General features: G+C 60.6%; 111 protein-coding genes, 3 pseudogenes and 1 other annotated feature (1 of these 115 only partly in view). Of the genes and pseudogenes, 61 read left to right on the top strand and 53 right to left on the bottom strand.

What is annotated here, in order from left to right:
• Window positions 1–3 precede the first annotated feature (3 nt).
• Genes NP825_RS21515 through NP825_RS21505 form a run of 3 tightly spaced genes read left to right on the top strand, consistent with a single transcriptional unit; the run spans window position 4 to window position 4,456 of the window.
• Complete coding sequence (locus tag NP825_RS21515) at window positions 4–1,518, top strand: hypothetical protein (protein WP_257551640.1); 1,515 nt, start codon at window positions 4–6, stop codon at window positions 1,516–1,518.
• Complete coding sequence (locus tag NP825_RS21510; RefSeq protein WP_257551639.1) at window positions 1,515–3,884, top strand: hypothetical protein; 2,370 nt, start codon at window positions 1,515–1,517, stop codon at window positions 3,882–3,884. The genes NP825_RS21515 and NP825_RS21510 overlap by 4 nt, the downstream gene beginning before the upstream one ends.
• Window positions 3,881–4,456, top strand: a complete 576-nt coding sequence (locus NP825_RS21505) for a hypothetical protein (RefSeq protein ID WP_257551638.1) — start codon at window positions 3,881–3,883, stop codon at window positions 4,454–4,456. Before NP825_RS21510 ends, NP825_RS21505 begins: the two co-directional genes overlap by 4 nt.
• 19 nt (window positions 4,457–4,475) lie before the next feature.
• Here the strand turns inward: NP825_RS21505 and NP825_RS21500 are convergent, their stop codons facing one another.
• On the bottom strand, window positions 4,476–4,979 hold the full coding sequence (locus NP825_RS21500; protein WP_257551637.1) for a hypothetical protein: 504 nt from the start codon (window positions 4,977–4,979) through the stop codon (window positions 4,476–4,478).
• A gap of 130 nt (window positions 4,980–5,109) precedes the next feature.
• Between NP825_RS21500 and NP825_RS21495 the strand changes: the two genes are divergently transcribed.
• Complete coding sequence (locus tag NP825_RS21495) at window positions 5,110–5,307, top strand: hypothetical protein (protein WP_257551636.1); 198 nt, start codon at window positions 5,110–5,112, stop codon at window positions 5,305–5,307.
• Window positions 5,308–5,331: 24 nt separating this feature from the next.
• Here the strand turns inward: NP825_RS21495 and NP825_RS21490 are convergent, their stop codons facing one another.
• Window positions 5,332–6,333, bottom strand: coding sequence for a nucleotidyltransferase domain-containing protein (locus tag NP825_RS21490; protein WP_257551635.1), 1,002 nt, complete (start codon window positions 6,331–6,333; stop codon window positions 5,332–5,334).
• A 281-nt stretch (window positions 6,334–6,614) separates the two neighbouring features.
• Window positions 6,615–6,965, bottom strand: a pseudogene (locus NP825_RS21485) (integrase core domain-containing protein); the annotation flags it as partial.
• Between the two features lie 118 nt (window positions 6,966–7,083).
• On the opposite strand from NP825_RS21485, the gene NP825_RS21480 reads away from it, so the two are divergent.
• Together NP825_RS21480 and NP825_RS21475 are read left to right on the top strand one after the other, a co-directional pair.
• Window positions 7,084–8,406 carry a hypothetical protein gene (locus NP825_RS21480; protein ID WP_257551634.1) on the top strand — a complete coding sequence of 441 codons (1,323 nt, stop codon included), beginning with the start codon at window positions 7,084–7,086 and terminating at the stop codon, window positions 8,404–8,406.
• Between the two features lie 18 nt (window positions 8,407–8,424).
• Window positions 8,425–9,411: a hypothetical protein gene (locus NP825_RS21475; RefSeq protein WP_257551633.1), complete on the top strand. Its 987-nt coding sequence runs from the start codon at window positions 8,425–8,427 to the stop codon at window positions 9,409–9,411.
• A 22-nt stretch (window positions 9,412–9,433) separates the two neighbouring features.
• Here NP825_RS21475 and NP825_RS21470 read toward each other — a convergent pair whose 3' ends face one another.
• Window positions 9,434–9,688, bottom strand: a complete 255-nt coding sequence (locus NP825_RS21470; RefSeq protein WP_257551632.1) for a hypothetical protein — start codon at window positions 9,686–9,688, stop codon at window positions 9,434–9,436.
• An 8-nt stretch (window positions 9,689–9,696) separates the two neighbouring features.
• Here NP825_RS21470 and NP825_RS21465 point away from each other — a divergent pair, with 8 nt between their 5' ends.
• Window positions 9,697–10,383, top strand: a complete 687-nt coding sequence (locus NP825_RS21465) for a hypothetical protein (RefSeq protein WP_257551631.1) — start codon at window positions 9,697–9,699, stop codon at window positions 10,381–10,383.
• Here NP825_RS21465 and NP825_RS21460 read toward each other — a convergent pair.
• The 6 genes from NP825_RS21460 to NP825_RS21435 form a co-directional block, all read right to left on the bottom strand.
• The gene (locus NP825_RS21460) at window positions 10,325–11,284 is read right to left on the bottom strand and encodes a DUF4238 domain-containing protein (RefSeq protein ID WP_257551630.1); all 960 of its coding nucleotides are present in this window, start codon (window positions 11,282–11,284) and stop codon (window positions 10,325–10,327) included. The genes NP825_RS21465 and NP825_RS21460 overlap by 59 nt on opposite strands.
• Before the next feature lie 265 nt (window positions 11,285–11,549).
• On the bottom strand, window positions 11,550–12,128 hold the full coding sequence (locus NP825_RS21455) for a hypothetical protein (RefSeq protein ID WP_257551629.1): 579 nt from the start codon (window positions 12,126–12,128) through the stop codon (window positions 11,550–11,552).
• A 176-nt stretch (window positions 12,129–12,304) separates the two neighbouring features.
• Complete coding sequence (gene mobF / locus NP825_RS21450; RefSeq protein WP_257551628.1) at window positions 12,305–15,547, bottom strand: MobF family relaxase; 3,243 nt, start codon at window positions 15,545–15,547, stop codon at window positions 12,305–12,307.
• On the bottom strand, window positions 15,544–16,230 hold the full coding sequence (locus NP825_RS21445) for a relaxase domain-containing protein (protein ID WP_257551627.1): 687 nt from the start codon (window positions 16,228–16,230) through the stop codon (window positions 15,544–15,546). Before NP825_RS21445 ends, mobF begins: the two co-directional genes overlap by 4 nt.
• A gap of 253 nt (window positions 16,231–16,483) precedes the next feature.
• Window positions 16,484–18,892 carry a type IV secretion system DNA-binding domain-containing protein gene (locus NP825_RS21440; RefSeq protein WP_257551626.1) on the bottom strand — a complete coding sequence of 803 codons (2,409 nt, stop codon included), beginning with the start codon at window positions 18,890–18,892 and terminating at the stop codon, window positions 16,484–16,486.
• Window positions 18,861–19,112, bottom strand: a complete 252-nt coding sequence (locus NP825_RS21435; RefSeq protein ID WP_257551625.1) for a hypothetical protein — start codon at window positions 19,110–19,112, stop codon at window positions 18,861–18,863. The genes NP825_RS21440 and NP825_RS21435 overlap by 32 nt, the downstream gene beginning before the upstream one ends.
• Window positions 19,113–19,955: 843 nt before the next feature.
• Here NP825_RS21435 and NP825_RS21430 point away from each other — a divergent pair.
• Window positions 19,956–20,216, top strand: a complete 261-nt coding sequence (locus NP825_RS21430; RefSeq protein ID WP_037554250.1) for a hypothetical protein — start codon at window positions 19,956–19,958, stop codon at window positions 20,214–20,216.
• A 419-nt stretch (window positions 20,217–20,635) separates the two neighbouring features.
• Here NP825_RS21430 and NP825_RS21425 read toward each other — a convergent pair whose 3' ends face one another.
• The 8 genes from NP825_RS21425 to NP825_RS21390 all read right to left on the bottom strand — a co-directional run bounded on the left by NP825_RS21425 (window position 20,636) and on the right by NP825_RS21390 (window position 25,402).
• The gene (locus NP825_RS21425; protein ID WP_081933004.1) at window positions 20,636–21,007 is read right to left on the bottom strand and encodes a single-stranded DNA-binding protein; all 372 of its coding nucleotides are present in this window, start codon (window positions 21,005–21,007) and stop codon (window positions 20,636–20,638) included.
• A 439-nt stretch (window positions 21,008–21,446) separates the two neighbouring features.
• Window positions 21,447–21,812: a type II toxin-antitoxin system PemK/MazF family toxin gene (locus tag NP825_RS21420; RefSeq protein ID WP_257551624.1), complete on the bottom strand. Its 366-nt coding sequence runs from the start codon at window positions 21,810–21,812 to the stop codon at window positions 21,447–21,449.
• 28 nt (window positions 21,813–21,840) lie between these two features.
• A complete protein-coding gene (locus NP825_RS21415; RefSeq protein ID WP_037554249.1) occupies window positions 21,841–22,107 on the bottom strand; it encodes a type II toxin-antitoxin system Phd/YefM family antitoxin in 267 nt (88 codons plus the stop codon).
• A 274-nt stretch (window positions 22,108–22,381) separates the two neighbouring features.
• Window positions 22,382–22,972, bottom strand: coding sequence for a hypothetical protein (locus NP825_RS21410; protein WP_037554248.1), 591 nt, complete (start codon window positions 22,970–22,972; stop codon window positions 22,382–22,384).
• A 108-nt stretch (window positions 22,973–23,080) separates the two neighbouring features.
• Window positions 23,081–23,386 (bottom strand): hypothetical protein, encoded by a 306-nt coding sequence (locus NP825_RS21405; RefSeq protein WP_052182087.1) that lies wholly within the window; start codon window positions 23,384–23,386, stop codon window positions 23,081–23,083.
• Window positions 23,387–23,443: 57 nt separating this feature from the next.
• Complete coding sequence (locus tag NP825_RS21400; protein WP_037554247.1) at window positions 23,444–23,788, bottom strand: hypothetical protein; 345 nt, start codon at window positions 23,786–23,788, stop codon at window positions 23,444–23,446.
• 28 nt (window positions 23,789–23,816) lie between these two features.
• Window positions 23,817–24,785, bottom strand: coding sequence for an SLOG family protein (locus NP825_RS21395; RefSeq protein ID WP_095389406.1), 969 nt, complete (start codon window positions 24,783–24,785; stop codon window positions 23,817–23,819).
• Window positions 24,786–24,898: 113 nt separating this feature from the next.
• Window positions 24,899–25,402, bottom strand: coding sequence for a DUF736 family protein (locus tag NP825_RS21390; protein WP_095389404.1), 504 nt, complete (start codon window positions 25,400–25,402; stop codon window positions 24,899–24,901).
• Between the two features lie 924 nt (window positions 25,403–26,326).
• Between NP825_RS21390 and NP825_RS21385 the strand changes: the two genes are divergently transcribed.
• From NP825_RS21385 to NP825_RS21340, 10 genes are all read left to right on the top strand, one after another.
• A complete protein-coding gene (locus tag NP825_RS21385; RefSeq protein ID WP_152998749.1) occupies window positions 26,327–26,860 on the top strand; it encodes a hypothetical protein in 534 nt (177 codons plus the stop codon).
• Window positions 26,857–27,144 carry a sigma factor-like helix-turn-helix DNA-binding protein gene (locus NP825_RS21380; RefSeq protein WP_058801065.1) on the top strand — a complete coding sequence of 96 codons (288 nt, stop codon included), beginning with the start codon at window positions 26,857–26,859 and terminating at the stop codon, window positions 27,142–27,144. The genes NP825_RS21385 and NP825_RS21380 overlap by 4 nt, the downstream gene beginning before the upstream one ends.
• A gap of 82 nt (window positions 27,145–27,226) precedes the next feature.
• Window positions 27,227–27,790, top strand: coding sequence for a hypothetical protein (locus NP825_RS21375; protein ID WP_257551623.1), 564 nt, complete (start codon window positions 27,227–27,229; stop codon window positions 27,788–27,790).
• Window positions 27,787–28,086 (top strand): sigma-70 region 4 domain-containing protein, encoded by a 300-nt coding sequence (locus NP825_RS21370; RefSeq protein ID WP_257551622.1) that lies wholly within the window; start codon window positions 27,787–27,789, stop codon window positions 28,084–28,086. The genes NP825_RS21375 and NP825_RS21370 overlap by 4 nt, the downstream gene beginning before the upstream one ends.
• A gap of 122 nt (window positions 28,087–28,208) precedes the next feature.
• Window positions 28,209–28,802 (top strand): TraY domain-containing protein, encoded by a 594-nt coding sequence (locus tag NP825_RS21365; RefSeq protein WP_257551621.1) that lies wholly within the window; start codon window positions 28,209–28,211, stop codon window positions 28,800–28,802.
• 75 nt (window positions 28,803–28,877) lie between these two features.
• Window positions 28,878–29,378, top strand: coding sequence for a hypothetical protein (locus NP825_RS21360; RefSeq protein ID WP_257551620.1), 501 nt, complete (start codon window positions 28,878–28,880; stop codon window positions 29,376–29,378).
• The gene (locus NP825_RS21355) at window positions 29,273–30,610 is read left to right on the top strand and encodes a DUF1173 domain-containing protein (protein ID WP_257551619.1); all 1,338 of its coding nucleotides are present in this window, start codon (window positions 29,273–29,275) and stop codon (window positions 30,608–30,610) included. The genes NP825_RS21360 and NP825_RS21355 overlap by 106 nt, the downstream gene beginning before the upstream one ends.
• A gap of 22 nt (window positions 30,611–30,632) precedes the next feature.
• Window positions 30,633–30,761, top strand: a complete 129-nt coding sequence (locus tag NP825_RS21350; protein WP_255247304.1) for a hypothetical protein — start codon at window positions 30,633–30,635, stop codon at window positions 30,759–30,761.
• Window positions 30,762–30,844: 83 nt separating this feature from the next.
• On the top strand, window positions 30,845–30,979 hold the full coding sequence (locus NP825_RS21345) for a hypothetical protein (RefSeq protein ID WP_257551618.1): 135 nt from the start codon (window positions 30,845–30,847) through the stop codon (window positions 30,977–30,979).
• A 273-nt stretch (window positions 30,980–31,252) separates the two neighbouring features.
• Complete coding sequence (locus tag NP825_RS21340; protein ID WP_095389394.1) at window positions 31,253–32,134, top strand: BadF/BadG/BcrA/BcrD ATPase family protein; 882 nt, start codon at window positions 31,253–31,255, stop codon at window positions 32,132–32,134.
• Window positions 32,135–32,213: 79 nt separating this feature from the next.
• Here NP825_RS21340 and NP825_RS21335 read toward each other — a convergent pair whose 3' ends face one another.
• Both NP825_RS21335 and NP825_RS21330 read right to left on the bottom strand, forming a co-directional pair.
• Window positions 32,214–32,981: a GntR family transcriptional regulator gene (locus tag NP825_RS21335; protein WP_257551617.1), complete on the bottom strand. Its 768-nt coding sequence runs from the start codon at window positions 32,979–32,981 to the stop codon at window positions 32,214–32,216.
• Between the two features lie 121 nt (window positions 32,982–33,102).
• Entirely contained in the window at window positions 33,103–33,975 is an 873-nt protein-coding gene (locus tag NP825_RS21330) for a protein phosphatase 2C domain-containing protein (RefSeq protein WP_040110192.1), read from the bottom strand.
• A 122-nt stretch (window positions 33,976–34,097) separates the two neighbouring features.
• On the opposite strand from NP825_RS21330, the gene NP825_RS21325 reads away from it, so the two are divergent.
• Window positions 34,098–35,195 (top strand): anhydro-N-acetylmuramic acid kinase, encoded by a 1,098-nt coding sequence (locus tag NP825_RS21325; RefSeq protein ID WP_037511939.1) that lies wholly within the window; start codon window positions 34,098–34,100, stop codon window positions 35,193–35,195.
• On the opposite strand, the gene gph is transcribed toward NP825_RS21325, so the two are convergent.
• Window positions 35,174–35,980, bottom strand: a complete 807-nt coding sequence (gph, locus tag NP825_RS21320) for a phosphoglycolate phosphatase (RefSeq protein WP_235211457.1) — start codon at window positions 35,978–35,980, stop codon at window positions 35,174–35,176. The genes NP825_RS21325 and gph overlap by 22 nt on opposite strands.
• Window positions 35,981–36,146: 166 nt before the next feature.
• Between gph and NP825_RS21315 the strand changes: the two genes are divergently transcribed.
• Together NP825_RS21315 and NP825_RS21310 are read left to right on the top strand one after the other, a co-directional pair.
• On the top strand, window positions 36,147–36,383 hold the full coding sequence (locus NP825_RS21315) for a multiubiquitin domain-containing protein (RefSeq protein ID WP_257551616.1): 237 nt from the start codon (window positions 36,147–36,149) through the stop codon (window positions 36,381–36,383).
• Window positions 36,380–36,640: a hypothetical protein gene (locus NP825_RS21310; protein WP_257551615.1), complete on the top strand. Its 261-nt coding sequence runs from the start codon at window positions 36,380–36,382 to the stop codon at window positions 36,638–36,640. Before NP825_RS21315 ends, NP825_RS21310 begins: the two co-directional genes overlap by 4 nt.
• Here the strand turns inward: NP825_RS21310 and NP825_RS21305 are convergent.
• Window positions 36,629–37,800 (bottom strand): IS3 family transposase gene (locus NP825_RS21305; protein WP_257551614.1). Its coding sequence is split into 2 segments (ribosomal slippage): window positions 36,629–37,536 and window positions 37,536–37,800, totalling 1,173 coding nucleotides; the frame shifts between segments, so codons are not numbered across the junction. The genes NP825_RS21310 and NP825_RS21305 overlap by 12 nt on opposite strands.
• Window positions 37,801–37,836: 36 nt before the next feature.
• Between NP825_RS21305 and NP825_RS21300 the strand changes: the two genes are divergently transcribed.
• Window positions 37,837–38,214 (top strand): aminotransferase class V-fold PLP-dependent enzyme, encoded by a 378-nt coding sequence (locus tag NP825_RS21300; RefSeq protein WP_257551613.1) that lies wholly within the window; start codon window positions 37,837–37,839, stop codon window positions 38,212–38,214.
• 24 nt (window positions 38,215–38,238) lie between these two features.
• Here NP825_RS21300 and nagA read toward each other — a convergent pair whose 3' ends face one another.
• Together nagA and NP825_RS21290 are read right to left on the bottom strand one after the other, a co-directional pair.
• Window positions 38,239–39,369, bottom strand: coding sequence for an N-acetylglucosamine-6-phosphate deacetylase (gene nagA, locus NP825_RS21295; RefSeq protein WP_037511927.1), 1,131 nt, complete (start codon window positions 39,367–39,369; stop codon window positions 38,239–38,241).
• Complete coding sequence (locus NP825_RS21290) at window positions 39,366–40,412, bottom strand: SIS domain-containing protein (RefSeq protein ID WP_037511924.1); 1,047 nt, start codon at window positions 40,410–40,412, stop codon at window positions 39,366–39,368. The genes nagA and NP825_RS21290 overlap by 4 nt, the downstream gene beginning before the upstream one ends.
• A gap of 57 nt (window positions 40,413–40,469) precedes the next feature.
• Between NP825_RS21290 and NP825_RS21285 the strand changes: the two genes are divergently transcribed.
• On the top strand, window positions 40,470–41,840 hold the full coding sequence (locus NP825_RS21285) for an FAD-binding oxidoreductase (RefSeq protein WP_037511921.1): 1,371 nt from the start codon (window positions 40,470–40,472) through the stop codon (window positions 41,838–41,840).
• Window positions 41,841–41,892: 52 nt separating this feature from the next.
• On the opposite strand, the gene NP825_RS21280 is transcribed toward NP825_RS21285, so the two are convergent.
• From NP825_RS21280 to NP825_RS21215, 14 genes are all read right to left on the bottom strand, one after another.
• A complete protein-coding gene (locus NP825_RS21280) occupies window positions 41,893–42,960 on the bottom strand; it encodes an acyltransferase family protein (RefSeq protein WP_257551612.1) in 1,068 nt (355 codons plus the stop codon).
• A 68-nt stretch (window positions 42,961–43,028) separates the two neighbouring features.
• Window positions 43,029–43,922 carry an N-acetylmuramic acid 6-phosphate etherase gene (locus NP825_RS21275; RefSeq protein ID WP_037511919.1) on the bottom strand — a complete coding sequence of 298 codons (894 nt, stop codon included), beginning with the start codon at window positions 43,920–43,922 and terminating at the stop codon, window positions 43,029–43,031.
• A complete protein-coding gene (locus NP825_RS21270; RefSeq protein WP_037511917.1) occupies window positions 43,909–45,474 on the bottom strand; it encodes a sodium:solute symporter in 1,566 nt (521 codons plus the stop codon). Before NP825_RS21270 ends, NP825_RS21275 begins: the two co-directional genes overlap by 14 nt.
• 125 nt (window positions 45,475–45,599) lie before the next feature.
• Complete coding sequence (locus NP825_RS21265; RefSeq protein WP_161785621.1) at window positions 45,600–48,431, bottom strand: TonB-dependent receptor plug domain-containing protein; 2,832 nt, start codon at window positions 48,429–48,431, stop codon at window positions 45,600–45,602.
• A 175-nt stretch (window positions 48,432–48,606) separates the two neighbouring features.
• Window positions 48,607–49,005 carry a hypothetical protein gene (locus tag NP825_RS21260; protein WP_257551611.1) on the bottom strand — a complete coding sequence of 133 codons (399 nt, stop codon included), beginning with the start codon at window positions 49,003–49,005 and terminating at the stop codon, window positions 48,607–48,609.
• A gap of 33 nt (window positions 49,006–49,038) precedes the next feature.
• A complete protein-coding gene (locus NP825_RS21255; protein WP_095389380.1) occupies window positions 49,039–49,932 on the bottom strand; it encodes an ArdC family protein in 894 nt (297 codons plus the stop codon).
• Complete coding sequence (locus NP825_RS21250) at window positions 49,929–50,480, bottom strand: hypothetical protein (protein ID WP_052182080.1); 552 nt, start codon at window positions 50,478–50,480, stop codon at window positions 49,929–49,931. The genes NP825_RS21255 and NP825_RS21250 overlap by 4 nt, the downstream gene beginning before the upstream one ends.
• A 103-nt stretch (window positions 50,481–50,583) precedes the next feature.
• The gene (locus tag NP825_RS21245; RefSeq protein ID WP_257551610.1) at window positions 50,584–52,632 is read right to left on the bottom strand and encodes a ParB/RepB/Spo0J family partition protein; all 2,049 of its coding nucleotides are present in this window, start codon (window positions 52,630–52,632) and stop codon (window positions 50,584–50,586) included.
• A gap of 481 nt (window positions 52,633–53,113) precedes the next feature.
• Entirely contained in the window at window positions 53,114–53,578 is a 465-nt protein-coding gene (locus tag NP825_RS21240) for a MucR family transcriptional regulator (protein WP_257551609.1), read from the bottom strand.
• Between the two features lie 404 nt (window positions 53,579–53,982).
• Window positions 53,983–56,412 (bottom strand): strawberry notch-like NTP hydrolase domain-containing protein, encoded by a 2,430-nt coding sequence (locus NP825_RS21235; RefSeq protein WP_257551608.1) that lies wholly within the window; start codon window positions 56,410–56,412, stop codon window positions 53,983–53,985.
• Window positions 56,413–56,505: 93 nt separating this feature from the next.
• Window positions 56,506–57,294, bottom strand: a complete 789-nt coding sequence (locus NP825_RS21230) for a JAB domain-containing protein (protein ID WP_257551607.1) — start codon at window positions 57,292–57,294, stop codon at window positions 56,506–56,508.
• Window positions 57,295–57,446: 152 nt separating this feature from the next.
• A complete protein-coding gene (locus NP825_RS21225; RefSeq protein ID WP_257551606.1) occupies window positions 57,447–57,902 on the bottom strand; it encodes a hypothetical protein in 456 nt (151 codons plus the stop codon).
• A gap of 59 nt (window positions 57,903–57,961) precedes the next feature.
• Window positions 57,962–58,291, bottom strand: a complete 330-nt coding sequence (locus tag NP825_RS21220; RefSeq protein ID WP_257551605.1) for a hypothetical protein — start codon at window positions 58,289–58,291, stop codon at window positions 57,962–57,964.
• A gap of 62 nt (window positions 58,292–58,353) precedes the next feature.
• Entirely contained in the window at window positions 58,354–58,869 is a 516-nt protein-coding gene (locus NP825_RS21215) for a helix-turn-helix transcriptional regulator (RefSeq protein ID WP_257551604.1), read from the bottom strand.
• 360 nt (window positions 58,870–59,229) lie between these two features.
• Here NP825_RS21215 and NP825_RS21210 point away from each other — a divergent pair, with 360 nt between their 5' ends.
• From NP825_RS21210 to NP825_RS21175, 8 genes are all read left to right on the top strand, one after another.
• Complete coding sequence (locus NP825_RS21210; protein ID WP_257551603.1) at window positions 59,230–59,478, top strand: AbrB/MazE/SpoVT family DNA-binding domain-containing protein; 249 nt, start codon at window positions 59,230–59,232, stop codon at window positions 59,476–59,478.
• Window positions 59,471–59,854, top strand: a complete 384-nt coding sequence (locus NP825_RS21205) for a type II toxin-antitoxin system VapC family toxin (protein WP_257551602.1) — start codon at window positions 59,471–59,473, stop codon at window positions 59,852–59,854. The genes NP825_RS21210 and NP825_RS21205 overlap by 8 nt, the downstream gene beginning before the upstream one ends.
• 40 nt (window positions 59,855–59,894) lie before the next feature.
• Window positions 59,895–60,815 carry a nucleotidyltransferase and HEPN domain-containing protein gene (locus NP825_RS21200; RefSeq protein WP_257551719.1) on the top strand — a complete coding sequence of 307 codons (921 nt, stop codon included), beginning with the start codon at window positions 59,895–59,897 and terminating at the stop codon, window positions 60,813–60,815.
• A gap of 200 nt (window positions 60,816–61,015) precedes the next feature.
• Complete coding sequence (locus tag NP825_RS21195; RefSeq protein ID WP_257551601.1) at window positions 61,016–61,627, top strand: plasmid pRiA4b ORF-3 family protein; 612 nt, start codon at window positions 61,016–61,018, stop codon at window positions 61,625–61,627.
• 357 nt (window positions 61,628–61,984) lie between these two features.
• Entirely contained in the window at window positions 61,985–62,563 is a 579-nt protein-coding gene (locus NP825_RS21190; RefSeq protein WP_257551600.1) for an RNA polymerase sigma factor, read from the top strand.
• Window positions 62,560–63,633 (top strand): FecR domain-containing protein, encoded by a 1,074-nt coding sequence (locus NP825_RS21185; protein ID WP_257551599.1) that lies wholly within the window; start codon window positions 62,560–62,562, stop codon window positions 63,631–63,633. The genes NP825_RS21190 and NP825_RS21185 overlap by 4 nt, the downstream gene beginning before the upstream one ends.
• A 66-nt stretch (window positions 63,634–63,699) precedes the next feature.
• A complete protein-coding gene (locus NP825_RS21180) occupies window positions 63,700–66,294 on the top strand; it encodes a TonB-dependent receptor (RefSeq protein ID WP_257551598.1) in 2,595 nt (864 codons plus the stop codon).
• A 1-nt stretch (window position 66,295) separates the two neighbouring features.
• Entirely contained in the window at window positions 66,296–68,413 is a 2,118-nt protein-coding gene (locus tag NP825_RS21175; protein WP_257551597.1) for an Atxe2 family lasso peptide isopeptidase, read from the top strand.
• 9 nt (window positions 68,414–68,422) lie between these two features.
• Here NP825_RS21175 and NP825_RS21170 read toward each other — a convergent pair whose 3' ends face one another.
• From NP825_RS21170 to NP825_RS21150, 5 genes are all read right to left on the bottom strand, one after another.
• Window positions 68,423–70,168, bottom strand: coding sequence for an asparagine synthetase B family protein (locus NP825_RS21170; RefSeq protein WP_257551596.1), 1,746 nt, complete (start codon window positions 70,166–70,168; stop codon window positions 68,423–68,425).
• Window positions 70,168–70,821, bottom strand: a complete 654-nt coding sequence (locus NP825_RS21165) for a lasso peptide biosynthesis B2 protein (RefSeq protein ID WP_257551595.1) — start codon at window positions 70,819–70,821, stop codon at window positions 70,168–70,170. The genes NP825_RS21170 and NP825_RS21165 overlap by 1 nt, the downstream gene beginning before the upstream one ends.
• A 56-nt stretch (window positions 70,822–70,877) precedes the next feature.
• Complete coding sequence (locus tag NP825_RS21160) at window positions 70,878–71,006, bottom strand: benenodin family lasso peptide (protein WP_148309302.1); 129 nt, start codon at window positions 71,004–71,006, stop codon at window positions 70,878–70,880.
• 167 nt (window positions 71,007–71,173) lie between these two features.
• Window positions 71,174–71,824 (bottom strand): GntR family transcriptional regulator, encoded by a 651-nt coding sequence (locus NP825_RS21155; RefSeq protein WP_257551716.1) that lies wholly within the window; start codon window positions 71,822–71,824, stop codon window positions 71,174–71,176.
• A 216-nt stretch (window positions 71,825–72,040) separates the two neighbouring features.
• A complete protein-coding gene (locus NP825_RS21150; RefSeq protein ID WP_257551715.1) occupies window positions 72,041–72,556 on the bottom strand; it encodes a sigma factor-like helix-turn-helix DNA-binding protein in 516 nt (171 codons plus the stop codon).
• A gap of 216 nt (window positions 72,557–72,772) precedes the next feature.
• On the opposite strand from NP825_RS21150, the gene NP825_RS21145 reads away from it, so the two are divergent.
• The 3 genes from NP825_RS21145 to NP825_RS21135 all read left to right on the top strand — a co-directional run bounded on the left by NP825_RS21145 (window position 72,773) and on the right by NP825_RS21135 (window position 75,149).
• Entirely contained in the window at window positions 72,773–73,198 is a 426-nt protein-coding gene (locus NP825_RS21145) for a DUF1810 domain-containing protein (RefSeq protein WP_257551714.1), read from the top strand.
• Between the two features lie 254 nt (window positions 73,199–73,452).
• On the top strand, window positions 73,453–74,658 hold the full coding sequence (locus tag NP825_RS21140; RefSeq protein WP_257551713.1) for a hypothetical protein: 1,206 nt from the start codon (window positions 73,453–73,455) through the stop codon (window positions 74,656–74,658).
• On the top strand, window positions 74,655–75,149 hold the full coding sequence (locus NP825_RS21135) for a hypothetical protein (RefSeq protein ID WP_257551712.1): 495 nt from the start codon (window positions 74,655–74,657) through the stop codon (window positions 75,147–75,149). The genes NP825_RS21140 and NP825_RS21135 overlap by 4 nt, the downstream gene beginning before the upstream one ends.
• A 63-nt stretch (window positions 75,150–75,212) precedes the next feature.
• On the opposite strand, the gene NP825_RS21130 is transcribed toward NP825_RS21135, so the two are convergent.
• A complete protein-coding gene (locus tag NP825_RS21130; RefSeq protein ID WP_257551711.1) occupies window positions 75,213–75,614 on the bottom strand; it encodes an OB-fold nucleic acid binding domain-containing protein in 402 nt (133 codons plus the stop codon).
• 38 nt (window positions 75,615–75,652) lie between these two features.
• On the opposite strand from NP825_RS21130, the gene NP825_RS21125 reads away from it, so the two are divergent.
• The 5 genes from NP825_RS21125 (at window position 75,653) to NP825_RS21105 (ending at window position 81,042) form a co-directional block, all read left to right on the top strand.
• A complete protein-coding gene (locus NP825_RS21125) occupies window positions 75,653–75,847 on the top strand; it encodes a hypothetical protein (protein WP_257551710.1) in 195 nt (64 codons plus the stop codon).
• 54 nt (window positions 75,848–75,901) lie between these two features.
• Window positions 75,902–76,504, top strand: a complete 603-nt coding sequence (locus tag NP825_RS21120; RefSeq protein ID WP_257551709.1) for a hypothetical protein — start codon at window positions 75,902–75,904, stop codon at window positions 76,502–76,504.
• A 773-nt stretch (window positions 76,505–77,277) separates the two neighbouring features.
• Window positions 77,278–78,396 (top strand): replication initiation protein, encoded by a 1,119-nt coding sequence (locus NP825_RS21115; protein ID WP_374046576.1) that lies wholly within the window; start codon window positions 77,278–77,280, stop codon window positions 78,394–78,396.
• A gap of 299 nt (window positions 78,397–78,695) precedes the next feature.
• Window positions 78,696–79,898 (top strand): AAA family ATPase, encoded by a 1,203-nt coding sequence (locus NP825_RS21110; protein ID WP_257551707.1) that lies wholly within the window; start codon window positions 78,696–78,698, stop codon window positions 79,896–79,898.
• Between the two features lie 103 nt (window positions 79,899–80,001).
• On the top strand, window positions 80,002–81,042 hold the full coding sequence (locus NP825_RS21105; protein WP_257551706.1) for a ParB/RepB/Spo0J family partition protein: 1,041 nt from the start codon (window positions 80,002–80,004) through the stop codon (window positions 81,040–81,042).
• A 46-nt stretch (window positions 81,043–81,088) separates the two neighbouring features.
• On the opposite strand, the gene NP825_RS21100 is transcribed toward NP825_RS21105, so the two are convergent.
• The gene (locus NP825_RS21100) at window positions 81,089–82,030 is read right to left on the bottom strand and encodes a hypothetical protein (RefSeq protein WP_257551705.1); all 942 of its coding nucleotides are present in this window, start codon (window positions 82,028–82,030) and stop codon (window positions 81,089–81,091) included.
• A gap of 208 nt (window positions 82,031–82,238) precedes the next feature.
• Between NP825_RS21100 and NP825_RS21095 the strand changes: the two genes are divergently transcribed.
• From NP825_RS21095 to NP825_RS21085, 3 genes are read left to right on the top strand one after another with little or no spacing between them, the layout of a single operon-like run.
• Window positions 82,239–82,529, top strand: coding sequence for a hypothetical protein (locus NP825_RS21095; protein WP_257551704.1), 291 nt, complete (start codon window positions 82,239–82,241; stop codon window positions 82,527–82,529).
• A complete protein-coding gene (locus NP825_RS21090; RefSeq protein ID WP_257551703.1) occupies window positions 82,526–83,656 on the top strand; it encodes a tyrosine-type recombinase/integrase in 1,131 nt (376 codons plus the stop codon). Before NP825_RS21095 ends, NP825_RS21090 begins: the two co-directional genes overlap by 4 nt.
• A 39-nt stretch (window positions 83,657–83,695) precedes the next feature.
• Complete coding sequence (locus NP825_RS21085) at window positions 83,696–84,475, top strand: GNAT family N-acetyltransferase (RefSeq protein ID WP_257551702.1); 780 nt, start codon at window positions 83,696–83,698, stop codon at window positions 84,473–84,475.
• 31 nt (window positions 84,476–84,506) lie between these two features.
• Here the strand turns inward: NP825_RS21085 and NP825_RS21080 are convergent, their stop codons facing one another.
• Genes NP825_RS21080 through NP825_RS21070 form a run of 3 tightly spaced genes read right to left on the bottom strand, consistent with a single transcriptional unit; the run spans window position 84,507 to window position 86,056 of the window.
• Window positions 84,507–84,965, bottom strand: coding sequence for a hypothetical protein (locus NP825_RS21080; protein WP_257551701.1), 459 nt, complete (start codon window positions 84,963–84,965; stop codon window positions 84,507–84,509).
• Window positions 84,962–85,870, bottom strand: coding sequence for a hypothetical protein (locus NP825_RS21075; protein ID WP_257551700.1), 909 nt, complete (start codon window positions 85,868–85,870; stop codon window positions 84,962–84,964). Before NP825_RS21075 ends, NP825_RS21080 begins: the two co-directional genes overlap by 4 nt.
• A 3-nt stretch (window positions 85,871–85,873) precedes the next feature.
• Entirely contained in the window at window positions 85,874–86,056 is a 183-nt protein-coding gene (locus NP825_RS21070) for a hypothetical protein (protein WP_257551699.1), read from the bottom strand.
• A gap of 163 nt (window positions 86,057–86,219) precedes the next feature.
• On the opposite strand from NP825_RS21070, the pseudogene NP825_RS21065 reads away from it, so the two are divergent.
• The 17 genes and pseudogenes from NP825_RS21065 to NP825_RS20985 all read left to right on the top strand — a co-directional run.
• Window positions 86,220–86,827, top strand: a pseudogene (locus tag NP825_RS21065) (IS3 family transposase); the annotation flags it as partial.
• Window positions 86,501–86,617 (top strand) — a sequence feature (AL1L pseudoknot). It overlaps the preceding pseudogene by 117 nt.
• Entirely contained in the window at window positions 86,813–88,030 is a 1,218-nt protein-coding gene (locus tag NP825_RS21060) for an NAD(P)/FAD-dependent oxidoreductase (protein ID WP_257551718.1), read from the top strand. The pseudogene NP825_RS21065 and the gene NP825_RS21060, both read left to right, overlap by 15 nt.
• Entirely contained in the window at window positions 88,027–89,373 is a 1,347-nt protein-coding gene (locus NP825_RS21055; protein WP_257551698.1) for an aromatic ring-hydroxylating dioxygenase subunit alpha, read from the top strand. Before NP825_RS21060 ends, NP825_RS21055 begins: the two co-directional genes overlap by 4 nt.
• The gene (locus NP825_RS21050; protein WP_257551697.1) at window positions 89,373–89,906 is read left to right on the top strand and encodes an aromatic-ring-hydroxylating dioxygenase subunit beta; all 534 of its coding nucleotides are present in this window, start codon (window positions 89,373–89,375) and stop codon (window positions 89,904–89,906) included. Before NP825_RS21055 ends, NP825_RS21050 begins: the two co-directional genes overlap by 1 nt.
• Window positions 89,907–89,924: 18 nt before the next feature.
• Window positions 89,925–90,254: a non-heme iron oxygenase ferredoxin subunit gene (locus NP825_RS21045; protein ID WP_257551696.1), complete on the top strand. Its 330-nt coding sequence runs from the start codon at window positions 89,925–89,927 to the stop codon at window positions 90,252–90,254.
• Window positions 90,255–90,544: 290 nt separating this feature from the next.
• Entirely contained in the window at window positions 90,545–92,965 is a 2,421-nt protein-coding gene (locus tag NP825_RS21040; RefSeq protein WP_257551695.1) for a TonB-dependent receptor, read from the top strand.
• Window positions 92,966–92,991: 26 nt separating this feature from the next.
• Window positions 92,992–94,791 carry an FAD-dependent monooxygenase gene (locus NP825_RS21035; RefSeq protein ID WP_257551694.1) on the top strand — a complete coding sequence of 600 codons (1,800 nt, stop codon included), beginning with the start codon at window positions 92,992–92,994 and terminating at the stop codon, window positions 94,789–94,791.
• Window positions 94,792–94,888: 97 nt separating this feature from the next.
• On the top strand, window positions 94,889–95,575 hold the full coding sequence (locus NP825_RS21030; protein ID WP_257551693.1) for a 3-oxoacid CoA-transferase subunit A: 687 nt from the start codon (window positions 94,889–94,891) through the stop codon (window positions 95,573–95,575).
• A 14-nt stretch (window positions 95,576–95,589) separates the two neighbouring features.
• On the top strand, window positions 95,590–96,243 hold the full coding sequence (locus tag NP825_RS21025; RefSeq protein WP_257551692.1) for a 3-oxoacid CoA-transferase subunit B: 654 nt from the start codon (window positions 95,590–95,592) through the stop codon (window positions 96,241–96,243).
• Window positions 96,244–96,267: 24 nt separating this feature from the next.
• Complete coding sequence (gene pcaF, locus NP825_RS21020; protein WP_257551691.1) at window positions 96,268–97,473, top strand: 3-oxoadipyl-CoA thiolase; 1,206 nt, start codon at window positions 96,268–96,270, stop codon at window positions 97,471–97,473.
• A 261-nt stretch (window positions 97,474–97,734) separates the two neighbouring features.
• Complete coding sequence (locus tag NP825_RS21015; protein ID WP_257551690.1) at window positions 97,735–98,064, top strand: hypothetical protein; 330 nt, start codon at window positions 97,735–97,737, stop codon at window positions 98,062–98,064.
• A gap of 51 nt (window positions 98,065–98,115) precedes the next feature.
• The gene (locus NP825_RS21010; protein ID WP_257551689.1) at window positions 98,116–99,480 is read left to right on the top strand and encodes an MFS transporter; all 1,365 of its coding nucleotides are present in this window, start codon (window positions 98,116–98,118) and stop codon (window positions 99,478–99,480) included.
• A gap of 222 nt (window positions 99,481–99,702) precedes the next feature.
• Entirely contained in the window at window positions 99,703–100,896 is a 1,194-nt protein-coding gene (locus tag NP825_RS21005; RefSeq protein ID WP_257551688.1) for a DUF932 domain-containing protein, read from the top strand.
• Window positions 100,897–101,017: 121 nt separating this feature from the next.
• Entirely contained in the window at window positions 101,018–103,144 is a 2,127-nt protein-coding gene (locus NP825_RS21000; protein ID WP_257551687.1) for a ParB/RepB/Spo0J family partition protein, read from the top strand.
• A gap of 194 nt (window positions 103,145–103,338) precedes the next feature.
• Complete coding sequence (locus NP825_RS20995) at window positions 103,339–104,373, top strand: toprim domain-containing protein (protein ID WP_257551686.1); 1,035 nt, start codon at window positions 103,339–103,341, stop codon at window positions 104,371–104,373.
• Between the two features lie 318 nt (window positions 104,374–104,691).
• Window positions 104,692–105,621: a DUF2493 domain-containing protein gene (locus tag NP825_RS20990; RefSeq protein ID WP_257551685.1), complete on the top strand. Its 930-nt coding sequence runs from the start codon at window positions 104,692–104,694 to the stop codon at window positions 105,619–105,621.
• A gap of 80 nt (window positions 105,622–105,701) precedes the next feature.
• Window positions 105,702–106,346 carry a hypothetical protein gene (locus NP825_RS20985; RefSeq protein ID WP_257551684.1) on the top strand — a complete coding sequence of 215 codons (645 nt, stop codon included), beginning with the start codon at window positions 105,702–105,704 and terminating at the stop codon, window positions 106,344–106,346.
• 7 nt (window positions 106,347–106,353) lie between these two features.
• Here NP825_RS20985 and NP825_RS20980 read toward each other — a convergent pair whose 3' ends face one another.
• Together NP825_RS20980 and NP825_RS20975 are read right to left on the bottom strand one after the other, a co-directional pair.
• Window positions 106,354–108,816, bottom strand: coding sequence for an AAA family ATPase (locus NP825_RS20980; protein ID WP_257551683.1), 2,463 nt, complete (start codon window positions 108,814–108,816; stop codon window positions 106,354–106,356).
• The gene (locus NP825_RS20975) at window positions 108,813–109,046 is read right to left on the bottom strand and encodes a hypothetical protein (RefSeq protein WP_257551682.1); all 234 of its coding nucleotides are present in this window, start codon (window positions 109,044–109,046) and stop codon (window positions 108,813–108,815) included. Before NP825_RS20975 ends, NP825_RS20980 begins: the two co-directional genes overlap by 4 nt.
• 145 nt (window positions 109,047–109,191) lie before the next feature.
• Here NP825_RS20975 and NP825_RS20970 point away from each other — a divergent pair, with 145 nt between their 5' ends.
• On the top strand, window positions 109,192–109,956 hold the full coding sequence (locus NP825_RS20970; RefSeq protein WP_001389365.1) for an IS6-like element IS6100 family transposase: 765 nt from the start codon (window positions 109,192–109,194) through the stop codon (window positions 109,954–109,956).
• A 23-nt stretch (window positions 109,957–109,979) separates the two neighbouring features.
• Here the strand turns inward: NP825_RS20970 and NP825_RS20965 are convergent.
• The 3 genes and pseudogenes from NP825_RS20965 to NP825_RS20955 form a co-directional block, all read right to left on the bottom strand.
• Window positions 109,980–110,369 (bottom strand): annotated as a pseudogene (locus tag NP825_RS20965) (hypothetical protein); the annotation flags it as partial.
• Window positions 110,370–110,446: 77 nt separating this feature from the next.
• Window positions 110,447–111,175 carry a sulfite exporter TauE/SafE family protein gene (locus NP825_RS20960; protein ID WP_257551681.1) on the bottom strand — a complete coding sequence of 243 codons (729 nt, stop codon included), beginning with the start codon at window positions 111,173–111,175 and terminating at the stop codon, window positions 110,447–110,449.
• Window positions 111,176–111,189: 14 nt separating this feature from the next.
• Window positions 111,190–112,386 (bottom strand): muconate cycloisomerase family protein, encoded by a 1,197-nt coding sequence (locus NP825_RS20955; RefSeq protein WP_257551680.1) that lies wholly within the window; start codon window positions 112,384–112,386, stop codon window positions 111,190–111,192.
• Window positions 112,387–112,560: 174 nt separating this feature from the next.
• Between NP825_RS20955 and NP825_RS20950 the strand changes: the two genes are divergently transcribed.
• Window positions 112,561–113,450, top strand: partial view of a LysR family transcriptional regulator gene (locus NP825_RS20950; RefSeq protein ID WP_257551679.1) — the 5' portion only. It continues 1 nt past the right edge of the window; only the first 890 of its 891 coding nucleotides appear in the window; its start codon is at window positions 112,561–112,563; its stop codon straddles the right edge of the window (only 2 of its three bases are visible, at window positions 113,449–113,450).

Here is a 113,450-nt window from a genome sequence, read left to right as displayed (position 1 = left end):
ATTTTGGATCTGTTACCTCAGTGGACGGAGAAGGCGGAGAAGCGCGGCCTAGACCCCCTTGGCATTCAAAATAGCGGTGTCCTCCTGTACCAAGCGCTTTTGCCGGGAATCAGCAATGTTACCCTTCGCATGCGCTACTACTGCTACTATTGCTGGGTCAGCGAAACTTATGCACGCAGCGGAGCTTCCGACGATTTCGAGGCGTGGCGAACTTGGCTCCGCAGAGCTGAGGCGCTCTATGCCCTTGTCGCTGCCTATGCCAATGAGACTGGCGTCGGGGGAACCGAATGGGCGAACGGAAGGCTTGCCGCCGGCAAGAAGGTCATCGATTTCGCTGCAGCCGCCACTACCGATCGATCGCAGAAACTATATCTGCGCCAAGCGCTCGGCGTCTTCGGTGGCGCATACTTTTCCCAAATGGAAGAACTGGGGCTCTTCACCTACAACAAGCATGGCATTCAGGTCGCCACGCGCGAGCTCGGCAAACGAGCCGCGATCTTGTTCGCCAACGCAATCGGCCCGGACGTTGCGAAGCTGCTCAAGAAGAAGATCGCGGATGCCAGCGTAAGCGTTCCCGATCTCGAGCGCCTCAGCGGAATTGCTCCATCCGAAATCGAAGAGGGCAGCGCCGAGTGCGAATTTTACGAAATGCTCCTATTCGCAGACGCAGACACTGCCTCAGAGAACGCGCGCAGCCGAAGTGCATCTCTGCGCCTCGTCCTCGAAACGGCTCGTGCCATCGCAGAGAGCCCCGGACCGGAAGACGTCCGATGGCACCTCTTCAATCCGCCCGCGGACTTTCTGCCCTTAGAACTCGAAGCTCAGCGACTGAACTGGGAGGTCTACAACTGCCAGGACCTGATGCAGGTGGCGGCCGCATCGCTGTTGGCTTGGGCTATCTCGCTGCTCAATACCTCCGATGGCGGCCTATCGATTCCTGAGATTCGTGCGCAGGTCGTCGACGATCTCGTGTCGCAAGCCGAGACGGGTTTCGCTAGATCTTGGGGCGAATTCCGATCCAAGATCGACAGCGCGAAATATGACTTCCGAGCGACCTGGAACCAGCTGACAAATTCGCGCGGCGCGCCTGACGAGAAGGCCATAGCCGCCATTCAGTTGATGGCAGCGCTCCATCAACGAACGTTGGAGCGTCCCGACCTAGCGGGCCGCGTCGATCAGGGCTTTCCTGCGCGCGGTATGGCGCATTCGCTCCGCACCGAGCTGAATTGGCTGGCCTTGAAGGAAGATCAGACCGTCATCGAGAAGATCGCCGACTATGTAGTCGAGCGTGTGGTTCGACGTCATAGCTGGGTCGCGATGCAAAAGCTCCGCAGGCAACGAGACTATACCTTCCTGTTCGAGGCACGGGATGGTCGATTGATCTACCTCAAGGGCTATCAGCCAGTCGCGACGACTCCTCGTCTGGTGCCGGCGATCCAGTTTCTCGAAGACATTCACCTCCTGAACGAAGATGGCCCGACCGCGCGCGCGCGTTCCCTGCTGGAGGCGGCCGCATGAAACTGCCTGATCGGCTGGGTCGGCGACCCCGCAAGCCCTTTCACAGCGCCATCGCGACCACGTTCGCGGTTGAATTCGCCGCGGTCGAAGAAATACTGCTGCCGCAGATCATGGCAAGCGGCGCCACCAATCTTCTCATGATCGCCGACGATCGCATGGTGGCAATGGCCCTTTCCGACGGCTCGAGGTTACCCATCGCACTAGGCCGAGATTACGCGCTTCATAGTCCGCCAGCGAGCGACGGCATCTTCCACCCCAAGATCATTCTGCAACTCGGTCGCGAGACGGGAAGGGCATTTGTCAGTTCGGCCAATGCTACTGCTGCCGGGCTCGGCGGGAATGTGGAGATCGCCATTGAGATCGAGTCTGGCAGTGAAGAGGGGCCCGAACGAGAACTGCTCCGCGCTATCTGGCAGTATTTGCACTCGCTGGTGCCTGATGAGGCGTGCCCAGCGCGAGATGCGCTACGCTGGGCCCGGGAACGTGCGCCTTGGCTGGAAGGGCCGGTCGGGGCACCGCTTAAAGAACTGGGGGACGGTTCTGCAATTGGCTTCCTTCCTTCATCATCAGATCACGGGATTGCCGACCGGTTCGTGGAATGGATCGGCGACGAGAAGGTGCGGAGGCTGATCATTGTCAGTCCCTACTGGGATAACAACCTCAGCGCCCTGTCTGAATTGGCGGCCGAACTCTCGCCTAAAGAGATCATTCTTCCGATCGACAGCGAACAACACGAATTCCCCATCGAAGCAGCCTTCGCAAAAAGGGTGCGGCTCGTAGATCTTGATTACCCGTCATCGCGCTTCACTCATGCGAAAATCTTCGTCGCGATGACGAAGCATCATGATCATGTCCTATTGGGGAGCGCGAATTGTACGACGGCGGCACTGACCAGCGTCGGCAGCAACGCAGAGGCATGCATCTATCGCCGATTGCCAGCGGGGGCCGCAGTCGAAGCGTTAGCGCTAGATCGCTGGATTGACGCTGATCGGCTTGAGCTCTCCGATTTAGCGGACCGCGAAGCTCGGCCCGAAATCCCGCTGGTGGCCTTGGCGGCTCGGCGTCCTGGCTCCTTCGAACTGGATCAAGGCTCGCTATTCTGGCAGCCGCCCATCGGCGACGCAGGGGATGGAGCCGTCCAGCTTCTCGACCGCACCGGCAGGGTGGTGGCAGACGTTCCGGCGACGTCGTTTGCGAGCGTTGGCGCTCGACGAGTTGTGTCAATCGCCTCGGAACTTCAGCAGAAGCTTTACTTTGCACGCATTGTCCGCGGCGAATATATCTCGACAACGGCCCACGTTTCGCACCGGCAGGCGCTCAGGGAAAGTCGCCGGGAAGCAGCCAGCGGCCGCGTCGCTCGGGCGCTCTCCCACTTCACCGATGGAACTGATTTTGAGCTTTGGATGCACGAAGCATTCGAAACTCTGGTCCGCGCCGATTTTTCGGAGAACAAAGAGGGTGCCGTGATCGCAAGCGCTCGTCCGCGAGATCCGAAAGAAGTCGGAGCCGGAGCCGATCCAACAAATCTCAGCTATGAGGAATTCACCGAAGCGCGCCCGGGCGCTACGCGGGGGGGCGGGAATGGAGCCAATAGCCTGGCCGGCACCTACACCGACAGCATTCGGGGTTTTCTAAATCTGTTGACCGGGCGCGGCGAGCCCAGCACCGATCGCGACGATGACGGCTGGCTCGATATGGGCGACGAAGCGGATGACATGGATGACATGCCGGATGCCGACGTCGAACCCGCCCCGTCGACTTCGGCTGATCGGGAGCCTGTCGAGCTTCGGACAGTAGATGCCAAAGAGTTCGAATATTATATCTGGGCCTATGCGGAGGAAATCGAAGATGGAGAGGGTGCCATCGGATCAGCCGAGGTCCTCCGTCTTCGCTATTGGATCCTGCTCCTGCTTTACAAGGCTCGCTGTAACGACCTCCCGAAGGGGCTCGACTGCTCGAGCGCACCCCAATCATGGCCCCGGCTGGTCGTACGGGCGCTCGTCGCATTTTTCGGCAGTCGATCGCCGGCTATCTCCAGGCTCATGATGGCGCGAGAATATGTCGAAATGCCTGTCGACTTTATGGAATGCTGGGTAACCTCGCTTTGGGCGCTAGATACCATCGAGGCGCTGATGCCCAACAATCGTGCAAATCGTGACTTCCTGCCATATGTCTCCAAGCTTCGAGTGCTGATGATCAAACTGCTAGGCCTGACGAGCGCCGAGCTGACTGGCGCCATCGCCGCGGACATCCGCGCTGGCTTGGATCGCTCGATCGGAATCAGACTGGGGTTGCGGGCGAACGCGGATAATATCATCGCGGCGGAAGACGCGGCGGTTGGTGCGGAGAGGGCGGCGGGCGAATGAGCAAGCTTTGGATCGGGGTGGCCACCGTCGCGACCATCGCCGCCGGTTATGGCGCTTGGATTTTCCTATCACGCCCGGTCGATATGCCGCGATCGGCTGAAAAGACGGTGACTTGGGAGAAGGTGGCAGACGGGAGCTTTGTAGCGCAATCGGGCGTCGAAGGCTTTTCGGACGCGCTGACCCGCTGCTGGTCGATTAAGGATGGCTACGAATGCGTTCATGCGGCGCAAATGTCTCGAACAATCGATATCTCTGCCGGGGAAGTGAGGACCCTGCCGAACGATGGCAACATCAGCGGGATCCGGTTCGAGGGCGAAAAGCTGATTGTCCCGGACACCTACCGTTGCTCTTCGATAGGGATCGGCAATCCAGAAGAGACAATCGTGGGTCGCGGCAACCGGCTGGCATCGACCAGTCAGGGTTGGTCCAAGGCCTATGTGACCAAATATCTTGCGGACAATGGCATCAACGCCAAATGGTTCAATTGCGTCGGCTTAGCCAAGCTCTTGGAAGGCGGTTCGTACGCAACCTTGGGAACGACGTCGGTCACCCGGAAGATGGTGTTCGACTAGGCCCGGGAAAGCGGAAAACCTAGATGATCGAATGACCTGAAACCTCACTCCAGCTTACACGGATTTTCCCTTTAGCCTTGGGCAGCGATTTCCGGTCGATCAGCTTCCCGCTGATATCGAACTCATCATTGATGCGGACGATTAGAACCTTGCTGAAGTTCCGCGCCATATTAATTTCAACGGTGTCCGTCCGCTTGAACGGCGTGATCGTTTTGATTTCGATCAGGTCGTTGTCGAGCCGTCCGTCGGACCCTTGCGCATAATTCCGGTTCAACCGGATGCCATGGGTGATCGCGCCATATAATTCGCCGATGTCGCCGTAAACCTGCAGATGCTGCCCGGTGTGGGCGTTGTAGCTACACGCTGTCGAGAGAAGGCTTTCGAAGATCGGAACGAGCGAGATGTCGGCATTCGGATATTTCGCCCGCCATTCCTTGTATTCGATCTGCTGATTTATCTCGTCCCAGCTGACCCATTCGCCATCGTCCCAAAAGGCTCTGTCGTGATCGGCAAGTTCAACCATGGGCGCACACTAGCAGCAATTGGTGAACAGCTTCTGTCGCTAAAGATGTAATTCGATTATAGACGGGCAGAAACACCGCGTGAGGACATCACCGCGTAGCCGGGGCACCGTCAGTGTGGTATTATGGCCTATGGCGAACGAACTGGACGACATCAGGGCGCAGACGAACTGCCCGGTATGCGGTTTCGCGCTGAACCTCACTTACAGGACGTTGCGCTTGCGGCGAACGGTCGAATGCCAAGGTTGCGGCGAGACGATCCGGCCAATTGACGAAACACCGATTGGGAAGGTTCAGGCGCTGATCGACGAGGTAAACAAAGCCGCATAATCTCTTCCGAAAGGCTCTCTCACATCACCATTTGGACTTGCGTCCAGATGTGGTATTTTTCTGCCAATTCTCGAAAATCACCTGCAAATCGGGCGGAATCGCCGCTTCGAATGCCTCATCGAGCGGATAGTGTGGCATGGCCTCGGCGACGGCGTCGAGCAGCGCCAGCCCCTGCTTACGGTCCTTCGGACGCTTAAGAGGATTGCGCTTGGCCTGCTCTGACATCCAGAGTTTGTGGAGCGCAAACCATCGAGGGTCCGGCGCCACGATCCGGGCAGGGGACCCATCGCGGCAGCCGACGACTTGGTCGACAGGTCGACCAAGCAGCAGCCACTCCTGCTCTGCCAAAGGTATCGGCCGCGGTTGATCGCGGTCGCTCAGTGTTCCGGCACGAGACGGAGCTACGAGCAACTCGACCTCATATGCACGGGCATTCCGCGCTTGGAAATCACGCTCGCTATTGATCGTGAATGTTGGATCGACGGTCTTCAGCATCTGCCAGACAGTTTGTTCGGAATCTTCTTGCGCGGCGGCAACCCATGCGAGATCGAAATCTTCGGTTTCGTCGGGCAGGAGCATGAAGCCATTGGCCTCAATCATATAGGCCGCGATCGCGTTGGTCCCGACGACGAGCAGGTGCGAGCCAAGGAGATCGCGACGGTCGCATTCCCTAAGAATGGGACCGGCATCGCTGGAAAGCAGGGGAAGACGCAGAGCCCGGTACAGAGCGGCGCTTTCGGCAAGACTGGAGCTCAGTAATGCACCGCGCTCTTTCAGTTCGGCCTTTTGTTCGCGATAAGCTTGGAACTCGGTTTCCCGCGCAGCGTCCATGCGACCGAGCGACTTGCCGTTTCCGCTACGATCATGGATCTGATAGAGATATTCATATTCGCCGACGGTCTTGCGGCGCAAATCATAAGGCAGCGCAGCCCGGGCGCGCTCGTTTTCGACCCAAGCTTCATATCGTTGCCGGAGGTTGACGAGAAGCCGGGATTGCTCATCGCTGAAGGTGCGAAGGGTGTCCATGAGAATTTATCCCACAATTTCTTAAAGTCGTCAAATGTGGGATAAATCAATATGCGATAACAAAGATTATGTTAAATATCGATGTGTTCCGGCTGCGCGTAGCGTCGTGTCTCGACCCAGTTCGTAATCCACGGGTCAGCGATCAACGACGCGTCGGCGAACACGAAATAGTCGTACCCGTCCCCGCCTTCGACATAGGCTCCACTGCCGAATATCTCGACGACATCATTCCCGCGCCCAGTGAAAATGGACCGCCCGCGATGACTGGTCCGTTTGCATAGTTAGTTGAAGATCGCTTCCGATGCCAGCCTGAGCGGGACGCGGAGCGCAGCGGAGCCGAGCGGCCAGGCTCGCATCTTGATCGTTTCCGGAACCGGTGGTCGATATCCGAGGCTGCTGTGCGGTCGGAGGCGATGGTAATGATCGCGCCACCAGCCGGTGACGCACCGGAGCTCCTCCAGACTGTAGAAGATTTCACCATTGAGCAGTTCATCCCGCAGGCGGGCATTAAAGCTCTCGATATAGAGGGTGGGGACGCCGAGCCGACCGAGCCATTCGCGCACCGCATGGGCGACGATCTCGGGGCCGTTGTCAGACCTGATATGCTCGGGTGGGCCATGTTCGATGACCAGAGGAGTGCTGTCGCGAGCAAGTTTCGACATAAGGGTGCGCGGCAATGATTGTCGCTTCTAGGGGAGCGGTGTTAGGAGAACGCGTTTTACACCGAATTAGAGATCGGAGACACCTTAAGTGGCAAACCAGCTTGTCTTGAGTCCCGTACAGCTTCCCACGGTCTCCACTTTTTCAGCGCCGATGTTGACTGCCCTAACCGATGCATTGGGCATAGATCGATCGGTGTTAGCGTCGGACATTCAGATTCAGAACGCTTGGCAGAATCTGCCCCAGTTACTGAGCAATATTCCGCCCCATTTAAGGACGGAAGGCGTAATGCGGATGTGCGTGGCGGTCGCCACCGGCCTATTCGATTCCGCCATAAATTACGCTTGGAACGCAGCGGTCGTCGAACTCCGTGAAAAGGTTCGACGCTTCGGAATCCATATCATCCCGCAGATCATCGACAAAGACTTCGACGAGAAGAAGTTGCTCGATATGCAAGATGCGGAACTGCTGACTCTTTGCCTCAAGCTGAATCTCATTTCCGAAACCGGCTACTTCATGCTCGATCAGTGCCGGGACATTAGGAACAATTTTTCCGCCGCTCACCCCGTCATCGGGAACATTGACGAATATGAATTCATCAGCTTCCTGAACCGATGCAGTCGCCATGCTCTCAGCGACGAGCAAAACACTGCGGGCGTCGACATCAAAGAATTCATGACCGCGCTCAACGCAGCCAGCTTCTCTACGGAGCAAATGCAGATTTGGTGTCAGCGCATTACGCAGACCTTCGACGCGCAACGAGATGCAATTTTTGGCATGCTTCACGGCATCTATTGCGATCCGTCCAAGGAGGAACATTCTCGGGTAACGGCAATAACCGTCTGCAACCATTTTGCTGCATCCTTTTCACCCAGTTCCATCTCACTGCTCATCAATCAGCACCAAAAATATCAGGCAAAGGGTGAGCAGGAACGCTTCAAGGCTTCGCAGGCCTTCTTCGAAAACCTCAAGATCATCGGACTTTTGTCGGAAACAGAGCGGCATTCCCTGATTTCGACGGCTTGCAAGAACCTGATGACGATCCACCAGGGGCTCAACAACTTCTACAATGAAACGCCTTTTGCGGAGCGCGTCGCCAAGCTCTCCGAAGGCCACCAAGTCCCCGAAACAGTCCGTCGCGAGTTCGTGGAAACCGTCGTCACCTGCTCGGTGGGCAATCCCTATGGAACAGCCAACTCAGCCGACATCTATTATATGCAGATGATAAGGGGGTTTTCGCCGCGAGAGATACAGATGATGTTCGAAGTCGTTTCGTCGCAAACGGTGCTTGCGGGACGGGTGAACTCCCATGCCCGATGCAAAGCAAAGTTCAAGGAAATCGTCCATGCACTCCAGCCGAGCAGCATCCCGACGAGCTCAAAATCTGTTTATGACAAGTGGCTCCAACCCTGAACTAGGTCGGTAGGCAAAGTGGATAAGCTCCTGCCTCTTGCCGAACAGCTTGACCGGGCGGCTGTCGAGTTACGCCTTGACCATCCGCTTCACAACAGGCTGGCCCTTATTCTCATCGACAACGCCATCGAACTTATGATGCGCCATTCGTTGGCGGTCCATACCAGTTTCGGTGGTGACCATCCGGGAGGCCTGAACACAGCAAGCCAGCGCCAGCGGGCGCGCAGTCAGAAGTTAGAAGACCGACTTGCCGCGTTGGTGCATGTCAGCGAGCTTTCAAGGCTAGAGGCGGATTTCGTACTCGCCGCACATGAGCACCGAAACACCGCGTATCATGAAGGTTTCGGTGGCGGCGCCTATCTCCGGCCGCTTTGTATCCTCTACTTCCGCTTCGCCTGCCAGTATCTGACCCGCTTTGAGATGGCGTTTCACACATGGGTGAGCAACTTCGCCTTCACCGAGATCGGCCGTCGCTACTACGACGCCTCCGTCGAACAGGACGGTTCTCTCGGACAGATCAACCGGGCCAAACTTGCCGCCGCGCTGGATGCGCAGATCGACATCGAACCTGGACAAACGATCCAGAACGCGCTCGCCGACGAACTGGAGCAGGAGCGACAATCGATTGTCATGTCCTTCCGCTTTTTGATCGAGAATACCTGGCCACGATTGCCAACTTCGCAAATCCTAAAAAAAGTTCAGTTCGAGCACGCCCGCGACATGGCGTTGGAAAAGAAAGGGCTCGAACAGACGCACTTCAATACATCCCGCCGGATCGAAGCGGTCAACTTCGTCAAGACGACGTGGAAGAAGTACGCTCCACGCTATCACGCCATCCCACACGGCGCGTGGAGTCAGGGTATCGCTAAGGTCCGAGCCAATCACGACCCGCATTCAGCAGTCGTGCAATTCCAGCGGGTGAGAGCAAATATGGAATTTCTGCATGGCGCGATCTGCACAGCCGCATTCGTGATAGAGATGGAACTTCAATCTCGATACGACTGACTCAGGGCAGCTATTCTGGGGATCATGTTAGGATATCGTGCTCGCGGCGGATGAGCGACCGCCCCGCGATCCTGCCCATCCTGTCATAAGCGACAAATCGCCAGACCGCCGTCCACACCAGGGCGGTCTCGACTCTAACCGGGATTCGCTTCATCAACTGCGACCGCGCCGCGAACAGCATCGCAAAATGCCGCCAATTTCTCCGGCTGGCTCCTAAGTCGAGAGCGCAGCCCCCTTCAAAATGCCGCTCATGTCCGACAAAGGTTTCAAGGAGCATATGCAGCTATGACCGATAGTCAGGAAAAGACGATATCCATGGCCCAGCCCGGCCTCGTCGATCGGTTGAAGCGGATCGACCAGCTCGAAAGCGAGCTGACCCGCAAAGGCGCAGCCATTCTGGGAAAGGCCGTGGACCTAACCCATGCCGACTTCTTCATTTTCGGCGCGCTGCGGCGAACGCTGGCGCAGGCACGCGGGTTCCGCGATCTTATAGAGGCCCGAAATTTCCCCTGTGCTGCCGCCATTCTACGCTTGCAGATCGATACAGCCATGCGGATCAACGCCCTCTCCCTGGTCGATGATCCGGACGCAACCTGCAAGGCCGTCCTGGATGGCGAGCAATTCAACCGTCTCAAGGATCGGGACGGAAATAAGATGTCCGACGCCTATCTGAGAGAGAAGCTGGCCTCAGACCATGCCTGGATCAGCCCCGTCTATGAACGAACCTCCGATTTCGTCCACCTCTCCGGTCGCCACTTCGAGGTTTCGATCGCCCGAACCGACGATGAGACGCGAACAGCCTATTTCCAGATCAGCGGACATGACCCGCAGCGCCCCGACGAAACCTATTTCGAAGCCGTCGACACCTTCTTCGAAGCAACCAAACTTGCCGGCATGCTGATGCTCGCCTGCCTCACCGCCCGTCACCAGCCGGAGGTAGTACTGGCGTCGATGAAGAAGGATGATCTCTAGGCTGTCGTTTTGGCTTGAGCCAGCGGGCGCCATGCGTGGTCTGCCGTTCGAACCGATAGTCGGCCCAGGCGAGATCCTCGTCGAGAAGCTCATCGTCGGCGATCATATAGCGAACCGACAGACTATTCTGGTGCTGGACCAGATATTGCCGGTTGATCACCCGCGCCGCGTCCGCGGGCATCGGCAGATTGCTGAAACCCGGCGGCCCGCCGGCAATGATGAAAGCGCCCCAATATCTGTCCAGCGTCAACCACCACGTCCGCAGATCGTTGAACAAGGAGCCGAAGACCGATTGCCGTCCCGGCGACGAGATCAGCAATGTCGGGTTGGTCGAAGTCCGCAGCGCAATTGGCGAATGGCAGACCATCACATTGATGGCATGAGCATCGGGCGGCAACGAGGTGTCCATCGCGCCCTCGCGGAACAGTGCGTGCGCGCCTTGCGCTGACGCCGCGATCCATTCGTGCATGTCGGCATCTTCATCGTCGAGGTCCAACGCAAGCCCACCCGCCCTGAAGCGTTCATTCTCAGCCTCAATGAACCGCAGCGTCTCGAGGTTTCTCCGCTGGAGATGTCGCGCAAAGCCATAGATTGGCACCCGATCGCCATCATCCAACGTCTCCAAAGCCCCGTCGCTGACCTTCGTCCAGGTCGAACTGGCTGCAAAAGGCGTTTCGATCACCCGGTTGAGATCGCCCTCGATGGATCGCGTGGCGCCATCCTCCCGATAATCGTGAAGCGCATCTTCATAGCCGATCCGGTCGATCGACTTACGATCGGTCACCAAATAATCGCGGTGCTGTTCGGCAACGCGAACCTTGTTGGGATCATCCGCACAAGCAAAACGCCGCAGATAGAATTGCGGCACATAATGATGTCGCTTGGGGCGACCGGCAGTCATAGCGCACCCCAAAACACAGGAGACCGAAAGGCCTTAATATTGGACCTCGCAGTCTGGTGATGTGCATCACCATGCGACTCGATCATGCAGTTTCCAGACACGCGTTTCAGATTCCCGAGCCCTATACTATCCAGATCAGGATGAGGAGTGCATCGCACGCTCGCGCTGCGCGATGCACTCGCGGATAATCCCGAGGTGGCCATCACCATGCTGCGGCACTAGCTGATCAGCGATGCCTTCCGGCATGCCGGTGGAGCATCCTCAATCAGCCGAAGGGTAGCGAGGCCTGCCTGAAACGGGGCCGCGGAGCAGGCGGACCCGTCTCTGCCTGGAGAAGCCCGCGCGCTGCGGGCGTTAGCGTATAGACCGCTTGCCGCTGCCCGCCGCGATTGTGGTGGTCGATGCAATAGCCCTGATAGTGCCGAAACAGGAGACCGGCACGCACGAGATCGGAGACTGCGCGGCTGACATTGGTCTTGCCCGAGACGCGCACGCGCGCCCGGACCTCGGTCTCTATCGCGCGCTCCGCATCGGCAAGGTTGGCAGGCAGGCCCCCCTTCCCCACCATCTCCTCGCGAACGCGCTCGACGAGCGCGTGCCGCCTCAGGTCGCGGTGGCCCATAGGGGCGAGCGCATCGCAAAGCCAGTCACGCACCGTCAGCATCTCGCCGTCATTGGCGATGAGAGGGCCCGCGCTGCCATTGGCTCCAGCCGCCTTTGCGATAAGGTTCAACACCATGAAGGCGTAGCGGGGGCGCGACGAGTTGTGCGCGAGCACCTCGAGCAGTCCCGGCATATCGAGCGGGCGATTGTCCCATCGGGATTGAAGGGCGGTTTCCAACATCAAAACGAATCATGCACATGGGGAACGAAAAGTGAATCCCCTAATTCGCGGCTGCGGCGCTTTGTCATTCGTGACACTTTGCCCGAGGGTAAAGTGTCACTGGCGACAGTCCCCGGGACGCGGCCACCGTGGAAAGATCAACTATTAGGTCTCGATGAGGTGCGCGCGCCCGGTCGTCATAGTTCAAGCCCTTTCGAACGATCCAGCTGGGGTTCGTCGCGCTGGCCCGGCGTCTTGGCGTCCGCCTTGGCGCCACCCTTATCGTGGGGACTGCTGGCGCCAGCCAAATCGGCAGGTTTGTGATCGGCAAGATCGCCCTTTGAACCCGTGCCGGAATCCGACTTGCTCCCGAGATCCAGCTTTCGCTCAAGGTCACTGGAATGCGACGTGCTTCCGCCGTCTCGATCTAATCCGGGATCGCGCTGCGCGTCCTTGCCTGAAAGGATCTTCTCGACGTTCAGTTCACCGATAGCCTCGAGCGCGGACGTCTTGTCGCCGCGGTTGCTTTCGAGCTGCCGGACGAGCTTGTCCTTGTCATCGGTGAACAAGCGGACGTCGAGTTGTTGGCGGGTGTGGTTGACGAGGAATGCTCGAGCATTGGAAAGGCTGGTTTCGCGGGCGCCCATGACCGAAAATACCGTCTCGTTGGTGATGCCCTGCGCCATATGGGTATTGATCGCATAGGCGAGGTCCATGCGTTTCAGCATCGGGTCGCCGTTCTTAAGCTCCCGAATCTCCCCGTCGCACAATTTCACCACGATTCCGTCAGCGCGGACCTTTTCGATGCTCGCGATCGTCGCGTTGACCATGCCGCGGCCGTCGCGCTTGTCGCTGTCGGTCCAGCGGATCCGCTCGCCTTCGTGGACGTCGATGAGCTTCTCGTTGCTCAGCTTCAGCCGGTTGAGCTTGCCATTTGGGTCGATCTTCATCGGCTCAACACGGTGTTTGCGGCCGCGCATGTCGCGCAGCTCGACGCGCCCGTTCTCGAAAACGCGCTCGATGCGGTAATCTCCCTTCGGCAACCCCAAGCTGTTGTCGCGGCCTCCGACTTCGAGGAACTGGGCATCGCGCCAATTTCGCGCGTATCGATACTCTTCCCGGGTGAGCTGGAGCGTCTCGCGGACATTGAAAGCGCGCCCGTCGCCCTTCAACGTGCCCTCGGCTTTCAATCCGTCCTGGATAATCCGGTTTGCCTCTGCGCGGCCGTCGCGGCTCGACGGGAGCAATGTCGTCTTCTCGCGATCGTCGGCGGGCAAAGCGAGCCAGGCGTTCGCCGCATCGGTAATGCGATCCTTGCTCACGATAACGCGGTCACTCAATATCGCGATCGCGGCGCGCACGTTGCCGGCGTCGGCAAGATCCGCAACGAGACGCATGTCCTCGGTCTTCTGCCGCATATTGATATTGACCTCGCTCACGGGGAGCTGGTCCTGAATCGCGCGCGCCTGCATTACCGAAAAGCTCTTGCCGGCGTCGATCGGGTTGAGCTGCTTGCGGTCGCCTATGATCGCAAGTCGGCCGACCTCCATCAGATTTGCGATCGCGGTGAGCTTGTCCATCCGTTCGTTGGAGATCATCGACGCTTCATCAAGGATCAGATAGGTGCCGGCGAGCTCGGCCTTACGCGCCGCGAGCGCCTGGGGAGACGCATCGCCGGTCAGGAATTTCTCGTTGGAATAGATGAAGCTGTCGACGGTTCGCGCCTCCATTCCGGTGTCAGCCCGAAGATCGGCTACCATTTTGTTCTGAAAAGCGAGAGCCTGTGCATCCCCCCGCATGTCGGCCGTCAACAGCACGGCCTTCGTATCCTCGGCGCCGATGACCCGTGCTGCCGCGTCGATAGCCTCCGCCTTGGCGACGGGCTGGAGCATCGTTGATTTGCCGGCGCCGGCGCGCCCCTGGACAAGCACGATGCGATCTGGCGACGACACGATCTGGATCGCGGCCGCGAGTTGCTCATGGTTGAGCTCGCGCGGCGCGGCAAGATCCTGCAGCCGGGTCTTTGCGATGTCTGCAGACATCAGTGGCCGTGCTTCGCCGGCGCCGGTGTCCATCGCCTTCAATATTCGGCGTTCCTGTTCGATCGCCTCCCGGGTCGTCACCATGTCGACCGCCTTGTCGAACCGCTGCGAGGTCTCGGGAACGATCTCGCCCTTTTCGACCAGCTCGGCGATGCGCCGCTCCACGCGCTCCGGCGTCACGCCCTTTTCGCCAAGATCGATGGCCGTTTTGACAACATCCGCGATGCTGAACACGGCTTCCCGCTCATTGAGGATGCGAATGGCGCTAGCCGTTGCGAATTGGGCCCGGGCCGTCGCAGGCGTCCGGGTGAGCTTCGCAAGGCCCGAATCCACCAGCGGATCGTCGGGTCGCTTCAGGTAATCGACGAGGCGATCGCGCGTTTCCCGGATAGCGGAGCTGACGGCGAGAATTCCCCGCTCGATCGGCGACGATCGCTCCTGCGACTTCGCGAGGGCCATCGCGTAGATCTGATCGCCATTATAGCGATAGTCTCGTGCTTCCGCCCGCCACCGCTCGGCGAGCTCGGTTCGATCGCCGGCGTCCAATTTGGCGTCGCGGGTGCGCTGGGTGATAGCGCGTCGACCCTCCGGGCTATGAACACCAAGTTCTTCGGCCTTCGCCTTGATGTCGTTTCCGCGCTTGGAGAAGCCGTCGAGCGCCTCCTTGTTGATGCGCTCGCCATTCGGCCCGAGAACCTCGAAGGCGCCATGTTTCCCGGTTAGCTCAGTCTTGTAGCCCAAGCCCTCGAGCTTTTCGCGAAGGATCGCATTGGCCATCGAGCTAAGCGTGGCGCTGGCCCGGTACATCGCCCCGTTATGCCAGGCTCGCCAGCCATGGTCGCTGGTGACCTCTCCGGTCTTTGGATCGACGCGATCGGGGTTCCGAAACCGTTCGGGCAGCCGGGTCAGATTGGCGATGACCGCGTGAATATGGCTTTGCGGATCCGTCGCGCGGCTCGTGTCATGTTGAAAGAGAGCGTAGACGAGGTTGCCAGTGCGAACCGCAATATCGTTCCCGCCGACATGAACGCGCGCTTCCGCAAGATTCTTTTCGGCCCACGCCATCGTTTCCTTCACCGCCTGGACGTGCGCGGCGAGAATACGACTATCACCCGAAACAAGAGCGAGAAGCGAGGCAGACTTCGGCATCGAAAAGGTGAAGTCCCGGCCATAGTCGCGGGTCTCTGGATTGTTGACCTGCGTACCGTCAGGCAGTTTGCCGTCGAGAATTTTCTCGAACACGGATGCCTCTACGGTCCCTGACAATCCGAGATCGCGAGAGCCCTCGCCCATCCAGACCGACGCGGCCTCGGACTGCTCGGCAGTGTAATAATTGTCGTTGGCGAAATAGTCCGCGGCCTTTCCGGGCGAATGGACGCGACCAATCGAAACGGTCATCGCGCACCTCGCCTGAGTTCGAGATCCTGCATCATGCTTTCTATCGACGGCCGCGACTGGTTTTCAGGCCAGAGCATGGGTTTGAGGCGTGCGGTCGAAGGCCCCAGCCAGACCAAGCGCACAGCTTGGCCGGCTAGGCGACGTCCGAGCTCACTCGCATACATGGACTCAGCAGCGCCGATCTGGGCGACGATAGACCACCCGTCGAGAAGTCCCCACTGTCGATCGGCTGCGATCCCCCACCCCAAGATGAGCATTTCGAGAACAAACGCGCGATCCGCCATGCAGAGTGCACAGACAATGCCGCTCGGCCGAGTTAGCTCGCCATGGTCGTCGCGAACGGCTGACCACTCCTCAATATAATGCAACGCAACCCGTGCCGCGGAAACATGCGCGGAGCGGAGTTTGTCGCGTCGATTAACCTCGAGATTTTCTGCCAAATCGAACGGTGGGGAAAAGATCAGCGAGATGGCCGCGACGGTTCCGCTGGTCGAAATGGCGCGCTGCTGAAGCTCGATTGCTGGCGCGATTGCCGCTTGAAGTGCGGCGCCCGTCGCGCCATCGGACAACCGAAGTGCCTGGGCGCCGGCTCCAAACCACTCAATTCGCCGACCTGCATCGGCATGCTCCTCAAAACGTCGCCGCAACTGCGCGAGACCGTCGAGGTGGAAGAACCCGATCATGACGCAAGTCTCGTCATTGCTTCGGACCTTTTCAATCCGCAACGGGATGGCCGAGATGCCACTTGCCACAACGGTCACATTCATAAGGCTGCAGAAGCCCGATTTTTCGCCGGCGATCGTTGTGCGGGGCGAAGCGACTTTTGCACGCGCGCATCAGAAGTAACTTTGCGGTTCTCGCCGCAACAGCCGTGCGCCACCTCGCCATCCCTGGGCAGCGCGGACTGGGCGGAAGAGGCGAACAGCTCATGGGAGTTCAATCCATGTCCATGTCGAGGTCGTCGCTGCCGCGTGCCATGCCGTCGGCGCCGAGCTCCGCGCCGCCGGCGCGGCGCTGATCGGTCTCGCCGAAATCCATCCGGGCTTCACGCCGCGCCAGCTCGCCGCCCTTTTCCTCTATGGGGTCCTTCGGGCCGCGAAGCTGTTCCTTGTTGGCAAGGGCATCCTGTTGACCACTGGTTCCCGTGGCGGCATTTCGTGGAGTACCTGCCCTGGGCTGATCATCGTCGATCGAGCGCTTCGCGAGGGAGGCGATGTTGCCTTTATCCACTTCACCGGACGTCGCGACCCGTCCATCAACTGCGGAACGGCTTACATCGAGAACATCGCGCGCGCGGACCTCTCGCCCATCCTGCAGGTGCGAAATCTCGCGGCGATCTTCCCGATCTGTTTCCGGCTCGACGCCGGGTTCTGGTCGATCGGCCGCAATGTCCGGTCCACCCCCTTCTTCCCCAGCCTCAGTGTCATCATCGTCGTCGGCGGGAAGAATATCCGGCGGAGGCTCAGCCTCGATGGAGCCCTCTGCAACAGCCGGAAAACCTACATATGGGAATGACACCAGGGCGGAGGGGAACTTCTCCGGAAAACGAATATAGGCATTCAGATTGGGGAGGCTGGTGATGTCGTCGGCGATCACCAATGCCTCTTCCTTGGTGGTAGGCGAGATGGTGGAAGCGTCACGGGTTTGGTGCGCGCCATAACTATAGGACTCGTCCATCGTGCGGACCTTCCGGAACCCGATAAGCCGCGAACATTCTTCTGCCGTCTCCCGCTCCTTGACGCGAAGAATGACATTCGTGTTCGCAAGGCTGATGATGTTCTGCGCTCCATCATCGCCATAGGTTTTGCGCAGACCCGCAAAGTTATGCAGCCCGAGCAAGAAGGCACCGCCAAAGCTGCGGGCCGTCTGCAATCCCCGTTCGAGCGCGGGAAGCTGGTGAAGCGCAGCCAGCTCATCAAAGATGAACCAGGTGCGAAGTTGGCGCGTATGCTTCAGCGTCATGATCGTATTGATCGCGATGTTCATCCACAGCGTGAGCAGCGAGCGAGACATATCGAGGTGAGCATATTGCGCCGTGATAAAGAGGAGGGAGGCTTCCCCATTGTCGCGCTTGATCCAGTCCTTGATCGAGAATTGCTCGCCGCCATCGGGCAGGAACCGAATGGCTTCGGCGTTGGCGTTGAGGACCGCTCGGATCGATTGCGCCATCTTTGTAGCATCTGGCGACACCAGCGGTTCGGCGACCGTGCCCATCAGACTCGCGTAAATTTTCTTGAGGTTCGCCTTCAGCAGTTCGTCGCAAAGATGCTTGTTGGTGCCGCGCCCCTTCTTTCGCAAATTGTCGCACATCTCGACGAGCAGCGTGCGCGCCGCCTTCTCCCAGAAGCCGCCATCGGAACCGTGATCCGCCGGGATGAGCGCTGCCGCCGCGTTCACGAACTCACTGCGCGAATGGCAATCGTTGAACAATGACCAGGACTCGCAGCGTGCATCGTTGAGGTTCAAAACGAAGTCGCGCTCGGGATCATAGAAGGCTTCCATATAGTGCCCGGTGAGGTCGAACAGGACGCACCGATCGCCCCGCTCGATCGCCTGGGCCACGACCTGCCGGATGAGCGTTGTCTTCCCCGTACCAGTCGTACCAGTGAGCATGACATGACTTTGTTCGAACCCGTAAGGGAACGGCAGGGTGGCAATTTTGTAGGGCAAAATCACTCCGGCCTCTTTCCGCTGGGCAAGCGGAAGTGCCTCGACCTGCGCCAGCGTTAGATCCGGAAACGCTTCCTTCGCCCGTTCCCGAACCCGATTCAGATTGTGACGCTCGAGCATCATCTTGAGGACGTCGTACTCGACAATCTCAACGCCGCGTTCGTGGTGATCGGCGAGGATTGATTCACCGCGATCGCGTGCCCATGGAATGAACCACCACGCAAATGTTCCGGCGCCGATCGTCGCGAATATGAAGCTCCCAAAAAGAGCATTCATGAGCTTCGCCCATGCAATCTGGACATCGGGAATATAGGGAACGTAGCCCATATAGGTTTGATAAATACTGCCGTCCCGAAGCGTGACATTCGCCCGCTTCATTTCGTCCAGCCCGATGAAATCCCACGTCGCAGCGAGCGCCTTCGTCCCGAGCATCTGGAACTCATAATCGTCGAGGATGAGGGTCAGTTTCAGCCACAGGAATGCGGCAAGCAGCCCGAACCAGACGAACAGCGGAACGCGCGCGCCGCGCCACCACATAGAGAACTGGTGCCCAATGAGCTGGGAGCCGCGGGTGAAGTTTCCGGAGTTGCGATTGGCTTCGCCGTGGCTCGACCAGGCTCGCGGATGTTTGGGGCGCGAGGACTTATCTGCCATGGTGGCGGTCCATTCGCGCATCCACCGCGGCCATTAACTCGTCGCGTCGATCCGGGGCGTTCTTCTTGACCCATTCGTCAGCAACAAGCTGCGTATATTCGCAGATGATCGCCATTCGCTGGGGGTCGAATGCTTTGCCGGACTTGAACTCGAAGTAGACGCGCAGCGCGTCCCGACACACGTCCGATGCGCTCACCGAATTGGCTTTGCAGAACGACGCTAGGTCGCCCTGCAATTCCATCGGCACTCTGAATGAAATGTGACCCAACCGCCCCTCCATGGGAGACGGTCAGTGGATCCTTCGGAAAGCAGCACCTCGATACATCAAGCGGCACCGCGGGTCAACGAACGGCCGCGGTGGGCTTCTGACTTACTCCAGACGTTGTACAATCAGCGGCCCCCAAGGGCCGGAATTCCGTTGGCTCTGTCGCGTGCTACGATTGTAGCACGCTGATGTGCTACAACTGTCATACCCTGTGCGACAAACGTCTAACACTGAAACTGGCGGTTTTCGTGCAATTTCTCGCCGAACAGGATTGCGGCTTGCCGCATACCGTGTGCATCTCAGAATGAGATATCCCCGAAGCGGGTCTCTCATTCTGCTTATCGGAGGGAATCCGGGCATAGCCCGTCAGCTTGCCTGTAATCTGGGCACATTCGTGCCCGGTTCGGGCACGAGAGTTCAGGCCTGCATGAGGCGCTAGCCCCGCCAGACATTTGCTGATCGCTTGTCCGCATGCGGGCAGCGTAATCGGCAACGCTCGTTTGATTGACGATGCCGAATAGGTTGCCTGCTGGAACCACGATATGGATCATCCGCTTGGTCGGATGACCGATCGATCGCGACGCCCTGTTGGACCGATCGCCAACAAGCGCATTGCGTTTTGGGAGCGCGAAGCGTGAACCCAAAACGCAACTCATTCTGTCGCCGGCGGGGAGTCAAACCGGCACCCTTCCGTGTCCATTCCCTGTCCGATTTCGTAACGCCGCGGACAGACGTCGTGTACCTGTTTCGGTGCTGGATTATCGCCCGTATCGTGATAGCAGTGCGCAAAGATTGGATAGGCTGAAGCGGAGTAAAACGATGCCAAGGGCGAAGAAGATCGAAGGCAATCTGGATGCGATTGCGGCGAGACGCGCAGAGCTGGAAGCCGAACTTGCGCGGGTGACGGAAGCGGAACGCCGAGCCCGCGAAGCGGAGCGCGATGCGGGACGTGATGTACTTCTCGCCGCACTGGGAAAGGTGAAGATTGCCCGGATGGATCGAAGCGAAGCTACGGCCATTGCGAAGGCGATCGAGAAGCATGGCGCAAAGAGGATCGCGGAGAAGTTGGACACGCTCTGAGGCGATCGGCGATGTGCTGGTTGCGAGCAAACCGAGGCAACGAGTGAAGGCGATCGTGCCTATACCCGGAGAGATGCGCAAATGGCGAAGGGCCGCGTGCCGCCGATGCGAACCGGCGGGCACCTTCCCGCCGTGAGCGAGGCGGTCACAGGCGCGCGGCTTGCAAAGCGAAAGGGTCGGTCGTCGCCGGCCCACACATGGGTGTTCGTTAAATGGCGTCGGGAGATCTTCGCCGTTGGCTGACCTTACTGCCAGACTCTCGGCAAAGGCGAACATTGGCTGTTCGTCGGGATCGTCGAAATTCATCTCGATCTGATCCCTGCGTCATATGCGAGCGCGCGATAATCGTCGTAGAGTTCGGTTTCCATGATGCGTCTCCTGGGAAAACTGAAGGGGCGGACGTAGCCGCCCCGAGAGGTTCAGAAGGGAACGTGATCGTCGTCTTCAGCGGGCGGCGTATCGTTCGTGGTCGTCGCCTGTTCGCCCTTCCGGCGCTCGATGGTGAAGTCGTTGACGGTCAGGTCCACGTTATAGTGGCGAACGCCGTTCCGCTCGTAGCTGCTCTGTCCAACGCGACCTTCGAAGGTCACCAGGTCGCCGACGCCGATTTCTGTTACGCGTTCATGCTGTTTCTTGAAGAGCGTGACGCGGTTCCAGACGGTGCGATCCTTCCAGTTGTCATCCTTGTCCTTGTAGGGATATTTGGTGGCGACATCGATGTGCGCGACCTTCTCCTTGGCGTCGATCTTTCCGATACGGCCAGTGATGATGAAGTCGGCTTTCTGTTTCATGGCTTGTCTCCTTGGGTGGTGTCGTTGCTGACGCACTTCGAGGAGGCGGCCGCTCGCCGCGGGCAAGCTGAAAGACGGAGGCTCCGCCGCGCAGCGGTGGAAACCGTAGGCCCAAAGGGCTGGTTTTCTGCTTGAGGGTCGATAGACCCGTCCCGCGAAAGGCGGGCGAGCTGTCTACGTGCGTCAGACAGCAACGAGGCCGCCCAAGGAGGCGAGCTGCAGGGAGCCATTCAGGCTGGCCGCGCTCGCTGAAGATCGATCGGGACGGTCCTGCCTATGGTGGCGCATCGATCCCCGATGGGGGCGAAAGTGGAACCGCCGCACTTTGGTCCGCACGGTCATCGGAGGCACAGCGGCCAACCCGTCGGGCCGGATTGCTGATCTTCGCCGATCGCGACGCAGCGCATCGGACAGCCTTCGACAGTATCGGGCAGACTGGCTATTCGGAGCGGTGCGTTGGATTGATGCGGGCGCTGATTACATTATCGAGCACCCGCCGCCAAAGTGCCTCGGGCATGATGCCGATGAAGGGCGAGCCGTCAGCTGCGCCTCGTACGTCAGGTCCAACCCAGGTGAACTCGTTGAGGTCGTTCCATACGATCCGCGAACGGTCGTCCAGTCCCAGGTGCTCCGTCACCCGGGGCGGGATCGCTATCGAGAGGCCAGGGTCATAGTTACGCGTCGTTATCGGCGCGGTGATGACGCGTAGCTGGCCCCGAGCCCGGAACGTGCTGAGAACGAGGCAGGGCCGAATCTTGCGGCCGTCCTCAAGCCCGCGCTCCTTTTCGGCGCGCCAGAGATACACGTACTGGATGACGTCAGTGGGGAGCGGCTCAGTCCATGAGCTCGTTAAGGGCGACGGCTTCGGGGCGCGCCGTGGCGGTCCGGAGGCTTCGGGTTGCTTCATCACTCAATTCCTCGGGCGTGACAGCGATATGGTCGAGGCGCGCGAGGCGTTCATATTCGGACGCGGGCAACATGACGACGCGGGTGGCGCCGTTGCGCTCGATCCCGATGGGGTGCGTCATGGCTTCGTCGTAATAGAAGCCGAAGCGCTTCGAAACCTCACTGGAAGTGACCTTTTCGATTGGCAGTTCCATGATTCCCTCATCATCTTCATCGTCATGCTGGCAAACTGAACCTTGCGGCTCTCATCGTCTCGAAAGTCATCATCATCATCGGAATCGCCAACATACGTAATCTACGGAATGTGAGAATTCAACCCCCGCCCGTGTGCGGGCTGGATCACGGCATGAGGGCTCGGCCCTCTACGCCGGGATCCACTGCGGGCGACGACTAGTCGAACAGCCGCCCGACCAGCTCGGCGCCGTCGTGCTTCAGCAAGATGACATCGCGGAACTGCGCGGGGGGTCATCACCGCACGCCGCGCCGCTTGCGGCGCATCGAGCTGGAGCGCGCGGGCGGGACGGCCGCGCTCAATTCCGCACGGCGCCGACGTTCCTCGCGGCCCCATTCGGCAAGAAGCGGACTGATGTGCGTCTGGATCATCACGTCCAGTTCGAGGTCCGACATCGCCGCGATCTTGGCTTTGCGATCACGCTCCCATTCGACATCGCTACGCGGACGTACCTCGCCCTCGTGAACGATCAGTCGGCCGTCACGAAACATATTGATATAGGTCAGCAAATAGCACGCGTTGCCGGGACATTTGCAGCGACCCCAATAGCGGATGAATGCGGCGCGATCCGGTTCGGCGATCGCGCGCAGCTCGGCGCGCGCGCGCCACCAGTTTCGAGCCTCGCGATCGCGGTTCGCTTGCTGGTTCTCGACGAATGCTCTGCCGCGCGCGTCGAGCAATTCCTCCGGTGTGGGCTGGCTCTCGGCGATCTCGGCGGCGAAGAGCGGGAATTTCTCGCGATCCAGACGCAGGCGGCGTTCCGCCGCCTTCAATTTCCGGTTCGTCCGCTCGTAGGCATAGATTCCCTGATGGGGTGTGAAGCGCATAACACGATATCCGACGCAGCGCGGCCACGCTGGGGTGGATGCTCCCACGGCTGCTGCGACAATAAGGGCTGGGAAAATTACGAAGTGGCGCCGCGAACGGCAGGCGCCCTAGTCGGGGCGCCAACGGTCGACCAGATCGGCCATCTGACCGCGATACTGGTCGCCGAAAGCATCGATGTAGACGGCCCCGCCATGCTGACCGAGAAACGCAAAGACGGTAGCCATGTCAGCGGCAACGTCCCGGTCAACGCCGAACAGGTCAGTCAGCGGGAAGTTTCCCCACTGGTCGCCGTCCCACCATGCGAGGAGAAAATTCGTGACGCGGGCCGATTGGCCGGTGTCGGCGCGCGCAAGGTCTATCAGGCGGTTAAGCGCGGACTTCAACTCGGGGTGAGCGAGAATTTCTACATTCATCGGTTCGGCTCCTTCGGCCCGTGTATCAAGAAAATCGAATGTCGTCAGTTTTTGGGGTCAATCGTCTTTCGAGGCCCGCGCCAGTTCGTGGAAGCGCCAAGCGACATTTTCCGCGAGCACTGCGAGGTGGGGAAGGTCGCAATTCTGAATCTCTTCCTCGATGCTGATCCGGCGGAGGCTTTCCGCTCGCTGCGCGTCGGTTTCGGTCGGCGCCGTTATCGGCGCCGACGGTGCCGCAATCGTCGGAAAACGCGTCCACTGCTGGGTGAGCCAAGCAATCAGGCCCGGCTTGTCGGTCGGAACGTCGATCTGTTCCCAGGTCCCGCCGTTCGCGCGGACCAAGCCCGCTGCGTCACTTTGATTTCCCGTCCATTCGCCAGTGCTGGTCAGATAGAGGCGCATCGTAATTCTCCGGGTGGGCGAAATGCGATCAGGCGTGAGCCTGATCGCGGATCGCAAAATCTGCGTGTTTGAAGATGGTGAGCGGGACGCCAGCGGCGCGAAGATTCTGCGCGAGATTGATCTGGACGCCGCTGCCTTCGCAAATAACGGCTTCAACTGGCAGCAATCGCTGAATAGAACGGTTACGCTCGAACGCGGCGCGGTTGCCAAGCTGGCGATTGAGCCGGAAGGCGACAAGCGGCACCCCGCGCGCTGCGGCCCATGCGGCGCCGATGGCGTCGGCGCCCTTGTGCTGCGCAGTCGTGACAAGCGTCATCGCGGGAATGCGGGCCTTGATCGCGTCCAGACGATCCCAAAGCGCCTTATGCTCGGTCCAGTCCTGCCCGCCCGACAAAACGACAACCGGACCAGTCGGGGCGTGTGCTTCCCGTTTTTCCACCGCGCGCGCTGCGAGAAAGTCGCGCGCGTCGATCTGCGAGGCGGTCAAGGTGCGGCCCGTTCGGCTGCCGGTGGTAGCGGACCAAGGCTGGCCGCATTCGACGCGGTAAATCTCGGCGGCGTGGTCGCGCATCGCGCAGATCGCCGCGACGGCTTCATGAAGCGACTGGCAAAGGCGCTGCGTCTCCTCGACCTTCACCGCGTGGATTTCGGAAGGGTCCATGATGCGCGCCAGCTCGCCAAGCTCGCGCGCGGCGTCATCCTCTTGGCGTGAAAGCTGCTGCGCCACCTTGTGGAAGCTGTTGACGATCCCCCAAGCGATGCGAGGTGCGACAGGTGCAAGGCGCGTATCGGCGAAGAGGTTGAAAATCTCGCCGGTGACGTGGGCAGCAACGGCGCGCGCTGCATCGGCGTCGGGCAAGTCGTCGGCCGTGGGTTCGTCGTGGATGGAAAGCTGGCTGGCGGCAATTTCGCTGGTGAAAGCGCCCGCGAAGGCGTCGGCGCTGGTGAGGCTGGCATAATGTTCTGCGAGGTCGGCGAAGTTATCGAAGCGGGCCATGATGAAATTTCCTGTTCGCCGCTTCGGAAACTGGATAAGCATCGAAGCGGACATTGACCAATGTTCAGCCATGAGAGGCCGGAAGAGCTAGACCCTCTCCCGGCCTCCTTCATTCAGGCGGTAGCCTTGTCGGCGGTTTCGCCCCCCTTCCCTGCTGCGCCCTTGCCCTTGCCGGTCTGCGGCGCATCGGGTGCCGTGCTGTCGCCCAGACCGGAGTCGCCGCCAATCCCATCGTCCGAACTCTGCCCGACGGGCGGCAGGTCCTGTTCGGCCTGACCCGCGGGGATTTCACGACGCGGACGGCGACGGCTCCAAAGGACGGCAAATCCCCCTTCGCGGTCATGCCACAGCGCAATGTCCATCGGGTTCGCCATGCTCGGATCGTCGATGCGACCCTGATAGAAGACTTCACCCGTCGACTTCTTGATCTGCTCGAACATCGCCCCGACCTTGGCCCAGGTGCGCGCCGGGGTCAGCGCCATGACCTCATATTTGGGCGCCGCGTCATTCTGGCTGATGACCGGACGCAGCGCAACGACGTTAGAAAAGGCGACGGTATCGATACGACCAATGAAAACGCCGTCACTGTTCTTCTTGAGATTGCCAATATTAGCCATGAAGTATCTCCATAAATTCAGGGCGATGCCCCTTTTCAGAAAGTCAAAGCGGCGTTGCCGTCTTGACCATTACTTAATAGCGGCGCCGTCAAATCCGGTCTATCGCATTGTTTTCTTGACGAAATTCCGATCCTCTTTGGTGAGCCGGAGCAACAAACAGACGCGCGGTAGCGCGGCCAGCGAAGATCTCCCGGCCCGACGAGGGCCGGTTCCAAATTGGTAGGGGAAAGCGATGCGATTCCCTCACCTGTCTATCCCCTTCGGAGCCGCCGTCGCAGGCCCCAAGAAGCAGACGGGGGACAGCGCGGGGCAAGCTGAAAAACGGAGGCTCCGCCGCGTAGCGGTGGAAACCGTAGGCCCGGAGGGCCGGTTTTCTGCTTGAGCGCCCGCAGGGCGCGTCCCCGCGCGCCGCCGGATGCGACGCCGGGAGCCTGAAAGGCGGCGTAGAAGGGAGCGGGACAGGTTTGCGCGCACCCTGGCGCCTCGGCACGCGAATAGCGTGGCGAGGCCTCGAAAACGACTGCGGGCGCCAAAAGGCGGCCGACCATCTTCCCGTGCCCCTGATCGTTACCCGAAGGGCCGAGACCCGCAGGGGCTCGGCGAGCTTGGTCGCGATCGCAGAATCGCGGCCTTAGCGAGTAGAGCAGGTTGCCGATCGGCGTATGCCGCTCGGTGGCCCGCCTTTCCGTGCTCCAATTCTCGGATCAACCCCCTCCCCCAATCCATCAGCCGCAGAATCCCGCACTTTCCGGACGAAATGTCGGGGGATATTCGCGCCAGCGAGACTTCGGCGGAGCCGTATTATTGACGTCAGACACACCCCCCTTTCTGGGTATAGCGCGACAGCGAAAAGTCTGATTTCATTGACCTCGGTCGTTCGAGGCCCTCGCCGGACCGCGACCGAACAACAGCAGGATGAAGACGATGATCGTGACAACGAGCTTGTCGCGCCGGGGCCTTGTGCGCGCCGGCGGAGGACTTTTGCTGACCGGCATATTGCCGATCGACGACAATGTGAGCGATTGGGGGCGCAGCCTGCAGGGCCGCGGCGCGGATCGCTTCGAGCGTGCACAAGAATTCTACCAGGGCGTAGCCGCGGGACTTTATCGGGATCCGCGCGACCTTCTCTATCAGGCGGGGATCGTGGCGCAGCTCGGCATCGGCGCATATTTGCTCGATCTTGGCGCTTCGGACGATTGGTGCCGGCAGCGGATCGGCCTCTTCGTCGACAAGGCATTGGCGATTGCGAACGGGGCAGGTTTGGATCATCGTCAGCCCGACATGCTCGAACTGGCCCGGCTGCTCTCACCCTATGGGCAATGGCGCGGGCCTTTTGCGGCCGATCTGCCGATGACCGCGGCGATCGACGAGCTTCGCGTGTCGGCGACACTAAATGACTTGCTTGCGAAGGTGCGGCGCCGGCTCGCCGGCGAGCGCATCGAAGCGCGCGCACGATGAAATGGCATCATCACTTGTCGCGCGCTTATTGGCTCCGGATCCGCGCGAAGCGCTATCCGCATTATGCTCGTCGGCTCGGCGCTGATCCGCCGGTCCTCGATCAACTGGATCTGGCGATGGACCTGTTGTGGCCCTTCGCGCGGCGCGTGTTCCTCATGCACCGCGTCGATGATCTGTCCTATGGAGCGATTGCGACCGCGGTCGACGTCGACGTGGCGACGATCGAACGCTGTATCGCCGATGCGCTGTGGTCGGTCAGAATGGTTCGCCGGGAGTTCGAGTGAGCCCGCGGAACCGCTGTAACGTGAGCCTCATGTTACCCCCCATTTATTGGAATACCAATTTACAGGGGGTGACTTAACCACCGTGAACCTGATCCTTTCCGCGTGCGCGACCCGCGCACAATTCGGGGGACGTCAGATGGAACGCCGGACCTTCATTGGCGGATTGAACGCGGCCGCGGGGATCGTCGGCGTGGGCTATCTTGGCGCTTCACCGATTTCCCCCGGCAACGAACGATACGAGGATGCGCAGTGGCGGCTGCAGAACGCGCGAGCGTTTTTCCCGAAGGGAGAAATCGTGCGCGCGGGCGACCTGCTCTATCAATTGGGCATTGTATCGCAGCTCGCCCTGACGGCATGCGTCATTGCTGAAGGATGGACGGACGACGATTGTCGCCGGAGGATTGGACTGGACGTCGGCAAAGCCCTCTTCTTTGCGAAGGCTGCCGGACTGCAATTCGATTCCGATCCCTTCACGCGCCTGGTCCCGCAGCTGTCGCCATACGGGCAGTGGCGATCGCCGGCGACGGGCGCTCGCATCAATGTCGGAACGATCGACGTCCGCGCCGCGACGTCCGGGGTGTCGCAATTGCTGATGGCGGTTCGGTCGCACCTGGTTGGCGCCGAAGGCAAGGCAGCAGGTCGATGATCTGGCATCACCGCTTCGGGCGAAACTATTGGCTGCGCGTCCGATTGAGGCAATACCCCGCGTATGCTCAGAATCTCGGCCCCGCGCCGGACATCCGAGAGCAAGTGAAGCTCGCGATCCAGCTCGTTTGGCCGCTCGCGCGATCCGTCTATCTGCTGAACTGCGTTCACGAACTGAGTTATCGCGAGATCGCGACGTGCGTGGGGGTCGATGTCCGCACAGTCGAGATGTGCATCGCCGACGCCCTCATTTCAATATGGAAGATCTGCGACGAGTTTGCCGACACTCCCGGTTAAGTCCGGACGATCGCAGACGCAATCGCAGGGCAGCTCGTACCGGTCCACGGCGCCTGTAATACAAACTTTCTGCTTGTTTAAATTTGTCTTACGCATGATGACCTAGTCATCGGGAGATGCGTATGACCATCTTTAACGTGCGATTGTCGCGCGAAGACGAAGCTGAGCTAGCGGCCGCGGCGAAGAAGTCGGGTCGGAGCAAGTCGGAGATCGCGCGCGATGCAATTTCTGCGCATCTGAAGTCGATGGCCGATGATGAGCGGCGATGGGAAACGCTTCATGACGACTGGAGCGACTATGGGTCCGCAGTTCAGGACGCCTATGAAGCCCTCGTCGGCCATCAGGTTGCCAAGCTCGATGCGGTTCGCAAAGCATTTGAGACACGCCTGGTCGAGATCGGGAATATGGATTGGGCACAGGCGATCGAGCCGGTCTACGAGATTTTTCGGCGGAAGGTGATCGAGAAGTCAGGGGTAGCATATGCGCCGAACCCTTATATCGGGGGACGTGACCCCAAAGATCCGGAGATGATCGCCGTGATCGGGTTTGCGGCCGACGATACTCACGACTTGGCGATCCCGCTTGAACAAGTCTTCTACAACTATTGCGATTCCGCAGGCTTGGAGGCTTTCAACGAAATTCCCGCAGTATTTGCGCGAGCGCGGGCACGGCTCGAGGCGGACGATGAAAAACGAGAGCAACCGGATGCGAATTAGGGATTCGCAGATGCGATCCAGTTGATAATATGCCGATCTTCATATCGTGTTCGGCAGAGAAACCAGGAGAATATTATGGCGCTGCAGAATCTATGGCTGGAAGGCATCGATGTCGATGCGGCGCTGTACGATATTCGTGACGACGACACGCAGGCGTGGGAAGTGCGTGCCCTTGCGGGGGCGAGCATCGGCATCGATCCGATAGCGGGGCTGCGCGCCGTCATCGAGCTGAGCACGGCAATGGAGCGCATCGTTCGCGGTGAAATTGAGGGCAAGACGCAACTGGCGAGCATCCTCGGCCGCGCGGGCGACGATTACCAGCGCTGCCTCTGGTACACGGTCGCGGGCCGCGACCCGCTCGCGGTCGCGACGTCGTTCGGTGAGCTCGAGAAGTTGATGGCTGCTCGCGCGATGCTGTGGGTCGAGGCAGACGATCGCGGGCTTATGCCGGCGAAGTCGGACAATCCTTATTGGACGGCGGCGCCAGAAGGGCCCCGCGCAATCTTCAGCGAGCGTTTCGAGCTCGGCGAACATTGGACGCCGTTTCTGCCTTCAGCATTGCTCCCGGAGGACTGAGCATGCAGCGCTACTATGTTCTCGACCGGGAAATGGCCGCAGGCGAAGACGGGTTCGAGGCGATGGTGGCGCGAGCCTACACGCTCAGGCAGGCAGTCCGGTGCCTCTGCCGGCGCGACATCGCACTCGATCTTTATATTGCCCACCGGCATGGCGGGCATGTGCTGTCGCGCTGGCCCGGGACGGGCCCGCGGCACGCGCCGCACTGCGATCATTATGAGGCGCCCGATCATCTGACCGGACTCGGCCAGGTTCTCGGCAGCGCGATCGTCGACGACATCGACAATGGCGTAACGACGCTCAAGTTCGGGTTCCCGCTGTCAAAGGGGCCAGCGCGCGCGGCGCCAGCGTCGTTCACGAACGACAAGCCCGATGTGAAGGCTACCGGACAGCGTCTATCGATGCGCGGGATGCTGCATTTCCTTTGGGATCGAGCGCAGCTCACTCACTGGCATCCGCGCATGGCGGGCAAGCGCAACTGGTATATTGTTCGCCGGCAGCTCCTGAATGCGGCGCTCGGCTGCAAGGTGCGGGGCGATCCACTCGCCCAGCGCCTGTTCGTTCCGGAGACATTCCGGCTCGATGACAAGGACGCGATCGCGGGACGTCAGGATGCGGAGCTGGCCATTGCGCGATCGGAGCCGGACAGGATTATGATCCTGATCGGCGAGATCCGTTCGATCGAAAGCGCCCGCTATGGCGAGAAGATTCTGATCAAGCATATGCCGCAACGTCCGTTTCTGATGGACGCCGATATGGCCCGACGCTTCCATAAGCGGTTCGCGGCCGAAGAGGAGCTTTGGAGGTCCGACGATCGCGACGGCAGTTTGATCATGGCCGCAAGCTTTTCCATGGGGGCGTCGGGCCTCGCGCAGATATTCGAGATGTCGGTGATGCCAGTCACCCGCGAATGGATTCCCTATGAGGGGCTCGAGGAACGGATGCTGGTGACGCAGGCGATCGAGGAGAAGCGCCATTTCGTGAAGGGGATGCGGGTAAATCTCGGTCTCGAGATGCCGATCGCGAGCCTGACACTCACTGACACCGGGGGCGAAGCCACGGCGGTCTATCTCGCACACAACCTGCCTGAGCCGCGGTATGACGAGGCACTCGAGCAGCTCATGCGGACGCAAGGCGTCGAGCATCTTACTTGGCGACCCGGTGATTGTCTGCAGATTGCGCAGAGTGGTTCGACCCCAATAAAGGTGGCGGGAACATCAACTGCCCACTGAGACTCCGCACCAGGGGGCTTGGATGGCGATTGTCGATAAGATGATGGCCGCAGAATGGCTTATGCAGGCTGCGGTCGAGATGCTGAATCGAAACGATGATGTGCTTAGCGGTGCATGTCATGGCTTCATCGGCGCTGGGCCTCCTCCGTGAGTTGGTGGCATGGCAGGGCGACGGTTATGCCCCTCGAGTGCTCAAGGATAGCCGCAAGCCGAGCTGAAGGAACTCCCAACGGGATGTCAGAGGCCGCCGAGATAGAAGCGATCGTCGACAAGATTGTTGAAGGTACCGAGGCGCGGGGTGTGAAGTTGGCGGCTGATATCGCGATCGCAACGCCGAAGAAGGACGTCCGAGCTTGGTCCTGTCAGTAGTTTTGTGCGCGAGGTCATATAGTTGGAAAAGAAAGGACTATCGAGCACTATCAGGTTGAACCGCGAACTCCACCGCCAGGGTTCATCCATGCCGACCCAGGTCTCCTCGTCGATGCGTGCGCGCCGTCTTCACTGCAGAAAAGCTCTTGCGACCAGGAGGCCATCCACGCATGGAGTCATAGTGAGGAAAGCAGGAGATAACGTAGCGAATTTGTTATCAGTAGCTAGATTGAGCTTTCATGGTTCCCATCACAATGGCAGCGGGTCGATAATATGGTCTTATATCTAGGCATCGACGCGGGCGGCACCGCAAGTAAAGCGAGGCTTGTCGATGCGAACGGCCTGCGATTGGGTGCGGGGAAGGCCGGCCCCGCCAATACGCGCATCGGGCTCGACGCGCTGCACAGATCCTTGCTCGACGCCTGCACCCAGGCGCTCAAGGATGGTGGTGTCGCCGACAGCGATTATGGGAGCGTCCGGGTCGGCATGGGAATTGCGGGCATCAATCGGATGGGGATGAAGCAGCAAATCCAGGCGCTCGATTTTCCCTTTGCCAATGTTCAGTTAACCAGCGACTCGATCATCGCCAATCTGGGTGCACATATGGGCGGCGATGGTGCGATCTTGATCCTCGGTACCGGAAGCGTCGGGTTGATCAAGCGCGGTGAGGACAGTTTAAGCATCGGCGGCTACGGCTTTCCCATTTCAGACGAAGGAAGCGGTGCGGCGTTGGGTCTCAGTGCAATCCGCCATGCCCTGCGCACGCTCGACGGACGGACACGGCCGACACAGCTCAGTCAGGCGGTGACCAAGCAGTTCGACCATGCTATCCCGAATGTCATCGCTTGGATGGACGATGCAGCGCCGGCCGATTATGCCGCCTTTGCCCCACTGGTGATGGAATATGCGGAGATAGGTGACGAGATTGCGCTGTTGATCGTTCGCGACGCCGCGCAGCATATCGAGCGCTTCATCGAGACGATATTCGCTAAGGGCGCGAGCCGTTGCGTGCTGATGGGTGGACTCGCACCGCGGATCAAGCCATGGCTGCGCGCCCGTGTCGTCGAGAAGCTGAGTGCGCCGCTTGGCGACGCGCTCGACGGCGCCCTGATTCTCGCCGGCCTGCCCATCGGGTCTTTAGCATCTGGCCGGTGATGGCGTGCCGCCATCGAGAATCAACTGCCCCGGAACCGAGCAAGATATGCGCGATGTGGTGGGCACACCTCAAACTCCGTCACGGCATTCCAACAGGATCGCGCCGTGACACCGACGCTGTGCTGGCAGCGATGTCAGTGACGAATTCATATCGATCGCCTCGATACGCAGACCTGGTAAATTCAACCGGCGTACCCTTCGTATCACGGGTCAGGCGCTCAATGCGCAATATCTCCGAGCTCTGCGCAATCGAGAGCATCCCGGCTTCGGTCGGAGTGGCCAAGGCAGCCCGAATACGCTGCGTGCCGGACACAGGAAATACCCCCGAACTCTGAAGCGCTGCGTAGAGCGAGTCACCCACGGCATCCAAATCCGGGAGGAACGCCGCGGGAACGACAGCATGTTCTATCGCCAGCGGTTCGCCATTCGCAAGGCGCACACGCGCGAGCCTTGCGACCTTGGTGGCGATCGGAATCTCCAAGGCGGCCGCCTCCTCGTCGGTGGCGTTGGCGTAGCTACGCATCATCCAGACGACACTAGGATCATCACCTCTCGATCGTGCATCTTCAGAAAAGCTCGTTAGCATTGCACCCCGCGCCTCGATACGATCGCTGACATATGTTCCCGAACCATGCCGACGAAAGAGCAAGCCCTCCTCGATGAGCTTCTGGATGCCCTTTCGGATCGTGACCCGGGACATGCCCATTCGTTCCGAGAGTTCGCGCTCGGACGGGAGCGGCTCGCCCGGTTCCACGCCGCCGCTTTGGATGTGCTCACGAAGATTGCGCGCCAATTGAAGGTAGAGAGGCGCGTTGCTCTCCTTCAATCCGGCAAGCTTGTCTCGCATTATTGGTCCTTTCCGCACATATTCCGATCCGGCAAGCGGCCGAGGAACAATCGCATTTTCGCCTGTTCGTTCCCGTCAGCCTGACCGATAAAGGTCCAATAGCACCTTGAGGTTGCCGGCTTCAACCATTTGGCACACTATTGGTATGCACATCGATCCTTATGAAGCTGACGTCGTCCGAAATTTTCGCGCGCGGGTGGCGGCGAAGGGACCCATCGACTTGCTCGAGATTGCGAAGGTCGGAATAGCATTTCTCGAATTCGGCGCGGTTCTCGATTGAGAGCAGATCGCTGGCCCCAAGGTGAGCGAACATATCGGCGAGGCGCAGGAAACCATCGCTTGCTAGCGCGATTGCCCAGTCGCCGGCGGGCAGTTCGGCGCGATCTGCGCGCTCGATTGCCTCCATTTGAAGACCCAGCACCCAATAGCCGCCATCGACATTCATGAAGGCTCGATTTTGGACGAGTTGTGGCCGCAATTCCTCGAAAAGTTCGGCCGCCGAAATCTCAGGTCGCTCGGCGAGGATCGATCGGGCCAACGCCTTGGTGCGGTGTTCGAAAGGGCCTATATTGCCGCCGTCTCCATGTTCGGCGAATTCTTCTCCGCCTAGGGACCGGTAGGCGATCCTGCAGTCTCCGAGTGTTGCCAGTTCAACCTTTTCGGGCAGGGCGCGGACAAAAGCTATCGCCGCGCTTGGCAGTTCATGGCGCCCCGCGGGCGGTCGCCGCGCCAGCGTCGAATAGGACGACCGGCAGTGACGTATGACGGCCGCGAACAAATCCTCGAAAGGCATCGTCGGCTTGCTAGCCAGTAGATCGCGGAGTTCCCTATCGACCCGCTGCGCGAACCATTGTGCATCGCTGACAGCTGAGACGAGGTTCTCCCCAATGCCTGATGCGCCATCGATAACCCAGGCCGCGAAGTCCGTATATCCGACCACATCCTCATTCGCTGCCGCTCCGGATCGAGTCTCCGCCAAACGGACGTTGAACATCTCGGCTCCATTAAATAGACGCGCGACCGGCCTTCTGCGCGCCGACCGATATCGCAGCTTGATGATGTGGTATCATAGTGGTAGCAGGTGCGCAACATCGACTACGGTTAGGGGAACGAGAGATGCGCATTCTTGGTTTCATGAGCGGGACATCGCTCGATGGCGTTGATGCGGCCATTTTGAGTTCCGATGGCGAAGCAATCGACGACTTCGGCCCGACGCACCTCACCTCATTCTCGACCGCAGAGCGCGCCATCGTCAAAGACGCCACCGAACAGTTTGTGGCGACCGGTACGGCCGAACCGAGACTGTTGGCGGAGGCTGACGATATCATTGTCAGCGCGCATGTACGCTGCGCGCGCGAACTTCTCTCCAAACCGGGGGCCGGTAAGATCGAATTGATCGGTTATCACGGCCAAACCGTCCTTCACCGGCCCGACCGCGGGTTGACGATCCAGATTGGCGACCCTGCAAGAATCGCCAATACGCTCGGCGTTGACGTTGTCGCGGACGTTCGGCAGGCCGATATGGCCGTTGGCGGAGAGGGCGCGCCTCTTGTTCCCATCTATCACGCCGCACTGGCACGGAAGATCGGGAAGTCAGGTCCAATCGCCTTTCTCAATGTAGGCGGCGTCGCGAATTTCACGTTCATTGGCAGCGATGAACAAATCATCGCACTCGATACCGGGCCCGGCAATGGGATGCTCGATCTCACGGTCCAGAAGCGCGGTCTTGGCCGATATGATGATGGCGGAGCGCTGGCCGCGAGCGGAGAGGTCAATCAGGCAGTGCTGAGTCATTTACTTGCGCATCCCTATTTCGAGCGTGAAGGCCCGAAGTCGTTGGATCGCTACGACTTTCCGCTCGATATCGTGGATGATCTCTCGGCCGCCGACGCAGCGGCGACGTTGGTCGCGTTTACCGCCAATTCCGTGGCGCTGGGCGCACGCCAGCTCCCCGAACAACCGGAACTATGGATCATTTGCGGTGGCGGGCGACATAATCCCGTCATAATGGAGGCCTTGCGAGAAGTGCTTGGCGCTTGTGAAAGCGCTGACGATTTCGGGTTGCGCGGAGATTTTATCGAAGCCGAAGCCATCGGATTTATCGCGGCGCGCTCGGTTCGGGGGTTGCCGGTGACCTTCCCGAACACGACGGGCGCGCCCAGCCCCACCACGGCCGGAAAGCTCTACAAGGCTCAGACGGCGACGGTCGCCTGACCGGAGTCAAGGTCGAGACTCACGCGCTGTGCGATCAGTGTGGCGGGTGCAATGATCGACCGCACGGCGGCGGGGAGCATGTCGAAATGATCGATGTGCAAATCCGCGCCAAGCTGGCTGGCGCACACGTCGGAAAATCCGAAGCCGACAGCAATCGACGGCATCGCCGCGGCTCTCGCTGTCGCTACATCGACCGCCGAATCTCCAACATAGATGGCCTTGGCCCCTTTGGCCTGCGTAATTGCGGTGAGCAACGGTAGTGGATCGGGTTTTCGAACAGGCAATGTGTCGCCACCGATAATAGCGTCGAACACACCAGCCCAGCCGAGCGCTTCGACCAGATGGTTCGCAAGTCCCTCCGGCTTATTGGTGCAAATCGCGAGCCTGAAGCCCTCGATCCGCAACTCTTCGAGCGCGAGTTCCAGTCCCGGATAGGGTGCCGAAAACGTACAAATATTGTCGGCATAGTGTTCCAAGAATACGGGAATGGCTCGTGCGATCAGTTCCTCCGGCGCATCTCCGCTAAGCGTCAGTCCTGCATCCAGCAGCGCGCGCGCGCCGTGGCCGGCAAGGGGGCGCACGAGCATCGGCTCGACGGTAGGCCGGCCAAGGACTTCCAGCGAATGATTGAGCGCAGCAATGAGATCGGGAGCCGTGTCGACAAGCGTCCCGTCAAGGTCAAATACTATTGTATCAATTTTCGGGCCCCGCATTGCCATGCTGATGCCCGGCCCCAGATCGCAATACAAGGGCCAATTATGCGACCCGCCTTCCATTCCGGCCATTCTGGCGCGTCGAATCTATCCCGGGGCGCGACCATCGCGGCCCGCTCGATGTCGCCGCTTTTCCGTCGGATTGCGCTGCTACCAAAATTGGTTACAATCTGGTATTAGGCGCATCGGATCGACGGGCGAAAGCAGTCGAACGGCGCGACGGAACGGAGGATTCTGCATGCCGTCTGAATCAAGGTATCGAATCTACATCAACAACCGCCCGCACGAAATCGGGGCCGCTCCGCTTCTCGCCACGCAAGTCGCTGCAATGGCCGGGGTCCCGCTGGATAACGTCGTCATCGAACTCGAGACGCCAACCGGGCTAAAAGAAATCGCCCTCGACGGGACATTGGCCGCGGTCGACGGATTGAGCTTTCTCGTGACACGCCAATTCATCATGGGCGGCGCGGCATGACAAATGCGAACGGCGGCGCGCTGCTGCGCCTTGCACAACCCGAGCTCGGAAGGTTGATCGCGACCGTTCTAGATGCGCCCGATCCCTTGGAGGGCGGCGCATTCGCCTTGTTCGGCATGCGCGAAACGGCGACGTCAATGGTTTTCACACTTGCTGAATTAATCACTCCGGAGGCCGGCGAGATCGGTTGGGGGGAAGGCAATGTTCGAATTGACCGGCCCCCACCGAGTGGTCCTCGGGGATTGTTAGTGCATTGACGCCTCCATCGCCAGTGTTGGCCGTAGGTGGAGCGAAGCGGAACCGGAGGGCGAGACTGGCGATGGAACGGCCTCTGGAGCGGGCGGCCGATATCCCAGCGAGCTGTGCGGCCGGACGGTGTTGTAATGCCGCCGCCAAGCTTCGATCAGGATTCTGGCCTCGGCGAGCGAGTAGAAGATTTCGCCGTTGAGCGGTTCATCGCGCAGCGACCCGTTGAAGCTCTCGCAATAGCCATTCTCCCATGGGCTCCCCGGCGTGATGTAGAGCGTCTTCACGCCGATCTGGGCGAGCCATTGCTGCACCGCCGTCGCGATAAACTCCGGACCATTGTCCGACCGGATATGCGCCGGCGGCCCACGCGTGACGAACAGCTCGGCGAGTGCCGCCAGCACGTCATCGCTCTTGAGCTTGCGTGCGACCGGCAGCGCCAGGCACTCCCGGCTTGCCTCGTCGATGATCGACAGGATCCGGTATTTGCGGCCGTCGTGTGTCCGGCCCTCGACGAAGTCGTAGGACCAGACGTGCCCAGGATATTCCGGCCTGAGCCGGATGCACGATCCGTCATTCAGCCAGAGCCTACCGCGCTTCGGCTGCCTTTGCGGCACCTTCAGCCCCTCGCGGCGCCAGATACGCTCGACCCGCTTGCGGTTCACATGCCACCCCGCATCGCGCAGCAACGCCGTCACCCGGCGATAGCCATAACGGCCATATTGCCGCGCCAGCGCGATGATATCCTCGGTCAGAGCTGCTTCGTCATCCGCCCCGCGAGGCGCCTTGCGCTGCGTCGATCGGTGCTGTCCGAGCACGCGGCACAGCCGCCGCTCGGACACCGGCATCATCATTCTGATGTGGTCGATACAGCGCCTTCGGCGCGCGGGGCTCAGAAGTTTCCCCGTGCAGCTTCCTGCAGGATCAGCTTGTCGAGTGTCAGGTCCGAGATCGCACGACGAAGCCGCGCATTCTCCTTCTCCAGGTCCTTCATCCGACGCGCCTGATCGGTCTTCAGGCCGCCATATTCCTTGCGCCACCGATAGTAGGTCTGCTCCGTAACGCCGATCCGGCGACACGCTTCCGCCGTCGTGGCGCCCTGCGCCAGCACAACCTCTGCTTCACGCAGCTTGCCGATAATCTCTTCCGGGCGATGCTTCTTGGCCGGCATTCATAATCTCCTTCGTCATCCAAAATATCATCAATTTTGGACCACTCAGAAGGGGGCAGATCAGACTATGTCGAGGGCGTGGGGCGTACGACTATCGCTACCCACGAGGCAGCGCTTGGTCGCCACGCGCGGGCTCGATTCGCGGCTATTCCAAACATCACCGTCTTCGGCGATGCCGAAAAGCCCGGTCCAATTCTGACGTTCGCCTCTGCCGGCGCCCATGCGAACGATATAGCGGCGATCCTGGACGCCAAGGGTATCTGCGTCCGTGCCGGCGCGCACTGCACTCAACCGCTCCATCAAATGCTAGGCTTCAGTTCGACCTGCCGCGCATCGTTCGCCATGTACAGCACGCTGGATGAAGTCGACGCTCTTGCCGATGCAGTGGAAGAGGCGTTGGCAATCCTAAAGTGAGGTCGGCCGCCTGGAGGGTGCTCGCTACTCGCCGCCGATCCAGGTCCGGACGATCTCAATGTCTTCGGAGAGGTGCACGATATCTGCGCGCGCGCGCGGCGCGAGGCATCCATAGGTGCCGGTCAGCCCCAGCAAAGCCGCCGGCGTCGCGCTCGCCATCTTGCAAGCGTCCGCAAGTTCGACGTGCATGTTCGAAACAGCGTTCCGAATGGCCCGAGCCATGTCGAGGTCGGAGCCGGCCAAGGTTCCGTCAGCCGAGCGCAGTGCACCTTCGTTGCGAAAAATCTCGGTCTCGCCAAGGAAGAATGTATCGATATCGGTGCCGACCGTCGGCATGGAGTCCGTTACGAGCATCAATTCGTCGGGACCCTTCGCGCGGAAAGCGGCCCGCAGCGCGGTCGGATGAACATGGTGGCCATCGACTATCACGCCACAAATCAGCGGGGACGCCAATCCAGCCCCTGCGACTCCTGGCGTCCGGCTAGCTAACGGGGGCATAGCGTTGAACAAATGGGTGATTGCCCGAAGCCCTTCGCTGATTGCGCGATCCATATCCTCGCTTGTTGCCAGCGTGTGTCCGGCAGAGACAATGACGCCCCGAGCCGTCAATTCGGCGATCAGGCCGGTAGCGACCATTTCGGGCGCGAGGGTCACAAGTGTTTTTCCTGCACCTAGCGAGGAAAGCAGATTCACGGCCCGCTCATCCATCTTGCGGATTTTCGATGCGTCGTGAATGCCTTTCTTTTCAATGTTCAGAAAGGGGCCTTCAATATGGATTCCCAGAACGCCGGGGGTCCCGATCGCGATAGCGTCACGTACTGCGGCTATCCCGCGCTCAATCACGTCGAAATCATCACTGATGAGGGTAGGAAGCAAGGCCGTGGTCCCGAATGCCCTGTGTGCCTCGGTGATCGCCCTAATCCCGTCGATCGTCGGGGATTCGTTGAACAATACGCCGCCACCCCCGTTCACTTGCGTATCGATAAAACCGGGAACGAGCATGCCGCCGTCCAAGCGAACTGGATCAAAGTCGGTCGGGACGCCGCTATCGGGTACGATGTCGACGATCGCCGATCGCTCGATCAGCAATGCGTGATCTGATCGCCATCCCCTTTCCGAGAGGATTCGCGCGCCGATCAAAGCCTTTCTAGTCATATTGTTTCGGTAACCTTCCTGAGCAACGGCGGCCTGTCGGGATCAAGTCCTCGTTCAATCGCAAGAGCGTTGGCAAGGCGGTAGTAGGACTGGATCATCGTGATAGGCGCGGTCACAGGATGCAGGCCTGCGACGACGGGAAGTTCGATGGCCCCATGTCCGACTGGTCCGGCCCCAGCCACGATTGCCTCTTTTTCGAGGAACAGGCGAAGCAATGCGTCCATCCCCGCCCGGGCTTCATCGAGCGGCGGGAAGACCAGGATAGGGAAGTTGCGATCGATCACTGCCATCGGGCCGTGCGCGACCTCTGCCGTGCTGAAAGCCTCTGCATGAATTCCGCATGTTTCCTTGAACTTCAACGCCGCTTCGAGTGCGATCCCGAATGACGGGCCGCGCCCGAGGACGAAGAGGCTGCGTGCCTGCGAGAAAGGTGCCAGAGCCTCGTCCCATGACACGGCCCAAGCTTGGCACAACTGATCCGGCAGGGCAGCAATGACGGGGTCGAGGGCTTGTCCGCCGGCGCATTCGGATATGATCTGGGCGAAGGCCGAAAGCGTCGCAATGAAGCTTTTGGTTGCTGCGACGCTTCGCTCCGGTCCCGCGCGGAGCGGTATGACGATGTCGGCGAGAGGTACGAGCGGTGCGCTTTCGTCGTTGACCATCGCGATGACGATCGCCCCGGCCTCTCGCGCCACCTCGGCGGACGCAAGCAGATCGGGGCTCTTACCCGACTGCGACACGACGATAAACGGCTGCCCCGCCATGTGCTCCATCGGTACGCGGTATACCGAACCCATCGATGGCGGGTGTGACGATACCGTCTTGCGAAGATGTGCCTCGAACAGGAATTTCCCATAGGCGGCAGCGTGATCCGAACTGCCGCGGGCGCAGGTGAAAATCGTGTGCGTTGCGGGGCGCAGTATCAGCTTCGCCAGTTCCTTCGCCAAGACAGCATTGTCCGACAACTGCTTGGCCACGATCTGGCCAGCCTCGCTGGCCTCGGAAAACATCAGGGTGGAGGTGGGGTGACGGGCTGCGTTCATTATAATACCTGTATAATACCAGTTTACCTTGATCCGCAAGGCAGATATATTCGCGGCATGACCCATCTGCGCGACATGCTTTCGAATTTCCTTGGCGACCGACTGATCACCGCTGAAACCGCGCGCGTCGCCTATACGCAAACCGAGGGTCACCATCCGGGCGAACTTCCGGCACTGGTGGCACAGCCCGTGTCGATCGAGGAGGTTCGCCAGCTAGTTCGCGCAGCTGCCGCGCAGGGCGTCCCGATCGTGGGTTATGGTGCCGGCACTTCTCTCGAGGGGAACGCGGCCGCCGTCACATCGGACACGCTCGTCGTAGATTTTTCGCGCATGAACGAGATAGTCGAGATTTCCCCGGAAGATCTACTTGTCGTGGTTCAGCCGGGCGTAACGCGCGAACAGCTCAACGAGGAGCTGCGCACCACAGGTCTCTTTTTTCCGGTCGATCCCGGGGCGAACGCAACCATCGGCGGGATGATCGCAACCCGGGCGTCCGGAACGACGACTGTACGTTACGGCAACATGCGCGACAATCTGCTTGCCCTCAAGGTCGTTACGGCAACTGGCGATCTGATCCAGACGGGGACCCGGGCCCGCAAATCGGCGGCGGGCTACGACCTTACTCATCTCTTCGCCGGATCCGAAGGCACTTTGGGCCTAATCGTGGAGGCGACCCTGCGCCTTCATGGGCAACCCGAACAGATCGTTTCCGCAAGCTGGGATTTCGCCAGCATAGAGGGTGCGGTCGATACCGTGATTCAGACCATCCAATCTGGGATCGCCATCGCGCGCATGGAGCTTCTCGACACGCGCGCGATGATCGCGTGCAACCGCCAGAGCCATCTCGGTCTCCCCGAATGTCCAACCCTCTTTCTGGAGTTCCACGGTTCCGGCGCCAGCATCTCCGAGCAATTGGAAATCGTTCGCGTTCTGGGAGATGCCAACGGCGGCGGGACACTCAGGTCCGCGACCGCGACGGAGGAACGGAACTTGCTATGGAAGGCGCGGCACCATCTGCTTTGGGCATCGCGGTCAATGGTTCCTGAGGCGCAAGCCTGGATCACCGACATTTGCGTCCCCATTTCGCGATTGGCCGAAGCCATTTCGCGTGCGGAAACGATGATCGAAGCATCGGGGCTGTTCGCTCCGATCCTGGGCCATGTCGGCGACGGGAATTTCCACGTCTTCTTCATTCTCCATCCCGACGACAAGCCCTCGTGGCAAAAGGCGGCGGTCATCAACGATGCCATGATCGATCACGCGCTCTCGGTTGGCGGAACCTGCACGGGTGAACATGGGATCGGCTTGGGCAAGCGCGACTCCCTGCTGCGCGAGAACGGGACGGCTTCCGTCGAGATCATGCGGCAACTCAAGCAGGCGCTCGATCCGGAGGGCATCTTCAATCCTGGCAAGATATTCGCAGCATGATGCCGAAAGCCGCCAGGCCCGCGACGACCACGCCGGCGTCATGCGGACCCGCCTACACCCGCAGCAAAAGGCCGCGGCGTTGAAGCGGTGCCAGCAGCAACCTGCAAAGAATTACCGCAAGAACGGCAAATAGCACCGACGCCCACATGGCCGACAGACCGGACGCCCGAAGCCCCGCGAGCAGGCTGTCCCAGAGCCGGTCCTCGCCGCCCGGCGGAAGGCGCAGCAGGGCGATCAGGAGCATATGGATCACATAGATGGTCAACGCCGCCTGGCCCACGGCGACGAACTGCTTCGCCCACCCATGCGGCTGCAGCACGGGCCAGGCGGCGCGAACCGCAGCGTAACCCGACGCGCCGATCCCCGACGTCACAAGCACGAAACTCGCGGTCCACAAATCCTTGTTGATCGGGATGACGATCGTCGTCAGCAGCCCGGTCAGCACGAGGAGGATGCCGGCGAACGCGAGGCGCCAGATGGGCCTCGGCGCGCTGGCCCAGCGCGCAAGCGCGACGCCAAGGAAACCGCTCGCCATGGAAGGCAGCGTGGACAAAATGCCCTCCGGATCCCAGCTGCCGCGCAATATCAATCCCGGCAGGAGTTGCCGATCGAGCCACCCGCTGATGCCCGCTCCGGGAGCGAGGCTGGCTACAGTATTTTCTGCACCGATGTTCAGCAGAACGAATGTGTGAGTGGCGATGATCGCCAGCCCCAGTCCCAGCGGAACGATCGCGCCGCGCCCGACGGAGACGATCACCGCGCAAGCGAGATATACGATGGCTATGCGCTGCAACACGCCTGCCCACCGCAATTGATCCCAATCGAATCCAGGCCGCAGGCACCAGTTGAGCGCGACGCCGATCGCGAAGAGCAACGCCCCGCGCCGGGCAATCGCACCCCAGGGCATCTGCCGCCGCAAACGTCCATCGAAAGCCAGCGATGCAGAGATGCCGACAATGAACAAAAATATCGGGAAGACGATATCGGCTAGCGTCAGGCCGTGCCAGGCGGCGTGCCGGAGGATCGCTGGTGCCGCGGGCACCAGGAAATTGACCAGCAGCATCAGCATCACATCGACTCCCCGCAGGAAATCGAGCGGCAGGTCGCGGGCGGGCGCCAATCGCGTCATGGCACCAGCCGGTCAGGATCCGCGCATGCCGTCAAATCGCTCTGCGACATCGCGCCATTTCATTTCTCCCCGAGCGCTGCGATGGCCTTGCCCAATATTCCGCCGTTGTCTCCGAGAAGCTTTGCCGCCCCCTCGGGGGTATTGCCTTTTGCGATGAGGACCGCCTTGGAGATGCTGTTTTCGCCCCGTTTGAGGGCAGCCATGGCTTCTTCCTCGGAGCAACTCGTCAGCATCTGTACGATTCCGGCCGCCCGCCGCTGCAATTTCGCGTTCGAGACAATCATGTCGACCATCTGGCCCTGATAGACCTTGCCGAGCTTCAGCATGATAGTCGTCGAGATGATGTTGACGGCGGCCTTCTGGGCCGTGCCAGCCTTCATGCGCGTCGACCCGCTGATGATCTCGCTTCCGGTGCCGAGCAAGATGGGGTGCAGCGCGGCTTCGAGGATCGGCGTCGATGCATTGTTCGCGATCGCGATCGTAAGCGCCCCGCGCGCCCGCGCAACCTCGATTGCCCGCAAAGTGAACGGAGTACGCCCGCTCGCCGCCACCGCTACCACGACATCGGCCGCGTTCACGGCGTGCTCGGCAATCTGCCTCTCGGCATCGGCAACATCGTCTTCGGCACCTTCGGCGCTCTCGATGAGTGCCGGGAGCCCGCCCGCCAGAAGATACAGCAATCGCTCTTCCGGCCAGCCGAAGGTAGGCGTCAGTTCGACACCGTCCTGAACCGCGACGCGGCCGGATGTCCCGGCGCCGACATAGATCAGGCGTCCTTGCGAAGACAAAAGCCGCTGCGCGGCCGCTGCGCACGCCGCGGCAATCGCATCCGCTTGGCTGTTCAAGGCTTCGATCGCTTCTCGTTGCCCCTCGATCATTGCGGTCACGGCGTCGATCGTCGGCCAATTGTCGATTTCGGCATAACGTGGGTCAATCGCTTCAGTACCCGGCATCTGTGCTTCTCTCTTTCTTGTTCGCGTTGCCGATGAGGCAAACCAGCGTGGAAACTGTCACGCCAACGCACAAGTGCCACGGGAAAGCGATTTTCTTTAGTGCTTCGGGCAAGCCAAGCACGTCGATCGTGAACGGTTGAAACAGCATGACGACGATGAAGCCGACCGCTAGGGCCGCGATGACCGACGCCGTTGATCCGCGCTTTGAAAACACCGCTGTTATATAGACTCCTAGCAATCCTGAATAGGCGAATGCCATCACTCCTAGGACAAATTCGAGCAGGGGAATGTCGCTGTATCGCTGCCAATAGAAGCAGACGATGGACATCAGGAAGAGGAGGACGCCCAGCAAAACTGTCGCAAGCCGCCCCGCGAGGATGAAGTGACGCTCGTCGCGCGGTCTCTTGCGCTCGATGAAAGGACGGTAGAAGTCGTTGATTGCTACGGCGGCCATTGAGATCAGGCCCGAATTGATGGCGGCGGCGGCGATGACGCCAACCGTTACGAACCCACGCAACCCGGGCGGGATTTCGCTCAGGATGAAGCTCATGAAAACGGTGATTTTTTCGCCCTGGAATGTCGGCGCGATCTGTCCCGGGATGGCCGCCATCAGGTCGGGGCGTTCATAGAAGATGTAGAGCAGCGAGCCGATGAAGAGGAAGATCAGGATGACGGGGATCGATGCCAGAACGGACCAGTAGAGGGCGCGGCTGCCCTGTTTCGCCGAATCGCAGGCGAGCAGGCGCTGCGTCGTATCTTGGTCGAGACCCGAATTCGCCGCGTTGATCAGGACCATCCCCGTCACTGCCGCCAGAACCGAAAAGGGCGTGCCGAGGTCGAGCGTCCAGTCAAGGACCTGCAACTTGCTCGCTCCGGAGGGAGGATGCGCAAGCGCGGTATAGATATCGGCGGCCGGCGCAGGAATCTTGGACAGCAGGAACAGGACGACGAAGATCGCCGCTCCGACATAAAGCACGACTTGGACCAGGTCGCTCCAGATCACAGAATTGAGGCCGCCCATAAAAGTGAAGGCGAGGCCGAAGACCAGCAAAACAAACGAGGCGATGATGATATGCTCGGGCGCGACGTCGAGGAAGAGGATCATCGAAACGGCGATCGCAGCAAGATAGAGGCGCGCCCCGCTGGCAAACACCCGCCCGACCAGATACATGGCGCCTGCCGCTCGGCGAGCGGCCGGGCTGAACCGGGCCTCGAGCAGTTCATAGACGGTGGTGGCGCCCATCGCATAAAAGCGCGGCATCAGGATGGCGGCAACAAGCCACGCGCCGATCAGCGCGCCGATCACGCTCGTCAGATAGGTATAATTGCCCCTGAAGCTATTGTCGGGGACCCCCAGAAATGTTGCTGTCGATTGCACGGTCGACAGAACCGACACCGCAACCAGCCATGTTGGCGCGCGATGGCTGGCCAGAAAATAATCATCCGCATTCTGCATGTTGCGCCGCGTTGAGGCATAGCCGGCGATAGCGAGGATCAGGACATATCCGATCAGAATCGACCAATCCAGCGAAGTAAATTGTAACGTGTGCATAATGTCCCCGGATGGCGGTGAGGCGCGGACGTCAGACCTGAGAAATCGTCTGATGCGCCGCGCCTTGGACAACTCGCCCTGGTGGAATGGAGGCTAGGTGTCTACAATGCCTCCACTCCACGCCCTCACCGCCTTAGGGTGACGGAGAAGCCAAAGGTGGTTCCCAGCACGTCGTAAGTATCCGGGAATGTATTGTATGCCCCGGGATTGACCGGTAGCGGCGGCTTCTTGTCAAAGAGATTGTCGATCCCGAAGGCTAGGGTCAGCCCCTCGACGGGCGGACGAACCGCCAGGTTCAGGTCGAAATAATCATAAGCAGGAATCCGACCGGTGCTACCCGCGGTCGAATCGCGAACCGATCCGATGCGTTTCCATCCGAACTGGACCGTCAACGGCTTGCTGTCCCAGGTGATCGTAGCGCGCGACCGGAAATCTGGTGCAACCAGCGTCACAAGGTCCGATGAACAGGCAGCGCCATAGGTTCCCTTGCAATCGACGGGAGTTAGCGCGGCGTTACGCTGGATCGAATATTTGGTGACGATGCTCGCCGTATAGCCGAGGGTGAGCCGGCTCTCCGGCGGACCGAAATCGAGATCGAATCCATAACGGAAGTCGATGTCGATGCCTTGCTGCTTGATAAGCGCAAGGTTTCGATCATCGACAAAGGCATTGAGGATGTAACCGGTGGTTGGATCCCTGGTTACTGCGGCGCAGAGTGGATTGCCCGGCGTTGGATCGGTAATGTAGCAGCTCGTAAGCGCATCGACGGGTTGGATCTGGCCGACCGCGTTGCGAATATCGATCTTGTACCAGTCCACCGAAAGATTGAGACCACGCAGGAAGGTCGGGGTGAAGACGCCGCCAAGCGTGTAAGTTTTGCCCCTTTCGGCTTCGATGTTCGCGTTGCCACCGAAGAAATAGCCGCCCTGCAGATTTGCGGGGTTGTTGGAATCATAGGCTCCCCGATATCCCTGCGCCGTACATTGCGTGATCGTCGCCGAATTGGTCGCGCCCACGCACGGATCCCCGGCATAGCGCGGAAAAAGACGTGCAACCGTACGTAGATTAGCGAAGGGAATCGAAAAGACTGGGTTAGCGAATTCGCCAATATTGGCGTCGCGAATGACGGTTTGGCGCGTGCCGCGCAGCCGTAGGTCGTCGGAGACGATCCAGTTGATGCCAAGCTTGTTCGTATCGTAGCGCCGGTCGGCGCCCACCGATTTTTCATACCAGGATCGACGATACGCGCCTTCGACGGTCAGCTTTTGGACCAGCGGTAAATCCGACAGCAAGGGGACGATTAGTTCGCCGAACAATTCGTTCACCTTGACGAAGGGCGGAACCAGCGGCGCCGATTCGGTTCCCTGGTTGAACGACGTCCCGAGGTCAGCGCCATAGACAAACCGGCCGGTTTCTCGGCGGAATTCATAGCCTGCGGTGAAGCCGATCGGTCCTGCCCATCCAGCGAAGAAGTCGCTCGTATCGCCGGCAACATAGGCGGATGCCACCTGCTGCGTGCGTTTGCGGTTGCCGAAATTGAAATCGCGCAGCACGCTGGTGAAGTCACCGCCCGGCCCGAAGATGTCGGTCGTGTTAGCTAGGCCGGCAAAGGCGGACCGCGTCCCGTCGCCCTTGACGACGATCGATTCCTTGGACTGGCCATGCTGATAATAGGCATCCCAGCTGATTGCAGGCGTGATGTTGCCACGTAGCCCGATCAGGCCCTGGATGGTTTCGCGATTGTTCTGCGCATAGGTCACACCGAGTTCGCCGAGCGAGCGCCGGACGTTGACGGTAGCGAAACCGTTGACGAAGGTCAGCCGCGCCCGCGCTTGGGGGTCGAGGAATGGATTATTCTCGGCGATCTGGACGTTGATCCCATTGGCCCCTGTGGTCGGAGGATTCTGCCCCGACCGGCTGCCGCCGCGCGTCCGCAGGTCGGAGTACATCAGGCGGCCATAGAGCTCGACATTGTCAAACACGTCATATTTCAGAAAAGCGCTCGCGTTGATGCGCCGCAACGGCTGGACGAGCAGGAAATCGGGGGTGTAGTCGGTCGATTGCGGCGTCAGCGTGAAATTGCCCAACGCATCGTAGGAAAAGGTCCTACCGCTCGCCACGTCGGTGAAATTGCCGCCGATCGGCAACGTCGCCACGCCGCGCCGCGCAAAGGCGCGGTGCGCGGCCAGCAGTGGGTCGCGCTCGGTGTATTCGCCATAGACCACCAGATTGCCGCGGCCGCCGAGCGACATGCCGCCCATCACATGGCCACCGAATTGCGAAGCTCCACCCGACACCGCTCGATAATTTGCGTTCGCCTGCCACCCTTCAAACGAATCATCGATGATGAAGTTCACGACCCCTGCCACGGCGTCCGCGCCATAGACCGCTGCAGCGCCGCCGGTGAGCACATCGACGCGCTTGAGCAAGGGAGCCGGGATCGAGTTGACATCGACCGCATTGCGGAAGCTGAACGGAATGGCGCGCGTTCCGTTGATCAGTACGAGGGTGCGGTTCTGCCCGAGGTTACGCAGGTCCAGGGTCTGCGCGCCGAATGCGTCGCTGCCCACCGATGTCGAGTTCACGCCGCCCGCGAGCTGCGGCATCTTGACCGAGAAGTCTTCGATCGTGACCGCCCGTTGAAGCGAAATCTGCTCACCCTCCACCGCGCTGATCGGGCTGGTGGAGGTCAGGCCGGGCGTACGGACACGCGTGCCGGTGACGATGATGTCCGTCTCCGCGCGCGCTTCGCTCGTTGTGCTATCGGTTTCTTGCGCAAACACGGCACTTGCTGACATGAGCGCAATCGCTGAAGCTATCGCCGACCCGCAACGCAGGAATCCGCCTTTTATCCGTCCCATTTTGCTCACTCCCCTCTTCAAACCTGTCTCGACAATAACACAGTTATATACCATTTCAATACCAATATGAGCAGCTATGCTGAGCATCAATTCCATTCGCTTGCTCATCTCGTGTGACGAGTCGAGATCCCGGCGTAGGCGTCTTATTTGGATAGGGTTTATCCCGCTCTGCATCTACGGTTCGTTGAACGCTAACCGTAGATTTTGTGTCATAGGCAGACATGAGTGCGCGACGCCTAAACACCCTCCAATGGCCTCGCCACGCTTTAGGTCATAGGTTAGGTTCGGCAGTTGGTGTTAAAACTGATACCAGTCGAAGGGGAAAACGGTGAAAGGCCGATCGCCATGCGCCCTGAGCAAAGCCATCTCGCAAGCCGCGCCGATCCCGAAATTGTCCGGCTTGAGGGAAGAGGCGGCCGTGACCAGCGTGGCCCAGTCCACCGCCCATCATCCGATCCGCGAACTCTCCAGTAAAATGGGTGCCGTAGTTCTGGATCGGCGACCTGGAGTCGAGGAAACCATATCGTGCGGACAGCACGGTGATTTTCAGCATCTTGCGATCGCCCGCATGGCAACGGACCGTTTGCCAAAGCGGTCCGTCATAGCGGTCGATGGCGGGCATATAGCCGTCATCTTGCCGCTTTGTCGCGGAACAGGCGAGGATGAGCAACCGATGGGCTCGAGGTGGAAGCGCACTCATCGATCAAGCCGCAATCGGCAGACCTGAGGCGGCATGGGCATGAATCCAGTCGGTTGCAGCCTGTGCCGCCGCCGCGGCGCGAAATATCGCGCGCGTATCGTTCCCGAGCATGTTCAACCAGCTGGCAACATATGCTGCGTGGTCCGGCCTTGGCGAATAGCCCAGACCAAGGTCGGCCATCAAGAAGCTGGCGCCGATCTCGGCAACCAGCTCTTCGCGGGCCCGGATGGTCCGATCCTTGAAATAGTCCCGAAGCGTTTCGCGGGCGAGGCGCTGCGCGCTTCCCGTCGAATGAACGATTTCATGTCCGAGCGTCGAAATGAAGTCTTCGTCGCTGTCGAAGGCTTCGCGGTCGGGCATGTAGACGCGGTCCTCATCGGGCCGAAAATACGCGTCCCAAGGGCCGTAGTGCACAGGGACGCCAACGCTTTCGAGGAACAGTTTCGCAGAGGCGGCTGTTTCGCCGATCGGCCGTGCGCTTGCCAGTGTCCGTTCGGGCGAGCCATCGACCTGCGATTGGTTGAAGACGACAAAGCTCCGAGCAAAGAAGCGGGCGCTGCGTTCCTCGCCATCGGAATCCGCCGACGTGGGTTCGTCACGCTCCTGCTTTTTCCACAGAATGACGTGCGTACCGGTTTCGCCGCGGCGCACCTGTGCGCCGACCTCAGTCCACTGACGGTAGGTAGCCCAAGTGCCGGACTGAAAACCGTGAGCTTCGGCCGACGCCCAAAGGACGAGACGGTTGATGCCGGTATATGCGCGTCCGACAGCACTGGTCGGCCGCATCACCGTCCCGCCGTCATGGTGCCAGGGCATACGCCACTGGCCGGCGCCGGCGTCGATCGCAGCGGCTAGCTCGGCGGTGATGGTTTGATAGATATCGTGACGAGGTTTCATGTCGCTGGTCCTTTCTGAAGCTGCGAGCGGTGCTCGCCGCCTCCTCCCCCACTTTCCTCCCTTCCCGCGCTCGCGCGGGAAATGTCGCGGGGCGACGTGACGTCTTCGGAGGTGATCACCAGCGGGGGAATCTTGAATTCGGCGGCGGCGAACCAGGCGCGCAGCGTCGAGATGTGTTCATGTGCTTTGACAGTCTCGCTGGTAGCGACGACGTTCCCATCGTTGTCCGCCGGATAATCTTCCACGGGACCGCGCCCCGTGAAAACGACACGTTCGGCGCGCCAGCCTCCCGGATAGCCGGCGCACGTCCGTGTGAACGGAAGGCCGCGATCCTCACACCATTCTTCCAGAGCGCCGAAACGCCCGCCGATCGCTTGATGGTCGAACAGGCGAAGTGGCTGGCCTTCACTTCGAAGTTCTGGCGAGAATTCCTCTCCATCCTCCTCGCGGGAAAGACCCTCACAGACGATCAGATGACAGAGCGTGATAAAGTCGTCGGCGGACACGCGGCCGCCGATGACGATCGATGCAAATGCACAATCGGGCATCTTGTTGACTCCAATAGAGAAATTTCAGAATGTCGACAGCGGCGCGGAGGCAGGCTTCCAACTGGAAGTCGAGACCCTTGCTTCCGCGCCGCCCAGCGATGCCTCAGGCTGCGTCGGCCAAAATGGCCTCGGTCTGGTCGACCTCGTTCACGGCAGGGTTGGCCTCGTCGGCTTGCTCGTCATCAGCGTCATCGATGGCAGGTTGCTCTTCGCTGCTGTCATCGTCGACCAGCGGCGCTTCCGGTTCATCCGGGGTCCCGGCAGCGCGAAACATCATGACGTCCGGGATCCAGCTCTGCGCCCGCGCCTTCACCTCAGGCGTGACGATGGCTTCGCCGGCGCAGAGTTTTGCGGCCGCAGACGATAGGGCGGCCTTCTTTTCGCTGGCGTAGCGACCCGGAAGCTCGGGATCGAGCTTGCCCAGGATCGACAGAATCTGCGGCTTGCGGATCTTGTCGAAGAAGACATCCGCGCTCGGCCGCCAGTGTTCGGCGGTATCGATTTCGAGCAGCGCGCCAAGCTCGGATTGGAAGCGGTTAGCGCGATCGCCGCTGGCGAGGCTCGCCTGAAGGCTTTGACTGACGGCAAACGCAAGCCATGCTGCCTTGTCCGTTTCGTCGAGTTCGCGGAACGCCATGAACGCGCTGAAACTGTCGTCGGCGCCTGCCCAATCGCACGGAAGACCGGAGCGGACCGCGTCGAGGCCATCTTGTGCGGCCGTTGAATGGGCGGCGGGGACGCCGGCGGGGTCAAAGAGCTCGCCGATCGTCACCATGACGCCCGTGTCGTTGTAAGCGGCGTGGCCCGTAAATTTCCGCGCGAGGCGGAAGATGGTCAGATCGAGCGCGAGTGCGGGATCATGGGCGATGTGCAACGCCAACACGTCACGCCGTTCCTTGGCAAGCTGCTCCTCGAGCGACCGGGGAAGAGCGTCCTCCAGGGCAGCGCGGTCAGCACCGCCGCCGGTGACCTTTTGCGACTGCTTTTCGCGCTTGAGGGCCTTCGTCGAAAAGTAGCGGTGCGACGCCTTCGGGGTGCCATCGCTGGCGAGCACCACGAACGTTCCAACATGCGGTCGTTCGTCTTCCGGAATGACATAGCTGCGTTTGTCGATCTCGGTGTGCTCGGCGTCCAGCGCTTCATTCTCCGCTTCGAGACGTGAAATCACGTCCGGATCGGTTGCATCCTCCAGTTCTTCTTCGATCGACTGCAGACGCTCTTCGATCGCGATCATGCGGGCCTGGTCTTCTTCGCTCAGCTCGCCGCGCCGGATGTAATAGTCGTGCAAGCCTTCGGTCGCCGAATGGGGAACATGCTGGGCTAGGAGAACCCGAACCCATCCCAGTGTGCCGACGGCCATGGCGTCTGCAGCTTGCTCGAGCTTCCTGCGTGCGATGTCTTCGGCGATCGGGCGATCAAGCCATTGACCTTCGCCCTCGCCGGCGAAGAGGTCACGTTCGATGCGGCCACCGGCGGCGAGATACTCCTCCTCACCGACCAGTTTAGCAACCGCGCTGTTCGCCTCGATCGCGCTGTCGTTGACATAGCGCCGGATCGTGTGCGGCTGGTCGCCTTGCCAGCTATCCTTGAAAACATTCCAGGCTGCGAGCTGGGTGTCCCGATCGGAGGTGCTGCCGTAAGCCTTGGCGACGTCGAGGGTGATTTTCCCTTCGGCAAGGGCGTCGAAGATCGGCTCTGCAAGATCGGCGAGGCGGAGGCGCCCCTGAACGTGACGAACCGTGACGCCCATGCGCCGCGCGAGTTCTTCTTCGCTTTCGCCCTTGTCCATGGCCGCTCGATAACCGCGGCATTCATCGGCGGGAGACATGGCTTCGCGGATGATGTTCTCGGCCAAACTGATCTCTTCGGCGAGCGCGGCGGCTTCGTCATTGCACACACGCGCATCGACCATCGCATTCTTTGGCAGCTTGCCGCTCTTGATGAGCTGCGCGATCGCGCGCCAGCGTCGGCCGCCCGCATGAACGTCGAAGAACGACTTCTTGTCGGTAGCCGGGCTGACGATGACCGGTTGAAGAAGTCCATATGCGTCGATCGAAACCGCGAGGGCATCGATACCGGCTTGGGTAAAGGTTTTGCGGGCATTGGCCGGCGAGAGGCGGAGCTTGTTGAAAGGAATCGGCTGGTTCTGCATGATGAATCTCCGGTGACAACCGAGACCCGGTTCATGGGCTTAACTCCCAAGGGGCCTCGCCCCCTTCCTTCCCCCTCCCCTCTCATCCTTGGCGTGCCAAAGGCGCGCCATAGTTCCGCGCAGCGCGGGTCATTGCGCGCTGGCGCTGTCCCCCTATGGAAGAGTGTGTGGCTGGGAGTTTTGAATCGCTCGAAGAGATCAGGCGAAACCGCTCAAATGTCGCGGTGCGATGCGGATTCTGTGGCCATCAGGGCGTCGTGGACGGCGGAATATTGTGGCGTTGGTTTGCTCTTCACCGATGGGATAGTCGGCCGACAGACGTCATCGAGATATGCGCTGCACAATTTGCCGGCGCCGGCCAGTCGAGGTCGGGGCGACGTCGGAAGCGCCAACGGTTGAATTTGGGCCGCGCGATGAGGCGGAATGGCAGGAAGTTGTGGCGAGGCTGCGCCATCGGCCGCCTCGCCAACCGGATTGGTGATCAGGCGCGCTTTGCAACCGGTTTGGCTGCCGCACCGCGGGCAGGCTTACGGCCGCCGCCCCGACCTTTCGTACCGAGCCCGATTTCCTTTGCCAACACCCGCCGCTTCTCAGCATAGCTTGGTGCGACCATGGGATAATCGGCAGGCAACCCCCATTTTGCCCGATAGTCTTCGGGCGTCAGCCCATAATGAGTCATAAGATGTCGGCGAAGCATCTTAAGCTTCTTTCCGTCCTCAAGACATACGATGTAGTCAGGTTTCACCGAAGACCGAATTGAGACCGCCGGCACAAGGGGTTCTTCCGGCGTTTCAGCGGGATGAGATAGTCCGGAGAGCGCGGCATGCACGTTGGATATTAGAAGTGAAAGGTCTGAGATTGCGACACTATTGTTGCTAACATGCGCGGCAACAATATCTGCGGTGAGGGTGAGAAGATCACCCGTATCATGGGGAATATCGTTCATTTGATTTTTCCTGACGGTTGGTTTGCGACCGGCGCCCTAATCCCCACTGGTGAGCCGTCCTGCAAGCAGTTTTTGCATTATACCTGCGAGGGAGCCTGCAGGAAAGCGTGATGATTTGACCCTTTCAACAATTTACAGAGGTGTAAGCCTATAGTGCTGTCAAATGAAGACACGTTGACATTTCAAGGACTACCGCGGACGACCCCGACAATCTGGCCCTATTTTCGGCCACCGATGCTTCCTCAACTATCTTCGGATCGCTTGTTCAATTAGCGGAGAGCGCCGAGACAATGTCGGCAGCTCGTGACACCGGGATGAACATTCGGGTCTTGAACTGGATGATCTCCGTGAAACAGCCCTGGGCTTTCAGCGCCGGCAAAGACCGGGGATCAAATCCGCTGAGCTCAAAGCGCGATTCCCCGTTCACGCGTCTTCGCTGGAGCGTCAGCCCGGTGTTCCCGCCGAGCGCCACCGTCTTGCCTTCCCAGGCGGCGGCGACAATTTCGGCAGGTGCAAGATTGATGCCCCCGGTTATGCCAAGTTTGCTCAGCAGCAGGTTCACGTCTCCGTGCGGGACAATGCGGCCAAGCAGCGCGCGGCCATCGGCCGTCACGAGGCGGCGAACTTCGGGATCGTCGCCAAGCAGGTTCCATATCGGGAGCAAGCGGCCGACCGCGAGGAAGAAGCGTTCGCGGTTTGGGTCCTGACCGAGCTCGTCGCACTCGGCCTTCCAGCATTCTTCGAATGTCCCGACGTCGACGGGCTCCCACATAGGACAGCGCGCGCGCGGTATAGACTCCCATGGCCTTCAGCTCGCGCGCGACAAGCTCCATCGCGGCAACGCCGCCGTCACGTATCCGCGCTGTGAACGCTTCACGGTCGACGAATGCCGTGCCCTCGCCCCAAAGTCCGAGCCGCGTCGCATAGGCGAGATTGTTGATGTCGGAGGCTCCGGTAGCGGAAGCATAGATGACGCGCGCACGGGGCAAGCGGTTCTGAAGCTCGACCCCGGCAATGCCTTGCTGGGATCCCGATGTCGCGCCAAATCGCCCTTCCCCACCGGCAACGCCGCCCATGGCGTGCGCTTCGTCGAACAGGAGCAGCCCGTCGAACTCGTTGCCGAGCCATGTCAGGATCTGGTCAAGTCGGCGGTCGCCACCGGCTTCGCTTCGCAGGGTGGCGTAGGATGCGAACAAGATGGAATCGCCGATCTCGATCCCTGCTCCCGCGCGGACACGGCCCAAGGGTTGAATATCGAGCGGCGTTCCACCGAGTGCCTGCCAGTCGCGGCGGGCATCTTCAATCAGGGCGGTGCTATCGCTTAACCAGATATGGCGCCGTTTACCGCGCAGCCATTGATCCATGATGATCCCAGCGATCTGGCGGCCCTTCCCTGCCCCGGTCCCGTCACCGAGGAAGAAGCCCTGCCGATAACTTTGACCTTCGGCATGGGGAATGAGGGCAAGGCCCTTTTCCGGCAGGCGATAGCGGCCCGGCAGGTCGATTTCCGTCGCGGCGAGAGCGTGGACGATCGTCTCGAGCTGGGCTGCGCTCAATATTCTGTCGTCGAGGACCCTCTTGGGCAGCTGCGGTCGATAATTCGGTGTCGGCAGCGCGACGGCCGCCATCGCGGCAGACTCGACCAGCGGGCTCGGATGCTCGGAAGGATTGTCAAATTCGAGGCGTTGGCTGCGCCATGGAACGTAGAGCGCGGTATCGTCGTGGGCCGCCGCGATGGGGTCGTGGACCCGATAATTGACGGTGGCGATCTCGAAGCTCGGAAGTGGTCGCGCGGCCCGCGGGAACGACTTGGCTGGTGTTGCTCGGAATGCACCGAATGGCGACGCGGGCTTTGTCGATCGCCGCGGCGTAGGCGGCGTGGGATTGGGCTGGACGGTCGCGCGCGGGGGGATTTCGCGAATTGCATCGAGAAGTTTGCCCACGGTTGTCCGGTTGATTGTCGTCGGCGGACGTCTACGTCCCAATCCTTTATCCGCCACAATAACCCGCACGGCCACCGTAGTCCCCTTCCCTGCAAAGCCCTTGTCGAGGCGGAGCATCAACCGGATGTTCGCGCCCGAAGTTGCGCGATCGAATAGCGAGCCATGTTTTCCGCCGGGGTTGAAGTTGTCCGGCATGATGGCGACGATGCGGCCGCCGGTCTGAAGACCAGCGAGCGCCGCTGCGAAATGACGGTGAGCGGCGAACGGATCCACGGCGCCGGCAGCGTTGCGGGCGAAGGGCGGATTCATGATCACGACGGTCGGTGGAGTCGATACGTGCTGATTGATTTGAGCCGCGTTGAATGACGTGACGCTGCTTCCAGGAAAGAGGTGTCGGAGTAGCCCTGCCCGGATCGGATCAAGCTCATTGATATAGACAGCTTTGGCGCGATCCGCCCACATGGCGAGCATTCCCACGCCGGCGCTGGGTTCAAGGACGACATCGTCGTCACCGATCGCGGCGAGGTGCGATACGAGCCACGCGAGCGCCGATGGAGTGGAAAAATGCTGGGCCGAGATTTGCTCCTCGCTCCGGACCGTTTGCGTGGGGAGCCGCTTCTCGAATTCATCGAGCTTCTCGATAATCCCGGTTGGCGTCTCGGGAAGAATCATCGCGCGCAGCGCGAGTACCGATCCGACCTCAATCGCGACGAAGCTATCGCGTTGCGTCCAAGTCCCGTCGGCCGAGGTGCTGCCATATGCCGCGGTCATTGCCTTCGTGGCTAGGCTTCTCGGGAGCGGCGCATTATCCTGAAGCGATTGTGCGATCTGGCACGCCGCAGCGTATTGGCGCGCTGCCACAGCAGCCGCCTGGTCGGTTTCGATTATCATGGAAGGGTCTCCTCTTTCGGGCCAATCTTGGTCCCGAAAGCCCCCTCCCTTCTCTCACTCCCTTACGCCGGGCGTTGCGGCCTCAGTGGAGCATCAGCCCTCCGTGGGCGTGCCAAAGTAGGCAAGGAGACGCCACGCGAGGTCAGGGTTCAGTTCGACAAATTGTCGACGCCCGTCGGTCGTGTCGGCTGTTTTGTAAATGAGTCCGTCATCGCACATTCGCTGGACGAGGCGGAGTGCCGTGCTCAGCGGCAATGGGGAGGAAACGCATAGGTCGCCTGTGGAGATCTTTTTCTCTTCGCAATACTGAATGAAGAGGTCGATCAGCATGTCCCAAGCAGGCTCGCCTAAATATTTCCTGGATCCAACAATGTGCCTGCGGAGCAACCGCCGACGTGCGGTACGCCTTGCATTCGACAGCGCGAGGTCACGATCGGGAAATCCGGTCGACCGACCAGAATCCCTCACCAGATGATATTTGACCATTTCCCTGAGTCCGCGACCATGTGGCCGCTGTCCGATCAGAGCGTGGCCCGATCGGCTGACGACGATATGTTCCGCGAGTTCGATTCCCAAGTTGCAGGCGAGAGCCGCGAGTTTTCCCGTAGACGAGATGTCCGCTTCGCTTGGAGTCGGATCACCACTGGGATGATTGTGGACGAGTACAATCGATGCCGCGTCGAGCTCCAATGCTCGTTTGAATATGATGCGTGGATAAAGGATGAGCTGAGCCAGGCTGCCCTGCTGCAACTGCTCGTCCGCTATGAGCCGGCGTGCCCCGTCGAGAAACAGAACCCGAAGTACCTCTTCGGGAAGGCTGCCCATCGAGGCCTTGAGATAGGCAATGAGTTTCGGATCGGTCGGCTTGATAGTCCTGCCCATTAGGTTGGAGCGTAGTGCTTCGACACTGGCGGCGCGCGTCGCAGATATTAGGGTCGCAACGCTGTCTCGGCCACCCAGGGTTCGCCGGAGAGCTTCGGGCTTCTGCGTCAGAACGCGATCGAGGCTGCGGTATTCGCCGAGCAGCCGATCGGCTATCTGAAGACTTTCGGAAGGTGCGATTGTAGCGATGAGGGCTGCCAGGACTGATCGCTGCCGCTCCTCCGCAACCGGGTCTGATGCCTCCAGGTTGCGGCGGCGAGGAGAGGCGGCAGAAGCCAGGAGGCAGCAACCTGCATCGTCAGATAGGCGATCGGATGCATTTCCACATTCGCCAACCGGGTGAAGTGCGCCAGAAGCGGCAAAATCTGCAGGACCGCGGCCACCAGCGGCCAGAAGCGATGTGCCGTCATCGCCAAGGTGAAGGTCAAGAGTGCCGCAATCAGGTCGATAGCAAGATGCGCGGTGTCGACGCTCGCGAACTGCACGGGGATCAGAAGATGAGCAAGTTGGTCGACGACGAGCATGCCCAGGAGGATTGTCGCCATCATCCGTTCGGGGCCGCCCCCCTTCCACAGCGCATAGGCCGAAGCCATCAGCAGCGAGATCAAGAATATGACTATCCGCAACATTCTTCCCCGAAATCATGCTGATGGCTCCCAGTCAAGTTTCAGGCGACGACGGTGAGCTGCGCGCCCGTTGCCTTGGCCTGATTTGGGCATTCGTGCACATCTAGGCCCGCGGTCTCCTGAGCGATGTCCGCGAGCTCGCCATGGACACGCAATACGTCACCGCTCACTTCGACGAGCGAAAGCTGAGCCTTTGCGAGGCGCAGAATCGATGCCTGGCCGGTCTTGGGTGCCACGCCGACGCGCTGCCGGGCAGTGACGACGCTCGTCATAAGAGTCGACACGGCGATCAGAGCGCTGTCGAGGCTGGCTTCGGCCACAGGAACGTCCTGCTTAAGCCGCAGGGTCATTGCATTGAGATTTCCGGACATAACTTCTCCTTCCCCGGAAGCGCACGACTTCCAGGCACTTGTTGGCGTTGCTTTTCAAAAGTTCAGCCGGAAACGAGGCGGGTCAGAGTCTCGGAAATTCCCAGACTTGCATGAACGACAAGCAGCAAGGCGACCAGCATTGTCATCATGAGCGCGAAGCGCGCCAAACCTTTATGATCTCGTCTCCAGATGAGCTCGAGCGGGTCGGAAAGTCCTTCCACCGGTCCCTCCGTGCTCCGAACGGCAACCGCCATGTCGGTCAGGTGGATTACGGTCGAGGGGTCTCCCTCCGCGAAATCAGATGGCACTATTTCCGCTCGGTCGGGAATGTGCATCGGATCATATGTGATCCGATCATATATTCGCTTGAGGCGTGCATATTCGACAGCCGCCTGATCTCGCGTATCGACACCAAGGACAGAGCGGGCCGTCGTCAGACGCTGGTCGACTGTCGGCTTCGACACGCCGATCAGGCGCGCGATCTCTTTGGACGTCTTTCGTTCGAGTAGAGGGTCGAGGCAGGCGCGCTGCTTGTTCGTCAACCGCGACCAACGCTCGAAATCGGCCTGATCGCTCACGAGGGCACCCGGCAACTTTGGCGAGCCGGAGATTCCATGGTGGCATTGTTCGCCCCACGGCTTAGCGTTGCCGCCCCATCGGAATGGGACGGACCATCGGCGCGCAACATCGCTCGCTCCCCTCGATCGACATGCGATCGTTCTGGTCCGAAACATCGCGCCAGGCGGTTGATCCGGACATCTCTACGTCTCTGTTAATAAGGCAGGAAGTCCATATTCGCAAACCGGCGATCGGCGCCTAATGCTGCCAATTCGGCAACATATGCCATAAGGGCGAGAATTTGGCTCATTGAGACTTGCCTACAGAGTACAGATAGGCGACACTATTGGCATCCTTGAACATCATCTGGGAATTTCGTCATGAGCGTTCACAAGGCTCGTATCGTATCGGGCGGCAGGCTTCAGATTCCGGCGGACGTCCGTAAGGCACTTGGGATTGCTGATGGGGACGATGTCCGCATCGAGGTGGTCGATGGAGAGCTTCGGGTGCGATCGTTTCGGACAGCGCTTGGCCGCGTGCGAGCTCTTGTACGCAATCGCGTTCCCCCAAGCGCTTCGCTCGCCGACGAATTGATCGCGGATCGCAGGTCCGAGGCCGCCCATGACTGACTATGTGCTCGATGCATCGGCCGTGCTCGCGGTGATTCAGGAAGAGCCAGGAGCGGAGCAGATCGAGGCGCATCTGGACACCGGCTGCATTAGCGCCGTGAATCTGGCCGAGATCGTGGGCAAGCTGCAAGATCGGGGGCTTGGGGACAGCGAAATCGATGAACTGATCGCATTGCTCGACCTCGATACGCGCATATTGGACAAGGAAGGCGCGGTGTTCATGGGCAAGCTACGACAGACCACGAAGCTCGCCGGCCTTTCACTTGGCGACCGGGCCTGCCTCGCACTCGCGCATTCCCTCGGGGCGACGGCCATCACAATGGACAGGGCGTGGAAGAGTCTCGACATCGGCGTCACCATCGAAGTTGCCCGGTGATGAAACTGCAGCACGCCTGTATCGCCCGCGGAGCGGCATGATGCGCACCGAAATCGACTTCCTGCCGCATCGCAAGCAGCGCGAACTGGATATTATCGTCGAGATATTGTTTCAGGGCTTGCGCGCCGCGACGGAGAATGCCGTTGGCGCGCGGCGCAACGGCAGGATTCTCAAGGTCATCCTGTTCGGCTCCTACGCCCGCGGCGATTGGGTCGAGGCACCGCAGGACGCGAACCAATATCGTTCGGACTATGATATCCTCGTCATCGTCAACCAGAATGAACTCGCGGACCGCGCGACCTATTGGGAAGATGCCGAGCGCCGGATCAGCGACGCTTATCTGCTCGAGAAGGTGATCAAGACGCCGGCGAATTTCATCGTCCATTCGCTCCAGGAAGTGAACGATGCGCTCGCCCATGGCCGTGTCTTCTTCATGGAGATCGTGAAGGATGGCGTCATCCTCTACCAGTCGGACGACAAGGAACTCGGCAAGCCAAAGCCGAAGACCCCTGAAATGGCACTACAGGCGGCGAAGGACTATTTCGAAGAGTACATGGGCGATGCGACGCGTTTTCTGGATCTCTTTCAGACAGCGGTGGCGAAAGAGTACAATAAGGAAGCCGCGTTCCTGCTCCATCAGGTCGTCGAAAATCTGTACCAGGGCCTGCTACTGGTCCTCAAATTCTACACACCGTACGATCACAATATCCTGTTCCTGCGCGATATGGCCGAGCAGTTGGATCGCCATCTGTACGATGTCTGGCCGCGTGGCACCCGCGCCGAACGCGCGATGTACCAGAAGCTCAAGGACGCCTATCGGAAGGCGCGCTATTCCAAGCACTACAAAATTTCGCGCGAGGAGCTGGACTGGCTTTCGGGACGCGTCGAGATTCTCGGTCAGCGGGTCCATGAGATCTGCTCGGCGCGGATCGCCATGTTGCAGGCCGAAGCAGGCGCATAGTTCAGCGCCGCGGCCCGCCAGCCGATCGTCACCGGAACGGACGAGACACGGAACGAGGCTCGGTCGAAGCGAAGCGGAGATAGAGCGGCGATCCCGAAGGGAGGCGCAGAATCCCCTCACCTCTCACCCGGCGAGAGGCTCAAAATCCACCGGCGCTTTGAAGCGCCGTTCCATTCGGCTAAGGATATAAACGCAGCTATATGACCGATCAGATCGCCCGGATTCGCATAACGCTCGAAGACATGAAGCCCGCCATCTGGCGCCGCGTCGAACTTCCCGTCACCAACAGCCTCAAGACCCTGCACCTCGCGATCCAGGCCTGCATGCTCTTCGAGAACTACCATTTGTTCCGCTTCGATGTCGGCGATGCCGCCTATGGCATCCGCTTCGATGATGACGATGCTTTCATGGTCCGCACCCGCGACGCCGCCAATATGCGCATCAACAAGCTCGTCGAACGCGGTATCACGAGCTTCATCTACACCTATGATTTCGGAGATAATTGGCGTCATCGTGTCGAGATCGAAGAGATCACACTCGCCATTCCCGGCACCGATTACCCGCGCTTCGTCGATGGCGAACGACGCGCCCCGCCCGAAGATGTCGGCGGCACCCCGGGATTTGAAGAGTTCCTCAATGCCATGGCCAAGCCGCGCCATCCCGAGCGCGCATCCATGGTGCAATGGTATGGCGGCGTTTTCGATCCTACCGATATCGGCGCCGACGAGATCAATGCGCGCATGGCGAAGCTCGCCAAGCGGAGGTCACAGGGAATGGCTGCCTACGCCGAGGCTAAATCTCGCGACAACTAATCAACGGCGATTTCCTCACCACGCTTAACCTCCCGCGCTCGCTCGACGTCTCTGTAGAGAAAAGAGCCTCCGCAAGGAATTTTCCTTATGTCCAGACTGGGATTTCTTTGAAGATGAATGTTCCCGACCGAGCTTCGAGATAGACTTGAAGCATCGCCCTGATCGGCTAAGGATGGCGGCGCGGGGCGGAATAAGCCGGCAATCGCCGCGTAGGATTATCCTGCCGGGTATCATTACGCTCGTTGTTCGCGTCGAGCGGTCGCGGTCGAAGTTATCGATGCGACACACCTTGCGTCAGTTTGGCACCGGCGGTCCCGGGCGCCCAACATCTGTCGGCCCGAGAGGCCAAGTGCATTCATGCCATCGAACCGCGATTTCCGCAGCCCGACTGGGGGGCTGAATGCAGAAGACTCGTCCATCGCCGAAGGCAAGGCCGCGATCGAGACAGAAATCGAGTCCCTTTTTCGGAAGGAAGCCCCTCGCCTCGCCCGATATTTCCGGGCCCGACTTCGCGACGGAGACGATCCAGGCGATTTCGTCCAGGAATCCTTCGTTCGCCTCGTGGGATCATTGGCGCAGCGAGCACTGCCGACACCGGCTGCCTATTTGCAGCGCATTGCCCGCAATTTGCTTTACGACCGCGGCAAGCGCGCGGAGGTGCGACTGGCATCATTTCATGTTCCGATCGGTGAAGGATGCGAGCCAGCTATCTCGCCCGATCAGCATCACGGCATCGAAGCCGAGGACGTGATGCGCGCCTATCGCCGCGCCTTGGCGGAGCTGCCCGATCGCACGCGAGAAGTATTTCTGCTTCACCGTGTTGAAGAGCTTGCCTACAGAGAGATCGGGGAAAAGCTCGGGATTTCGATTCCCACGGTGCAATATCATGTCGCACGCGCTCTCGCCCACATTGACGCGGCCCTGGAGCGGGAATGAACGAAGATAATGATACGCCAAAGCGCCCCGGTAATCTGAGGGACGAGGCCTCTGAATGGTTTGCGATCATGCGCGGCCCCGAGGCCGATGCTCGCCGCGAAGAATTCGAAGCATGGCTCGCACGAGGTGCCCTGCACCGCTCAGCCTATAACAGGATCGCTGAGACGTTCAGCATCGGCAAGGGGCTGAAGGAAGATGCGCCGCACGACGCTGACCATCCCGCGCCGAGCCCTACCGGTCAGAAGGCCGGGAAGCTGAAAATGGCAGGGCTTGCATTGGGTCTCGTCGGCGCAGTGGCGGCGCTCTATCTCAGCGCGGTTTCGCTCGGCACGCTCAAGCAGGACGGCCCGGAGATCGCAAATAACGGCACCACCGGTGAGAACTCGAACCAGCTGCAGAGCAAGCTCGGTGAGATTCGGGAAGTGGAGTTGTCGGACGGATCGCGCGTAACGCTCGATACCGATAGCCTTGTGCTGACCAGATTTGACCGGACCCAGCGTGATGTTCGGTTGGTACGCGGCCGCGCCCGGTTCAATGTAGAGAAGGACAAGCGGCCGTTCATCGTGGCAGCAGGGAATGGGACCGTTACCGCGCTGGGAACCAGCTTCGACGTCGCCCTAGCTCGCAACGAGCGGGTCACAGTCCAACTCTTCGACGGCACCGTCGACGTCAGGGTTCGAGGAGATCGTTCCCCAGCCGAAATGCCGGTCCGGCTTGCCCCTGGCCAGCAGCTGATTTTCCGGGCCGAGAAAGCAGCATCTCCGATCCAGGTTACCAGTGCGCCCGTTACCGATCGGCGTTGGCCGGAAGGTGTCAGGGACTATGACGGTGTCCGGCTCGGCGATGTCGTGAGCGAAGCGAACCGCTACGCGACCGGCCCTGTTTTGGTGGCCGCCACAGATGTAAGCGACAAAAAAGTTTCCGGCACGTACCGCATTCGAGATATGGAGCGGCTGGCCGAAAATCTCGCCGATATGCTTCGCTTGGCTCTCATTCGGGGAAATAATCAGCTGCTTCTCGTCAAGACGTGCCCATCACCGCAGAAGGAAAACTGCACGCCGCCCTCATAATTCGCGAGTCTCGCTCGTCGCTTCCCCAACACCGGCGCGCTCGCCGGGGACAGGGAGGCGAAATTCATGTCAGTACGGGGCCAAATCTTTACGTCCGCGATTGCGATCAGCGCGGCGCTGGTTTGCACACCCGCGGCCGCGCAAACGGAGCAGCGCCGCGGTTATCAACTCGAAGCCCAGGATTTGGGTTCTGCATTGCGCGCAATCGGGCGAACGTCGAACAGCGAAATCTACTTCGAGACGGACATCGTCGACGGAAAGCGAGCGCCGGCCCTGAAAGGGCAATACACGCCCCGCGAAGCCGTAGAAGTTCTGATCCAAGGAACGAACCTCGTCATCCTCGAACGGCGAGGGGCGATCATTATCCGTGAGCGATTTCCCGCGTCGCAAGCGGCGGTGAACGACAGCATCGATCAAAGCGAGATTATCGTTACCGGGTCGCGCATTCGGGGTGGTCCCGCAACGTCCCCCATTACGAGCATCTCTCGTCGAGATGCGGCACTGGCGGGTCAAACCGATCTCGGTCAAATTATCCGCGATCTCCCGCAGAATTTCTCGGGTGGTCAAAATCCTACAATCGCGCCGACGGGCCAAGGCAACTTTTCGAACGTCTCCGGTTCTTCGACTCTCAATCTGCGAGGTCTTGGCCCAGATGCATCGCTGACCCTTTTGAACGGTCATCGCATTGCATTCGATGCTATCAGTCAAGGTATCGACATCTCGGCAATACCGCTGGCGGCGATTGAGCGCGTTGATGTGATAGCCGACGGTGCGTCGGCACTTTATGGCTCGGACGCCGTGGCCGGCGTCGCCAATATTATTCTCAGACGCAGCTTTGAACGGTTGTTCACTTCCGCGCGGATCGGCACGGCGACTGAGGGTGGAGCCTTTGCGCAGCAATATAGCGCCGTCGGAGGTCCTTCTTGGAACGGCGGTAGCGTTATGTTTGCCGGCGACTTTTCCCGAACTGGCGAAATCGAAGCACGGCAGCGATCCTACACCAGCAACCTTCTTCCCGACTCCACTGTCGTGCCCGGTCAAAAGCAATTGAGCATCGTCCTCGCGGGAAGGCAGGAAATCTCCGATAGAAGCGTCTTTGAGGTTGATGGCCACTTTACGCATCGCGCGACGTCGCGCTGTATTTCGCCGACAAGCGCTGCCGTTTCGATAAGCTGCTACCGGCAAGGGAGTGTTGTCGCCTCAGGTGTCGACAGTTGGTCAGTCTCCCCTGCATTCCGCTTTTCACTGCCCTCGGGTTGGAATCTTAATATCCTTGGAACTTACAGCCAGAGCAACAACACGATCTCGAATGTCACATATGTCGGCGGTGTCGAGACAATGCGCGCCTTGCCCAATTACGATAACAGTTTGAGGTCAGGCGAGGTCGGTGCAGAGGGGCCAATCTTTGGTTTGCCCGGCGGCGACGCTAGATTGGCAATCGGGGCGGGCTATCGCTCCAACCGTCTTCGCGTCGATTCTCGCCGATTTGTTGGCAGTGTAGAGGCGCCGATCGATGTTTTTCGTGAATCGCGCGAGGTCTTGTTCGGTTACGGTGAAGTGTCGTTGCCGCTGATCACCGGGACAAATTCGGTTGCCTTCGCAAGAAAACTACAGGTGAATGGCGCAATCCGCATTGAAGATCATAAAGGAATCGACCGCGTTACGACGCCGAAGCTCGGGCTGATTTACTCGCCCCTCAATGGGTTAGAACTCAAAGCAAATTGGGGCAAATCGTTCAAGGCTCCGACCCTCTTCCAGACGGGCCAAACGACAAATGCACAGTTGGTGCCCGGGTTCATTTTCAATCCCTCCCCCACAAACGCCAATCCCGTGCTCTTGGTGTTTGGTGGCAATCGGAACCTTCAGCCGGAACGTGCGACCACATTGACTCTATCGTCGTCGATCGAGCCTGCGGGCCTCCCCGGACTGAGGATCGACTTGGGATACTTTAGGATTCGATACAAGAATCGCGTCGCAGAGCCGATCTCACCGGTGACCAGCGCGTTACTCCCCGTATTCGGTGACTTTGTCGCGCTCAATCCATCGGCGGCGGATGTGCTTTCGATCGTCGACGGCCTCACTGGCTCTTTCGCAAATTTCACAGGCACCCCCTTCGATCCCGGCACGGTTGCAGCGATCGTCAACGATCAGCTCCAGAATATTTCTCTGCAATCGGCCGATGGTTTCGACGGATCGGTGAGCTTTCTTCGTGATCTCGGAAACGACAGGACGTTATCGGTTAAGGGAGCGCTGAGTTATCTCGATAGCTCTCGGCGGATAACGACCGGTCTTCCATCCATGCCGCAATCTGGCTTGATATTTCAGCCGCCACATTGGCGCGGACGAATGAGCGCGAGCTGGGAGGAAGCCAATTTCGTTCTAAGTGCATCCGGATCATTTGTTGGCGCTACCAAGGACAATCGATTTCAACCGAGTGCGAGAGTCCAATCCTTTGTGACTTTCGACACTGTCGCGACCTTCCGAAGTGGGACGTCGAGCGGCCTTCTGTCGGGCACGAATTTGACCATCGCTATTCAAAATTTGTTCAATGAGAAGCCTAGTGTCATTCGAACGGTCGATCCGGCTGCATTCCGATATGACTCGATCAATCATTCGCCATTTGGGAGGGTAATAAGCCTGACGTTGTCGAAGGCTTGGTGACGTGGGGTCCCCAAAGCGCTTCGCCGCAACACTGTTAGCCGCGGCAGCAGGTGTCCTTCCACAGTCGGTACTCGCCGCCGATGTCTGCGCAAGATTGGCGCCACCTGCGCAAAAAAAAGAGGCGCGAAGCGGTCCCGTCACGCCCGAGCTCCTTGCGCAGCTACGTGATATCGGCCCGGCGACGTTACCTGACCGCCGCCGAAAGCTCTTTGCCATATCGCCAGACGGCAAGTGGGTGGCGTTTGTCCTTCATCGAGGCTTCCCAAATGAAAATATGTACTGTGCCGGACTGGCTATCTTTTCGCTCGAGAAGCCGACAACGGTTCGGATCCTTGATTTTAGCCGCGAACTCATCCGCGACGAACCTCCCAGATATGGTTGGGCGAAATTTCCGATTGGAACTGCTGCACCGGTTACGCCCCGCTGGGCACCCGAGGGGCGCTGGATCGCATATCTGAAACGCGAGCATGGTTTGACTCAGGTATGGCGGGTCGACGTCGGCACTGGGGATGCCAGTCAGGTCACGCATTCCCTTGTGAATGTCGATGACTTTCGGATTTCAGAGGATGCTCGAACGATTGTCTATTCATCCCGCCCGAAATTGCCTGAAAAATCAGCTGAGATTGATCGGGAGGGATTAAGGGGCTGGCGGTTCGATAGGCGGGCATTTCCGGTGCGTGGTGCGAGGCCCCAGACACCCGACGCGGAACGCCTCTTGCGGAGCGTAGATATAGAACATGGGCACGAGCGAGACGCCCGTGTCGATGAGGCCGGCCTGTTTGACGTAGCTCGAGGTCTTCCGGGAAACGCCACAGCCTATTCGAGAACATCTGGGGGCTCGGAAGCATGGGCGGAATCCACCGAGACGCCGCTCTTCCCTCCTCTCTTTCGCTTGGCGGTCAAACAGAATGGAAAGTCAGAAGAGTGCCACTTCCAGGCCTGCGAATTCGATTGGTCCACTTCAGTCTGGTGGGATGAAAAAGGAACCAGGATTAGATTTTCGCGCCGCGAAGGGTGGGCCAACAGCCTCACTGGCATCTACGAATGGATTCCGGGTCAGGGTAAACCGAAACGTATTATCCTCACCGGCGACGCGTTGATCGAATGCCAGGCGCTCGCAGATGATCTTCTTTGCCTACGCGAGCGGTCGCGACGGCCGCGCCATTTTGTAAGACTTCATCTAGCCACCGGCCAAATCGAAGAAATATTTGATCCAAACCCGGGTTTTTCGAACCTTTCGCTGGGGCGCGTAGAGCGCCTGAATTGGCTCAACGGTGAGAATGTGCCCTTTTATGGTGACCTGGTTTATCCCGTCGGATACCAACCCGGTCGTCGTTACCCGATGGTGATCGTTCAATATCGGACCAAGGGATTTCTTCGCGGGGGAATCGGAGATGAGGTGCCAATCCAAGCGCTTGCTGGGCGAGGCTACTTCATCCTGAGCGTCGACAATCTGACGTATGAAGATATCGTCGGGAGACAAAAATCAATCGAGCAACTTGTGGCTGCCTTCAACGACGATTTCCGAGGTAGACGGAACATCCTATCGGCGATCGAAATCGCCACTCGTAGACTGATCGACAACGGCTTCGTTGATCAGGAGCGCATCGGAATCTCCGGGCTCAGCGACGGATGCACTACGGTCCAGTTCGCAGCGATAAATAGCCAGCTTTTCTCAGCAGGGTCAGTCTCGGGTTGTGGATGGGAGCCCTTTCAAGACGCGATCTTGGGGCCAATGATCGCGCAGAACTATCACGAGAGCGGTTGGCCTCGCCTTGCAGAAGCGAACCCCGGGTTCTGGTCGAAGATCTCAATCATCAATGACCCTCGGCGCGTAAGCTTTCCGCTACTTTTTCAGGCGGCGGACAATGAATATCTAGCGATGGTGGGTGGCCATACGGCGTTAGTCCAAGTCGGGATTCCTAGCGACCTCTATATATTTCCCGAGGAGGATCATATCAAATGGCAACCCGCGCATCGGTTGGCGGTATATGAGCGCAATATCGATTGGTTCGACTTCTGGCTAAAGGGATTGGTGCCGAGCAATCCAGCTCGAAAAGCAGAAGCCGAGCGTTGGTCGGAAATGAAGGCATCTTGGAAGAGGCCGTTCCCGAAGTAGGAGTCGCGATTATGCACGCGACCAATGTGTGGACCAAGCCTCTGCATCCAGAAGGGCCATGATCCGCGGGCAGTCATTGAGCCCGTTCCTGCTGTTCGATCGCCGAAGCGGCTCGATTGCCAATCGATCGATTATCCCATGCTTCACAAGGCGCCCCTCGCATAGCCGATCGATTATTTCCGATCGATGCCGATCGATGAACTGCGCAATGAAACCGTCAGGACTTCCCTTGCCCACCCTTGCGATTACCTCGCGCGGCAGGACAGAAGCAAAAGCACGACGGGCGACCGACCGATCGACGCCGTCCTCACAGAATTCCCATGACGGAATACTCAGGCACAGTTCAACGACAGGCTGAGACAAGAGAGGTGAGATCATGGGCATCGCCAGTTGTTTATCTCGATGCTCAACGTGATTCATCGCCTGCAGAATCATTGCAACGTGACCGAGCTTCGCGAGCGGGGCGTTCCGCGGTGGACTTAACCAGGGGTGCTCAACCGCTCGGCTTCGCTCGCTTGCGATAACATCCGGATGCAAATAATCCGATACGGCGCTCCACCGCATTTTCATGGAACGCGAAGACAAAAGCCGGACGGTTTCGATCAATGTCTGACCGACGCCGGCTCCTGTGACCTCGCAGATATCCCGCAGCGTCTTCATGACGCCTAGCGACAACCCTTCTTTTCGGAATCGATCCGCTAACGGTCGCGCGGAATGCGTAAGGTAGAAAACATTGTCCCCACCGGCCCCAACAAAGAAGGCGTCAGCCTTATTTATCGATGCCGCCTCTCGGATTGCATGATTGTAAGCTTGTTCGTGTGATTTACCGCATGGGAATGGGATTCCCTCAGCCACAGATCTGTCCAAGTCGATATGTCGGTCCATATAGGGCATCTCGACGAGCTCAGCCCCAAGGACCGCGCTAACTGCTCGAGCATACTCCGTCTCGTTTCCCGTAGTGTCAGAGGTCGTCAAGGTCGTGCAAACAAAATCGGAGCGGGCGCCCGCTAGACATGCCGCAACTATCGAAGAGTCCAAACCACCTGACAATCCCACCAAGGGACGATTAAAGGCCGATCGCCAAGCCGAAAAAGTTGATTGGAGCACCGTAAAAAGGCGATCAGGACTCGGTTCGGATGCACCGTTCGGCTCTATATGGTTCCAAGGACTCCACAGCGGCGTTGCCGCTACTCGAGACCCAACAATCGAGAGCGCGCTTCCTGGGAGCAGCTGCATTATTCCTTCGACGGCCGTACACTCTGAAGGAAGCTGGTGATGGTAGAGGAAACGACCGACAGACGCCCAGTTGACCGAGCGGCCAACGGCACCCCAATCAACTAAAGTTTCCGCGTCAGACGAAAACGCGATGAGGCGGTCGGTCTGGCTCCAGTAGCAAGGAAGCCCCCCAGAAGGGTCGCGGACAATGTTTATGCCATTCTGGCTAATGACCAAGGCGACGAAGCTGCCCCAAAACTCATTAACGAGGCGGCGTCCCTCGCTCTCCATCACCTCCACTTCGTCGCCGTATGACAGGACCTTCAGTTGATGTCCCTGCCCGCGATCGCGAAAGAGTTTGCCGATGACAAATCCACGGCCGTTTGCGACGCTGATGATGTCGTCAGGATCGTTCGTGAAGAGAAAGACATTCCCTTCGTGGTGTCTCAGCGAAAGATCGGTGCGCGAGCAAAATTCGTTGACGTCTTGATCGGACGGATGATTTCCAACGCACACGAGGAGGAGGTAAGAAAGGCGCATTATGCCACCAGAATGGGCATGAACATCCGGACTCTATCAGGCCTCTCATTAAGGACGGTGGCTCCACGTTGCACCCAGCAGTGCGCTGCAAACGGATCTGTCTGCACGCCCACTACGACCTCGGCCTGTAGTCCACGATTGCGACATGTGGCGACGAGCGCCAAGGATCGTTCCAGACATCGATCATGGCTTCCTACCAGTAGATCGGTAAACTCGAACGCCCGCAGGATGCTAGCGAGCGCCGCTTCGCTCCGCGGTTGCTCAACCTCAATCGCGTTCTTCTTGAGCCGCGCGACGATGCGTTGAAGAGTCCAACGCCTTAGTCGCCTCTTCCAGAGAAGCCGCGCTATCAGTGCACGGATGGTCTCGATAGGCGATATGGTGGCACTACGGTCGTGCGTCGCAATCGGCAAAACTGTCGTTATCGGTTTGGGTATGGCGGCGTTATCGACCACCGCTAGAATCCCTCGCTCCGCCAGCTTCTTCAGCTGATGACGGTCGGTCTCTGACGGGTCCTGCTCGGTGACCCAGCGACGAAAAGCGTCGTGATTGCAGTCGGCAAGCGCAACGTAGCGCCCGGAATGGAGATCGAGAATAATTGTGCGGCTTTCTGCGGAACAGAAACTGAGCCCATCGCGAAGTGCGTAGTTCATGATTCAGGATCGCCTGTAGGCGCGCGAACCTGAGTTAGATTCACGCGCCCAACGGCTCAGTCGTCCGAAAGACCGGCGCGGGGAAGTTGTCCACCGACGCCGTCGGTCAGGATTTCGCCCACACCCTTGGTTTCCTCGGTGACGGCGCCGAGATCGATGAGATCGTCATTCTGTTCGTGGTTCATGGTTCTCTCCATTTGCTTTCAATCGCTGCGGAAAGCAGCATTTCGAAAGCTAGTGCGGCTATCGCTGATCAGCGACGCGATAAGACCCCGCATATGGGTGCACTCTCGGTTGGGCCTCGCGAGCAATGTCCATCTGTTCGCGGGCGCGCCTTCATTGTCATTTGGAATCAAAATGAAAGATCATCGCGGTCAGGACTTCCGACGGCCGCGGCAATTTCAATTACTCGTCGCTGGCGCCTGCGATGATAGGCCCAAATTGACCGGACGAGGTCTGGCCATCGACCTTGCACGGTCAAGGCCTGCACCGCCCTGAGCTCGTCCGCCACTCCGTTGAGAACCACAGTCTCCCTCAACCTCGCTGCACTGAGTCGCTCACCAGCTGACGCGACCGCGCACGCAAGTTCGCCACTTGATGATACAGCCGCTATTGCTGAAAACAGGCGAGCCGTAGCAGTCGCAATGCTCGCCGGCGTCGTCAGCTCCGGAAGAGGATCGACGACCATCTGCACCGCTGGTTTGGCGTCGATGCGTTTGGGATTCAGTGCGCTGCGAACAAGGTGGCCATGCCAAAAGTACAGGTCCCGTAGTTCGGTCACACCGATATTCGGTATTTCGTAGCCGCCTCCCGCGTGCGGTGTGAGCAGTCGTTCGCCAACAAGCTGAGAAGCGGCATTCCGGATTGGGGTGACGCTCGTGCCATAGTCATCGGCCAGAGATCGCTCGATCAGCGTGGTCCGTGGCGCGAAGCGGCCACGAAGGATGTCGTCCTTCAGGAGCGCGTATACACGGGACGAGGTGGCTGGGCTGGAAAGCATCATAGCGGATACACAATCTCGCCTCGACGATCGCTTGAAAACCGGATGCGATCACGAAAGGAGGTGGGTCGGACAGGCATCCTGTAAGTTTCGCGATTCTTCTCATGGTACGTTGATCGGTTTGCACCGAATAAGTCAGAAAAACGAGTGAGGTCAAAAGAAACAGTCCTCAATTCTGGAGCGATTTCATGCGTTGAACTGCGCCATCCAACCCAATTTCTATACGGATTTCTCCCCGGCCTCTGCCACCGCCTCGTCCAGTCGGGCCAACGCCAGTCCGATCTGCAATTGCACTTGCGCAACATCTACATGCAGTTGCTCGGCGATTGTTTTATATGGCAGTCCGTCCAGCGCGTGTGCGAGAAATATTTGGCGCATCTCCTCCGGCATGTCAGCTAATGCAGCTTCGAACCGTCGACGATCCGGCGTGTCCGCTCGGGTAGGAAATGCAGTCGAAATTTTCACCCAGGCGCGAACCCAACTCGTTCCGTTCGGGTTGACCTCGATTACCCGCTCATCCTGATCAATTCTGAGGAATGATGTGGTCGCCCATCGTTCGCGCGCTTCCTGTATTGCTGGATGGGCGGGTGCCGTGAGACGTTTTAGTTCCGCGGCTACGCGTGCGGCGAGTTCTCGCCGTCGAACCCGGCGCTGAAAAACCATTCCGACGAGTTTGCCGTCTTCAAGAGCATGGAGGAGTTGCTGGAGAAGCTCGACTATTTGGCGGGTGATCATGATATGTGCCCTTCGTGACGACCGACCATTCGCAAAGCGGTACGGGTCGGCCTGCAATGTGACGGGCGGTCAGGGAACCCTGGGTTCAAACGCCCTAGACATTCCGCAGCCCCCCCCTTTCGCTTCCCTCTCCCCTCCTTCGCGTCCATATGGACGCTGAAATCCTTGGGAGCCTGCCTCATCCAATGAATTCAGGCAGGGCGCGTTGGGGCCTGCATGACTGACGAATTTTCGCTCGATCGCTTTGTGGAGGTCCAGGTCCTCGCCTATGCTCCTGCGCTCGCGGAAATACGGCGAGGTGCGAAGCGGACACATTGGATGTGGTGGATATTTCCTCAGCTTGCGGAGCTAGGGCGAAGCTCGACAGCGCAGCAATTTGCGATTCACTCGGTGAAGGAGGCTCGGGCCTATCTGGACCATCCGATTCTAGGTCCACGTTATCTGGAATGCGTGACAGCCCTGCAGGACCTCAATACCAGCGATGCGGATGCAGTCTTCGGAGAGATTGACACAAGGAAACTATGCTCGTCACTCACTCTGTTCGAACTGGCCTATCCGCATCCACTATTTGGCGCGGCTCTTGATCGGTGGTTTGGCGGCGTGCGGGACACGAGGACGTTGCGGTTGCTCGGGAAAGCATGACGATGCCAAAGCTGGGAATTGATCCTGCAATCCGCGCTCCTTTACATCTCCCCTCACCTTCCCCTTTCCGCCACCGCACTTGATCGACCGCCGCGCAGACAGAAATTGTTGCGCGACCCGCCGGCCTTGGTTTCATTTCGTCCGAATGGAGTATTCGGAGCGGAGGTTTGCTTTAGCCGTGTGCGGTGGGCTCTCGCCGGTTCTTCTAACGGCGAACCTCGATCCAGCATGTCCTCTCGTTGAGCTGGAACGGCTTGGCGGCGCCGGACGTCAACGCCGACATGCCGCGGTCGTGGAGCGCTGGCCGAAAGAAATGGGGTAAGATACTGATGGACGAGTTACCAAAAACCGATCGCAGAACTCCCCAGCCGGGCGATCCCATGTTCACCTTCACTGAGTTGGAGGGGCCGGATGGAGGCGAGCCCCGGACACTGAGCTTCGTCAACGCCCAAGTCCAACCTCTGGATTTCGTGACTCTGCAAAGCGCGAAGATTCATAAGCCAGTCACGATCCCGCTCGTTTGGCGCGGCGGCACTCTGATCGACACGACGATCGAGGGACGTGCGCCAGGCGAAACCGTCAATGCATCGGCGACACTGCAAAGTGAGTTCACTTCGAGGGCGATCGGCCTCGTAAGGGGAGGCTGGCTCCCATCGGCCTTCGCCGTGATGTATCAAAAGACAACGATCCTGGTGGACCGCAATGTCGTCAGCCAGATCACCAGCCGCTTTGAAAACGGCAAGCGGCGCGGCAAGCAGGAACCCGATTTTATCGATCTGTTCGCGGATCAGCCCATCCGTATCAATCCGCTGCTTTTCGTTCTCGAAGGCAATAGCCGAACCATTCCGACACCGGAGGACGCGGCGACGCAATTCGCGGAGGTCGAGATGAAGCTGCGCGTTGCTCTTCCTGAAGCTGAACTCGCCATCGGCCCCGACAGTCTGAAGGGCGCGCTCGGACTTATCGAAGATTCACGAGCATCCCTGGACCGCAAGCAGTGCTTCTTGCGCCATATCGCTCTCCGGATGATTTCGCCGGTAGCGCAGCGCGACGTCGAAGCGCGGTGGAAGGAAATCATCGAGGCCGCCGACCTCCATTCGGTGCCGCGACAGTCGCTGGTCGTGCTGGCCGCTCTCAGCGCTGTCGCGGTGCCCAACGGTAAGAGCCCCGCCAAGCGGCTGCTCAAGTTCCGAAACGGGTATACCGAAGCGGACGCCTACAATGCGCTCGCCGATCTGCGCGCGATCGAACTTTTCATCGGATGCCACTGCCTGTTTCCGGAAGAGCCGATGCAGCTCTGCACCGGTGACAAGGATATGGCCTTGCTCTGGAGCGGGCTTCGGGCTTCGAACTTCCGCCGAGGCGGAACAGGCTTCAGCTATGACATGGCCCCTGTAGAGGGGCTGTTTCCCGAAAGCCTCGGGCTTTCGTGGAAAGACTTTCTGGAAGAGGGGAAATGATGTTCTGCCCATTGGCGATTGACTGGGGGAATGCCGCTGATGGGGCTTCGGCTATTGCGAGTTTCTGCGCAGTCGTCGCGGCGCTGTGGATCGCATTCGGTCAGGAACGAAACGCCCGCAAGCTCCGGCAGATCGCCAAGAACGAGGAGCATGCGCGCACGGTGCGTCTCATCAGTGAAGTCATTAGACTGACCGCCGAGATCGAGGCGTTCGCGAATGCAGGTGCGATGCTCGCCGAGAGGGGTGGAGGCCGGAATGGCGGGTTGGTTTCCCATAGCCAGGAGATAGAAGGCGCCCGTGCGCAGTTGTCGGCACTCCAGCAATATCCTCAATCCGACCCGCGTATCTTCGGAGAGATCGGTCGTATTATCCGGGAAAGCGCTCTTCCTTCCGATTTCTTGACCGGCAGCATTTCCTATCAAGAGATAGTCTGCCGCGGTATTGCCGAAAGGCTGGCGCCCCGCCGTGCGCTCCTTGCACAGCTGCTTTAGCCATAATTCTGACCCCGGTAGCCCTTTGCCGACTCCCGTCGACACAACGAAAATTCCGGCTCTTTATGAGTTCGGGAGCTGGCACTTGCCCCCTCCCCTATCGGGTCCTCCACCGCTCATCGCGCCATCGGCGCGCCCCAGCGCCAAGCGGAACGACCCATCGCGCTGGGTGAGCGTGTCGAGGATGTCCGAAAGGTTCACGAGCTTCTTAACGATCACATGGACCGCCTCGCCTTCGCGCTGGACCTGGCCATAGATGCCGAGCAGGCGCGCGCCCATGACGAGGCGCCGATTTTCTTCGAACATTCGCGGCCAGACGATCAGATTGGCGATGCCCGTCTCGTCGTCGATCGTGATGAACATGACGCCCTTTGCTGAGCCCGGACGCTGACGGACGGGGATGAGCCCGGCGAGCCAAACATAGCCGCCGTCCCGGACGCCATCGAGCGTGCTGCAGGGAACCATCGTGCGGGCGGTGAGCTGCTCCGCAGAAACGCCACCGGATGCTGGCGCAGGCTCAGGTCGACATAGCCATAATCCTCGATGACCTCCCTACCCTCCTTCATCGGGTTGAGCCGCATCGGCGGCTCGATGATTTCGTGGACGAACCCATTATCGCTGGCATCAGCCGCGGCAAACAAGGGAAGCTGCTCGTCGCGCAGCGCCTTGATCGCCCACAGCGCATCGCGGCGCGGTAAGCGCGTCCTTCGGGATGCTCGCTCGGGACGTTTCTCTCGGTTATGAACATGGCAATGGCCGATAGAGACATGCTGCCGCGCACGTTCCAAGCGAACGTCGACCGCTTTTATCAGCGGGTCATCGTGAAAACGCTTGGCGAGCTCCCCACGCACGAGACGCTGGTGGTGGGTGAAACGGCCGATATGAACACATTCCTTGATCGGTGCGCCGCGCAAATCGACAACCATACGGCCAACGAGGCCGCCAAGGCCTTTGTCCTCACGCTTGACGGGCTGTTCGAGCGTCAGCTCGCACGGTGGGCGCAGGCGCACGGCATAAAGTTCTCCGGCGCGACCGATCTGTCACGCGCAGCGTGGGAAATCGCTGCTATCGACATCGATGTGATCGGCGTGGCGAGCGATCTCCACGAACTCCACCTCGCCGGCAATGTCGCTAGGCATGGCGATGGACGAGCCTGCACGAAATTGCTCGCGAAGGCGCCGCATCTGTGGACACGTACGTCCTTCGATTATCACGATATCGCTCCCAAGCCGGTGCCGATGAGCGAAGAGCTGCGGATCGGTCAGGACGACCTTCGGCGCTATACGCGCGCCGTTGTTCAATTCTGGGGCCACGCGGACCCCCTGCCCGGTGCCGTGCTTGCTGCGCCTTATTGAAGCGCTCCGCCAGCGTTCGGCGCGAACATCTTTGGCGGTTCCCGCCGGCGCTTTGACGCTACGCACCCTAATTCTGCAGACGGCTTCGGCCGAACCCGTGGGGTCAAGGGAAGCAATACCCGGGCATAGCTGTGCCTGAAAGATCGGCCGAATTCAGACCACATCCGGCTGGGCTCGCTCTACATGGAGGTCTCGGATTTGTGTTAAAGCGTGAGCGACCTTGCCCCTTCAGTGGTCGCGAGGCCTCACCACCTTGGCCTCTCCCCATTTTGAATGAATCAAAGTCTGAAAACGCCCGGCGCGATAGCGTCGGGGTGATTCTAGATTCTACTGATTCTAAGATTCTAAGCAGCGTGACCGGCGGTTTTCCTCGGGAAATCAAGCATTATCCTGTCCATTTGGGGGCTTTATCCTGACGTTTTGGGGGCTTTTACCTGACCGATCGGGGGAGTTATCCTGCCTCTTTGGGGTATCCTGTCTGATTGGGGGAGCGCGCTCAGTTCCCTCGCCGGTGCAATTTAATGGACGGGATAGACCCAAAAGTGCGGTTCCGAAGGTGGTCGCCGCGACTCGCGAATTCTCTATGCCCTTTCCCTTCTCTCGCTTGAATTTGATCCTGTCCGATTGGGGGTGGTGGCGACCAGCCTATCCTGACCTGACTTGACGAGTGAGGTCAGGTCAGGCAACCAAGTGTTCGATGAGGTGAAACGATGGGGGAATCGGACCCAGTACTCATAGCGGATAATGAGGATGGAGTCTCCTCCGCTCGCGCGATGCGGGTTGCTGCGGCACTCGCCCGCAAAGGCGGTGAGGAGTTCGTCAAGCCAGGCCGGCTCGTCGAAGTTCGTTTCGTTCGTGGCCAGTCGCTCAGCTTGACGGCCTCTCGCCTTCTCGCGCTGATGATCCTTACGGCAGGCGGCGATGCTTGGCGTGATGTGTCGCATCGAATGCGCAAGTCGGATATTCGACGCGGTCACAAGGGGAATGAGCGGATCGTCGACATGCTCGAGGAGCTTCATCGCACCTTGTTCGCTGAGGATGACAAGTCTTGGCGGGGGAAACGGGCGACCAAGCGTTTCAGTCTCATTCAGGCTTCGTGGGAGGAAGTCGAGGACGAGGGCAAGGAGACCGGTTGGATCGAGTGGCAGTTCACCCCGGATGCGCGGCGCCTCATCCAGGAATCGCAGACCTATGCGGTAATGAATCGACAGGCCGTTCTCGGCTTCCGGTCGGCCTATTCACTCAAACTCTATGAAGAAGGTGCGTTGCGGCTGCATCGGCGGCAACCGGTTTGGAAGGTCGATATGGTTGGCCTTCGGGCCGCGCTGGGAATCGATCCCGAGAAATATGCCGATTTCGCTCAGTTGCGGCGCAAGGTGTTGCTGGTGGCGAAAGCCGAAATCGACCAGCTCGCGCATTTCACTGTGGAGTGGGACGAGATCCGACGGGGCAGGGCGGTGACGGAGTTGATCTTCCGTTTCGCCCCAAAGGATGCACCGGCCCAAATCGAAACCGTTGACGAACTGGCGCGTCACACCTCGGGCCGTAAGGCTCGACGGGAGGATAGCGTCGAGGAGATCGCGATCGCAGGGCCAACTGTCGCCCCGGAGCTGATCGGGAGGCTCGTTGCCGACGCGGCGTCGAAGCTGGCGGCGCCGGACCGTGAGCCGCGCGAAAAGTTTGCGGCCTTTCCATCGGGGTCGCTCCGATATGGCGGAGAAGAGTTCTACAAGGTCGGCGTAGAGCATGGCGGCGGGTGGGATGTCGATGGCATCGCGGAGGCGTATCGCAAGGAGATGGGGAATCGTCTGGTATCCCTGAAGGGTGTGAAGTTGGAGCGGTCGTGGCGTGGCTTCTGCGAGTCCTATTTCTCACGCCGAGGACGACCTTGAAGAGGAGAATTGCAGGCCTGCAATTTTCAATAGCTGACTGTCGGAGGGCCGGATTGCAGCCCTGCAATTTGTTGCATTGCTCACGCGGGTCCCCCAATCGGTCAGGATTGGTGAGGCGAGGGCTGCCCGTCTCAGCAGGATTTTGACGCCATAGCCCTGGATCGCATGATCTAGGTGACGCAGATGTGCCGCGATTGTGAAATCAGCACGCCGGGGTTGAGTTTTGCAAATATTAGCTTTTCATTGACCGAAAAGTGAAAATCGGACAGAAGCACGCTAGTTTTCACAAAGGGGATGTTATGGCTACGTCGGTGGATCAGGTTCGCATAGCCGAGACACTGGACGTGGGCGCACTTGCTGCGCGTACATCGTCGGTACTCGAACGCTTGCGCGACTCTGCGCGTTCCGCGCGAGCGGATGAGCGGCGCGAGCCGACGTTCCCGATCGGCAAAGCTGCTGAACTCGTTGGACGCACCACCGCCGCCATCCGGGAGGCAGAATCCGATGGACGCCTCGTTGCCCCGACCCGGGGTGAGAACAATCGGCGCCATGCCTACAGTCTCGCCCAGCTCAACGACATGCGCGGAACGTTCGGGACCCGCCCTTGGCGCGCTCCGTCCGATCCAGTGTCAATTCTGGCGGTGCAGAACTTCAAGGGCGGTGTTGGCAAGAGTACGACGGCGGTCCATTTGGCCCAGAATCTTGCGATCCGGGGCTATCGCGTCCTGTTGATCGACTGCGACAGTCAGGCCTCGGCAACAACGCTGTTCGGTTACGTGCCTGACCTTGATCTGAGCGAGGACGAGACGCTTTATCCCTACCTGCGCGAGGGTGAACGCGAGACGCTCGAGTATGCGATAAAGAAGACCCATTTCGACGGTCTCGACCTGATCCCCGCGAACCTGCGCTTGTTCCAATCTGAATATGAGCTGGCTGCACGCATGGCGCGAGGGCAGGGCGCGCTTCTGAACCGCCTTGCGCAGGGTGTCGCGTCGGTCTCCGATCTCTATGACGTCATCATCTTGGACCCACCGCCGGCGCTTGGCGCGATCTCCTTGTCGGTGCTGAGGGCTGCGAACGCGCTTGTTGTGCCTGTTCCCCCAACGGTGATGGATTTTTCGTCTACTGCAGCATTCCTCGCGATGCTCGATGAAACAATTCAAGAGCTTGAGGCGGTCGATCTTGCGCCTCAACTCTCCTTCTTGCGGTTCCTCGCGTCGAAGGTTGACGATACCAAGTCAATGCAGAAGGGGCTACTGGAGCTGATGCGGCAGGTTTTCGGCAATGCGATGATCCGCACACCGCTTAAGGATTCTGCGGAGATCGACAACGCGACTGCCCGGCTAATGACAGTCTACGAGCTCAACGGACCGATGACGAGTAAGCAAGTCCGCGATCGCTGCCTGACTTATCTGGATGGGGTCTGTGGGGAGATCGAGATCGATATCCGAGCGACCTGGCCAAGTCATTTGCCGCGCCTGCGGAAGGAGGGCCTCGCATGATATGCCGGAATCGCAGACCCGTAATTAGCGATTTCCAAAGCGGGGCGGCGGAACGAGAAAGCGGAAATTGCAGCCCTGCAATTTTGTACGAAAGGGGAGGGCAATGACCTCCAAGAACAAGAGCTTTGTCGCTGACTTGGCCGCGGGAATGGAGCCTGCGGCCACCTCGCCCGTTGAACGCCAGAGTCGGCTCGGCGTCGGAGTTCTGGGCAGCCGAACGAATCGGCTGGCGGATCTCGCATCCGGCGCTGTCGTCGACATTCCCCAGGAACTCGTCGACCCAGCGCGGTGTCGAATCTGGGAACGTCACAATCGCGACTATGCGGCGCTAAATGAGGAGCGGTGCGCAGATCTTATCGAGACCATCGTTGCACAGGGCAAGCAGGAGTTTCCTGCTATCGTCCGCCGCGTAACGGGTGACCCGGATCATGATTATGAAGTCATCTCGGGCGCTCGGCGCCACTGGACCGTCTCTTGGCTACGCGCCAACAACTATCCCGACATTCGTTACCTCATCGAGATCCGGAGCCTCACGGACGAACAGGCCTTCCGAGTTTCCGATCTCGAGAACAGGGCCCGGGAAGATCTTACCGATGTCGAGCGGGCGCGAGACTATCTGAAAGCTCTCGATTTCTATTACAGCGGAAAGCAGAAGGCGATGGCGCAACGCCTGAACCAGAGCGAGGCGTGGCTCAGTCGCTATCTTGATCTGGCTCGCTTGCCGAACGAACTGATGATCGCATTCCCCGATCCATTCGAGCTTAAGATTTCGCATGTCGGTACCTTGAAGCCAATTCTGAAGCCCGACGATTCTCGAGCTAGAGTTCTTGCAGAAGCGTCCCGCCTTGCCCGGGCTCGGGCCGAAGGCGAGACAAACGTTCCGGTGACAGTCCCTGATATTCTTCGAGCGTTGGTCGCCGCCGCCGCCTCAGAGCCGAGACGCAACGCAGCGAGTAAGGCCCCCCCCAAAAAGACAGGTTCGCCCGAAGGGGTATTCCTGTCGGGCGCCGGGGTGCTGTTACTGCGTGTCGAAAAGAAGGACAGGAAAGGCATCAGTGTCACTCTGTTTCCAAAGAGCGGAGGAAGTCGCGCTGAGGCGGAGACCGCGATGCAGAAGCTCCTTGATCAACATTGGCCCAAATAGGGGAGAGTGGCGGTACGTGCCGATCAGCAAACGCGGTCAGGTCACGTCAGAAATGGACCGAGATCCCCAATCTACAAAGGTAGGGCTCGAAGGTTTGAGGCGTAGTTGCAAATTGGTGTTCGGCAAGCCGCCGAAGCAGCTTGACGGCGCCTGCCTTTGTACAAGGTAGGGCGCGGGCTAATTGCGCAGGGGTCAACGACCTGAACGCGAACAGTAGCAGCCACGCCGCGAGCAGGCGCGAATTCACCCGCAGCCCCGGCAATGCTTCACCAAACGCCGCCGCCGCGCGCGGCACTCGCGCAATGTCGCACAGCGTCTCATGCAGCGCCTCGAGCAGCAGCTCCACCACATCATCGCGATCAGTGTCAGGCTCACGATCCGCGCGGAACAACCGGCGGCGGACAAGCCCGGGGAAGGGCAGGGGGTGTGTTGAAAGCCCGAACAGCGCTGGCTCGACCACGGCGAGCAAATTGACCGCCCAGCACGGCGAGCGCGCGGTGGCCGAAAGTGGATCGCCATGGGCGTCGGCCGACCGGCGCAGGCTACGGACGATCGCGAGCACGCGAGCCACCGGCTCGGCAGGCAGGTTCGGGCTCGCAGCGACGAGGCGCACGGCCTCGAGCTCTGCGCGGCTTTCGTCGACGATCGTCGCCGTCGCCGCGGTTTCGGCCGCGAGGGGGCGGATCGCGGTCTGGCGGACGCGCGCGATGGGGCCAGCGAGGTCGTGGCGGGGGTCAGGCAGCCGCGAGGCAAGCAGGGTCAGGAACGCGTCGCGTTCGGCGGCGCATTCGGCGCCGATGACGCTGGCGCCGGTGACGATTGCGCGATCCTCGCGATACTGGTCCCAGGTCCGCTGGAGCGTGCGTAGCGCGAAGCAGTGGCGCATTTCTGCGGGGTAGAGGGCAGGGGAGGCGTAGAGGGTGCGCGCCAGCGCATCGATCTGGCCCTGCCGGAAAGCGATGGCGTTTGAGTGAGGGGAGGGGGGCATGGCGGCTCCTATGTGCTATGCTGATAGCCGGAAGCGGAGTCGGCGTCAAAAGCCGAGTTTACCAAACTGCTACTTTAGTTTCCCATCATTCCGCGCCGGGAATAAAGGACTTTCCATAATCGGACATTATGGTAAAACCGGGTCCGCCAAATCGGTCCTTTCGGCCGAAAATTCCGCCCGTCGGAAGCCAGGACAAGGAGGGCGCACCATGACGATCGATCACCGCATCGCGGCCGACCTGCGCCAGATCTTCGGCACCGGCGCCGGAACGCGGCGCACGGCCGCCGCGATCGCGCGCGAGCTGGGCCAGCGCAGCGTCCGGACAAACCGGGTTAGCGCGCGCGAGGCGGTGTTCGATCTGATGTGGGGCTATGAAGCCAGCGGGCTGGTCGACGACAGCCCGGGCCCGCGCGGCGGGGCGGGCTGGCGGCTGTCCGCCAAGGGCGCCGCGCTGATTGCGCGAATGCTTGATCCCGAAGCATTGGTTCGCACGCGATGACCGAGCTCGCGCCGCTGCCGTCGTCGCTCGAGGCGGTCCTCGCCGCGCATGGCCGCCTAGTCGACTGGAGCAAGGCGAGGCCGCTCGCGATCGAGGCGGCGGCCGATGCGATGGCGCCGGCGACCAAGGCGGCGATCGTCGCCGACCTGAAATGTTATCTGCGCTGGTGCATGTTGCAGCGGCCGATCGCGACCGCGGTGCCCGCCACCCCCGAAACCCTCGTTCTCTATCTTCGCTGGCTGTCGCGATCGACCGATACTCGCGCGGCCGCCAAACCGGCGACCCTTGCGCGGCGCCTCGCGAGCATCGCGCGTGTTCACCGGATCCTCGGCTATGGCGACACCGAAGCCTTGCCGACGCAGGCGGGCATGGTCCGCGATACGCTGAAGGGCATTCGTCGCAAGGTTGGGACGCGCCAGCGCCAGGCCGCTCCGCTCCGCTACGGTCAAGCGATGTCGTCGGCCGACATCGAGCCGGAGGGGCTGACGATCGAAAGCTTGCTCGCGGCGTGCGGCGACGATCTCGTCGGGCTGCGCGATGCGGCGCTCTGCTCAATGGCCTATGATGCGGGGCTGCGCGTGTCCGAGCTGGTGGCAGCAAAGGTGGAAGATCTTCGCCTGCTTGCTGACCGCAGCGGTCGGCTCGAGATACGGCGTTCGAAAACCGACCAGGAGGGGGAGGGGAGTGTCGTGTGGCTCTCGGCCGAGACTATGCGCCGGCTCTCCCTCTGGCTGTCCGCCAGCGCGATCGCCGACGGTGCCGTGTTCCGGCGTATCAACATTCTGACACTTAAGGGCGCCGACGATGGCGAGACAATCTTGCGGCATCATGTCGGGTCGAACGGCCTGACGCGGCAGGGTGTCGTCTCGATCCTGCGTAGCCGCGCTACGAAAGCAATCGCCGACGGCCATGCCGCGATCGAACCCGGGCAGGACCCGGTGGCGGCGCTCAGCGCGCATTCGTTCCGCGTCGGGCTTACTCAGGACCTGTTCGCCGCCGGCGAGGACGGCGCGGGGATCGCGCTGGCGCTACGCTGGTCTTCGCCGACAACCGCGCTCGGTTACGCGCGCGAGCTTGCCGCCGGCAGCAATGCCGCGGCGCGCGTGATCGGTAGAGTCAGGAGCTGAGAAGGCTGCGCACGGCAAAGAATATGCTAGGCGTCGTCCATGACCTATGAAATCGTCCCGGCAACCGAAGCGCTCCTGGTTGAAGTCGAAGGATGGCTCGACGCCGAAGAAGCCGCCCACCAGACGGGCGAGGCAGCCTATGTGGCGAACGGCTATGAGGGCGATGTTCCGCCGCGCGGGTTCCGGGTGAATTGGGACACCACTAAGGGGCGTTGGCGCGAGGGGGGTGGCATCGACATTCTTTTGGTCGACGGGGATGCGGTGGGGTTCCAAGGTCATGGGATATTCGAGATCAGACCGGACCTCCGGCGCAAGGGCTATGGCCGAATTCTCGCAGAATTTATGATCGCGCGGGCTTATGACGAGGGATGGTCTGTCTTCGAAATTGGGATCGCGCCTTGGACGGCGGAGCCCTTCTGGCAGAGCATGGGTTTCACGATCGTCCCGGATCGCCCCGATCGCGGCGCCGGGACTTTCGCTTACAGAATTCTTTCTCGTTCATTTACCTTGAGCGGTGGCGAACGCATCCCGTTCTTGATCGGATTTTTCACGAGAGACGAGAGATACGAAGATGAGCCTCGCCCCTTTGCCACCTTCTCCGGTCTCGGCGAACGCGTTGCTGACGGGACCATTCAATTGCCCGAGAGGGCCTATTGCTTCAATCCGCTGGAGGAGACCAGTCTGAACGATTTTGTTCGGGTCGAGGTCGACGGTGAAGAGTTGCATTTTGAAAAGCTGAAGCGGGATTCAAGCGCGGCAATCGGGCTGGAGTGCGATGGCGCTTATACCTATTTCATGGACAAGATTCGACCGACATAGATCGCTCGTCAAGGCGGACCGCCAAGCGCCCTTATCTAGGGAAGGAAGCCGGCAGTTGATAGGTGGCGACCATTCTGGCTCGTTCGCTATCGGTGATATATTCGCGCCACGGTTTGTCGGCTGTGACCCGAAGCCGGGAGCCTTCGCTTTCCCACCGGATGTTTCGGATGTCGGCGGCCGCTACGCGTTGTTCGACGTCGTCCGCTCGAAATGCGGCGCGGTTCGCCCAGATGCGAGCGGGCCATGGCGTAAGAAAGATGGCGAGCAGCATACCAATGTTTGCGCCGTTCCCGATCGGGAGGGCCATGACTGTGACGACCCAAATTGCCATGAAACATATGGCGGCACGGCCCAGAACAAGGCGCGGTCGACAATAGCCCATGAAGGCTATCGCGAGCCAATGGAACGGCGCGCAAATTAACACTGCAAGCCCGAAGAGGATTGCTCCGAGCGCGACGAGACTGGCGAGAAAGATGAATAGCTTGATCAAAGCTCTGCCACGGGTTCGACCGGGGCGGGCGTCGGCGTCGGCGTCGGCGCTATCTCGGAATCGTTTTCAGTTTCAGTCTCGATGTCGTCGAGAAGTGCTTTGTCGATCGTTCTGACGAGCAGATTGGCGACCGACTTTCCATCGAGCGCCACGATCCCGCCGATCGGTTCCCGCCCGTAGCTGTCGAATTTCGGCTCTTCGCCGGGTTCCTTCCATTTTTTCCCAGGAACGGCGGGCTTCAGTTGGAACAGGAATCGGTCGGGATTAAGTAGGGCCAGCGAGAGCAGCTCGCCCTTTTCGCTATGCCGGATGTCGGCGATTGCGCCGATGTACCCGATGCCCAGATTGTTTTGCTGAAAGGTGGTTAGCACATGGCAGGCTGGCCGATATCCGTGCTGGGTCGGGCGAAGATAGTGGTGATAGACCCAGCCCTGGCCATTTAAGTCCGCGCCGTCAAACATGAGGTCGAAGCCGTCATTCGAGACGAACTGCGCGACGAGGAGCGACTCGAGAAGAACCAGGAAGCTGAACATTGCGAGCTCGTCCATCTGGAGATGGCCGCCGTCGGCATATTGCACCATGGCGGTGATCGGATTGGCGATGATCGGCTCAAATTTGCCGTCCGGACGGAGAAGCGTTTCGATCGGTGCCCACATCATGCCTCTGTCTGGCAAGATTTCAGGTACTGCGGTGAACAAGTTCCTCGCCAACTCGACACAAGCCCATCCAAGGAAGTGGGCCATCAGTGAGATACCGACGGCAAGCAGCAATGTGGTTGCTGACCCAAGGGGTAGTTCAGGGCGGGCCGCTCCGCTGCGTGCGCCTTTGAGGTTCCAGATGCCGAGAAAGGTCAAACCCGGCAGCAGGATCAACATGCTGGCGAGGACGGCCAGCGTGAGCGTCATCAATCAGCTCGCGGCAATATATTTGAAGCGGCCAGTTTGGGGATTTCTGATCAGTTTCGCGATCATACCGCGGCGACGGATCGCTGTGCGCTCATCCTGAAGGCGAAAAAGCTCAGCATAGCCGCCAACCTTGCGTGCGGCTTCGGAAGTTTCGACCTGTTCGCGAGGTGTGGTGACACTTGCCATGATCGCAATCTAATATGCTTGGCGCAGAAGGTAAAGACCAGCGGCGGCGCTCGAAGGCTGTCGGCTAGGCGAGCGATCTGATCGCGCCACGAGTTGACAGCTACCCGGTATGAACCGCCCCGGGATTGCCGGAGGCCCTAACTCCTGAGAGGAAGGGCCTGTAATGAGTAAGACAACGAACAAATTTGCACCTGAGGTTCGCGCCCGTGCGGTCCGGATGGTCCTGGATCACGAAGGCGATCATCCATCACGGTGGGCAGCCATTGTGTCGATCGCAGCGAAGATCGGCTGCGTTCCGCAGACGCTTCATGAGTGGGTGAAGAAGGTCGAGGTCGATAGCGGCAAGCGCGCCGGTGTGCCGACCGAGATGGCTGATCGCCTCAAGTCCCTTGAGCGCGAGAACCGTGAGTTGCGCCAGGCCAACGAGATCCTGCGCAAGGCATCAGCATATTTTGCCCAGGCGGAGCTCGACCGCCCGTTCAGGCGATGACTGCCTTCATTGACGAGCATCGTGAGGTTTATGGGGTCGAGCCGATCTGCCGGGTTCTGCCGATCGCCCCATCCACTTACCACGAGCGGGTCGCTCAGCGACGAGATCCTGGAAGGCTATCAGATCGTGCCCGGCGCGATCGGGATCTGAAGCCCGAGGTGGTCCGTGTTTTTGCGGAGAACTTCGGCGTTTACGGGGTGCGCAAGGTCTGGCGACAGATGAACCGCGAGGGCTTCGCCGTCGCGCGATGCACCATCGAGCGGCTGATGCGCGACCTTGGCGGGGGGCACGCGGGCGGCGCCATCGCGCTGTCGCTCCGTGAAAACGGAGCGACAGGCGATATCGTTATCATCGGGGAAGAGCTGGTCGCGCCCTATGAGCGGCCGGCACTTTCCAAGGAGATGCTTCTGGCGCAGGTTGACGCTCCGATTTCCCTCGCGTCACCCGAGCGATGGTTAGAGCTCGGGGTCACGCTTCGCCTGGCAACAAAGGTGGCCGCGATCGACCGGACGCATCGCTGCGTGTTGCTCGAAGACGATAGCGCCCTGCCATATGATATCCTCATTCTGGCGACGGGCGGCACAGCGCGGAGCATTCCGGGCAGTCTCGAGGCGGGGGCGTTCACCTTGCGGACGGTTGCGGACGCGGAATCGCTGCGGAGTCGCGCGCAGGTTTCTCGTTCCGCCCTCATATTGGGTGGCGGACTGATCGGGCTCGAGGTCGCGGCATCGCTGCGACAGGCAGGACTTGAGGTCGATCTTGTGGGCGCCGATCGACAGGTTGCCGCGCGCAGTTTTCCCTCCGCGGCGTCGGATTGGATCGCTGACGCGCATGCGAAGGCAGGCGTCCGCCTGCACCTCGGCAGTCGGGTGACCGCGCTGCGGCGCGTCGGAGGAGGAATCGAGGCCGAGTTGGCGAACGAGCAGCGCCTGGTGTCCGACCTCGTCATCCTGGGTCTCGGTATCGAACCGAACAGCCGGCTGGCGTTGGATGCCGGGCTTCCCTGCAGAGTGGGAATCCTCGTCGACAAAGACTATCGGACGCTGGGCGATCGCAGAATATTCGCGATCGGCGACATTGCCGAGCGGCCGGCGATCGACGGCATGGGGCAATCGCGTGACGAAAGCTGGTCGCATGCCCGTCGTTCCGCCGCCACCGCGGCCCGTGCGATCCTCGCTCTTCCACCGGCGTCAGAGGAGGCTCCGTGGTTCTGGACGAGCCAATTCGGGCATATGGTCCAGATCGCAGGCAACACCGACGAGCGCATGACTGCTGTCCGGCGCGGCCCGGGGGTGGTTCTCTATCTCGACGGCAACAGGCTGACTGGCATCGCATGCCTCGACACGCCCAAGGACTTTCTTGCCGGCCGGCGCGCGATCGCGGCGGGACAGGGCGTCGATGTGGCACTCGCTGTCGATCCGGCCAACGATCTGCGCAAATGTCTTTTCACGCATATGGAAACTCACGCCGGAGTAGCGTCATGACCGATCCCGCCCGAATTGCCGCGCTGATCGACGATCGGCCCGAAGACAGTATTTTCGCCGTCGACAGCTCCGTATTCACCGACGAGGCAATTTTCGAAGCCGAGATGACCGCGATCTTCGAGGGGACGTGGATTTTCATCGGCCTCGAATCCCAATTGCCCAAACCCCATAGTTTCTTCACGACCTACATCGGCCGGCAGCCGGTGATCGTCATGAAGGACGGCGAGGGCAAGGTCGGCTGCTTCCTCAACACCTGCCGGCATCGCGGAACGTTGCTTTGCCCGCTCAAGCATGGGCGCCAGAAGTTCCACACATGCCGATATCATGGCTGGTCCTATGATTCAGGCGGCGAGAATGTCCATGTGACCGCCGAGGCTACGGGCCAATATGCGCCGAGCTTTATCGAAGCGGATCACAATCTCATCCAGGTTCCGCGCTTCGAGAGCTATCGCGGTCTCCTGTTTGCAAGCCTCAATCCCGACGTCCCGACGCTGGATGATCATCTGGGTGACGCCAAGGTCTTCATCGATCTTGTCGTGGATCAGAGTCCCGTCGGCGAGATCGAATATGTTCCGGGCGAGGTGACATACACATTCAACGGCAACTGGAAACTGCAGTTCGAGAATGGCCTCGATTTCTATCATTTCAGCACGACGCACAGCGCCTATGTCGACATATTGGCGCAGCGCGGAAAGCGCGGCACGCTCGGGGTTCTCACCAGCGAAGACGAGCCCGAAGCGCAGGGCAGCTTCAACTTTCAGTACGGGCACGCCGTCAATTTCTCGATCCTGCAGCAGAGCCTGTTTAGCCGGCCCCTGTGCCTCGAGCAGGATGCACTGGACGCGGTGCGCGAACGGGTCGGACCTGTCCGCGCGAAGTGGATGCTCCGGCAACGCAACCTGACAATCTATCCGAACCTCCAGATCATCGACATCAACTCGGCCCAGATACGGACCTGGCGCCCGCTTTCGGCCGGCAAGACCGAAATGACGTCGCACTGCCTGGGCATCGTCGGCGAGCGGCCCGCAGCCCGTCGCTTTCGCATCCGCGGCTATGAGGATTTCTTCAATCCGCCCGGCTTGGCGAGCTCGGACGACAATGCGATGTATGAGCTGTGTCAGGCGGGCTATGCCGCGCAGGCCGGGCCGAGGCAGGGGTATGGGCGCGGCTTGGCCGGCGCGCGTGACGCGGGCGACGCGCAGGCGGCGGAACTGGGCATCATGCCCATCGAAAGCTCGATGGGGGTGGGGAAGGCATTCGGCAACGAAGCCTTTGGCGGGGAAACCAACTTTTTCCCCGGTTATCGTGAGTGGAAACGCCTGCTCCAGCGAAGGAACGGCTGATGGGTGCTGCACCCGGAATTTCGGAGGTGCCGGCCGATCCGGTTGCGCGCACACTCGCTTCCGATCTCCTGTTTCGAGAAGCGGATGCGCTCGACTCCCAGGACTGGACCGGCTGGCTCGCGCTTTATCGCGAGGACGCCCGCTTCTGGATGCCCGCCTGGCTGGATGAGTACCGTCCTACCTCGAACCCCGATACCGAAGTGTCGCTCATCTACCACGAGATGCGGTGGGAGCTTGAAGAACGGGTCCACAGGCTCGGTTCGCGCAAGTCGGTGACGACCCTGCCGCTTCCCCGTACGCTTCATATGATCGGGGGGTTGAGGGTGACCGCGCACTCGGAAAACGGGCTGGATGTTCGTTCGCATGCGACGGTGCATGTCTATGATCCCAGAACCTTCGACCATCATGTCGCCGCCGTTAGATACAGCCACAGCTTCGTTCGCGAAAATGCGGGGCCGTGGCTGATTGCGTCGAAGACCATCATCCTGATCAACGACCGCATGCCGAGCGTCGTCGACTTCTATACCGTGTAGCCCGTTTGAGAGAAAATTATGTCCATTCCAGCAGATGATACCGCGAGTTGGCGGCCGATTACGCGTTCCGAACTCATTCCCGAAGGCGAGATTTTTGCCGCGACATTCGAAGACCGGGAGATCGCGGTCTATAATGTGAACGGTATATTCTACGCGACAAGCAATATCTGTACCCATGCCTTCGCCCTCTTGTCGGATGGATGGCTCGAAGACTTTGTTGTCGAATGTCCACTTCACAATGCGCGTTTTGACGTGCGCGACGGCGCGGCGCTGGCAAGTCCGGCCGAGGGTGCGCTGCAATGCTTTCCGGTGCGCGTCAACGACGGCGTGGTGGAGGTCCGCCTCTGATCCCGCGGAAAGCTGCGCAGCCAGGCCTGACGCCATACGGAAGCGCTATCGTAATGGGCCTAGCTTAGTATTGGGAAAGCATCGCCCATCGTCCTAGCTTTGTCGGGTGCAGGGCAAGTTGGCGATCAGACCAAAAGCCCTTGCGCCGAAGCAGGAGTGCTTGCGGTGAGGGGCGTTTCGCTCATCGGCGAGCCTTGAAGTCACGCCGATGTCGGCGCTCTCGCTTCGCCAATCGCAGCGCGCAGCGCCCGCTGGGCTTGACACGCTGACTGATCGAACGGGAGAGGACGATGAAGATCAAATGGCTGCTCGGGTGCGCGTCAAGCGTGGCGGCGCTGGTTCCGGGCCTCGCGGTGGCGCAGGCCGATGGACAAGACGCCGACGCGCCGAACGAGATCATCGTGACGGCTCAGAAACGGGCGCAGAATATCCAGGATGTGCCGATCACCATGCAGGCGGTCGGTGGTGAGCAACTGGCGCAGCGCGGCATCCAGTCGGCCTATGATATTCCCAAGATCGCTCCGAACATCACCGTGTCTACCCAGGGCGCGGCCAATCGCCAGATCGCTATACGCGGGGTCGGGACCAACGACTTCTTCGGCAATGCGACGGGGTCCGTCGGCGTCTATATGGACGAAGTCACGATGAGCGCGCCCTATCTCACCAACCTTGGCCTGTACGATCTGGACCGTGTCGAAGTGCTGCGCGGGCCGCAAAATACCTTGTTTGGCCGCAATACGACCGGCGGCGCGGTGAACTATATCTCAAAGCAGCCGGAACTAGGAGGAGATGTCGACGGGTTCGTTCGTCTCAACTACGGGAATTTTAACCGCATCGATGCGGAGACGGGCTTCAACGTGCCTCTTGGCGATGTCGCGGCCCTTCGTCTCGCTGGCATGTTCCAGCATTCCGACGGGATGTGGCACAATTTGGCTGACGGCGGCGCGCGCTACGGCAAGAAAAACCGCTTTTCGCTTCGCGGAACCCTGCTTCTCGAGCCGAGCGATAACACGAAGATAACGCTGAACGCCCATTACGGGCAGGAAGACAGTCAGATCGATCCCTTCCGGTTCGTCGGTCTGCGCGCGCCTTCGGGGTCGATCTTCGCGCCCGGCCTTTCGGCGCGACAGCTCGATTTCGAAGGCATTTCTGGTGGCGCCAACTCGCAAGGCCGCGTGGTCGACACATCGAGATGGAGCGACATCTACCGCGTTGGCGATGACCAGCAATATGTCGAGGCTTATGGTTTTTACGCCAAGCTCGTGCAGGATCTCGGCGATGTCAGCCTTACGTCGATCACATCCTACGACAAGTCCGACGTCCGTTTCACATATGATCTTGGCGGCCCGGGTGCGACCGATAACGACATCACGATGATCAACGGCAATGATCAAAGCTTCAAGCAGATGAGCCAGGAACTGCGGCTGCAATCGACCGGCAAGGGGCCGCTACGCTGGATCGCCGGCTTCTATTACTTTCACGAAAGCTCGCTCCTCGGGCAGAATATGGGGTTCGGCCCATTCAATGGCGGGACCGGCGCGGGCGGGGCGGCTGCGCTGCTGCTGCTTGCCGGCGACCCTTACAGCAATCAAGCGGCGTTCAGTATCGCCCGGCTCAAGAACGAGGTACTCTCGCCCTATGGCCAGGTCGAATATGATATCGGCCAGAAGGTGACGGTCAGCTTCGGTCTTCGCTACACGGATGACAAGAAGAGGGCACCTTCGCTCTTCGTCGGCAACGTCGGAACCGGGACGCTGGGCCGTGACCAGTTCCGGTCGAACGAGGTGATCGGCTCGCTCGCGTCCGGGCTGCCGCTCTGCGACCTGGACGGGGACGGAAATCTCGCCGGCGGCACGCCCGACAACCGCGGCAAACCCTGTTCGCAAATCCTCTCGCCCGACGACATCCGTGCTAAGGAATGGGGCGGGAAGGTCGGGATCGACTTCAAGCTTGCGGACGACACGCTTCTCTATGCGAGCGCTTCGCGGGGGTTCCGCTCGGGCAAACACGACATCGAGTTCTTCCATGGACCGCAGACCGGTTTTGCGCGGGAAGATCAACAGGTCGAGACGCTCGACGCGTTCGAGGTGGGGCTGAAATCGGAACTGTTCGACCGCACTCTGGTGCTGAACGCGGCGGTCTTCTATTATATCTGGAAGGACCAGCAGTTCTTCGACGTCAATCCCAATACCGGTCCGGTCTTCATCAACGTCCCGGAATCGCAGCTCAAGGGCGCGGAGATCGAACTTCGCTGGAATCCGGGCAGCGGCTTTTCCGCGCAGCTTTCGGGCGGGTATCTCGACAGCGAGGTGACAGACGCCGGCAACGATCCCTCTGGTCTGGTCCAGAAGGGGCATGCCCTGCCGTTTGCGCCGAAATATTCGGCCAATGCGCTGGTGGCTAAAGAGTTCGAGATCGGCGACAACAAGCTGCGCCTGCAAGCCGACCTTCAGTATCTCAGCAAGTCAAAAGGCTTCTTGCGCGACGTCAATTATGTCGATGCGATCGGGAGCAGCATCTTCCTGAACACGCGGGCCACATGGTCCTTCGGCGCGGACCACCGCTACGATCTCAGCGTCTATGCCACAAACCTTACCGGGCAGACGCGCTGCGAGTATAAACGCGACCTGTTCGCCTTTTCGGGAGCCGCTTACTGCCTGCCGAATTCGGGCCGGACGCTTTTTGGCGCCGAGGCGCGAGTGAAGTTCTGAATCAAATCACTTAGGAGGATTGACGCGTGTCTGAGACGGACGTGATCACAAAGGCAGATGTATTGGTTGTCGGTACCGGCCCAGCGGGCGGAACGATGGCGTTGGCGCTCGCGAGACTCGGCGTCGATGTCATGGTCATCAACAAATACCCTTGGACGGCACCCACGCCCCGGGCGCACATCACCAACCAGCGGACGGTCGAAGTCCTCCGCGACCTTGGTCTGGCCGAGGAAGCACTCGCCCTGGCGGCGCCCAACGATCTCATGGGCGAGAATACCTATTGCACGAGTCTCGCGGGCGAGGAACTCGGCAGGCTGCGCACATGGGGTACGCAGCCGCATCGGCGATCGGACTATGAACTCGCGAGCCCCGAGCAGATCTGCGACCTGCCGCAAAATCTGCTCGAGCCGCTGCTGGTCGGCGGCGCTGCCCGCCACGGCGCGCGCGTGCGGTTCAGCACCGAGTTTTTGCGGTGCGAGCAGGACCCGACGGGTGTCACCTCCTGGGTGCGCGAGCGGGATACCGGACGCGAATATGCGATCCGCTCGAAGTATCTGATTGGCGCGGATGGTGCCAATTCGCGGGTCGTCGATCAGGCGGGGCTGCCGCTCGAAGGGAAAATGGGGGTATCGGGCTCCATAAATATAGTTTTCGAAGCTGATCTCTCGCGCTTCGTCGCCCACCGTCCGAGCGTGCTGTACTGGATTTTCCAGCCCGGCTCGAGCGTGGGCGGGATGGGCATCGGCGTCGTCCGCATGGTGCGTCCTTGGCACAAGTGGCTCGCCATCTGGGGCTATGAGGATGTCGCCAATCCGCCGAAGATCGACGAGGAGTTCGCCAAAGGAATTCTCTATAATCTCATTGGCGACGATCAGGTCGATATCAAGATCGAGAGTTTCTCGACCTGGACGGTCAATGATATGTATGCAACCAAGCTGTCGGCCGGCCGGATTTATTGCATGGGCGACGCCGTGCATCGCCACCCGCCTACCAATGGTCTTGGCTCCAACCATTCGATCCAGGACGCGTATAACCTGGCCTGGAAAATGGCGTTGGTGCTGGGCGGCAAGGCGGGGCCGGATCTGCTCAACAGTTATGACGCCGAGCGGGCGCCGGTCGCCGAGCAGACCGTGACGCGTGCCAACAAGAGCCTCGGTTGTTTTCCGCCGATACTCGAGGCGCTTGGCCTATTTGGCACCGACGATCCCGAACAAATGCGCCGCAATATGGCGTCGATCAAGGATTCGACCCCGGAAGCCGCCGATCGCCGCGCGGCATTGCGGACCGCGATCGATGGATCCGATTTCGTCTATAACTGCCACGGCGTCGAGATGAACCAGCGTTATGCCTCCGACGCCGTGGTCGGGGACGGAACGGCACCGCCGCAATATGATCGCGATCCCGAACTCTTTTACCAGCCGACCAGTTTTCCGGGCGCGCGGCTGCCGCACGGCTGGGTCGCGCGCGATGGCGCGCGGGTCTCGACGCTCGCGCTGTGCGGGGATGGGGAATTCACCCTCCTGACCGGATTGGGCGGAGAGGCTTGGGTGGAAGCCGCGGCTGCTGCATCGGCGCAATTCGGCGTCCCGATCCGGGTGCACGTCATCGGCCCGGGGCGACCGATCGAAGATCCGCATGGCGATTTCGCCCGAATCCGCGAGGTCAGCGAGAATGGGGCAATCCTGATTCGTCCGGATGTCTATGTCGGCTGGCGCGCGGAAGCCGTTTCAACCGACGCGACAGAGCGACTGTGCTCGGCGATGGCAACCATTCTCGCCTTGCCCGCCGAAGCGATCTCGGAACATGCGGACGAAATGGTCGCTTAAGGGGTCGTGCGGCTACGGACTGGATGCGCATCTCCTCCGGTTGCTGTGGTGGCCGGAGGACGCTTCCTCTTTGCGAATGTGAGAGTTGGAGAGTCGAATGATCGACAAGTCGAGCGTTAGCGTCGAAGCTGCGGTGGCGGACATCCAGGATGGTTCGGCGGTGATGATCGGCGGCTTCGGCACCGCGGGAATGCCGGACCAGCTCATCGAGGCGCTGATCGGCCAGGGTGCGTGCGACCTCACGATCATCAACAACAACGCCGGCAACGGCGAGACCGGTGTTGCCGCTCTCATCAAGGCCGGCAGGGTGAAGAAGATCATCTGCTCCTTCCCGCGCCAAGCGGACTCGCATCATTTCGACGCGGCCTATCGTGCCGGCCAAATCGAGTTAGAACTCGTGCCGCAGGGCAATCTTGCCGCGCGCATCCATGCTGCGGGGGCGGGGCTCGGGGCTATATTTACGCCGACCGGCTTCGGGACGCTTCTCGCCGAAGGGAAAGAGACCCGAGAGATTGGCGGGCGTCAATATGTGCTCGAATTTCCGATTTACGCCGATTTTGCGCTGATCAAGGCGCAGCGTGGCGACCGCTGGGGGAATCTCGTCTATCGCAAGACTGCCCGGAATTTCGGACCCATCATGGCGATGGCGGCCAAGACGACGATTGCGCAGGTTTCCCGGATCGTTCCCCTAGGCGATCTCGACCCAGAGGCGGTCGTGACGCCGGGAATCTTCGTACAGCGGGTTGTCGAAACGGCACCCTTGCCCCTCCACGCTGTCGCCTGATCGGAAAAGATGATATGGAACGCTTGAACCGGCACCAAATGGCCGCGCGGGTCGCCAAGGATATTCCCGAGGGCGCCTATGTGAATCTCGGCATCGGCCTTCCGACTATCGTCGCAAATTATCTGCCTGTCGATCGTGACATATTCCTGCAGAGCGAGAACGGCCTGCTCGGAATGGGACCGGCACCGGCGCCCGGCGAAGAAGACTGGGAACTCATCAACGCCGGCAAGCAAGCCGTTACCCTCCTGACCGGCGGGTGCTATTTTCATCACGCCGATAGCTTCGCGATGATGCGCGCCGGCCATATCGACATCTGCGTGCTGGGCGCTTTTCAGGTTTCGGTGAATGGCGATCTCGCAAACTGGCACACCGGGGAGCCGGGCGCCATTCCGGCTGTCGGCGGCGCCATGGACCTCGCGATCGGTGCCAAGCAGACCTTCGTGATGATGGAACTGCTGACCAAGCAAGGCGAAAGCAAGCTGGTCGAAGCCTGTCACTATCCGCTCACCGGGCTCGGCTGTGTGTCGCGCGTCTATACGGATATCGCTGTCTTTGACGTGGGCCCGTCCGGTGCCGGCGTCCTTGAGATGGTCGAAGGGCTGGCCATCGAGGATCTGCGCAAGCTGACAGGCGTCCCGCTTCGCGAGAGCATGGCGCTTCCGGCCTGACACTGACCTATCGAAAGGACTCATATGACCGACGCATTCATTTGCGATGCCATCCGCACGCCGATCGGCCGCTATGGCGGCATCCTCGCGAACGTGCGTGCAGACGACTTGGGCGCGCTGCCGCTGAGGGCGCTGCTCAATCGCAATCCCGGTCTCGATCCTGCCGCCATCGAGGAGGTCTTCTACGGCTGCGCGAACCAGTCGGGAGAGGATAACCGCAACGTCGCCCGAATGAGCCTGTTGCTTGCCGGTCTGCCGTTCACGGTGCCGGGTGTGACGCTCAACCGCCTTTGCGCGTCGGGGCTCGATGCGGTAGGAGCGGCGGCGCGGGCAATCCGCTCGAACGAAATGGCAGTGGCGATTTCGGGCGGCGTGGAGAGCATGACGCGCGCGCCGTTCGTCATGGGGAAGGCAGACGCCTCCTTTGGTCGCGGACAGAAGATCGAAGACACGACAATGGGCTGGCGCTTCGTCAACCCGGCCCTTGATGCGCTCTACGGCACTGAGACGATGCCGCGCACCGGTGAAAATGTCGCTGAAGATCACAAGATCAGCCGCACCGACCAGGATGCATTTTCGTTGCGGAGCCAGCAGCGCGCTCTCGCCGCGCAGCAAAACGGCTTCCTCGCAGACGAAATCGTGCCGGTCACCGTTCCCGGCAGGAAGGGCGAGACGACCCTTGTCGCCATCGATGAGCATCCGCGCGCAGACGTGACAATGGAGACGCTCGCAAAGCTGAAGCCGCTGTTCGGCCCCGAGGGCTCGGTGACTGCCGGCAATGCCTCGGGCATCAACGATGGCGCTGCAGCCATGATTATCGCCAGCGAGGCGGCGGCGAAATCGCACGGCCTTACGCCGCGTGCCCGGATTCTCGGCCTTGCCTCGGCCGGGGTCGAGCCGCGGGTGATGGGCATCGGGCCGGTCCCCGCGACGCAGAAGCTGATGGGCCGGCTCGGGCTTACCATCGGCGATTTTGACGCGATCGAGCTCAACGAAGCCTTTGCGAGCCAATCGCTTGCCGTGGTGCGCGCGCTTGGTCTGCCTGATGAAGCGCAACATGTGAACGCGAATGGCGGTGCGATAGCGCTCGGACATCCGCTTGGCATGTCCGGCGCGCGCCTTGCGATGACGCTCGTCCACCAGCTCGAGAAAAGCGGTGGGAGACGCGGCCTTGCCACGTTGTGCATCGGGGTCGGTATGGGGCTCGCGCTCGCGGTTGAGCGCGTTTGACAGCACCGGCGGGATCAGCCGGATCAAGAGTGCGCAGCGCCTGCCAGGACGCATCGTCCCCGCCCTAAGGCGGCCGGTCGAGCACTGCGCTCTGAGACTATCTTTCAAACGCTATGAGGCGCGATTCGCGCCCCGGCGCGCGCTATGATTTGTCGGCGCATGACCGGGAGCGGCGCAATGATAAGCGCTGCACGCAGATTGGGCACGTCGACACCAGCCGTTCTCGGACTCTTCTCCGGCGAGAAATTTTTGAGGGTTAATATGTCCGGTCCCATTGATGCCGCCGCAGCCTGGCGACCGATCATTGCTTTGGAAGACCTTTGCGAAGGTGCGCTCCATGTCGCGGAATTCGCGGGCCGGCATATCGCAATTTATCATGTCGAGGGCTCGTTCTACGTGACGAGCAATATATCCGGTGCTTGCTTCGCGCTCGCGCCAGAGGACCTGCTCGAGGCTCGCATCGTCCCGGGGCCGGCGCATGTCTCGCGCATCGAGGCTCGCGCGAGGGACAGGCTGGCGGGTCCGGCCGGAGTGCCGCTCGAACGCTGTTCGGTGCGGTTGGCCGACGGCGTGGTCGAGGTTCGCGTATAGAAAATCTGCCGGCCCAGTCTGGCCGCGACAAGTATGACCGGAGTGCGAAAGATGGACGAGAAGGACAGAGACGACAGCCCTTCGGCCTTGCTTGGCGAGGTTATCGACAAGCAATCGGTCAATGCGCTGGTCGTAACCACTGTGCTCCTGTCGACGCTGATGATGTTCGTCGACGGCTATGACCTTCATACTATCGCCTTTGCCGCACCCTCCATCATGTCCGAATGGGATTTATCGTCCGCGGCATTCGGATTGGTGTTCGCGGCCGCCTCCCTTGGAATGCTGGTCGGCGGGATCGTCTTCGGATGGATCGGCGACCGGCACGGCCGCAAATTTGGTTCGCTCGCCGCGCTCGTCGTGTGCGGCTTGGGATCGCTGTCCGTCCTGCTCGCACGCGACGTCTATCTGTTGAGCCTTTGCCGCTTTATCACGGGGATTGGTATCGGCGGCCTGACCCCGCTTCTTTTTGCTCTTAATCAAGAACTGGTGCCGCAGCGTTTCCGCGCGACCGTGGTTGCGGTCATCATGATGGGCTATATGGCCGGCTCGGCCAGCGGGGGCGCGGTGGCGGCGGCCTTCATGCCTCATTATGGCTGGGCAGTGCTGTTCTGGATTGGCGGCGCATTCTCGCTTTTTCTCGCGGGCGTCGGCTATGTCTTCCTCCCGGAATCGGTGTCCTTCCTCTCCCGACGCTCTGCTCGAAGGCCAGAGATGGTAACCCTACTGCGACGCATCGATCCCACCATCGCGCCCGAGACTGTCGCCCGCATCGCGACGATTGCCGATGCGCCGCGAGATACCGCGTCCCCCGGCCTGTCGCCGCTTTTCTCCGGGAGCCTGTCGACGGTAACACCCTTGTTGTGGCTAGCCTATGTCTGCAGTTCAGCCACTGTGTTCTTCATGATCAGCTGGCTACCGACGCTTATGCTCGGCGCGGGTTTGCCGAAGGCAGAATCTGCGCTGGGACTGTCGCTCTTCATCCTGGCAGGGTCGATTGGCGGCCTCGTCATCTCCGCCTTCATCGATCGCATGGGCCTGTCGTCGATCACGGTTATGCCCGTCATCGGCTGCCTTCTACTTTCCACCCTCGCGCTTCCCGACCTGTCCTCGTCGGGTTATATGATCGCCATCGGGATATGCGGGTTTTTCGTATTGGGCGGACATCAGGGTCTGAACGGCGCCGCAGGTCTGCTTTACCCGAGCCCTGTCCGGGCCTCGGGTATTGGCTGGGCGCTATCGATCGCGAAGATCGGTTCGATCATCGGCCCGCTCGTTGGCGGCATTTTGCTGGCCGCAGAACTGCCGCGCGTGCAGTTGATGATGATCATAGCCTCGCCACTGCCAATTTTCGCGGCGAGCCTCATCCTTCTCCGAATGGCAAAATCGCGCGAGCAGCACGCACCCCTCCTAGATTGAAGACGGGAGAGTTTCGTCGAACTGGTGCTTGGTCCCGGCGCAAGGCGATCCACCGCCGCGGCGTGATCCGAGCGACGCGCTAGCGTCCGCCGGAGGGCCAGCCTTACCTGCGACAGCCTCGGGCGGGCACCACCCGGTGCCTGAAGAGGAAGAGCCCGGCCTGAAGCCGTGACGGAAAGAGGTTGGGAGAGAGTCTCCCGGCGTCCGTCATGGAGCAAGATCATGACCCCATTCACCCAAAATCCGGCGCCCGGCCGGCCGCTTGGCTACAAGGTCGATATTTCGCGCGGCCAACGGCTCGGCCGCGTCTCGTCCGAATGGTTCTCGCGACCCGACGACGAGCGCTATCTGTCGCTGTCCGACCTCTATGAAGCGGTCCACGCGCGGGCCGAAGCCGCCACCGCCCGCACCGTCGAAACGCGCGCCATCCATGTCGAGGCGGCTCCCGACAACCCCGAGCGGCTGGTGCTCAGGCTCCCCGACCGCAGCGAGCCCGTGGCGCCGACCCATTGGTCCTTCGGTCAGATCTGCAGCCTCGTGGGCGCGCCGGCAGGCTATTTGCGCCAACTGCCTGCGGCGCTCGCGGGTATCAACATGCAGCATGGCTTGCTGTCGCAACGCGGCGAACTGGTGAAGACCCTCGAGACCGGCGACGGCCGCACCGAGCTGCGCGCCGTGACCGGCCCGGACTATGGCCGCATCTGGGACCATGAACTCGTGTCCGCCGTGATGAAGATTGCAGGCAACGGCGCCGGCGACACGCGCTGGAAGATCCCCGGCATGCTCGACTGGTCGACGATGCACCACAATCCCTTCGTCGAGGTGACGAAGGACACGACCACTCTGTACGCCAGCGACCGCGACGTGTTCCTTTTCCTCGTCGATGACGCCAACCCGATCGAAGCTGGGCGGCTCCCGAACGGTGGCCCCGACCTCTTCTTCCGCGGCTTCTACTGCTGGAACAGCGAGGTCGGCTCGAAGACGCTCGGTATGGCGACCTTCTATCTTCGCGCCGTGTGCATGAACCGGAATATCTGGGGCGCCGAAGGTTTCGAGGAGATCAGCATCCGGCACAGCAAATTCGCGGCCGGCCGCTTCGCGCAGGAAGCCTCGCCCGCGCTCGAGCGCTTCGCATCCTCGTCGCCGGGGTCCTTCCTGAACGGGATCAGCGCCGCGCGCACCGCGATCGTCGCCAAGACCGTCGAGGAGCGACAGACCTTCTTGCGCAAGCGCGGCTTCTCGAAAGGCGAGACCGACAAGATCATCGCGACGGTCCTCCAGGAAGAGGGCCATCCGCCGACGTCGATCTTCGACTTCGTGCAGGGCATCAACGCGCTCGCGCGCGACCGGCCGCATCAGGATGCGCGTCTCGAGCTGGAAGGAAAGGGCGCGAAACTGCTGGCTTCGGTTCGCTGAAGCCTACTCGGCGCGTCGGTCCGGCGTGGTCCTGTTTCCGAGAGGAAGAGGGCTGCGCCGGAGCCATGACGGGCCAGGGGCCGAGAGAGAGTCTTTCGGCGGCTCGTCATGGAGACAAGTCATGACGAAGCATGTGAAAATCACCCTCAGCGGCGCGCGCGACATCCCGTTCAGCGCGCTCGTCCTGAGCCAGGCGAATGTCCGCCGCGTGAAGGCCGGGGTGTCGATCGACAGTCTGGCGGCCGATATCGAGCGGCGCGGCCTGCTCCAGAGCCTGACCGTTCGCGCCCAGCGCGACGAGGAAGGCCAGGAAACGGGCAAGTTCGAGGTGCCCGCGGGTGGGCGCCGCTTCCGCGCGCTGCAGCAGCTGGTCAAGACCCGCCGCATGGCCAAGACCGAACCGGTCCCGTGCATCGTGCGCGACGACGACATGGTGTCGGCCGAGGAGGATTCGCTCGCCGAGAATGTCCACCGCGAGCCGCTGCATCCGCTCGACCAGTTCCGCGCCATGCAGAAGCTCGTCGAACGGGGCAGCGACATCGAGAGTATCGCCGCGACCTTTATGGTGACGCCTGCCGTCGTGAAGCAGCGCCTCAAGCTCGCCGGTGTCTCGCCGAAGCTGCAGGACATCTACGCCGAAGACGGCATGACCCTCGAACAGCTGATCGCCTTCGCGGTCGCCAGCGATCATGCGCGGCAGGAGCAGGTCTGGGAAATGCTCCAGACGAGCAACACGCAGCAGCCCTGGTTCATTCGGGCCCGCCTCACCGAGGACAAGGTGCGTGCATCGGACAAGCGCGTGCGCTTCGTGACGCTGGGCGCCTATCTCGCGGCGGGCGGTCATGTCCTTCGCGACTTGTTCGAATCCGATGACGGCGGCTGGCTCGAAGACGTCGCGCTGCTCGATCGCCTCCAGACCGAGAAGCTCGAAGCCGAAGTCGCTGCGGTCGCAGCCGAAGGGTGGAAGTGGGTCGAGCAGGCGGTCGACTTCCCCTATGGCCATACCTACGGTCTGCGTCCGATCGACGGCGAGGAATCCGCGTCGAGCGAGGAGGACGAAGCGCGGCTCGAAGCGCTTCGCGAGGAGGCCGACCGGCTCGAGGACCAGTGGGCCGGCGAGGAGGACATCCCCGACGAGATCGCCGCCCGCATCCAGGCGATCGACGAGGAAATTGCGCCCCTGGTCTCGAAACCGCTCCTCTATGATCCTGCCGAGATGGCGATCGCCGGTGCCTTCGTCAGCATCGACGTCGATGGCTCGCTGCACATCGAGCGCGGCTATGTCCGGCCCGAGGATGAGCCGGCGGGCGAGGTCGAAGAGACTGCAGCCGACGGCGAGGCGGGCACTGGCGATGCCGAACAGGCCGGCGAGGGCGGCGATGGCGATGACGAGGGCGCCGGTGCGCCGGCCGATGGAACCGACGAGGAGGATCCCGACGATCTTCTTCGCCCGCTGCCCGACAAGCTCGTCACCGACCTGACCGCGCATCGCACGCTTGCACTCCGCGACGCGGTGGCATCGAACCCCTTGGTCGCCTTCGCTGCGATGCTTCATGCGCTCGTTCTCGAGACCTTCTACACCTACTCGTCGTCGGCGAGCTGCGTCGGCATCTCGGTGCGCAGCAATCGGCTGATCGGTTACGGGTCCGCCCTCAACGACTGCGCGTCGGCGAAGGCGATCAACGAACGGCACGAAGGCTGGTCGGCTCGGCTCCCCGATACGACCGACACGGTGTGGGACGTGCTCGCGACGTTCGACGCCGACGAACAGGCCGCGCTCTTTGCCCATTGCGTGTCCTTCGGCATTGACGCGACCTGGGAGCCGGCGACCCAATATAATCAGGGCCGGGTCTCGACGCGCGCGGTCGCGGCGCGGATCGAGCATTCGCATGTCCTCGCGCGGGCGTCGGGTCTCGACATGGTGGCTGCCGGCTGGACCGCAACGGTCGCCAACTATCTCGGCCGCGTCACCAAGCCGCAGATCCTCGCGGCGGTCGAGGAGGCCTGCGGCGCGGATGCCGCGGGCCGGCTCGGCGGTTTGAAGAAGCCGGAGATGGCAAGCGCCGCCGAGGACCTGCTCCAGGGCAAGGGGTGGCTCGCCAAGCCCCTCCGCACGCCCGAGCCGATCGTCGCGGCCGACCTGCAGGCCGCGAACGACGACGAGGCGCCCAAGGTCGGGGGTCATGACCTCGATGCGGGCGGCGAGGGCGACGAAGGTGACGCGATCGATGCGGTGGCCGCCGAATAGATCGCGTGTCTCGAAACATCTGGGAAGTCCGGCGCCGTGCCGGGCTTCCCTTTTTTGTGCCCCGACCTTGAAATCGAGGATGGCGTGACGAACATCAATCATTCGTCGCCGGCAGGGGCTGTCGGTGCGGTTCGCTGCGCGTCGCTCGATGAGAGCGTCATTCGGAAGCGGGCCGCCAGGAAATGGAGCCCCATATGTCCGGTATTGCCGCTGAAATTGCCCGCCGCCTTGGCGAAAACGCCGAGGCCGTGTGTCGCCGCTATCTCTCGAATGGCCGCCGCGAAGGTTGCTATTGGATGGTCGGAGACATCCATAATGTTCCCGGCCGGAGTCTCTATGTTCGCCTGTTCGCTGCCCCCGATAGACGTGGCTCCGCAGGCAAATGGACCGATGCGGCGAGCGGCGAGCATGGCGACCTGCTCGACATCATTGCGAACGCCTGCGGTCACGTCGCATTTCGCGAAACGCTCGAGGAAGCGCGCCGCTTTCTGAGCCTGCCGCCGCCGCCAGCCGCTGATCGAAGCCGGGCACCGCGCAAGGCGCCCACGGGGACCCCTGAGGCCGCGCGAAGACTATGGGGGTCAACCAAGCCGATCTTCGCGAGCCTCGCAAGCCGCTATCTTGCCGGACGGGCCATCGATGCGCTCGCGCCGAGCGATCCGCTGCGCTTCCATCCCCATTGCTTCTACCGGCGAACGGAGGACGACGCGCCCGACACGAGGCCAGCCTGGCCGGCGATGATCGCGGCGGTGACCGACCTAGATGGCGCGATCACCGGCGTTCACCGAACATGGCTCGATCCCGAAACCACGGACAAAGCGCCGGTGGCTTTTCCGCGCCGCGCCATGGGTCACCTCCTCGGCAATGGGGTCCGCTTCGGCCGGGCCGCCCGCGTGATGGCGGCGGGAGAAGGCCTCGAGACAATCCTGTCGCTGCGTCAGCTGCTGCCGTCGATGCCAATGATCGCTGGCCTTTCCGCCGCGCATCTCGGGGCCTTGGCCTTTCCAGCCGGCCTCGAGCGTCTCTATGTCGCGCGTGATGACGACCCTGCCGGGGACGGTGCGCTCGCGGCGATTGGCGAGCGGGCGGCAGCGGCCGGCATCGACGTCCTGCCGCTCGAGCCTGCGCGCGGCGACTTCAACGGCGACCTTATGACGCTCGGCCCCCAGCGGGTCGGCGCATCGCTTCGCAATCAGCTCGTCGGATCCGATCGTCTCCTTCTCGTTTGAAGACCTCGAACTGGCCGGAACGGGGAAGGTGGCCTGCCTCCGGCTTACGCAGCACGTCTTCTCTTGCGACGCGCGCCCCGGCCTTCGTGAGAGGGCGACTGCGCCGGGCCCGCCGGGAGCGCAATGGCGGCCGGGCGGCTATTTTCCGCCGGGGCCTCGCGGCCCCTTTGCATCGCGAAGCAAAATAGCCTTCGCCCGCCATCCTCCGCTCACGCTCCGGTCGCGGGTCTCGCGCCGCGATGCGAACCCGTCCCGCCCGTCGCGGGCCGTCGCCACGAAGGCCGCGCGAGGCGCGGCTGGGCAACACGGAGACCTACGATGCGCGACGGTGCCGATCCTGACCTGGAACTCTCCCCCGAACTCGGAACCACGGCCCATCTGCTCCAGGAAATGCAGCTCTTCGGTCACCGGCCCTATGAGGACGAACCCGATCCGCGGCCGCTCCCCGACGCCCGCCTAGCGGGCGGCGCGATCGTCGACATGTTCGATGCGCTGGCAGGGTGTCTGGCCGAAACCCGGATCGAGCCCGATCTCGACGACCTCCTCTGGAACCTCGTCAACATCTTCCACCGCGCCGGCGAACGGGTCGAGCGCGCGCTCGACGACAATGAGCAGCTTCAGCGCCGGCTGCAACGCGAACAGGACGGCAGCGAGATCCGCTCGGTCGAACTCGAGCGGGCGACGCGGGAGGGCATTTCCCTGATCGAACGCCGCGACGCGATGGAATTCTTCCGCGAGGCGGCCGCTGAGCAATTTCGCGTGCTTCTCCGCAAGGCCTGGGCGCCACGCACCGGCTCCCGTGCCAACCATCGGACGATGACGGCCTCGCTAATTGACAGCCGTGAGTTCCTCGACGCTCGTCTTCGCGAGAAAGCGGCAACGCTACTTCCGGAAGGGACCCGCATTGCCTTCACCGGCGGGAGCGAATGCGAAGACCATCGGGCCATCTGGGAGGCGCTCGACAAAGCGAAAGCGCGGCACCCCGACATGATCCTGCTCCATGGGGCGACTCCGACGGGTGCCGAGCGGGCAGCGGCTTGCTGGGCGGACAATCGCGGCGTGGCACAGGTCGCCTTTCGTCCCGACTGGAAGCGCCACGGCAAGGCGGCGCCGTTCAAGCGCAATGACCGGATGCTCGAGGCTCTTCCAGTCGGTCTCATCATCTTTCAGGGGAATGGCATTCAGGACAATCTCGCCGACAAGGCCAGGAAAATCGGCATTCCTCTCTGGGATTTTCGGTCGCGCTGAAGTCGTCGCGATTGAACCCATTTGCCGTTCGCTTCCGGCTTATGGCCTGCTAGCGACATATCAGAAGCGGGGAGGGTTGATTGGCTCGAGACGATTTTAGCCGCGCGGTTGTCGACAGGCTCGCGAAGCGCGTTGGAATGCGCTGTTCCAATCCCGACTGCCGCCAGCCGACATCGGGACCCGACGCCGCGGGTGGAACCACCAATGTCGGAGTGGCTGCTCATATCAGCGCGGCATCTCCTGGCGGTGCCCGCTACGATGAGACGCTGACGCCCGAACAGCGCAGCGATATCGCCAACGGCATTTGGCTGTGCCAGCGCGACGCCAAGCTCATCGATGACGATGAATTGTCATTTCCGCCAACGCTGCTGCGCGAATGGAAGGATACGGCCGAGAAGATGGCGGCTCTGGAAGCACGAGGTTACTCGGTCTCCAAGGCATCGCCATTCCCGGCCCTCGAACGCAAGATGCCTGAACTGATCGCGGAGATGCGCGCCGATCTTATGGGAAACAAACTGGTGCGCCAGTTCATCCTGCTGAAAAAGGGTTGGGCATATAATCCGGGATCGACGCCGTATTTTCAGTATTTTTTCGACGACCATCCGCAGATCAAAGCGATGATGACGATCATGATCCATGCGGGAGCAATCTACGACATAAAATTTAACTCGGTCGATCGCTACAATTTCACTGAGCCATTCGTGTCCTACCTGATCGGCGAATGAGCTGGCGTCATGCTTGCTGGCTGAGCGACCGATAGTACCGAAAGCCCTGACCGGGCGTTGGCTCGAACTTGAAGCAGCCCGCATAATTGTCGATTGCCTGCATCACGCCCAATAGGGCCCCCGGAGCGAAGGCCTGCGTCTGTCCGCTGCTCCAATGCGCCAGGAAATTTGCACTGATCGTGGCCACGGCGAGATTGAGCCCTTGGACCTGCGCCGTCGTCAGAACGAGAGTGTTCGCGGCGGCGTGCAGTTTGACTTGAGCATCGATTGCCCCGATTAGATGACCCGCCATTCTCCTATCGTCGCCGAGTGCAATATCCATCGGCACGGGCACACGGCACCTTATGATGATCTCTTCGAGAACATACTCGATATATTGCCTTATCCTGGGCGCGGCATCTTGCGCGTTCCCGGCATTTAGCAGGTCCAGCGTGGCATCGCGAACCCGATTGACGGCGTTCGACTGCGGCAGCACGGCGGTCCGCGGGGTGCCTTCTATCCGCTGGTGCGCCCAGCCCGAAGTCGACCCGTTGGTATTGAAATATTTCTCCAGCAGCGTGTCGTGGCTTAGAAGGATGACCTGTGGACCATCCGGCACGACAGGGCGGCTGAAGCGAGTCCGGATCACTTCCATCAAGTGGAACTGGTGGCCGGCATCGAGGCTCGACGTCACATCGTCGAGAAGCAGGAACTTTGCGGCCCCCGAATAGAGCGACGCGGCTGCCAGATAGACGGATATCGCGAAGGCATTCCTATAGCTCTCCGAGAGGACCGATTGGGCCGAGATATTGGCGTGATCATGAAATGCCGCGAGTGAAAGTTGAAGATCCTCGCCACCCGCGCGCTTCGAAATGGCCGGAACCACAGGATCGAAGATTATGCTCTGAAAAAGGTCGCGACATAGCGGTTCGACCGCAGCGAGCCGCCGCGCCGCAGCCTCGGATTCGGCCTGCGAGAAGGCGCCAGAAGCGTCGGACAGAAAGCTCCGCACCCGCTCGATGCGGTCAAGCTCGGTATCGAGCGCCGACAGAGACACGAGGAGTTGGTCAAGTTTCTTGAAGGCTGCCTGCAGTCGGCGAGCCGCCTCGACTTTTTCGGTCACCGCGACGAGCGAGGCCGGAAGCCTCTTCTCGATTGCGTCCTTTTCCGCAATGGTCGCAGCGAGAGCAGCTTCTGCGCGTGCGCGAACGAGATCGATGCGGGTCTGTAGCTCGGCTGCAGCTGGCTGCGTGAACGCCTGTTTCGCAATTGCCGCCTTCGCGCCCGGGATCAATTGAGCTTCGCCGTCCTGCCGCGTTGCCTTTTCTAGCTCGACAACCTTGTCCCAATCTGCAGTGGCCCAGCTTGTGGCGAGCTTGTCGGATGCGGCGGTCACCGCGTCGTAGAGCGCGACCTTGTGCCGGCTGTGATCGAGAACGGAGTTTTCGCCGGTTCGCTCGCACGCCGGACATAAGGACTTGTCGACCCAGTCATCGCTCTCGGTGATTTCCTGCGCCGTGCGGTAGAGGCGAAGAAACTTCTCCCCCTGCGTCTGCGCTAGGGCAGTGTCGCGCTCGGCTGCGATATCGACAATCGACACGATCTGCGCCGTCGTCGGCAGAGCTGCTATCGCATGGTTCCACCAGTCTTCTTCACGCAGCAATTGGGCGAGGCGATCCCGGTCGGGACCGCCCTCGGCCGCGCGCACCGAGGCTATGCATTCGTCGGCGGAAATCTGATCGAAGGTCTTGCCTGCGCACCGCGGTTGAATGAGCGGAATGTTGTGCAGGATCGCATGGGCCCTCGTTTGCATATCGGCCTGCGTGAGCTGGCCTGCGTCCTCTCCTACGAGGTGGAGGTAGGATTCACGGATCGCGGTCCGCTCCTGCGCAATTTGCCCTTCGATTAGCTGCTTGCGGCCAGATTTGCTGCTGACATCAAAATGATTATTGAACGCTCGCGTATTGGCCAAAGCCTGCAAGGATTGCCGGAGCGCCGAATATTGTCCGAGGCCTAGAAGTCCCGAGAACGAGCGTCCGCGGTTGAGCGGCGTATCATCGATAAAGCGTTGGAACGTCTTGGCATCGAGAAGGACGAATTCACGATTGAGTTCCGCGAGCAAGGCGTCGCCGTCGCGGCCGTCACTGACGGCGACCGTCCTGGCCCCGGTTCTGTCGCGCGTCACGATGACATCAATCGCGGGACCGGCAGCGGCGGGCTGAAGCGACAAGGTAATCGTTCCGGTATCGCCCGGGTGGAATCGATTAAGATAGTAAGTGCCGCCTTGTTCCGCGGCGGGGAGGCCATCAAGTTTCGGAATCTGCCCGGTCAAAGCATAGGTGACAGCCTCGAAGATGGAGCTTTTGCCAACGCCGTTTGGCGCAAAGACAGAATTCACCTTCTCGGTGTGGAACGCCAACTCAAGCGGTGACCCGGCGTTGTTTATGCCGCGAAAGCCCTCGATTCCGATCTGGCGAAGAAGCCATGTCATGAGGCGGCGTCCGCGCCGTCTTGGGGCGGCGGTGCAGCGGCGGTCGCCTGGAACAGAATGTTCCAAATGGCTCCTGCATCGAGATTCTGACCTGAGGCGAGCGGCGCGAGGTGAGGCGTCAGTGCCGCAGCAAGAGCTGCGTCACCCGTCAGTCCGCCCGCGAAAGCGGCAAGATTGTCCGACGTGCCGAGCGCATCGTCGATCACGAAGTCATATGTCTTTTTGGCCATGATCCCCTCCGCGCCAAGCAATACCGCATTCCGACCGATGCAGAAGCACCAATTAGGACCGGTTCGACCGACATTCGGAAAGAGGGCTCTGTTGCAAAAATCGTGAAGCTTGAGCATGCTTGGCGGAGATTGGACGGACGGAACGATGACGGATTTCAAGTGGCGCCATTTCCAGGGTGATGTGATCCTGTGGGCGGTGCGCTGGTATTGTCGCTATCCGATCAGCTATCGCGACCTTGAGGAAATGCTGGCGGAACGCGGCATTTCGGTCGACCATACGACGATCTATCGCTGGGTCCAGTGCTACGCCCCGGAGATGGAGAAGCGGCTGCGCTGGTTCTGGCGGCGTGGCTTTGATCCGAGCTGGCGCCTGGATGAAACCTACGTCAAGGTGCGGGGCAAGTGGACCTACCTGTACCGGGCAGTCGACAAGCGGGGCGACACGATCGATTTCTACCTGTCGCCGACCCGCAGCGCCAAGGCAGCGAAGCGGTTCCTGGGCAAGGCCCTGCGAGGCCTGAAGCACTGGGAAAAGCCTGCCACGCTCAATACCGACAAAGCGCCGAGCTATGGTGCAGCGATCACCGAATTGAAGCGCGAAGGAAAGCTGGACCGGGAGACGGCCCACCGGCAGGTGAAGTATCTCAATAACGTGATCGAGGCCGATCACGGAAAGCTCAAGATACTGATCAAGCCGGTGCGCGGTTTCAAATCGATCCCCACGGCCTATGCCACGATCAAGGGATTCGAAGTCATGCGAGCCCTGCGCAAAGGACAGGCTCGCCCCTGGTGCCTGCAGCCCGGCATCAGGGGCGAGGTGCGCCTTGTGGAGAGAGCTTTTGGCATTGGGCCCTCGGCGCTGACGGAGGCCATGGGCATGCTCAACCACCATTTCGCAGCAGCCGCCTGATCGGCGCAGAGCGACAGCCTACCTCTGACTGCCGCCAATCTTTGCAACAGAGCCTGCGGCAGCCAGTGGCGGAGCCAAGCATCCTCGAGACGCATCGACAATGTGATGCCTCCGGTATCGCGGACCAGCTCATAGGGTTGCTGGTTATCGAGGAGGACGAAGCATTTTTCGGGAGCGGTGACTTCGAGGTCGTAGTGCCGCAGTCTACCCGCCCCCTTTTCGAAAAACAGGAGAAGGTAGTCATTCGCGCTGTGCTTGATCATCGCGGTGCTGTGCACGATGCGCTGCGAGGTTGCGGACAGGAAGTTCAGCTGCACCGGACCCAATTCGAAATGCTGGATACGCGCGCGGTGCCCGCCGAAAGCCCGGCTCTCAATATCGACCTCGGTAAGGCAGGCCCCGACGCGGTCCATCCAGCAGCTCAGCGCGGAGGAGCCGCGAACCGAATCGGTCGACCATTCGAAATCGCGGGAAGCATCAAGGACGGCGCTCATATCGTCATCGCGGCGAGGATGCCGCCTCCCATGGCACTCACGATGAGGCGTAGCCCGGCGAGAATGCACAGCATGAGGATGATGGGACGCATGACGCCGTCGGCGGGCCGGGCGAACCGCCCACTGGCCGCAAAAAGGCCAAGCACGACGCCCGGTATCATCGCGAGCGCGATCGTCGGCGATCCGAGCTGGCTCGGTGCTATTGCCGCCAACCCCGCAAGCGACAGGATATAGGCCGCAACAAACAACGCCGCAGCCGTCGGGCGTACTTTCGCCAGCTTGTCGTGTCGGTAGAGGATCGCAAGCGGCGCGCTATGGACTCCTGCGACGGTGCCCATGAAACCCGTCGCAAAGCCAGCCGAGGTGAAAGCCACGGGACCGGGAGCGCGGGCCTTGGAAAAGGCTGCCGCGCCGCCTGCGAAGACGAGCAGGAGTCCGACGAAACCGCGCAGGGTGTTGGATGCGACAAGGCTGATGACTATGGCCGCGACGAGCGATCCGATCACGACCCCCGGGAGCAGAATGGCGAATTCGCGCCACGCTACCTGCTTCCAGCCGGCGATAAGAAACGGCACCGAGGCAAAGATGCCGGCGATGATGACCGGACCCGGCACCGTGCCCGGATCGATCAGCACGAGCAGCGGCATCGCGACCATGCCGAATCCGACACCTGTGATGCCCTGCATATAGGTTGCCAAACCCACGACAACTGCAGCCAGTATCAAGGCGAAATCCCCTGTCACTTGACGCGCCGGGTGAAGCTTCGGACACGATCACGATCGATCTCCACCCCCATGCCGACGCCTGACGGAACGACCACTTCCCGGTCGCGGTACGCGATCGGCTGGACCGTCAGATCTTCCGCCAGCAGCCTGGGACCGATCAACTCGCAGCCGAAGGGAAGGTTCGGGAGCGTGCTGAACAGCTGCAGTCCGGCTGCCGTCCCGACGGAGCTCTCGAGCGCCATACCACCGTACAGCGGAACTCCGGCGGCTTCGGCAACGGCCGCCGCCTTGAAAGCGCGTCGCAGGCCGCCGCCTTTCGCGATCTTTACAGCGTAGATGTCGGTCGCGCCCCGCCGGATCAATTCGTATGCATCGTGGAAATCCCACAATCCCTCGTCGGCCATGATCGGAATTTCAAAGCGCGATGCGAGACGGATCATGCCCTCGACGTTCCAGGCCGGAACCGGCTGCTCGACGAACAGGAAATCATGCTCTTGGAAGGCCCCGAGCCATCGCATCGCCGTAGGCTCGTCCCACGCCTGATTGAGATCGACAACGAACCGTGCATCCGGATGCGCGTCGTGAATAGCGGTCGCCGTGCCCAGCGCGCGCCGGGTTTCGGCGCCGGCATCGCCTTTGCCGATCTTGATCTTGAAAACGCTATGGCGGCCTGCCTCGATCTGTTCGATCGCATCGGCGACATCAGCCTCATAAGCTGCTGCCGCCAGAGCCCAAAGGACAGGAACTGTCGCACGCGCGGTTCCGCCGAACAGCTGCGACACCGATATGCCCATCAACCGCGCGGCCGCATCGTGGACGGCGATATCGATCGCCGCCTTGGCAAAATGATTATTCGCCGCAATACGGTCCATCGCGACCAGAATTCGCTCCTGGTCAAAAACGCTGATGCCGATGACGGCCGGTGCCAGATAATGGTCGATCATCAGCTTGATCGTTTCGACGCACTCACCGCCCCAGAAGGCGGTCCCGCCGGGAGTTCCGCCTTCTCCCCAGCCGACTGCGCCACCTGCCGTGACCAGTTCGACCATTACCAACGACTGTGTCGCGTGGGTGCCAGTCGCATGAAAATGCGGTCGGCGAAGGGGCAAGTCGACGATCGTCGCCGTGACGGCGGCGATAGCATGATCCGGATGGACGGAGAACGGGGGTGCGCTCACCGCCGGAGGCGTGAGCTCTGTCACCAAAGTCATCTGAAATCTGTCTCCCCTGCGCCGAAGCGGGACGGATTGGGACCCACTTCCCGGCTGCCATTGAACCGGTTTGTCCGACGGCTCCGCTTGTTGGCCAATGTTGCCCCTGTTGTTCGATGAAGAAAAATACTAATGCAGGGTCCTCGCAATACGCGATCGGTATGGGAGAAAGTTTTGGAATTTCGCCAACTCCGCTATTTTGTGGCCGTCGCCGAGGAGGGCAACCTGACTGCGGCAGCGCGGAAGCTGCATGTGTCGCAGCCGCCTATCACCCGGCAGATCAAGCAGTTGGAGGACGAGCTCGGCGTAGAATTGCTTGTCCGATCGTCGAAGGGTGTCCAGGTCACAGAAGCGGGAAAGCTGTTCCTGGTCGAAGCGAAGCGCCTGCTCGACATCAGCCATGCCGCGATCGACAAGTCGAGGGCAGCGCAGGCCGGCGAACTCGGTCGTCTCGACATCGGATACTTCGGCGCAACAATCTATACGGTCGTGCCGCAGCTCGTACGCACCTTCATGACCGCCCGCCCCCATATCTCTGTCAAGATCCAAAGGGCGAGCAAGGACGAACAGATCGCCCGGCTCCGTGACGGCCAACTGGGCATCGGCTTTGCCCGATATTATTCCGTCGATCATGACCTCCAGACGATGCGGATTGGAGAAGAGCGGCTCTATCTTGCGGAGCGGCTCGATGCAGCTCAACCGCCGTCGCCAGTCGACGGATTGGAGAAAATCCACGGACGCTCATTGACTGTCTTTCCGCAGCTGGGTCGCCCGGGTTTCGCCGATGAAGTCCTGCGGTTTCTGATGACCGTGAATGTTCAGCCTGCGATGACGGATCCCGCCGAAGATGTGTTTGCAGCGCTTGCCATGGTGCTTGTCAGCGATTCACTCAGCATCGTTCCTGAATCGGTGGCCCGTCTTGCATGGCCCGGCATCCATTTCTCGCCGATCGATCATCCCGCCGCTGTATCGGCGATCAGCTGCGTTTTTCTTCGAGACGGCAGGCCGCCTGTCGTCGATGCGTTTCTCGCGAGCTTGACGGATAGCGATATCTCTTCGGTATA

It is taken from the genome of Sphingopyxis sp. DBS4 (assembly GCF_024628865.1).
Classification (GTDB): Bacteria; Pseudomonadota; Alphaproteobacteria; order Sphingomonadales; family Sphingomonadaceae; genus Sphingopyxis.
Note: the sequence above shows the minus strand (reverse complement) of the source record. Positions and strands in the feature narration are given on the sequence as shown.

Coding starts and splice junctions, on each gene's coding strand:
- NP825_RS21380 (WP_058801065.1), top strand. CDS start 26,857: ATGAAATGGCATCATCACTTGTCGCGCGCTTATTGGCTCCGGATCCGC.
- NP825_RS21310 (WP_257551615.1), top strand. CDS start 36,380: ATGACAAATGCGAACGGCGGCGCGCTGCTGCGCCTTGCACAACCCGAG.
- NP825_RS21070 (WP_257551699.1), bottom strand. CDS start 86,056: ATGGCAAGTGTCACCACACCTCGCGAACAGGTCGAAACTTCCGAAGCC.
- NP825_RS20970 (WP_001389365.1), top strand. CDS start 109,192: ATGACGGATTTCAAGTGGCGCCATTTCCAGGGTGATGTGATCCTGTGG.
- NP825_RS21425 (WP_081933004.1), bottom strand. CDS start 21,007: ATGAAACAGAAAGCCGACTTCATCATCACTGGCCGTATCGGAAAGATC.
- NP825_RS21255 (WP_095389380.1), bottom strand. CDS start 49,932: ATGAAACCTCGTCACGATATCTATCAAACCATCACCGCCGAGCTAGCC.
- NP825_RS21090 (WP_257551703.1), top strand. CDS start 82,526: ATGACCGAGCTCGCGCCGCTGCCGTCGTCGCTCGAGGCGGTCCTCGCC.
- NP825_RS21460 (WP_257551630.1), bottom strand. CDS start 11,284: ATGACTGCCGGTCGCCCCAAGCGACATCATTATGTGCCGCAATTCTAT.
- NP825_RS21150 (WP_257551715.1), bottom strand. CDS start 72,556: ATGATCACCCGCCAAATAGTCGAGCTTCTCCAGCAACTCCTCCATGCT.
- NP825_RS21350 (WP_255247304.1), top strand. CDS start 30,633: ATGGCGATTGTCGATAAGATGATGGCCGCAGAATGGCTTATGCAGGCT.
- NP825_RS20990 (WP_257551685.1), top strand. CDS start 104,692: ATGCGCGACGGTGCCGATCCTGACCTGGAACTCTCCCCCGAACTCGGA.
- NP825_RS21010 (WP_257551689.1), top strand. CDS start 98,116: ATGGACGAGAAGGACAGAGACGACAGCCCTTCGGCCTTGCTTGGCGAG.
- NP825_RS21025 (WP_257551692.1), top strand. CDS start 95,590: ATGGAACGCTTGAACCGGCACCAAATGGCCGCGCGGGTCGCCAAGGAT.
- NP825_RS21210 (WP_257551603.1), top strand. CDS start 59,230: ATGAGCGTTCACAAGGCTCGTATCGTATCGGGCGGCAGGCTTCAGATT.
- NP825_RS21315 (WP_257551616.1), top strand. CDS start 36,147: ATGCCGTCTGAATCAAGGTATCGAATCTACATCAACAACCGCCCGCAC.
- NP825_RS21345 (WP_257551618.1), top strand. CDS start 30,845: ATGTCAGAGGCCGCCGAGATAGAAGCGATCGTCGACAAGATTGTTGAA.
- NP825_RS21125 (WP_257551710.1), top strand. CDS start 75,653: ATGCTGGCGCAGGCTCAGGTCGACATAGCCATAATCCTCGATGACCTC.
- NP825_RS21040 (WP_257551695.1), top strand. CDS start 90,545: ATGAAGATCAAATGGCTGCTCGGGTGCGCGTCAAGCGTGGCGGCGCTG.
- NP825_RS21030 (WP_257551693.1), top strand. CDS start 94,889: ATGATCGACAAGTCGAGCGTTAGCGTCGAAGCTGCGGTGGCGGACATC.
- NP825_RS21205 (WP_257551602.1), top strand. CDS start 59,471: ATGACTGACTATGTGCTCGATGCATCGGCCGTGCTCGCGGTGATTCAG.
- NP825_RS21395 (WP_095389406.1), bottom strand. CDS start 24,785: ATGGCCCGCTTCGATAACTTCGCCGACCTCGCAGAACATTATGCCAGC.
- NP825_RS21335 (WP_257551617.1), bottom strand. CDS start 32,981: ATGCGAGACAAGCTTGCCGGATTGAAGGAGAGCAACGCGCCTCTCTAC.
- NP825_RS21285 (WP_037511921.1), top strand. CDS start 40,470: ATGACCCATCTGCGCGACATGCTTTCGAATTTCCTTGGCGACCGACTG.
- NP825_RS21410 (WP_037554248.1), bottom strand. CDS start 22,972: ATGCGCTTCACACCCCATCAGGGAATCTATGCCTACGAGCGGACGAAC.
- NP825_RS21360 (WP_257551620.1), top strand. CDS start 28,878: ATGGCGCTGCAGAATCTATGGCTGGAAGGCATCGATGTCGATGCGGCG.
- NP825_RS21170 (WP_257551596.1), bottom strand. CDS start 70,168: ATGCGCCTTTCTTACCTCCTCCTCGTGTGCGTTGGAAATCATCCGTCC.
- NP825_RS20955 (WP_257551680.1), bottom strand. CDS start 112,386: ATGACTTTGGTGACAGAGCTCACGCCTCCGGCGGTGAGCGCACCCCCG.
- NP825_RS21405 (WP_052182087.1), bottom strand. CDS start 23,386: ATGAATGTAGAAATTCTCGCTCACCCCGAGTTGAAGTCCGCGCTTAAC.
- NP825_RS21055 (WP_257551698.1), top strand. CDS start 88,027: ATGACCGATCCCGCCCGAATTGCCGCGCTGATCGACGATCGGCCCGAA.
- NP825_RS21440 (WP_257551626.1), bottom strand. CDS start 18,892: ATGCGCGAATGGACCGCCACCATGGCAGATAAGTCCTCGCGCCCCAAA.
- NP825_RS21075 (WP_257551700.1), bottom strand. CDS start 85,870: ATGACGCTCACGCTGGCCGTCCTCGCCAGCATGTTGATCCTGCTGCCG.
- NP825_RS21470 (WP_257551632.1), bottom strand. CDS start 9,688: ATGCTCCTTGAAACCTTTGTCGGACATGAGCGGCATTTTGAAGGGGGC.
- NP825_RS21290 (WP_037511924.1), bottom strand. CDS start 40,412: ATGAACGCAGCCCGTCACCCCACCTCCACCCTGATGTTTTCCGAGGCC.
- NP825_RS21180 (WP_257551598.1), top strand. CDS start 63,700: ATGTCAGTACGGGGCCAAATCTTTACGTCCGCGATTGCGATCAGCGCG.
- NP825_RS21245 (WP_257551610.1), bottom strand. CDS start 52,632: ATGCAGAACCAGCCGATTCCTTTCAACAAGCTCCGCCTCTCGCCGGCC.
- NP825_RS21250 (WP_052182080.1), bottom strand. CDS start 50,480: ATGCCCGATTGTGCATTTGCATCGATCGTCATCGGCGGCCGCGTGTCC.
- NP825_RS20975 (WP_257551682.1), bottom strand. CDS start 109,046: ATGGCCAAAAAGACATATGACTTCGTGATCGACGATGCGCTCGGCACG.
- NP825_RS21155 (WP_257551716.1), bottom strand. CDS start 71,824: ATGATGCTTTCCAGCCCAGCCACCTCGTCCCGTGTATACGCGCTCCTG.
- NP825_RS21185 (WP_257551599.1), top strand. CDS start 62,560: ATGAACGAAGATAATGATACGCCAAAGCGCCCCGGTAATCTGAGGGAC.
- NP825_RS21500 (WP_257551637.1), bottom strand. CDS start 4,979: ATGGTTGAACTTGCCGATCACGACAGAGCCTTTTGGGACGATGGCGAA.
- NP825_RS21015 (WP_257551690.1), top strand. CDS start 97,735: ATGTCCGGTCCCATTGATGCCGCCGCAGCCTGGCGACCGATCATTGCT.
- NP825_RS21160 (WP_148309302.1), bottom strand. CDS start 71,006: ATGAACCACGAACAGAATGACGATCTCATCGATCTCGGCGCCGTCACC.
- NP825_RS21115 (WP_374046576.1), top strand. CDS start 77,278: ATGCGGGTTGCTGCGGCACTCGCCCGCAAAGGCGGTGAGGAGTTCGTC.
- NP825_RS20980 (WP_257551683.1), bottom strand. CDS start 108,816: ATGACATGGCTTCTTCGCCAGATCGGAATCGAGGGCTTTCGCGGCATA.
- NP825_RS21190 (WP_257551600.1), top strand. CDS start 61,985: ATGCCATCGAACCGCGATTTCCGCAGCCCGACTGGGGGGCTGAATGCA.
- NP825_RS21145 (WP_257551714.1), top strand. CDS start 72,773: ATGACTGACGAATTTTCGCTCGATCGCTTTGTGGAGGTCCAGGTCCTC.
- NP825_RS21060 (WP_257551718.1), top strand. CDS start 86,813: ATGCGCGACCTTGGCGGGGGGCACGCGGGCGGCGCCATCGCGCTGTCG.
- NP825_RS21340 (WP_095389394.1), top strand. CDS start 31,253: ATGGTCTTATATCTAGGCATCGACGCGGGCGGCACCGCAAGTAAAGCG.
- NP825_RS21445 (WP_257551627.1), bottom strand. CDS start 16,230: ATGATCGGGTTCTTCCACCTCGACGGTCTCGCGCAGTTGCGGCGACGT.
- NP825_RS21390 (WP_095389404.1), bottom strand. CDS start 25,402: ATGGCTAATATTGGCAATCTCAAGAAGAACAGTGACGGCGTTTTCATT.
- NP825_RS21130 (WP_257551711.1), bottom strand. CDS start 75,614: ATGGTTCCCTGCAGCACGCTCGATGGCGTCCGGGACGGCGGCTATGTT.
- NP825_RS21200 (WP_257551719.1), top strand. CDS start 59,895: ATGCGCACCGAAATCGACTTCCTGCCGCATCGCAAGCAGCGCGAACTG.
- NP825_RS21325 (WP_037511939.1), top strand. CDS start 34,098: ATGCGCATTCTTGGTTTCATGAGCGGGACATCGCTCGATGGCGTTGAT.
- NP825_RS21045 (WP_257551696.1), top strand. CDS start 89,925: ATGTCCATTCCAGCAGATGATACCGCGAGTTGGCGGCCGATTACGCGT.
- NP825_RS21430 (WP_037554250.1), top strand. CDS start 19,956: ATGCCAAGGGCGAAGAAGATCGAAGGCAATCTGGATGCGATTGCGGCG.
- NP825_RS21415 (WP_037554249.1), bottom strand. CDS start 22,107: ATGGAACTGCCAATCGAAAAGGTCACTTCCAGTGAGGTTTCGAAGCGC.
- NP825_RS21270 (WP_037511917.1), bottom strand. CDS start 45,474: ATGCACACGTTACAATTTACTTCGCTGGATTGGTCGATTCTGATCGGA.
- NP825_RS21100 (WP_257551705.1), bottom strand. CDS start 82,030: ATGCCCCCCTCCCCTCACTCAAACGCCATCGCTTTCCGGCAGGGCCAG.
- NP825_RS21455 (WP_257551629.1), bottom strand. CDS start 12,128: ATGTTGGAAACCGCCCTTCAATCCCGATGGGACAATCGCCCGCTCGAT.
- NP825_RS21385 (WP_152998749.1), top strand. CDS start 26,327: ATGATCGTGACAACGAGCTTGTCGCGCCGGGGCCTTGTGCGCGCCGGC.
- gph (WP_235211457.1), bottom strand. CDS start 35,980: ATGGCCGGAATGGAAGGCGGGTCGCATAATTGGCCCTTGTATTGCGAT.
- NP825_RS21120 (WP_257551709.1), top strand. CDS start 75,902: ATGGCCGATAGAGACATGCTGCCGCGCACGTTCCAAGCGAACGTCGAC.
- NP825_RS21370 (WP_257551622.1), top strand. CDS start 27,787: ATGATCTGGCATCACCGCTTCGGGCGAAACTATTGGCTGCGCGTCCGA.
- NP825_RS21330 (WP_040110192.1), bottom strand. CDS start 33,975: ATGTTCAACGTCCGTTTGGCGGAGACTCGATCCGGAGCGGCAGCGAAT.
- NP825_RS21465 (WP_257551631.1), top strand. CDS start 9,697: ATGACCGATAGTCAGGAAAAGACGATATCCATGGCCCAGCCCGGCCTC.
- mobF (WP_257551628.1), bottom strand. CDS start 15,547: ATGACCGTTTCGATTGGTCGCGTCCATTCGCCCGGAAAGGCCGCGGAC.
- NP825_RS21510 (WP_257551639.1), top strand. CDS start 1,515: ATGAAACTGCCTGATCGGCTGGGTCGGCGACCCCGCAAGCCCTTTCAC.
- NP825_RS21505 (WP_257551638.1), top strand. CDS start 3,881: ATGAGCAAGCTTTGGATCGGGGTGGCCACCGTCGCGACCATCGCCGCC.
- NP825_RS21095 (WP_257551704.1), top strand. CDS start 82,239: ATGACGATCGATCACCGCATCGCGGCCGACCTGCGCCAGATCTTCGGC.
- NP825_RS21235 (WP_257551608.1), bottom strand. CDS start 56,412: ATGATAATCGAAACCGACCAGGCGGCTGCTGTGGCAGCGCGCCAATAC.
- NP825_RS21135 (WP_257551712.1), top strand. CDS start 74,655: ATGATGTTCTGCCCATTGGCGATTGACTGGGGGAATGCCGCTGATGGG.
- NP825_RS21195 (WP_257551601.1), top strand. CDS start 61,016: ATGACCGATCAGATCGCCCGGATTCGCATAACGCTCGAAGACATGAAG.
- NP825_RS21050 (WP_257551697.1), top strand. CDS start 89,373: ATGGGTGCTGCACCCGGAATTTCGGAGGTGCCGGCCGATCCGGTTGCG.
- NP825_RS21000 (WP_257551687.1), top strand. CDS start 101,018: ATGACGAAGCATGTGAAAATCACCCTCAGCGGCGCGCGCGACATCCCG.
- NP825_RS21495 (WP_257551636.1), top strand. CDS start 5,110: ATGGCGAACGAACTGGACGACATCAGGGCGCAGACGAACTGCCCGGTA.
- NP825_RS20995 (WP_257551686.1), top strand. CDS start 103,339: ATGTCCGGTATTGCCGCTGAAATTGCCCGCCGCCTTGGCGAAAACGCC.
- NP825_RS21400 (WP_037554247.1), bottom strand. CDS start 23,788: ATGCGCCTCTATCTGACCAGCACTGGCGAATGGACGGGAAATCAAAGT.
- NP825_RS21105 (WP_257551706.1), top strand. CDS start 80,002: ATGACCTCCAAGAACAAGAGCTTTGTCGCTGACTTGGCCGCGGGAATG.
- NP825_RS21265 (WP_161785621.1), bottom strand. CDS start 48,431: ATGGAATTGATGCTCAGCATAGCTGCTCATATTGGTATTGAAATGGTA.
- nagA (WP_037511927.1), bottom strand. CDS start 39,369: ATGACTAGAAAGGCTTTGATCGGCGCGCGAATCCTCTCGGAAAGGGGA.
- NP825_RS21490 (WP_257551635.1), bottom strand. CDS start 6,333: ATGGACACCCTTCGCACCTTCAGCGATGAGCAATCCCGGCTTCTCGTC.
- NP825_RS21005 (WP_257551688.1), top strand. CDS start 99,703: ATGACCCCATTCACCCAAAATCCGGCGCCCGGCCGGCCGCTTGGCTAC.
- NP825_RS21165 (WP_257551595.1), bottom strand. CDS start 70,821: ATGAACTACGCACTTCGCGATGGGCTCAGTTTCTGTTCCGCAGAAAGC.
- NP825_RS21220 (WP_257551605.1), bottom strand. CDS start 58,291: ATGTCCGGAAATCTCAATGCAATGACCCTGCGGCTTAAGCAGGACGTT.
- NP825_RS21085 (WP_257551702.1), top strand. CDS start 83,696: ATGACCTATGAAATCGTCCCGGCAACCGAAGCGCTCCTGGTTGAAGTC.
- NP825_RS21110 (WP_257551707.1), top strand. CDS start 78,696: ATGGCTACGTCGGTGGATCAGGTTCGCATAGCCGAGACACTGGACGTG.
- NP825_RS21275 (WP_037511919.1), bottom strand. CDS start 43,922: ATGCCGGGTACTGAAGCGATTGACCCACGTTATGCCGAAATCGACAAT.
- NP825_RS21230 (WP_257551607.1), bottom strand. CDS start 57,294: ATGGGCAGGACTATCAAGCCGACCGATCCGAAACTCATTGCCTATCTC.
- pcaF (WP_257551691.1), top strand. CDS start 96,268: ATGACCGACGCATTCATTTGCGATGCCATCCGCACGCCGATCGGCCGC.
- NP825_RS21435 (WP_257551625.1), bottom strand. CDS start 19,112: ATGGAATTGCAGGGCGACCTAGCGTCGTTCTGCAAAGCCAATTCGGTG.
- NP825_RS21240 (WP_257551609.1), bottom strand. CDS start 53,578: ATGAACGATATTCCCCATGATACGGGTGATCTTCTCACCCTCACCGCA.
- NP825_RS21365 (WP_257551621.1), top strand. CDS start 28,209: ATGACCATCTTTAACGTGCGATTGTCGCGCGAAGACGAAGCTGAGCTA.